This window comes from Escherichia sp. KTE31 (assembly GCF_000407925.1).
Lineage (GTDB): Bacteria > Pseudomonadota > Gammaproteobacteria > Enterobacterales > Enterobacteriaceae > Escherichia > Escherichia ruysiae.
In genome coordinates, this window is the sequence record NZ_KE136722.1 from 1,259,489 (window position 1) to 1,374,831 (window position 115,343).

At 51.4% G+C, this 115,343-nt stretch carries 105 protein-coding genes, 8 tRNA genes and 4 pseudogenes (2 of these 117 running past the window's edge); 39 read left to right on the top strand and 78 right to left on the bottom strand.

Going from position 1 to position 115,343, the window contains the following annotated elements; all coding sequences use genetic code 11:
• From nrfB to cusR, 3 genes are all read right to left on the bottom strand, one after another.
• Positions 1-944, bottom strand: the 5' portion of a protein-coding gene (gene nrfB, locus WES_RS15085; protein WP_016159135.1) for a cyclic di-3',5'-guanylate-activated glycosyltransferase NfrB. Its footprint begins 1,294 nt before the window's first position; the window shows 944 of its 2,238 coding nt (coding positions 1-944); the start codon lies at positions 942-944; the stop codon falls past the left edge of the window.
• 149 nt (positions 945-1,093) lie between these two features.
• Positions 1,094-2,536 carry a Cu(+)/Ag(+) sensor histidine kinase CusS gene (cusS, locus tag WES_RS15080; protein ID WP_016159134.1) on the bottom strand — a complete coding sequence of 481 codons (1,443 nt, stop codon included), beginning with the start codon at positions 2,534-2,536 and terminating at the stop codon, positions 1,094-1,096.
• A complete protein-coding gene (gene cusR, locus WES_RS15075) occupies positions 2,526-3,209 on the bottom strand; it encodes a copper response regulator transcription factor CusR (protein WP_000770938.1) in 684 nt (227 codons plus the stop codon). The genes cusS and cusR overlap by 11 nt, the downstream gene beginning before the upstream one ends.
• Before the next feature lie 156 nt (positions 3,210-3,365).
• Between cusR and cusC the strand changes: the two genes are divergently transcribed.
• The 5 genes from cusC (at position 3,366) to pheP (ending at position 11,118) form a co-directional block, all read left to right on the top strand.
• Positions 3,366-4,748, top strand: coding sequence for a Cu(+)/Ag(+) efflux RND transporter outer membrane channel CusC (gene cusC, locus WES_RS15070; RefSeq protein ID WP_000093102.1), 1,383 nt, complete (start codon positions 3,366-3,368; stop codon positions 4,746-4,748).
• A 23-nt stretch (positions 4,749-4,771) separates the two neighbouring features.
• A complete protein-coding gene (gene cusF, locus WES_RS15065) occupies positions 4,772-5,104 on the top strand; it encodes a Cu(+)/Ag(+) efflux RND transporter periplasmic metallochaperone CusF (protein ID WP_016159133.1) in 333 nt (110 codons plus the stop codon).
• A 15-nt stretch (positions 5,105-5,119) separates the two neighbouring features.
• On the top strand, positions 5,120-6,343 hold the full coding sequence (gene cusB, locus WES_RS15060) for a Cu(+)/Ag(+) efflux RND transporter periplasmic adaptor subunit CusB (protein WP_016235163.1): 1,224 nt from the start codon (positions 5,120-5,122) through the stop codon (positions 6,341-6,343).
• 11 nt (positions 6,344-6,354) lie between these two features.
• A complete protein-coding gene (gene cusA, locus WES_RS15055) occupies positions 6,355-9,492 on the top strand; it encodes a Cu(+)/Ag(+) efflux RND transporter permease subunit CusA (RefSeq protein ID WP_016159130.1) in 3,138 nt (1,045 codons plus the stop codon).
• 243 nt (positions 9,493-9,735) lie between these two features.
• A complete protein-coding gene (gene pheP / locus WES_RS15050) occupies positions 9,736-11,118 on the top strand; it encodes a phenylalanine transporter (protein WP_016159129.1) in 1,383 nt (460 codons plus the stop codon).
• 92 nt (positions 11,119-11,210) lie between these two features.
• Here the strand turns inward: pheP and ybdG are convergent, their stop codons facing one another.
• From ybdG to WES_RS24650, 6 genes and pseudogenes are all read right to left on the bottom strand, one after another.
• The gene (ybdG, locus tag WES_RS15045; protein WP_001153137.1) at positions 11,211-12,458 is read right to left on the bottom strand and encodes a mechanosensitive ion channel YbdG; all 1,248 of its coding nucleotides are present in this window, start codon (positions 12,456-12,458) and stop codon (positions 11,211-11,213) included.
• A gap of 111 nt (positions 12,459-12,569) precedes the next feature.
• Positions 12,570-13,223, bottom strand: a complete 654-nt coding sequence (gene nfsB, locus WES_RS15040) for an oxygen-insensitive NAD(P)H nitroreductase (RefSeq protein ID WP_000351445.1) — start codon at positions 13,221-13,223, stop codon at positions 12,570-12,572.
• A 93-nt stretch (positions 13,224-13,316) separates the two neighbouring features.
• Positions 13,317-13,685 carry an MmcQ/YjbR family DNA-binding protein gene (locus WES_RS15035; protein WP_000360961.1) on the bottom strand — a complete coding sequence of 123 codons (369 nt, stop codon included), beginning with the start codon at positions 13,683-13,685 and terminating at the stop codon, positions 13,317-13,319.
• Positions 13,686-13,749: 64 nt separating this feature from the next.
• A complete protein-coding gene (locus tag WES_RS15030; protein WP_000682511.1) occupies positions 13,750-13,998 on the bottom strand; it encodes a DUF1158 domain-containing protein in 249 nt (82 codons plus the stop codon).
• Between the two features lie 65 nt (positions 13,999-14,063).
• Complete coding sequence (locus WES_RS15025; protein ID WP_016159128.1) at positions 14,064-15,182, bottom strand: YbdK family carboxylate-amine ligase; 1,119 nt, start codon at positions 15,180-15,182, stop codon at positions 14,064-14,066.
• A gap of 253 nt (positions 15,183-15,435) precedes the next feature.
• A pseudogene (locus WES_RS24650) lies at positions 15,436-15,664 on the bottom strand (hypothetical protein).
• Here WES_RS24650 and hokE point away from each other — a divergent pair.
• Positions 15,633-15,785 (top strand): type I toxin-antitoxin system toxin HokE, encoded by a 153-nt coding sequence (gene hokE / locus WES_RS15020; protein WP_000956467.1) that lies wholly within the window; start codon positions 15,633-15,635, stop codon positions 15,783-15,785. The pseudogene WES_RS24650 and the gene hokE overlap by 32 nt on opposite strands.
• A gap of 122 nt (positions 15,786-15,907) precedes the next feature.
• Here the strand turns inward: hokE and entD are convergent, their stop codons facing one another.
• Together entD and fepA are read right to left on the bottom strand one after the other, a co-directional pair.
• Positions 15,908-16,528 carry an enterobactin synthase subunit EntD gene (entD, locus tag WES_RS15015; protein WP_077637362.1) on the bottom strand — a complete coding sequence of 207 codons (621 nt, stop codon included), beginning with the start codon at positions 16,526-16,528 and terminating at the stop codon, positions 15,908-15,910.
• Between the two features lie 173 nt (positions 16,529-16,701).
• Positions 16,702-18,942: a siderophore enterobactin receptor FepA gene (gene fepA, locus WES_RS15010; RefSeq protein WP_001034901.1), complete on the bottom strand. Its 2,241-nt coding sequence runs from the start codon at positions 18,940-18,942 to the stop codon at positions 16,702-16,704.
• Between the two features lie 242 nt (positions 18,943-19,184).
• On the opposite strand from fepA, the gene fes reads away from it, so the two are divergent.
• The 4 genes from fes to wzz(fepE) all read left to right on the top strand — a co-directional run bounded on the left by fes (position 19,185) and on the right by wzz(fepE) (position 25,834).
• Complete coding sequence (gene fes / locus WES_RS15005; RefSeq protein WP_016159126.1) at positions 19,185-20,387, top strand: enterochelin esterase; 1,203 nt, start codon at positions 19,185-19,187, stop codon at positions 20,385-20,387.
• Between the two features lie 2 nt (positions 20,388-20,389).
• Positions 20,390-20,608: an MbtH family protein gene (locus WES_RS15000; RefSeq protein WP_016159125.1), complete on the top strand. Its 219-nt coding sequence runs from the start codon at positions 20,390-20,392 to the stop codon at positions 20,606-20,608.
• Complete coding sequence (gene entF / locus WES_RS14995) at positions 20,605-24,486, top strand: enterobactin non-ribosomal peptide synthetase EntF (RefSeq protein ID WP_016159124.1); 3,882 nt, start codon at positions 20,605-20,607, stop codon at positions 24,484-24,486. Before WES_RS15000 ends, entF begins: the two co-directional genes overlap by 4 nt.
• Positions 24,487-24,700: 214 nt before the next feature.
• Positions 24,701-25,834: an LPS O-antigen length regulator Wzz(fepE) gene (wzz(fepE), locus tag WES_RS14990; RefSeq protein ID WP_016159123.1), complete on the top strand. Its 1,134-nt coding sequence runs from the start codon at positions 24,701-24,703 to the stop codon at positions 25,832-25,834.
• On the opposite strand, the gene fepC is transcribed toward wzz(fepE), so the two are convergent.
• Genes fepC through fepD form a run of 3 tightly spaced genes read right to left on the bottom strand, consistent with a single transcriptional unit; the run spans position 25,831 to position 28,633 of the window.
• Positions 25,831-26,646 (bottom strand): iron-enterobactin ABC transporter ATP-binding protein, encoded by an 816-nt coding sequence (gene fepC / locus WES_RS14985; protein ID WP_016159122.1) that lies wholly within the window; start codon positions 26,644-26,646, stop codon positions 25,831-25,833. The two genes, wzz(fepE) and fepC, sit on opposite strands and share 4 nt — an antisense overlap.
• Positions 26,643-27,635: an iron-enterobactin ABC transporter permease gene (gene fepG / locus WES_RS14980; protein ID WP_016159121.1), complete on the bottom strand. Its 993-nt coding sequence runs from the start codon at positions 27,633-27,635 to the stop codon at positions 26,643-26,645. The genes fepC and fepG overlap by 4 nt, the downstream gene beginning before the upstream one ends.
• Positions 27,632-28,633: a Fe(3+)-siderophore ABC transporter permease gene (gene fepD, locus WES_RS14975; RefSeq protein ID WP_016159120.1), complete on the bottom strand. Its 1,002-nt coding sequence runs from the start codon at positions 28,631-28,633 to the stop codon at positions 27,632-27,634. Before fepD ends, fepG begins: the two co-directional genes overlap by 4 nt.
• Positions 28,634-28,743: 110 nt before the next feature.
• On the opposite strand from fepD, the gene entS reads away from it, so the two are divergent.
• Positions 28,744-29,994 (top strand): enterobactin transporter EntS, encoded by a 1,251-nt coding sequence (gene entS, locus WES_RS14970; RefSeq protein WP_016159119.1) that lies wholly within the window; start codon positions 28,744-28,746, stop codon positions 29,992-29,994.
• An 80-nt stretch (positions 29,995-30,074) separates the two neighbouring features.
• Here the strand turns inward: entS and fepB are convergent, their stop codons facing one another.
• Positions 30,075-31,040, bottom strand: a complete 966-nt coding sequence (fepB, locus tag WES_RS14965; RefSeq protein WP_016159118.1) for a Fe2+-enterobactin ABC transporter substrate-binding protein — start codon at positions 31,038-31,040, stop codon at positions 30,075-30,077.
• Positions 31,041-31,228: 188 nt separating this feature from the next.
• On the opposite strand from fepB, the gene entC reads away from it, so the two are divergent.
• The 7 genes from entC (at position 31,229) to WES_RS14930 (ending at position 38,683) form a co-directional block, all read left to right on the top strand.
• On the top strand, positions 31,229-32,404 hold the full coding sequence (entC, locus tag WES_RS14960) for an isochorismate synthase EntC (protein WP_016159117.1): 1,176 nt from the start codon (positions 31,229-31,231) through the stop codon (positions 32,402-32,404).
• 9 nt (positions 32,405-32,413) lie between these two features.
• Complete coding sequence (gene entE / locus WES_RS14955) at positions 32,414-34,024, top strand: (2,3-dihydroxybenzoyl)adenylate synthase EntE (RefSeq protein ID WP_016159116.1); 1,611 nt, start codon at positions 32,414-32,416, stop codon at positions 34,022-34,024.
• 13 nt (positions 34,025-34,037) lie between these two features.
• Complete coding sequence (gene entB / locus WES_RS14950) at positions 34,038-34,895, top strand: enterobactin biosynthesis bifunctional isochorismatase/aryl carrier protein EntB (RefSeq protein WP_016159115.1); 858 nt, start codon at positions 34,038-34,040, stop codon at positions 34,893-34,895.
• Positions 34,895-35,641 (top strand): 2,3-dihydro-2,3-dihydroxybenzoate dehydrogenase EntA, encoded by a 747-nt coding sequence (entA, locus tag WES_RS14945; protein WP_000347626.1) that lies wholly within the window; start codon positions 34,895-34,897, stop codon positions 35,639-35,641. The genes entB and entA overlap by 1 nt, the downstream gene beginning before the upstream one ends.
• 2 nt (positions 35,642-35,643) lie before the next feature.
• Positions 35,644-36,057: a proofreading thioesterase EntH gene (gene entH, locus WES_RS14940; protein ID WP_000637953.1), complete on the top strand. Its 414-nt coding sequence runs from the start codon at positions 35,644-35,646 to the stop codon at positions 36,055-36,057.
• Positions 36,058-36,237: 180 nt separating this feature from the next.
• Positions 36,238-38,343 carry a pyruvate/proton symporter CstA gene (gene cstA / locus WES_RS14935; RefSeq protein ID WP_001043161.1) on the top strand — a complete coding sequence of 702 codons (2,106 nt, stop codon included), beginning with the start codon at positions 36,238-36,240 and terminating at the stop codon, positions 38,341-38,343.
• 142 nt (positions 38,344-38,485) lie between these two features.
• Positions 38,486-38,683 carry a YbdD/YjiX family protein gene (locus WES_RS14930; protein ID WP_000460431.1) on the top strand — a complete coding sequence of 66 codons (198 nt, stop codon included), beginning with the start codon at positions 38,486-38,488 and terminating at the stop codon, positions 38,681-38,683.
• Between the two features lie 9 nt (positions 38,684-38,692).
• Here the strand turns inward: WES_RS14930 and hcxA are convergent, their stop codons facing one another.
• Positions 38,693-39,781, bottom strand: a complete 1,089-nt coding sequence (hcxA, locus tag WES_RS14925) for a hydroxycarboxylate dehydrogenase HcxA (protein WP_016159112.1) — start codon at positions 39,779-39,781, stop codon at positions 38,693-38,695.
• Between the two features lie 108 nt (positions 39,782-39,889).
• On the opposite strand from hcxA, the gene ybdL reads away from it, so the two are divergent.
• Complete coding sequence (gene ybdL / locus WES_RS14920) at positions 39,890-41,050, top strand: methionine-oxo-acid transaminase (protein WP_000183904.1); 1,161 nt, start codon at positions 39,890-39,892, stop codon at positions 41,048-41,050.
• Here the strand turns inward: ybdL and WES_RS14915 are convergent, their stop codons facing one another.
• The 4 genes from WES_RS14915 to dsbG form a co-directional block, all read right to left on the bottom strand.
• The gene (locus tag WES_RS14915; protein ID WP_000528560.1) at positions 41,051-41,680 is read right to left on the bottom strand and encodes an IbrB-like domain-containing protein; all 630 of its coding nucleotides are present in this window, start codon (positions 41,678-41,680) and stop codon (positions 41,051-41,053) included. It lies immediately after the preceding gene.
• Positions 41,653-42,873, bottom strand: a complete 1,221-nt coding sequence (locus WES_RS14910) for a phosphoadenosine phosphosulfate reductase (protein WP_000029785.1) — start codon at positions 42,871-42,873, stop codon at positions 41,653-41,655. Before WES_RS14910 ends, WES_RS14915 begins: the two co-directional genes overlap by 28 nt.
• A 140-nt stretch (positions 42,874-43,013) precedes the next feature.
• Positions 43,014-43,919 carry a DNA-binding transcriptional repressor CitR gene (citR, locus tag WES_RS14905; RefSeq protein WP_000002458.1) on the bottom strand — a complete coding sequence of 302 codons (906 nt, stop codon included), beginning with the start codon at positions 43,917-43,919 and terminating at the stop codon, positions 43,014-43,016.
• A gap of 208 nt (positions 43,920-44,127) precedes the next feature.
• Positions 44,128-44,874 (bottom strand): thiol:disulfide interchange protein DsbG, encoded by a 747-nt coding sequence (gene dsbG, locus WES_RS14900; protein WP_016159111.1) that lies wholly within the window; start codon positions 44,872-44,874, stop codon positions 44,128-44,130.
• Between the two features lie 373 nt (positions 44,875-45,247).
• On the opposite strand from dsbG, the gene ahpC reads away from it, so the two are divergent.
• Together ahpC and ahpF are read left to right on the top strand one after the other, a co-directional pair.
• Positions 45,248-45,811 carry an alkyl hydroperoxide reductase subunit C gene (gene ahpC / locus WES_RS14895; RefSeq protein WP_000052804.1) on the top strand — a complete coding sequence of 188 codons (564 nt, stop codon included), beginning with the start codon at positions 45,248-45,250 and terminating at the stop codon, positions 45,809-45,811.
• A gap of 128 nt (positions 45,812-45,939) precedes the next feature.
• On the top strand, positions 45,940-47,505 hold the full coding sequence (gene ahpF / locus WES_RS14890; RefSeq protein ID WP_032147802.1) for an alkyl hydroperoxide reductase subunit F: 1,566 nt from the start codon (positions 45,940-45,942) through the stop codon (positions 47,503-47,505).
• Between the two features lie 119 nt (positions 47,506-47,624).
• On the opposite strand, the gene uspG is transcribed toward ahpF, so the two are convergent.
• From uspG to citC, 11 genes are all read right to left on the bottom strand, one after another.
• Positions 47,625-48,053, bottom strand: coding sequence for a universal stress protein UspG (gene uspG, locus WES_RS14885; protein WP_010352343.1), 429 nt, complete (start codon positions 48,051-48,053; stop codon positions 47,625-47,627).
• A gap of 123 nt (positions 48,054-48,176) precedes the next feature.
• Entirely contained in the window at positions 48,177-48,266 is a 90-nt protein-coding gene (yldA, locus tag WES_RS24700; RefSeq protein WP_016159109.1) for a small membrane protein YldA, read from the bottom strand.
• Between the two features lie 142 nt (positions 48,267-48,408).
• Complete coding sequence (gene rnk, locus WES_RS14880) at positions 48,409-48,819, bottom strand: nucleoside diphosphate kinase regulator (RefSeq protein ID WP_016159108.1); 411 nt, start codon at positions 48,817-48,819, stop codon at positions 48,409-48,411.
• Between the two features lie 229 nt (positions 48,820-49,048).
• Positions 49,049-49,855: a ribonuclease I gene (gene rna / locus WES_RS14875; protein WP_010355769.1), complete on the bottom strand. Its 807-nt coding sequence runs from the start codon at positions 49,853-49,855 to the stop codon at positions 49,049-49,051.
• 113 nt (positions 49,856-49,968) lie between these two features.
• The gene (citT, locus tag WES_RS14870; RefSeq protein ID WP_000050310.1) at positions 49,969-51,432 is read right to left on the bottom strand and encodes a citrate/succinate antiporter CitT; all 1,464 of its coding nucleotides are present in this window, start codon (positions 51,430-51,432) and stop codon (positions 49,969-49,971) included.
• Between the two features lie 50 nt (positions 51,433-51,482).
• Positions 51,483-52,361: a triphosphoribosyl-dephospho-CoA synthase CitG gene (citG, locus tag WES_RS14865; RefSeq protein ID WP_016159107.1), complete on the bottom strand. Its 879-nt coding sequence runs from the start codon at positions 52,359-52,361 to the stop codon at positions 51,483-51,485.
• On the bottom strand, positions 52,336-52,887 hold the full coding sequence (citX, locus tag WES_RS14860; protein ID WP_000550395.1) for a citrate lyase holo-[acyl-carrier protein] synthase: 552 nt from the start codon (positions 52,885-52,887) through the stop codon (positions 52,336-52,338). The genes citG and citX overlap by 26 nt, the downstream gene beginning before the upstream one ends.
• Before the next feature lie 3 nt (positions 52,888-52,890).
• Positions 52,891-54,423 (bottom strand): citrate lyase subunit alpha, encoded by a 1,533-nt coding sequence (gene citF, locus WES_RS14855; protein WP_000192252.1) that lies wholly within the window; start codon positions 54,421-54,423, stop codon positions 52,891-52,893.
• A 10-nt stretch (positions 54,424-54,433) separates the two neighbouring features.
• The gene (citE, locus tag WES_RS14850) at positions 54,434-55,342 is read right to left on the bottom strand and encodes a citrate (pro-3S)-lyase subunit beta (protein ID WP_000622357.1); all 909 of its coding nucleotides are present in this window, start codon (positions 55,340-55,342) and stop codon (positions 54,434-54,436) included.
• On the bottom strand, positions 55,339-55,635 hold the full coding sequence (gene citD / locus WES_RS14845; protein ID WP_000700703.1) for a citrate lyase acyl carrier protein: 297 nt from the start codon (positions 55,633-55,635) through the stop codon (positions 55,339-55,341). Before citD ends, citE begins: the two co-directional genes overlap by 4 nt.
• 14 nt (positions 55,636-55,649) lie before the next feature.
• The gene (gene citC, locus WES_RS14840; protein WP_000467678.1) at positions 55,650-56,708 is read right to left on the bottom strand and encodes a [citrate (pro-3S)-lyase] ligase; all 1,059 of its coding nucleotides are present in this window, start codon (positions 56,706-56,708) and stop codon (positions 55,650-55,652) included.
• A 378-nt stretch (positions 56,709-57,086) separates the two neighbouring features.
• Between citC and dpiB the strand changes: the two genes are divergently transcribed.
• Complete coding sequence (gene dpiB, locus WES_RS14835) at positions 57,087-58,745, top strand: sensor histidine kinase DpiB (RefSeq protein ID WP_016235164.1); 1,659 nt, start codon at positions 57,087-57,089, stop codon at positions 58,743-58,745.
• The gene (gene dpiA, locus WES_RS14830; RefSeq protein WP_000126492.1) at positions 58,714-59,394 is read left to right on the top strand and encodes a two-component response regulator DpiA; all 681 of its coding nucleotides are present in this window, start codon (positions 58,714-58,716) and stop codon (positions 59,392-59,394) included. Before dpiB ends, dpiA begins: the two co-directional genes overlap by 32 nt.
• A gap of 38 nt (positions 59,395-59,432) precedes the next feature.
• On the opposite strand, the gene dcuC is transcribed toward dpiA, so the two are convergent.
• Positions 59,433-60,818, bottom strand: a complete 1,386-nt coding sequence (dcuC, locus tag WES_RS14825; protein WP_000955045.1) for an anaerobic C4-dicarboxylate transporter DcuC — start codon at positions 60,816-60,818, stop codon at positions 59,433-59,435.
• Between the two features lie 567 nt (positions 60,819-61,385).
• Here dcuC and pagP point away from each other — a divergent pair.
• Both pagP and cspE read left to right on the top strand, forming a co-directional pair.
• A pseudogene (pagP, locus tag WES_RS0121115) lies at positions 61,386-61,825 on the top strand (lipid IV(A) palmitoyltransferase PagP).
• Between the two features lie 174 nt (positions 61,826-61,999).
• Complete coding sequence (gene cspE / locus WES_RS14820; protein ID WP_000034825.1) at positions 62,000-62,209, top strand: transcription antiterminator/RNA stability regulator CspE; 210 nt, start codon at positions 62,000-62,002, stop codon at positions 62,207-62,209.
• Positions 62,210-62,262: 53 nt separating this feature from the next.
• Here the strand turns inward: cspE and crcB are convergent, their stop codons facing one another.
• A complete protein-coding gene (gene crcB / locus WES_RS14815) occupies positions 62,263-62,646 on the bottom strand; it encodes a fluoride efflux transporter CrcB (protein WP_000939738.1) in 384 nt (127 codons plus the stop codon).
• 92 nt (positions 62,647-62,738) lie between these two features.
• On the opposite strand from crcB, the gene WES_RS14810 reads away from it, so the two are divergent.
• Both WES_RS14810 and tatE read left to right on the top strand, forming a co-directional pair.
• Positions 62,739-63,527, top strand: coding sequence for a deaminated glutathione amidase (locus WES_RS14810; protein ID WP_016159104.1), 789 nt, complete (start codon positions 62,739-62,741; stop codon positions 63,525-63,527).
• Between the two features lie 128 nt (positions 63,528-63,655).
• On the top strand, positions 63,656-63,859 hold the full coding sequence (tatE, locus tag WES_RS14805; RefSeq protein ID WP_000503931.1) for a twin-arginine translocase subunit TatE: 204 nt from the start codon (positions 63,656-63,658) through the stop codon (positions 63,857-63,859).
• Positions 63,860-63,958: 99 nt separating this feature from the next.
• Here tatE and lipA read toward each other — a convergent pair whose 3' ends face one another.
• From lipA to leuS, 14 genes are all read right to left on the bottom strand, one after another.
• Positions 63,959-64,924, bottom strand: a complete 966-nt coding sequence (gene lipA / locus WES_RS14800) for a lipoyl synthase (RefSeq protein WP_000042625.1) — start codon at positions 64,922-64,924, stop codon at positions 63,959-63,961.
• A gap of 411 nt (positions 64,925-65,335) precedes the next feature.
• Positions 65,336-65,977, bottom strand: a complete 642-nt coding sequence (gene lipB, locus WES_RS14795) for a lipoyl(octanoyl) transferase LipB (protein ID WP_016159103.1) — start codon at positions 65,975-65,977, stop codon at positions 65,336-65,338.
• A 101-nt stretch (positions 65,978-66,078) separates the two neighbouring features.
• A complete protein-coding gene (gene ybeD / locus WES_RS14790; protein WP_000850550.1) occupies positions 66,079-66,342 on the bottom strand; it encodes a DUF493 family protein YbeD in 264 nt (87 codons plus the stop codon).
• A 108-nt stretch (positions 66,343-66,450) separates the two neighbouring features.
• Positions 66,451-67,662 carry a D-alanyl-D-alanine carboxypeptidase DacA gene (gene dacA, locus WES_RS14785; RefSeq protein WP_016159102.1) on the bottom strand — a complete coding sequence of 404 codons (1,212 nt, stop codon included), beginning with the start codon at positions 67,660-67,662 and terminating at the stop codon, positions 66,451-66,453.
• Between the two features lie 139 nt (positions 67,663-67,801).
• Positions 67,802-68,890, bottom strand: a complete 1,089-nt coding sequence (gene rlpA, locus WES_RS14780) for an endolytic peptidoglycan transglycosylase RlpA (RefSeq protein WP_016159101.1) — start codon at positions 68,888-68,890, stop codon at positions 67,802-67,804.
• A gap of 10 nt (positions 68,891-68,900) precedes the next feature.
• Positions 68,901-70,013, bottom strand: coding sequence for a peptidoglycan glycosyltransferase MrdB (mrdB, locus tag WES_RS14775; protein WP_000131717.1), 1,113 nt, complete (start codon positions 70,011-70,013; stop codon positions 68,901-68,903).
• Positions 70,014-70,015: 2 nt separating this feature from the next.
• Positions 70,016-71,917, bottom strand: coding sequence for a peptidoglycan DD-transpeptidase MrdA (gene mrdA, locus WES_RS14770; RefSeq protein ID WP_000776182.1), 1,902 nt, complete (start codon positions 71,915-71,917; stop codon positions 70,016-70,018).
• Positions 71,918-71,947: 30 nt separating this feature from the next.
• Complete coding sequence (gene rlmH, locus WES_RS14765) at positions 71,948-72,415, bottom strand: 23S rRNA (pseudouridine(1915)-N(3))-methyltransferase RlmH (RefSeq protein ID WP_000776104.1); 468 nt, start codon at positions 72,413-72,415, stop codon at positions 71,948-71,950.
• Between the two features lie 3 nt (positions 72,416-72,418).
• Positions 72,419-72,736, bottom strand: coding sequence for a ribosome silencing factor (gene rsfS, locus WES_RS14760; protein WP_001161665.1), 318 nt, complete (start codon positions 72,734-72,736; stop codon positions 72,419-72,421).
• Positions 72,737-72,995: 259 nt separating this feature from the next.
• Positions 72,996-73,607, bottom strand: a complete 612-nt coding sequence (locus tag WES_RS14755) for an adenosylcobalamin/alpha-ribazole phosphatase (protein WP_016159100.1) — start codon at positions 73,605-73,607, stop codon at positions 72,996-72,998.
• A gap of 23 nt (positions 73,608-73,630) precedes the next feature.
• A complete protein-coding gene (gene nadD, locus WES_RS14750) occupies positions 73,631-74,272 on the bottom strand; it encodes a nicotinate-nucleotide adenylyltransferase (RefSeq protein WP_024191079.1) in 642 nt (213 codons plus the stop codon).
• A gap of 1 nt (position 74,273) precedes the next feature.
• Complete coding sequence (gene holA / locus WES_RS14745) at positions 74,274-75,305, bottom strand: DNA polymerase III subunit delta (RefSeq protein ID WP_016159099.1); 1,032 nt, start codon at positions 75,303-75,305, stop codon at positions 74,274-74,276.
• Positions 75,305-75,883 (bottom strand): LPS assembly lipoprotein LptE, encoded by a 579-nt coding sequence (gene lptE, locus WES_RS14740; RefSeq protein WP_016159098.1) that lies wholly within the window; start codon positions 75,881-75,883, stop codon positions 75,305-75,307. Before lptE ends, holA begins: the two co-directional genes overlap by 1 nt.
• A 14-nt stretch (positions 75,884-75,897) precedes the next feature.
• Positions 75,898-78,480, bottom strand: coding sequence for a leucine--tRNA ligase (leuS, locus tag WES_RS14735; protein WP_016235165.1), 2,583 nt, complete (start codon positions 78,478-78,480; stop codon positions 75,898-75,900).
• Between the two features lie 234 nt (positions 78,481-78,714).
• On the opposite strand from leuS, the gene WES_RS14730 reads away from it, so the two are divergent.
• Positions 78,715-79,197: a zinc ribbon-containing protein gene (locus WES_RS14730; RefSeq protein WP_001044880.1), complete on the top strand. Its 483-nt coding sequence runs from the start codon at positions 78,715-78,717 to the stop codon at positions 79,195-79,197.
• Between the two features lie 74 nt (positions 79,198-79,271).
• Here the strand turns inward: WES_RS14730 and WES_RS14725 are convergent.
• A pseudogene (locus tag WES_RS14725) lies at positions 79,272-79,517 on the bottom strand (hypothetical protein); the annotation flags it as partial.
• 4 nt (positions 79,518-79,521) lie between these two features.
• Here WES_RS14725 and WES_RS14720 point away from each other — a divergent pair.
• Positions 79,522-79,791: pseudogene (locus WES_RS14720) on the top strand (J domain-containing protein); the annotation flags it as partial.
• 9 nt (positions 79,792-79,800) lie between these two features.
• Here WES_RS14720 and WES_RS14715 read toward each other — a convergent pair.
• Complete coding sequence (locus tag WES_RS14715) at positions 79,801-80,355, bottom strand: tetratricopeptide repeat protein (RefSeq protein WP_016159093.1); 555 nt, start codon at positions 80,353-80,355, stop codon at positions 79,801-79,803.
• 101 nt (positions 80,356-80,456) lie between these two features.
• On the opposite strand from WES_RS14715, the gene WES_RS14710 reads away from it, so the two are divergent.
• Together WES_RS14710 and djlC are read left to right on the top strand one after the other, a co-directional pair.
• Positions 80,457-81,164, top strand: a complete 708-nt coding sequence (locus tag WES_RS14710) for a DUF1266 domain-containing protein (protein ID WP_016159092.1) — start codon at positions 80,457-80,459, stop codon at positions 81,162-81,164.
• The gene (gene djlC, locus WES_RS14705) at positions 81,161-82,612 is read left to right on the top strand and encodes a co-chaperone DjlC (protein ID WP_016159091.1); all 1,452 of its coding nucleotides are present in this window, start codon (positions 81,161-81,163) and stop codon (positions 82,610-82,612) included. Before WES_RS14710 ends, djlC begins: the two co-directional genes overlap by 4 nt.
• Positions 82,613-82,721: 109 nt before the next feature.
• Here the strand turns inward: djlC and hscC are convergent, their stop codons facing one another.
• The 11 genes from hscC to miaB form a co-directional block, all read right to left on the bottom strand.
• Positions 82,722-84,392: a molecular chaperone HscC gene (gene hscC / locus WES_RS14700; RefSeq protein WP_024195104.1), complete on the bottom strand. Its 1,671-nt coding sequence runs from the start codon at positions 84,390-84,392 to the stop codon at positions 82,722-82,724.
• 83 nt (positions 84,393-84,475) lie between these two features.
• Positions 84,476-85,411, bottom strand: coding sequence for a pyrimidine-specific ribonucleoside hydrolase RihA (gene rihA / locus WES_RS14695; RefSeq protein ID WP_001207504.1), 936 nt, complete (start codon positions 85,409-85,411; stop codon positions 84,476-84,478).
• A gap of 117 nt (positions 85,412-85,528) precedes the next feature.
• Positions 85,529-86,254 carry a glutamate/aspartate ABC transporter ATP-binding protein GltL gene (gene gltL / locus WES_RS14690; RefSeq protein ID WP_000631384.1) on the bottom strand — a complete coding sequence of 242 codons (726 nt, stop codon included), beginning with the start codon at positions 86,252-86,254 and terminating at the stop codon, positions 85,529-85,531.
• On the bottom strand, positions 86,254-86,928 hold the full coding sequence (gene gltK / locus WES_RS14685; protein ID WP_000272811.1) for a glutamate/aspartate ABC transporter permease GltK: 675 nt from the start codon (positions 86,926-86,928) through the stop codon (positions 86,254-86,256). The genes gltL and gltK overlap by 1 nt, the downstream gene beginning before the upstream one ends.
• Positions 86,928-87,668: a glutamate/aspartate ABC transporter permease GltJ gene (gene gltJ, locus WES_RS14680; protein WP_000020950.1), complete on the bottom strand. Its 741-nt coding sequence runs from the start codon at positions 87,666-87,668 to the stop codon at positions 86,928-86,930. Before gltJ ends, gltK begins: the two co-directional genes overlap by 1 nt.
• Positions 87,669-87,837: 169 nt before the next feature.
• Positions 87,838-88,746 (bottom strand): glutamate/aspartate ABC transporter substrate-binding protein GltI, encoded by a 909-nt coding sequence (gene gltI / locus WES_RS14675; protein ID WP_016159089.1) that lies wholly within the window; start codon positions 88,744-88,746, stop codon positions 87,838-87,840.
• A gap of 396 nt (positions 88,747-89,142) precedes the next feature.
• Positions 89,143-90,681 (bottom strand): apolipoprotein N-acyltransferase, encoded by a 1,539-nt coding sequence (gene lnt / locus WES_RS14670; RefSeq protein WP_016159088.1) that lies wholly within the window; start codon positions 90,679-90,681, stop codon positions 89,143-89,145.
• A gap of 24 nt (positions 90,682-90,705) precedes the next feature.
• The gene (corC, locus tag WES_RS14665; RefSeq protein ID WP_001278605.1) at positions 90,706-91,584 is read right to left on the bottom strand and encodes a CNNM family magnesium/cobalt transport protein CorC; all 879 of its coding nucleotides are present in this window, start codon (positions 91,582-91,584) and stop codon (positions 90,706-90,708) included.
• A gap of 89 nt (positions 91,585-91,673) precedes the next feature.
• On the bottom strand, positions 91,674-92,141 hold the full coding sequence (gene ybeY / locus WES_RS14660; RefSeq protein ID WP_000084469.1) for an rRNA maturation RNase YbeY: 468 nt from the start codon (positions 92,139-92,141) through the stop codon (positions 91,674-91,676).
• Positions 92,138-93,178 (bottom strand): PhoH family protein, encoded by a 1,041-nt coding sequence (locus WES_RS14655; protein WP_001018040.1) that lies wholly within the window; start codon positions 93,176-93,178, stop codon positions 92,138-92,140. Before WES_RS14655 ends, ybeY begins: the two co-directional genes overlap by 4 nt.
• Before the next feature lie 152 nt (positions 93,179-93,330).
• Positions 93,331-94,755 (bottom strand): tRNA (N6-isopentenyl adenosine(37)-C2)-methylthiotransferase MiaB, encoded by a 1,425-nt coding sequence (gene miaB, locus WES_RS14650; protein ID WP_000162741.1) that lies wholly within the window; start codon positions 94,753-94,755, stop codon positions 93,331-93,333.
• A gap of 145 nt (positions 94,756-94,900) precedes the next feature.
• Here miaB and ubiF point away from each other — a divergent pair, with 145 nt between their 5' ends.
• Positions 94,901-96,076, top strand: coding sequence for a 3-demethoxyubiquinol 3-hydroxylase (ubiF, locus tag WES_RS14645; protein ID WP_016159087.1), 1,176 nt, complete (start codon positions 94,901-94,903; stop codon positions 96,074-96,076).
• A gap of 153 nt (positions 96,077-96,229) precedes the next feature.
• On the opposite strand, the gene WES_RS14640 is transcribed toward ubiF, so the two are convergent.
• The 8 genes from WES_RS14640 to WES_RS14605 form a co-directional block, all read right to left on the bottom strand.
• A tRNA-Gln gene (locus tag WES_RS14640) sits at positions 96,230-96,304 on the bottom strand.
• Between the two features lie 37 nt (positions 96,305-96,341).
• Positions 96,342-96,416 (bottom strand) — tRNA-Gln (locus tag WES_RS14635).
• 46 nt (positions 96,417-96,462) lie between these two features.
• Positions 96,463-96,539, bottom strand: a tRNA-Met gene (locus tag WES_RS14630).
• Between the two features lie 15 nt (positions 96,540-96,554).
• Positions 96,555-96,629, bottom strand: a tRNA-Gln gene (locus WES_RS14625).
• A gap of 34 nt (positions 96,630-96,663) precedes the next feature.
• Positions 96,664-96,738, bottom strand: a tRNA-Gln gene (locus tag WES_RS14620).
• A 34-nt stretch (positions 96,739-96,772) separates the two neighbouring features.
• Positions 96,773-96,847: transfer RNA gene (locus WES_RS14615), tRNA-Gln, on the bottom strand.
• A gap of 23 nt (positions 96,848-96,870) precedes the next feature.
• Positions 96,871-96,955, bottom strand: a tRNA-Leu gene (locus tag WES_RS14610).
• A 10-nt stretch (positions 96,956-96,965) separates the two neighbouring features.
• Positions 96,966-97,042, bottom strand: a tRNA-Met gene (locus WES_RS14605).
• 320 nt (positions 97,043-97,362) lie between these two features.
• On the opposite strand from WES_RS14605, the gene WES_RS23940 reads away from it, so the two are divergent.
• Entirely contained in the window at positions 97,363-97,800 is a 438-nt protein-coding gene (locus tag WES_RS23940) for a hypothetical protein (RefSeq protein WP_016159086.1), read from the top strand.
• 41 nt (positions 97,801-97,841) lie between these two features.
• Here the strand turns inward: WES_RS23940 and asnB are convergent, their stop codons facing one another.
• The 5 genes from asnB to nagB all read right to left on the bottom strand — a co-directional run bounded on the left by asnB (position 97,842) and on the right by nagB (position 103,802).
• Positions 97,842-99,506 (bottom strand): asparagine synthase B, encoded by a 1,665-nt coding sequence (gene asnB / locus WES_RS14595; protein ID WP_000337055.1) that lies wholly within the window; start codon positions 99,504-99,506, stop codon positions 97,842-97,844.
• A 256-nt stretch (positions 99,507-99,762) separates the two neighbouring features.
• Positions 99,763-100,515: a ribonucleotide monophosphatase NagD gene (gene nagD, locus WES_RS14590; RefSeq protein WP_000153129.1), complete on the bottom strand. Its 753-nt coding sequence runs from the start codon at positions 100,513-100,515 to the stop codon at positions 99,763-99,765.
• Between the two features lie 47 nt (positions 100,516-100,562).
• On the bottom strand, positions 100,563-101,783 hold the full coding sequence (gene nagC / locus WES_RS14585) for a DNA-binding transcriptional regulator NagC (RefSeq protein WP_016159085.1): 1,221 nt from the start codon (positions 101,781-101,783) through the stop codon (positions 100,563-100,565).
• Positions 101,784-101,791: 8 nt separating this feature from the next.
• A complete protein-coding gene (gene nagA / locus WES_RS14580) occupies positions 101,792-102,940 on the bottom strand; it encodes an N-acetylglucosamine-6-phosphate deacetylase (protein WP_000271177.1) in 1,149 nt (382 codons plus the stop codon).
• A gap of 61 nt (positions 102,941-103,001) precedes the next feature.
• Positions 103,002-103,802, bottom strand: a complete 801-nt coding sequence (gene nagB, locus WES_RS14575; RefSeq protein WP_001237072.1) for a glucosamine-6-phosphate deaminase — start codon at positions 103,800-103,802, stop codon at positions 103,002-103,004.
• Between the two features lie 331 nt (positions 103,803-104,133).
• Between nagB and nagE the strand changes: the two genes are divergently transcribed.
• The 4 genes from nagE (at position 104,134) to chiQ (ending at position 110,350) form a co-directional block, all read left to right on the top strand.
• A complete protein-coding gene (nagE, locus tag WES_RS14570) occupies positions 104,134-106,080 on the top strand; it encodes a PTS N-acetyl glucosamine transporter subunit IIABC (protein WP_016159084.1) in 1,947 nt (648 codons plus the stop codon).
• 254 nt (positions 106,081-106,334) lie between these two features.
• Complete coding sequence (glnS, locus tag WES_RS14565) at positions 106,335-107,999, top strand: glutamine--tRNA ligase (RefSeq protein WP_016159083.1); 1,665 nt, start codon at positions 106,335-106,337, stop codon at positions 107,997-107,999.
• A gap of 568 nt (positions 108,000-108,567) precedes the next feature.
• Complete coding sequence (chiP, locus tag WES_RS14560) at positions 108,568-109,974, top strand: chitoporin ChiP (protein ID WP_001201191.1); 1,407 nt, start codon at positions 108,568-108,570, stop codon at positions 109,972-109,974.
• 49 nt (positions 109,975-110,023) lie between these two features.
• Positions 110,024-110,350: a ChiQ/YbfN family lipoprotein gene (gene chiQ, locus WES_RS14555; RefSeq protein ID WP_016159082.1), complete on the top strand. Its 327-nt coding sequence runs from the start codon at positions 110,024-110,026 to the stop codon at positions 110,348-110,350.
• Between the two features lie 84 nt (positions 110,351-110,434).
• Here chiQ and fur read toward each other — a convergent pair whose 3' ends face one another.
• The 5 genes from fur to ybfF all read right to left on the bottom strand — a co-directional run bounded on the left by fur (position 110,435) and on the right by ybfF (position 113,037).
• A complete protein-coding gene (gene fur, locus WES_RS14550) occupies positions 110,435-110,881 on the bottom strand; it encodes a ferric iron uptake transcriptional regulator (RefSeq protein WP_000131706.1) in 447 nt (148 codons plus the stop codon).
• Positions 110,874-110,960 (bottom strand): fur leader peptide, encoded by an 87-nt coding sequence (uof, locus tag WES_RS0121120; RefSeq protein WP_001406816.1) that lies wholly within the window; start codon positions 110,958-110,960, stop codon positions 110,874-110,876. Before uof ends, fur begins: the two co-directional genes overlap by 8 nt.
• Positions 110,961-111,169: 209 nt before the next feature.
• On the bottom strand, positions 111,170-111,700 hold the full coding sequence (gene fldA / locus WES_RS14545; RefSeq protein WP_001018618.1) for a flavodoxin FldA: 531 nt from the start codon (positions 111,698-111,700) through the stop codon (positions 111,170-111,172).
• Between the two features lie 139 nt (positions 111,701-111,839).
• Positions 111,840-112,133, bottom strand: coding sequence for a LexA regulated protein (gene ybfE / locus WES_RS14540; protein WP_024165168.1), 294 nt, complete (start codon positions 112,131-112,133; stop codon positions 111,840-111,842).
• Between the two features lie 139 nt (positions 112,134-112,272).
• On the bottom strand, positions 112,273-113,037 hold the full coding sequence (gene ybfF, locus WES_RS14535) for an esterase (protein ID WP_016159081.1): 765 nt from the start codon (positions 113,035-113,037) through the stop codon (positions 112,273-112,275).
• Positions 113,038-113,221: 184 nt separating this feature from the next.
• Here ybfF and seqA point away from each other — a divergent pair, with 184 nt between their 5' ends.
• Positions 113,222-113,767: a replication initiation negative regulator SeqA gene (gene seqA / locus WES_RS14530; protein WP_001515978.1), complete on the top strand. Its 546-nt coding sequence runs from the start codon at positions 113,222-113,224 to the stop codon at positions 113,765-113,767.
• A gap of 28 nt (positions 113,768-113,795) precedes the next feature.
• Positions 113,796-115,343: the 5' portion of a phosphoglucomutase (alpha-D-glucose-1,6-bisphosphate-dependent) gene (gene pgm / locus WES_RS14525; protein ID WP_001297249.1), read on the top strand. 93 nt of this gene lie beyond the right edge of the window; the window shows 1,548 of its 1,641 coding nt (coding positions 1-1,548); the start codon lies at positions 113,796-113,798; the stop codon falls past the right edge of the window.

The following is a 115,343-nucleotide window of genomic DNA, read 5'->3' on the forward strand; positions in this document are numbered from 1 at the left end:
TATTCGCGCACGCAGATCATGTTTGACGTCCGCGCGTGCTGTAAAAATTTACGCTGTTCGCGCTCTTTGGCTTCGTCCACCACCGGAAAACGGACAAAAATTTCCGTCATACCTTTCTCTTTCAGGCGGAAACCAATGTCGTAATCTTCAGTAAGACTCTGCACGTCGAAAGCAATGCCGTCACCGTCAGCTAACAGTGCGGTCACGGCGCGGCGGCTGAAACAGGTGCCGACGCCTGCGCTGGGCACCTGTCCGGCGAGGGCTTCACGCACCGGAACATCTTTGCCATGCAGTTCTGAAAACTCATCGATATAGGTCATGCTGGTGAAGTGCGTCCATTCGCGTTCGAACGGATACACCGGGATCTGAATCAGATCTTTACGCTCAACCAGATAGTTGAACAGACGCAATTCCATCGGTGAAATCACGTCTTCGGCATCATGCAGAATAAAACCAGCAAAAGCGAAATTGGCGCTACGCTCAAACTGGGTGATGGCGTCCAGCACGTTGTTCAGACAGTCAGCTTTACTGGTAGGGCCAGGACGCGCACAGACCACCTTGTGCACATTCGGAAAGCGAGCGCACACTTCGTCAACATCACGCTGAGTATCGGGGTCGTTGGGGTAAGTGCCGACAAAGATATGATAGTTTTCGTAGTCGAGCGTGGTTGCCGCCAGCTCGGCCATATTGCCGATGACGCCAGTTTCATTCCACGCCGGAACCATAATCGCTAAGGGTTTTTCATCCGGCTTATACAGTTCGCGGTAACTCATTCGCGGGTAGCGGCGATAAACACTCAACTTGCGCTTAATGCGGCGTACCCAGTAGACGACATCAATAAAAAAATCGTCCAGCCCGCTGATGAACATTATGACCGCTAACGTTATCGCGATTACTTTTAAGCCGTAGAGCCAGGTAGCAAAAACATCAAGAAGCCAGTCCACACAAAAACCTTACATTAATTCTGGTTATGTTTAGGGTGGCGTATATTAAGGTTTTTTATGGATTGTGACAGCTTTTTACCATTAATAGGTAGGATTATTGCGGCACGTTATTTTTACACTGGTTATAAAAGTTGCCGATTGCTGAATGATTAAGCGGGTAATGTGATAATAAACCTTGTCCCCCGCGCATCTGACGTTACCGCAACCGTGCCTTTATGCGCGACAACAATTGATTTCACTATCGCCAGACCAATGCCGCTACCTTCGCCTTTTCTCTGGCGGGAAGGGTCAACGCGGTAGAAACGGTCAAACAATCGCGGTAAGTGTTCGGGCGCAATGGGCGTACCGGGGTTTTCGACGGTAATTTGCACCAGGTGATCGACCGTCTGACAGCGCACTACAATTGTCTCTCCGGGCGGCGTATAACGCAGGGCGTTCGAAAGCAGGTTGCTTAACGCCCGACGCAACATCAGCGGATCGCCCGCAACCTGACACTCGTCGCCAACAAACCGCAGCTCCACGCCGCGATCTTCCGCTAACGCTTCGAAAAAATCGAATACCTTACTGACTTCATCCGCCAGGTTGAGCATTTTCTTTTCGGGAATTAACTGGTTGTTATCGGCCTGGGCGAGAAACAGCATATCGCTGACCATTTTCGCCATTCGCGTTAGCTCTTCGAGATTAGAGTAGAGCACATCTTCCAGCTCCTTCTGGCTGCGCGACTGGCTGAGGGCGATCTCCGTTTGCGTTACCAGATTCGTAATTGGTGTGCGAATTTCGTGGGCGATATCCGCTGAGAAATTGGACTGGCGGGTAAAGACATCCTCGATACGCTCGATCATATGGTTGAACGACAGTACCAGCTGTTCCAGCTCAATTGGCACGGTCTGCGGGTCGAGGCGTACGTCGAGATCTTTCGAGGTGATATTCTGGATTTGACGGCTGACGCTGCGGATCGGCGCGTGACCTTTATGTACCGCCAACAGCACGATGAAGACGATCAGGATGCTGATGATCGATGCGGTCATAATAAGTTTATTCATCAAATCATTAATGTAATGAAGATGAAAATCGATCGAAAGTGCGATGTAGAGCGTATAAATCGGTTTGCCGTCCACCAACGGGCCAACCGGCATGTTAATCATCCGCCAGTTGCTGTGTTCCATATGCCCGTGACCGTGGCCTGGCATCATAATCGTCGGGCCGGAAAGGAGATACACCTCGCCGCCCCGCGCGTCTTTATCGGGTATGGCGTCACGCGTAAACTCGCGGATATCGGGCGCGTCGGGGGAGTGATACACCGTTTTACCGTGGCTATCTGCCAGGGAAATCAACACGTTGGAATAACTACTGACAATGTCTTCCAGCGTCATTAAGCGTCGGGCTTGCGTCTCTTCAGGATGATTAAGAACGCGCTTGAGCGTGGTGCTAATCTCTTTTAAATCATTAATATCCTGCTCGGCAAAATGCACTTTTACTGAGTGGATCATGATCCATGCAAAGGCGAAAAACGCCGCGATGGTGGCCAGGCTGATAAAAAAGGTCAGGCGGGTTGCCAGCGAAAACGGGCGCTGAAATGGCTTACTGACCATCCGGCACCTCAAGCATATAGCCCACGCCACGCACAGTCTGGATTAGCTTCGGCTCAAAGTCGTTGTCGATTTTGCCGCGTAGCCGCTTCACTGCCACATCAATGGCGTTGGTGTCGCTGTCAAAATTCATGTCCCACACCTGTGAGGCGATAAGCGAGCGGGGCAGCACTTCGCCCTGATGGCGGAGAAAAAATTCTAGCAGAGTAAACTCTTTACTGGTCAGGGTGATACGCGTACCGCTGCGGGTGACTTTGCGGCTGACGAGATCGACCATCAAATCGGCAACCTGAAACTGACTTTCGATAATTACCGCCGCTCCGCGCCGCAGTAAGGTGCGCACCCGCGCCAGCAGTTCAGCAAAAGCGAACGGCTTCACCAGGTAGTCATCCGCTCCCAGCTCCAGCCCCTTGACGCGATGTTCAATCGTACCCAGCGCGCTGAGCAGCAGAATCGGCATCCCTTTGTTGGCAGAACGCAACATGCGCACGATATCCCAGCCGTTCACGTCCGGCAGCATAATATCGAGGATTATCAGGTCATAATCACCGGTCATCGCCAGATGGTAGCCATTCAGCCCGTTGTCGGCTAAATCGACCACAAAACCGGCTTCGGTTAACCCTTTGGTTAAGTATTCGCCAGTTTTCTTTTCATCTTCGACAATCAACAGTTTCATATTTCCTCCGCATGTTGCCCGGGCAATTCTAGAGGAGCGGGATCAGATGGCAATCGCTTATTAGCAAAATGACAATTTTGTCATTTTCCTGTCACCGGAAAATCAGAGCCTGGCGAGTAAAGTTGGCGGCATAAAATCACCAGAAATTATGCGCCTATGTCTTCTTGTAAACTTCTGACATTTTGTGTGGCTCTTGCGTTAACCGGTTGTTCACTGGCACCGGATTATCAGCGTCCGGCAATGCCTGTGCCGCAACAGTTCTCACTCAGCCTGAACGGCCTGGTTAACGCGGCAGATAACTACCAGAACGCGGGATGGCGCACTTTTTTTGTTGATAATCAGGTGAAGACGCTGATTAGCGAGGCGTTGGTGAATAACCGGGATTTGCGCATGGCGACTCTGAAAGTGCAGGAGGCGCGGGCTCAATATCGTCTGACCGATGCCGACCGTTACCCGCAACTCAATGGCGATGGCAGCGGCAGCTGGAGCGGCAATCTTAAAGGCGATTCAGCCACGACTAGGGAGTTTTCGACTGGCCTTAACGCCAGCTTTGACCTCGATTTTTTCGGTCGCTTAAAGAACATGAGCGAAGCCGAGCGACAAAATTATTTAGCCACTGAGGAAGCTCAGCGCGCGGTGCATATTCTGCTGGTTTCTAATGTCGCGCAAAGCTATTTCAACCAGCAACTGGCTTATGCGCAATTGCAAATAGCCGAAGAAACGCTGCGTAATTATCAGCAGTCATATGCGTTTGTCGAAAAACAACTTTTAACCGGCAGCAGCAATGTTCTGGCGCTGGAACAGGCTCGCGGGGTGATTGAAAGTACCCGCAGCGATATCGCTAAACGTCAGGGGGAACTGGCGCAGGCGAATAATGCATTGCAACTGTTACTGGGAAGCTACGGCAAGCTGCCGCAAGCGCAGACAGCGGGTAGCGACAGCCTGCAAAGCGTTAAATTACCGGCGGGCTTGTCGTCGCAAATCTTATTGCAGCGCCCGGATATTATGGAAGCTGAACACGCGTTAATGGCGGCTAATGCCAATATTGGCGCCGCACGCGCGGCATTTTTCCCGTCTATCAGTCTGACCAGCGGAATATCGACCGCCAGCAGCGATCTCTCATCATTATTTAACGCAAGCAGCGGGATGTGGAATTTTATTCCCAAAATTGAGATCCCCATTTTTAATGCCGGGCGCAACCAGGCCAATCTGGATATCGCTGAAATTCGCCAGCAGCAGTCGGTGGTGAATTATGAACAGAAAATCCAGAATGCCTTTAAAGAAGTGGCAGATGCGCTGGCATTACGTCAAAGCCTGAATGATCAAATTAGCGCCCAGCAGCGTTATCTGGCGTCGCTACAAATTACCCTGCAACGGGCGCGGGCATTATATCAGCACGGCGCGGTCAGTTATCTGGAAGTGCTGGATGCCGAACGTTCTTTATTTGCAACCCGACAAACTTTACTCGACCTGAATTATGCCCGTCAGGTTAACGAGGTTTCCTTATATACCGCCTTAGGTGGCGGTTGGCAGCAATAATTTTTAACTTCAGGAGAGAATAAATGAAAAAAACACTGCAAGTCGCAATGTTCAGTCTGTTTACCGTTATTGGCTTTAATACTCAGGCTAACGAACATCATCATGAAACCATGAGTGAAGCACAACCGCAGGTGATTAGCGCCATCGGTGTGGTAAAAGGCGTTGATCTGGAAAGCAAAAAAATCACCATCCATCACGATCCGATTGCCGCAGTCAACTGGCCGGAGATGACAATGCGCTTTACCATCACCCCGCAGACGAAAATGGGTGAAATTAAAACCGGCGACAAAGTGGCGTTTAATTTTGTCCAGCAGGGCAACCTTTCTTTATTACAGGATATTAAAGTCAGCCAGTAACCCAGGTTTAATTCAATGAAAAAAATCGCGCTTATTATCGGCAGCATGATCGCGGGCGGTATTATTTCTGCGGCAGGTTTTACCTGGTTTGCAAAGGTGGAACCGCCCGCAGAAAAAACGTCGACCGCAGAACGTAAAGTCTTATTCTGGTACGACCCGATGTATCCCAATACGCGGTTCGATAAACCAGGTAAATCGCCGTTTATGGATATGGATCTGGTGCCGAAATATGCCGATGAAGAGAGTTCTGCGTCTGGTGTACGCATTGACCCGACCCAGACGCAGAACCTTGGGGTGAAAACGGCTACCGTCACGCGCGGGCCGCTGACTTTTGCCCAGAGTTTCCCGGCGAATGTCAGCTACAACGAATATCAGTATGCCATTGTGCAGGCTCGCGCCGCCGGGTTTATCGACAAGGTGTATCCGCTTACCGTGGGCGATAAAGTACAAAAGGGCACACCGCTTCTCGACCTGACCATTCCCGACTGGGTGGAAGCGCAGAGTGAGTATTTACTGCTGCGCGAAACCGGCGGTACGGCGACCCAGACCGAAGGTATTCTTGAACGCCTGCGACTGGCGGGAATGCCGGAGGCCGATATTCGCCGCCTGATCGCCACGCAAAAAATCCAGACTCGCTTTACGCTCAAAGCGCCCATTGATGGCGTGATCACCGCGTTTGATCTGCGCGCGGGAATGAATATCGCCAAAGATAACGTGGTCGCGAAAATTCAGGGTATGGATCCGGTGTGGGTCACTGCCGCGATCCCGGAGTCCATCGCCTGGCTGGTGAAAGATGCCTCGCAGTTTACGCTCACCGTTCCGGCGCGACCCGATAAAACGCTCACCATCCGCAAATGGACGCTGCTACCCGGCGTAGATGCCGCGACCCGCACTTTGCAACTGCGTCTGGAAGTCGACAACGCCGGCGAGGCGCTAAAACCGGGAATGAACGCCTGGTTGCAACTCAACACCGCCAGCGAACCGATGCTGCTCATTCCGTCACAGGCGCTGATTGATACCGGCAGCGAACAGCGGGTGATTACCGTTGATGCCGACGGGCGCTTTGTACCGAAACGCGTCGCCGTTTTCCAGGCATCGCAAGGCGTCACCGCGCTACGCTCTGGTCTGGCGGAAGGGGAAAAGGTGGTTTCCAGCGGCCTGTTCCTGATTGATTCTGAAGCCAATATTTCTGGTGCGCTGGAGCGGATGCGCTCTGAAAGTGCTACCCACGCGCATTGAGGGAATAACCAATGATTGAATGGATTATTCGTCGCTCGGTGGCGAACCGTTTTCTGGTGCTGATGGGCGCGTTGTTTTTGAGCATCTGGGGCACCTGGACCATCATTAACACGCCAGTGGATGCACTGCCGGATCTCTCTGATGTGCAGGTGATTATTAAAACCAGCTATCCCGGTCAGGCTCCGCAAATCGTTGAAAATCAAGTGACTTATCCACTGACTACCACCATGTTGTCGGTGCCTGGCGCGAAGACCGTGCGCGGTTTCTCGCAGTTTGGCGACTCTTATGTGTATGTCATTTTCGAAGATGGCACCGATCCATACTGGGCGCGCTCGCGGGTGCTGGAGTACCTCAACCAGGTGCAGGGTAAGCTGCCAGCGGGTGTCAGCGCGGAGCTGGGGCCAGACGCCACGGGCGTTGGCTGGATTTATGAATACGCGCTGGTGGATCGCAGCGGTAAGCACGATCTGGCTGATTTACGCTCATTGCAGGACTGGTTTCTCAAATATGAGCTAAAAACCATCCCTGACGTTGCGGAAGTGGCGTCGGTGGGCGGTGTGGTGAAAGAGTATCAGGTGGTTATCGATCCCCAGCGCCTGGCGCAATATGGCATCAGTCTCGCTGAAGTGAAAAGCGCGCTGGATGCCTCAAATCAGGAAGCGGGCGGTTCGTCGATCGAACTGGCGGAAGCGGAATATATGGTGCGCGCCAGCGGCTATCTGCAAACGCTCGACGACTTTAATCACATCGTTTTAAAAGCCAGTGAAAATGGCGTGCCCATTTATCTGCGTGATGTTGCGAAGGTCCAGGTTGGCCCGGAGATGCGCCGGGGCATTGCGGAACTGAACGGCGAAGGCGAAGTCGCTGGCGGGGTGGTGATCCTGCGTTCCGGCAAAAATGCCCGTGAAGTAATCGCCGCCGTGAAGGACAAACTGGAAACGCTGAAAAGCAGTCTGCCGGAAGGCGTGGAGATAGTTACAACATACGATCGCAGCCAGCTTATTGATCGCGCCATCGACAACCTCAGCGGCAAGTTGCTGGAAGAGTTTATTGTGGTGGCGGTAGTCTGTGCGCTGTTTCTCTGGCATGTGCGCTCGGCGCTGGTGGCGATTATTTCGTTGCCGCTGGGGTTGTGTATTGCTTTTATTGTCATGCACTTCCAGGGGCTGAACGCCAACATTATGTCGCTGGGCGGCATTGCGATTGCCGTCGGGGCGATGGTCGATGCCGCTATCGTCATGATCGAGAATGCCCATAAAAGGCTGGAAGAGTGGCAGCACCAGCATCCTGACGTCATGCTGGATAATAAAACGCGCTGGCAGGTGATTACCGATGCTTCTGTTGAAGTGGGGCCGGCGCTGTTTATCAGTCTGCTGATTATCACGCTGTCGTTTATCCCAATCTTCACTCTGGAAGGGCAGGAAGGGCGTCTGTTTGGTCCGCTGGCGTTCACCAAAACTTATGCGATGGCGGGTGCGGCGCTGCTGGCGATCGTAGTGATCCCTATCCTGATGGGTTACTGGATCCGTGGCAAAATTCCGCCAGAAAGCAGTAATCCGCTCAATCGGTTTTTGATTCGTATTTACCATCCGCTGTTGCTGAAAGTACTGCACTGGCCGAAAATCACGCTTCTGGTGGCGGCGCTTTCGGTGCTGACAGTTATCTGGCCGCTCAATAAAGTTGGCGGGGAATTTTTACCGCAGATCAATGAAGGCGACTTGTTGTATATGCCTTCGACGCTGCCGGGGATTTCCGCGTCGGAAGCAGCGAGTATGTTGCAAAAAACCGACAAGCTGATTATGAGCGTACCGGAAGTGGCGCGGGTGTTTGGCAAAACCGGGAAAGCGGAAACTGCCACCGACTCCGCTCCGCTGGAGATGGTAGAAACGACCATTCAGCTTAAGCCGCAGGATCAGTGGCGGCCTGGCATGACGATGGACAAAATCATCGAAGAGCTGGATAGCACCGTGCGGCTACCGGGGCTGGCGAATCTGTGGGTGCCGCCAATCCGTAACCGTATTGATATGCTTTCCACCGGCATTAAAAGCCCCATCGGCATTAAAGTTTCCGGCACTGTGCTGGCGGATATCGACGCGATGGCGGAGCAAATTGAAGAAGTGGCGCGAACGGTGCCAGGCGTAGCTTCTGCGCTTGCCGAGCGTCTGGAAGGTGGGCGCTATATCAACGTTGAGATTAACCGTGAAAAAGCCGCGCGTTACGGTATGACGGTGGCGGATGTGCAGTTGTTTGTGACATCTGCGGTGGGCGGGGCGATGGTTGGCGAAACGGTGGAAGGGATTGCCCGTTATCCAATTAATCTGCGTTATCCGCAAAGCTGGCGCGATAGCCCGCAGACGCTGCGCCAGTTGCCGATTTTGACGCCGATGAAACAGCAAATCACCCTGGCGGACGTGGCCGACGTTAACGTCTCCACCGGACCGTCGATGCTGAAAACCGAGAATGCGCGCCCGACGAGCTGGATTTATATCGATGCCCGCGATCGTGACATGGTGTCGGTGGTTCACGATCTGCAAAAAGCGATTGCCGAAAAAGTGCAGTTGAAACCGGGCACCAGCGTGGCGTTTTCCGGTCAGTTCGAGCTACTGGAGCGCGCCAACCATAAGCTGAAACTCATGGTGCCGATGACGCTGATGATCATTTTCGTGCTGCTATATCTGGCGTTCCGTCGCGTGGGGGAAGCGTTACTGATTATCAGCAGCGTACCGTTTGCGCTGGTGGGGGGCATCTGGTTTCTGTGGTGGATGGGCTTTCATCTTTCCGTCGCGACGGGCACCGGTTTTATCGCTCTCGCCGGGGTCGCCGCCGAGTTTGGCGTGGTGATGCTGATGTATTTACGTCACGCCATAGAGGCCGAGCCGTCGCTGGATAATCCACAAACATTCAGCGAGCAGAAACTGGATGAGGCGTTGTATCACGGCGCGGTACTGCGCGTGCGCCCGAAAGCGATGACGGTGGCGGTGATTATCGCCGGTCTGCTGCCGATTCTGTGGGGAACGGGGGCGGGTTCAGAGGTGATGAGCCGCATCGCCGCGCCGATGATTGGCGGCATGATCACCGCACCTTTGCTGTCGCTGTTTATTATCCCGGCGGCGTATAAGTTGATGTGGCTGCACCGACATCGGATTTAGGCAAAATTGCCTGATGCGTTACGCTTATCAGGCCTACAACGTGAATTATAATTTATTGAATTTGCACATTTCTGTAGGCCAAATAAGGCGTTAACACCTTAATTGGCAATAACGAAGTACTTTTTGTCGACAATTTGCATAAGAAAGGGATACCCGGTTTAACTGTGTGGATTGTGTCTTGCGACGACCAGCACTAAATGTTAAAAGGAGCCCCTCAATAAAAAAGACACACAGGGGAAAGGCGTGAAAAACGCGTCAACCGTATCGGAAGATACTGCGTCGAATCAAGAACCGACGCTTCATCGGGGATTACATAACCGTCATATTCAGCTAATTGCGCTGGGTGGCGCCATTGGTACTGGTCTGTTTCTTGGCATTGGTCCGGCGATTCAGATGGCGGGGCCGGCTGTATTGCTGGGCTACGGCGTTGCCGGGATCATCGCTTTCCTGATTATGCGCCAGCTCGGTGAGATGGTGGTTGAAGAGCCGGTATCCGGTTCGTTTGCCCACTTTGCCTATAAATACTGGGGGCCGTTTGCGGGCTTCCTTTCCGGCTGGAACTACTGGGTGATGTTCGTGCTGGTAGGAATGGCTGAACTGACGGCGGCGGGTATCTATATGCAGTACTGGTTCCCGGATGTTCCCACCTGGATCTGGGCTGCTGCCTTCTTTATTATCATCAACGCCGTTAACCTGGTGAACGTGCGCTTGTATGGTGAAACTGAGTTCTGGTTCGCGCTGATTAAAGTGCTGGCGATCATCGGCATGATCGGTTTTGGCCTGTGGCTGCTGTTCTCTGGTCACGGCGGCGAGAAAGCCAGTATCGACAACCTCTGGCGCTACGGTGGTTTCTTTGCCACCGGCTGGAATGGGCTGATTTTGTCGCTGGCGGTGATTATGTTCTCCTTCGGCGGTCTGGAGCTGATTGGGATTACTGCCGCTGAAGCGCGCGATCCGGAAAAAAGCATTCCGAAGGCAGTGAATCAGGTGGTTTATCGTATCCTGCTGTTTTATATCGGTTCACTGGTGGTTTTACTGGCGCTCTACCCGTGGGTGGAAGTGAAATCCAACAGTAGCCCGTTTGTGATGATTTTCCATAATCTCGACAGCAATGTGGTGGCTTCTGCGCTGAACTTTGTCATTCTGGTAGCGTCTCTGTCAGTTTATAACAGCGGAGTTTACTCTAACAGCCGGATGCTGTTTGGCCTCTCTGTACAGGGGAATGCGCCGAAGTTCCTTACTCGTGTTAGCCGTCGCGGCGTGCCAATCAACTCGCTGATCCTGTCCGGGGCGATCACTTCGCTGGTGGTGTTGATTAACTATCTGCTGCCGCAAAAAGCGTTTGGTTTGCTGATGGCGCTGGTGGTGGCAACGCTGCTGCTGAACTGGATTATGATCTGCCTGGCGCATCTGCGTTTTCGCGCGGCGATGCGACGTCAGGGGCGAGAAACACAGTTTAAGGCACTGCTCTATCCGTTCGGCAACTATCTTTGCATTGCCTTCCTCGGCATGATTTTGGTGCTGATGTGCACGATGGATGATATGCGCTTATCAGCAATTTTGCTGCCGGTGTGGATTGTGTTCCTGTTTGTGGCGTTTAAAACGTTGCGTCGGAAAGCGAAATAGTCGCGTCGGATAAGGCGTTTACGCCGCATCCGACAAAACGATGTAAACAATCTGAAGCCGCTCTCATCCATTCGATGAGAGCGGTTTTTTAATTATTGCTTAAATGCACCTGCCAGAGAGCGAATATCATTGCCGGTTGGCGACTGATGAAGTCGCAGACCAAACTCTTCGACGATGGCAAATATATGGTCGAAAATATCAGCCTGAATGCTTTCATATTCCAGCCACACTACGGTATTGGTAAACGCATATATCTCAAGCGGTAAACCATTATCGCCCGGTGCAAGCTGACGTACCATTAAGGTCATATCTTTACGAATACGTGGATGGTTACGTAGATATTCGTTCAGATAGGCACGAAAGGTTCCAATATTGGTCATTCGGCGCAGATTTAATACTGACTCCGTAGACCCTTGCTGGCGGTTCCACTCATTAATTTCCTGATGGCGGCTGGTTAAATAAGGCTTTAACAGATGAGCTTTATTCAGCCGTTGCATTTCGGTTTCATCAAGAAAGCGAATACTGGTGACATCAATACTGATACTGCGTTTAATGCGTCGTCCACCAGAGGCTGACATTCCGCTCCAGTTTTTAAAGGAGTCAGAAACCAGAGACCAGGTGGGAATAGTGGTAATGGTATTATCCCAGTTACGCACTTTGACGGTGGTTAAACCAATATCGATCACCGCGCCATCCGCGCCGTATTTCGGCATTTCCAGCCAGTCGCCCAGTTTCAGCATATCGTTCGCGGAAAGCTGAATACCTGCCACCAGACCAAGAATCGGATCTTTAAATACCAACATCAGCACGGCAGCCATTGCGCCAAGACCACTGATCAGAATGGTCGGTGACTGACCAATCAGCAGTGAGATCATCAATATGCCGACCAGAATCGCGCCGATCAGCTTTATCCCCTGAAATATCCCTTTTAGCGGTAACTGTTTTGCTGCCGGGAATTTCTGTGCCAGATTTAAAATAACATCCAGCAACGAGAAGACTGAAAGCAGCGCATACATCATGATCCACAACTGCGCGCAGGTGGTCAGAATATCAGCCGCTTCGGTGCCTTTTTGCAGCCAGAATACCGCCTGAATATTGACGATAATCCCCTGCAGGGTAAAAGCTAAACGATGAAATAGTTTATTCTGGGTAATGATTTGCAACCACAGCCGTGAACTGGCAATGGCGCGTTTTTCGAAGGTACGTAGTACCACCCAGTGCAAAATAATATGCACTACAACGGCGGTCAGAAAAATAATACCGAAAATCATCACCATTGAGGTGGTGTGATCAATCTCAATACCCGCTAAATCTTCAACCTGGGATATTAAATCCTGCATAACGTCTCCTGTATACAACAGCGGCCTATGATGACGGCTGAAACAGGGTTATGCAAATCAGGAAAATCTGATGTGAAATAGCCGGGATCAGTTCCCGGCTATAAAGGAGAATTACACTTCAGTTAAGGTGATACTTTGTGGCAGACGAGATTTCGGCAGGGTAGCGTTAAAATCTTCCACGCTGTGATGGCCTACCGGCACGACCACCAGACTGGTGTAACCTTTCTCTTTCAAACCAAATTCTTCATCGAGGATCGCCGCGTCAAAACCTTCGATTGGCACTGCGTCCAGACCCAGTGCCGCAACGCCCAGCAGGAAGTTACCGACGTTGAGATAAACCTGTTTTGCCATCCACTCTGCATCATCATGCAGATCTTTACGGTGCATATCGGCGAAGAACTTACGGCCTTTATCGTTCGCCGCTTTGGCTTCCGGCGTGGCAAAGCGACCATCGGCATCTTCTTGGTCAACAACCAGCTTCAGCCAGGCATCGTCCATTGCGGTTTTCGCGCAGAACACCACGACGTGCGAGGCATCAAGTATTTTACGTTCGTTGAACACGTAATTGTCGGCGGCGGATTTAGCGACACGCGCTTTACCTTCTTCCGTGCTGGCCACAATAAAATGCCATGGCTGGGAGTTGGTGCTGGATGGGCTGTACTGCAACAGGGTTTTGATCTGCTCGGCTTGTTCCGGGGTAAGTTTTTTGCTGGCATCAAATGCCTTAGTGGAATGACGCTTTAAGGCGACAGAAATGATATCCATAAAGACTCCATGTGTAAGTAATTTTGCGTGCCAGCAGATTACAAGGTTCAACGAGAAATGGTAAGCGAGAAAAATGCTCTATAGATTTCCGTTTTAGCCAGGGCGCAGCCTTTTTTGATCGCGTTTAGCTAAGCCATCAACCACTAAATTCCATGAGTCGTTGATCAGATCGCTGAGCAACGATTCAGAGATTTCCTCGCCTGGATACACAGAAATCCAGTGCTTTTTATTCATGTGATACCCAGGCTTAATGCTTGGATATATTTGCTGATTTAACAGGGAATTTTGTGGATCGGACTTCAGATTTATGAAGGGGACGCCGCGCAGCTCCGACGACAGCATAAAAATCTTGCCGCCAATTTTAAAGACATCGAACTCTGGGCCAAACGGCCAGCAAAGCTCGACGAAGGGTAACTCAAGGGCAAGGCGTTTCGCCGTTTCGTGCAGTGATTGCTTATCCATAAACGTTCCTTAAGGCGAAGGAGAATAAGCAAAGTATGCCGCGAAGTACGGTGATAATCGACGTTTAATCCGCCAGCGAGAACCAGCGTCGCCAGATAAATCTAAGAATAAAATATTCAATCGCGCCCAGCACTAAAAACCACAGACAAAATAACAATGTGTAAAGCTGACTCAGATCCATCAGATGGAACGTGGTCATCAGTTTCTGTGCCAGCGTTAGCCCCAGCGCAGGGGCGGGCAGTAGCAGGCAAGAGAGGAAAGCCATCAGCAAAATGCCTGCTGCGGTAGTCAAGGTTTCTAAGGGGTGTTTCATAACATTGTTAAATGTAAGTTAAAACACCATTGTCGGGGATATTTCTGCGTAACGCAATTCTCCGCTTAGTCTCCAGCCCAAATCTCACAATGCTTTTTCACCAGTCCAATCAGCGAGCCGCCATCGGCGACGAAATCTCTCATCAGCTGCGCTTCATTCAGACCGCTGATAACCTGGCGGTGCAGTGCTTCAATTGCACTCGATGCCCCAATTTTATGTGCAGAAGGGGCGATTTTTTCCAGCAATCGCAAGGTGTCTTCCGTTAGTGGTCGACGATCGCCGGTGTGCGGATCGGTAACGACGCCTTCCAGACCATAACGGCAGGCCTGGAAACGGTTGAATTTATACAGCAGATAATCTTTCTCCTGATGTTTGAACGGGCGTTCCGTCAGCAACCAGTGGGCGGTGGCCTGAATCAATCCCGCCATATTTACCGCATGGCTAAGGGTTAACGGGGTATCCATCACCCGAACCTCCACCGTGCCAAAATGAGGGCTAGGGCGAATATCCCAGTGCAAATCTTTAATGCTGTCGATCATCGTGGTGTAACTCAGGCAGCGAAACAGGGCTTCAAATTGTTGCCAGTTACTGACCCACGGCATTGGACCATTATCGGGAAAGGCAGAAAAAATATTCGGTCGTGAGGAGGCAAAACGTGTATCCGTTCCCTGCATATACGGCGATGCGGCAGAAAGGGCGATAAAGTGCGGCACAAACCTCGATAAGCCGTGCAGCAAATAAATAGCGTCATCGCCACTGGCACAGCCAACGTGCACGTGTTGACCAAAAACCGTCGCCTGCTGAATAAGATAGCCGAAGTTTTCCAGCGTCCGTTGATAACGCTCGTTATCGCACACCTCCTGACGCTGCCATTTCTGAAACGGATGCGTACCACCACCGCAAATTTCCAGATGATGATCTGCCGCAGCTTGCAAAACGACTTTCTGCATCGCTGAAAATTGCCCGGCGGCCTGGTTGATATCACGGCAAACATCTGTCGCCAGCTCCAGCATACTTTCGGTGATATCGTGCTTCACTTCCCCGGCAGTGACCTGATTTTTAACGGCGTCAATCAGCGTTGAAGAGTCCTGGCTAAGGTCATATCCCGGAGGATTAACCACCTGCATTTCCAGTTCAATACCGAGGGTAAAAGGTTCAGAAATATGAAACTCAGGTAATGGCATAGGTTTCTCTTATGTTGGCATTTTCATTCCAGTATAGAAGTGGCAGCGGCAGGGCGAGATGCGGAAGTTCTGGAATGTTTCTTTTTTTGGTGGTGGTGAACTGATTGCTACTGAAGCAATTTGGCTACTTTTGCAAGGTGACCAGTAGTGGCAGAGCTGGCTGGCGGCGAAGAATTTTGACGATTGGGGCGAGCAGAAAAAAACTGGCTCAGCTTCGGTTGATCAAATGAGTAGTGAGAAGTCCGAAACAGGATTAACTGTATAAATAAACAGCCATTTTATTAAGGAAGGGTAAGATAACGGCGGGTGCCTGAAGCTTTCCGGTTTCAGGTTAACTCTGAGGTCTGGAAAGATGAAGCCCCAGGAGATATTTCTATCAACCCTGGGGCTGCCACTCCAAACCCGACAATTTGGATGGTAGTCCCTTCTTCGCATGGAGGCAATATAAACATGCTGACGAAATATGCCCTTGTGGCGGTCATAGTGCTGTGTTTAACGGTGCTGGGATTTACGCTTCTGGTCGGAGACTCGCTGTGTGAGTTTACGGTGAAGGAACGTAATATTGAGTTCAGGGCTGTTCTCGCTTACGAACCGAAGAAGTAGCCGCTGTGCGGGGAGCAATCCCCGCATATCCGGTTGTCAGGTCTGGATGGTAAGGCACCTGCTTTACACTTTCGCCCGCAGTCAGCAATGGCTGCGGGTGAATCGTATCAGACGCCTGTCAATTAATCGTTTCGGCACAGCGTGATGACTCTCTTTTCTTTTATCTGCCAGTGCACAGCAAACGTCTCATCCTCTCGACGAATGATGATCTGCTGTTTATTCCAGTTCACTATCTGATAATCCAGAAAACCTTGAACTGTCTGTAACTTGCTTGCCTTAAATGCACTCTCTTTCGCTGAAAACGCCAGTGTAAGCGCCACAGAAAAGGGTAAATCGCTGACCTCAAGCAGCTCGTATTCTGCTGGTGTCATAATGCTGTCTTTCAGCTCTTCCGCTGCTTGTGCAGAGAGAATCTCTTCGATATCAATACCCGTTGGTTGACGAGATACCACAGCCAATGCCATAGCCCCGCAGTGGCTAATACTGCCGTATAACCCCGCAGGCCACACAGGTTGGCGTAGCTCGCCAATTGCGGGCACACATTTATAGCCATACTCCCGCAACGCATGAACAGCAGCAATCCGTCCGGCTAAATGTTCGGCTTTGCGTTTACGTCCGGCATGTTGCAGTTGCGTGTAGTGCGGCAACCAGAGCAAATCCTGCTCACAAAAACTTGCCGACTCAAACTCAACAAAATGCAGCGTATGTCCGGCAAAGGGGAGGGAGGTATGCGTAGTTTTCATGTCGACCATATTAGAGACTGATGACAAACGCAAAACTGTCTGATGCGCTACGCTTATCAGGCCTACGTGATCCTGCAATATATTGAATTGGCAAGATTTTGTAGGCCGGATAAGGCGTTCACGCCGCATCCGGCATGAACGACGCGCACTTTGTCAACAATCTGACGTTAGCATCAGAAGTGAGTATTAATGCTCATATACCACGTACGTCCCGGCTCGTTATAGGTATACGCGCCGGCACCCGCGATATAGTTGGCTCCTGCCAAATCGCCTGTGGTCTGGGCATTACCCGCACGCCACAAACGCTTGTCGAACAGGTTGTCCACGCCGCCGGTCAGACTGACATTCTTCGTCACATCCCAGGTCGCGCTCAGGCCAACAATGCTGTAAGGGCTAATTTCTTTGGTTTCCGGTCCAACCGCTGGCTGACCTTTATAGTTGTACTTCTTCGGCTGCTGCTTGCCGTACCAGGTGAAGGTCGTTTGCATCGACAAATCTTCCCGTGCCTGCCAGCTCAGCGTTGAGTTCAACGTATACTCCGGGATGATCGACAAACGGTCGCCCGTGGTTTTGTTTTCACTCTTCAGCATATAAGTGATGTTGTTGGTCCACATCACCGTTTCGCTAACCGGTACGTTTAACGATCCTTCCAGACCTTCAACCACCGCTTTCGGCACGTTATCCCACTGATAGAGATCGGTGCCGACTGCGTTTTGCCCTACAGCCACATAGCCCGCTTCAATCTTATTGCGATAATCGTTACGGAACCAGGTGACGCCCGCCAACCAGCCGTCGCGTTTGAACTCCAGACCAATCTCTTTGTTGATGCTGGTTTCCGCTTTCAGGTCATCATTACCTTGCAGATAGCAGCCGCCCGCGCTGGCATAGCAACCCTGACCTTTACTGTAGAGAATGTAGTTCGGGTTAGTCTGGTACAGGCTCGGCGCTTTATAAGCACGGGCAATGCCCATTTTCAGCGTGAAGTCATCGCCTAAACCTTGCGATATGTTCAGCGCCGGGCTCCAGTTATTGCCGACAATACTGTGATGATCGAAACGCAGCCCCGGCGTTACGATGGTGCTGTCAGTCAGCTCCATGTTGTTTTCGGCAAACAGTGAGAAAATTTCTGCTTTTGAATACGGGCTACGGTCGGTGGCACTCACGCCATCAATAGCGCCACCGGTATTCGTTCCGGTCAGTGCCTGGGTGTTGGAACTTAAGTCCTTCATCCGTTGCTGATTCCACTCCGTACCCAGCGTCAGCGTTTGGTTAACGAGGAAATCAATCGGCAGGTTAACTTCGCTGTGCAGCATCACGTCATCAAGATCGATATCGACGAAATCCTGTGTCGCTTTTTCGTTAAATTTCCCTTCGGTACCACCCGCCAGACCTTCCGGAATACGCGAGTTACGGGTGTGTTCGTACTGCACCCAGTTGCTGGTGGTCACGCCGTTATCCCAGCCACCGTTCCAGGTCAGCGAGTAGTTCTGGCGATACAGGCGGTTGGTTTCATCGCCATATTTCGAGCGAGTGTAAGCGTCAGAGTTGGTGTTCTGGGTATCGCCCGCATACAGGTTACCCTGGCGGCTGTAACCCGCTTCCAGTTCGAGTGATTGCAGAGGCGCGAAGTCCCAACGAACTACGCCGTTAATATCTTTGTTGATCACCCCTTCGCGCCCGGCCGGTAGGGTAGTTGCATAGGTTCCGGCACGCGCGGACTGATGACCCTGGTTAATATCCCACGCGTCGGCCTGGGTTTTGTCGAGGTTGCCATACAAGCGGAAACTGAATTCATCGCCCAGCGGACCGGTCAGGCTGAAGTTGGTGCGTTTGGTGGCGCCTTCCTCTTTATGTTCTGGGGCGTTGAAATAAGCATCCCAGGAACCGTGCCACTCGCCGCTGCCTTTTTTGGTGATGATGTTAACTACGCCACCCGCCGCGCCGTTGCCATAACGTGCAGCCGCCGGGCCACGCAGAACTTCAATACGTTCAATCATCTCCGGCGGCACCCAGGAGGTATCACCACGAGTATCGCGCTCGCCGCGCCAGCCCTGACGCACCGAGTTACGGCTGCTGACCGGCTTGCCGTCAATCAAAATCAGCGTGTTTTCTGGACCCATGCCGCGAATATCAATCTGGCGGTTATTACCACGCTGACCGCTGGTGGAGTTACCGGTCAGGTTAACGCCGGGCATGGTACGGATGATCTCCGATACATCGCGGGCAACCGGGTTTTTGCGGATTTCATCTGCGGTGATGGTCGAAACGCCAGGCGCCTGCAAGTTCTGCTCGGCGGCGGTAACGACAATGGTATCGTCATGTGAAACAGGGGTATCGGTTGGCTCTTGTGCCTGCGCTACCCCATAAATCCCCAGGTTGACCAACAAGGCCAGGGAATGAATCTTCTTGTTCATTGTTTTATTCCTGCATTTTTGCCACGAATTGCAACTGTCGGGCATGGTCGTCATCAGCATGACGCATCCCGCTACCGCGAAAACCTTTGATCCTGAAAGACACGCAGTGCAGTTGGTTAATTAATGTGCTCGCTTGACATGGCGCGCCAATACGCTATTGCAAATGCAAATAGTTATCAATAATATTATCAATATATTTCTGCAATCAATAAAAAATTGCACAGTAAACATGGGGTTATGGTGTGACGGCGTTAAACGTGGGAAGTGAGAGCTGGTGGCAGTCGAAACATGGCCCGGAATGGCAGCGTCTGAATGACGAAATATATCAGGTCACTTTCTGGTGGCGTGACCCTCAAGGTTCTGAAGACCGCTCGACGGTAAAGCGCGTATGGGTTTATATCACTGGCGTTACCGATCACCATCAGAACAGCCATCCCCAGTCGATGCATCGCATTGCAGGCACCGATGTCTGGCAGTGGACGACACAACTCAGTGCTAACTGGCGCGGCAGTTACTGTTTTATTCCCACCGAACGCGATGACATTTTTTCTGCACCATCACCCGATCGCCTCGAATTACGTGAGGGCTGGCGAAAACTATTACCCCAGGCGATAGCCGATCCGCTGAATCCGCAAAGCTGGAAAGGAGGGCGAGGGCACGCTGTTTCCGCCCTCGAAATGCCGCAAGCGCCGCTGCAACCTGGCTGGGATTGTCCGCAAACGCCCGATAACTCAGCTAAAGAAATAACCTGGAAAAGTGAACGGTTGGGAAATTCACGTCGTGTATGGATTTTTTCCACTGGTGATGCGCCAGCCGAAGAGCGTCCGTTAGCCATTCTGCTCGATGGCGAATTTTGGGCGCAAAGTATGCCCGTCTGGCCTGCGCTGACTTCGCTGACCTATCGTCAGCAACTTCCTCCCGCCGTGTATGTGTTGATTGAAGCCATCGACACCGCGCACCGTGCTCACGAACTTCCGTGTAATGCGGATTTCTGGCTGGCAGTACAGCAAGAGTTACTGCCGTTGGTGAAAACAATCGCTCCTTTTAGCGATCGCGCCGATCGCACCGTGGTCGCCGGGCAGAGTTTTGGTGGACTTTCCGCGCTGTATGCCGGACTGCACTGGCCTGAACGCTTTGGCTGTGTATTAAGCCAGTCAGGATCGTACTGGTGGCCGCATCGGGGCGGGCAGCAAGAGGGCGTGTTACTTGAAAAGCTTAAAGCTGGTGAAGTTAGCGCCGAAGGTCTGCGCATTGTGCTGGAAGCGGGTTTTCGCGAGCCGATGATTATGCGGGCCAATCAGGCGCTGTATGCGCAATTACACCCCATAAAAGAATCCATTTTCTGGCGTCAGGTTGACGGCGGACATGATGCACTTTGTTGGCGCGGTGGCTTGATGCAGGGGTTAATTGACCTCTGGCAACCACTTTTCCATGACAGGAGTTGAATATGGCATTCAGTAATCCCTTCGATGATCCGCAGGGAGCGTTTTACATTTTGCGCAATGCGCAGGGGCAATTCAGTCTGTGGCCGCAACAATGCGCCTTACCGGCAGGCTGGGACGTTGTGTGTCAGCCGCAGTCACAAGAGTCCTGCCAGCAGTGGCTTGAAGCCCACTGGCGTACTCTGACACCGACGAATTTTACCCGGCAGCAGGAGGCGCAATGAGCCAGCATTTACCTTTGGTTGCGGCGCAACCCGGCATCTGGATGGCAGAAAAACTGTCAGATTTACCCTCTGCCTGGAGCGTGGCGCATTACGTTGAGTTAACCGGAGATATTGATGCACCGCTGCTGGCCCGCGCGGTGGTTGCCGGCTTAGCACAAGCGGATACGTTGCGGATGCGTTTTACGGAAGATAACGGTGAAGTCTGGCAATGGGTCGATGATGCGCTGACGTTTGAACGGCCAGAAATTATCGACCTGCGAACCAATATTGATCCGCACGGTACTGCGCAGGCCTTAATGCAGGCCGATTTGCAACAAAACCTGCGCGTCGATAGCGGTAAACCGCAGGTCTTTCATCAGTTAATTCAGGTGGCGGATAACCGCTGGTACTGGTATCAGCGTTACCACCATTTGCTGGTCGATGGCTTCAGTTTCCCGGCCATTACCCGCCAGATCGCCAATATTTACTGTGCATGGCTGCGTGGCGAACCAACGCCTGCTTCGCCGTTTACGCCTTTCGCTGAAGTGGTGGATGAGTACCAGCAGTACCGCGAAAGCGAGGCCTGGCAGCGTGATGCGGCATTCTGGGCGGAACAGCGTCGCCAACTGTCGCCACCTGCGTCACTTTCGTCTGCACCTTTAGCGGGGCGCGGCGCCTCGGCAGATATTCTGCGCCTGAAACTGGAATTTACCGACGGAGAATTCCGCCAGTTGGCAGCCCAACTGCCGACCGTACAACGTACCGATTTAGCTCTTGCGCTGGCGGCCTTATGGCTGGGGCGATTGTGCAACCGCATGGACTACGCCGCCGGATTCATCTTTATGCGTCGAATGGGCTCGGCGGCGCTGACGGCTACCGGCCCCGTGCTCAACGTTTTACCGTTGGGTATTCACATTGAAGCGCAAGAAACGCTGTCACAACTGGCAACCCGACTGGCGGCACAACTAAAAAAAATGCGCCGCCATCAACGCTACGACGCCGAACAAATTGTCCGTGACAGTGGGCGTGCGGCGGGAGAGGAACCGCTCTTCGGTCCGGTACTCAATATCAAAGTATTTGAATACCAACTGGATATTCCGGGTGTTCAGGCGCAAACCCACACCCTGGCAACGGGGCCGGTTAATGACCTTGAACTGGCGCTGTTCCCGGATGAACACGGTGGTTTGAATATTGAGATCCTCGCCAATAAACAGCGTTACGATGAGCCAACGTTAATCCAGCACGCCGAACGTCTGAAAATGCTGATTGCGCAGTTCGCCGCGAATCCGGCGCTGTTGTGCGGCGATGTCGATATTATGCTGCCAGGTGAGTATGCACAGTTGGCGCAGATCAACGCCACACAGGTAGAAATCCCTGAAACCACGCTGAGCGCGCTGGTGGCAGAACAGGCAGCCAAAACGCCGGATGCTCCGGCACTGGCTGACGCTCATTATCAGTTCAGCTATCGGGAAATGCGCGAGCAGGTGGTGGCGCTGGCGAATCTGCTGCGTGAGCGCGGCGTTAAACCTGGCGACAGCGTGGCGGTGGCGCTACCGCGCTCGGTCTTTTTGACCCTGGCACTACATGCGATAGTTGAAGCAGGCGCGGCCTGGCTACCGCTGGATACGGGTTATCCGGACGATCGCCTGAAGATGATGCTGGAAGATGCGCGCCCGTCGCTGTTAATCACCACCGACGATCAATTGCCGCGCTTTAGCGATGTTCCCAATTTAACCAGCCTTTGCTATAACGCCCCGCTTACTCCACAGGGCAGTGCGCCGCTGCAACTTTCACAACCGCACCACACGGCTTATATCATCTTTACCTCGGGTTCCACCGGCAGGCCGAAAGGGGTGATGGTTGGGCAGACGGCTATCGTCAACCGCCTGTTATGGATGCAAAACCACTATCCGCTTACAGGCGAAGATGTCGTTGCCCAAAAAACGCCGTGTAGTTTTGATGTCTCGGTGTGGGAGTTTTTCTGGCCGTTTATTGCGGGGGCGAAACTGGTGATGGCAGAGCCAGAGGCGCACCGCGATCCGCTCGCTATGCAACAATTCTTTGCCGAATATGGCGTGACGACCACGCACTTTGTGCCGTCGATGCTGGCGGCGTTTGTTGCTTCACTGACACCGGAAACTGCCCGGAAAAGTTGTGCGACGTTGAAACAGGTTTTCTGTAGCGGTGAAGCGTTACCGGCCGATTTATGCCGTGAATGGCAACAGTTAACCGGCGTGCCGTTACATAATCTTTATGGCCCAACGGAAGCAGCGGTGGATGTTAGCTGGTATCTGGCTTTTGGCGAGGAACTGGCACAAGTACGCGGCAGCAGCGTGCCAATTGGTTATCCGGTGTGGAACACGGGGCTGCGTATTCTTGATGCGATGATGCATCCGGTGCCGCCGGGTGTGGCGGGCGATCTCTATCTCACTGGCATTCAACTGGCGCAAGGGTATCTTGGGCGACCCGATCTGACCGCCAGCCGCTTTATTGCCGACCCTTTCGCTCCTGGTGAACGCATGTACCGTACCGGAGACGTTGCTCGTTGGCTGGAAAATGGCGCGGTGGAATACCTCGGGCGCAGTGACGATCAGCTAAAAATTCGTGGTCAGCGTATTGAACTGGGCGAAATCGACCGCGTGATGCAGGCGCTGCCGGATGTCGAACAGGCCGTTACTCATGCTTGTGTAATTAACCAGGCGACAGCAACCGGCGGCGATGCGCGCCAGTTGGTAGGGTATCTGGTGTCGCAATCAGGCCTGCCGCTGGATACCAGCGCATTACAGGCGCAGTTGCGCGAAACGTTGCCACCGCATATGGTGCCCGTCGTTCTGCTGCAACTTCCGCAGTTGCCGCTTAGCGCCAATGGCAAGCTGGATCGTAAAGCTTTACCGTTGCCGGAATTGAAAGCACAAACGCCGGGACGAGCGCCGAAAGCGGGCAGCGAAATGATTATCGCCAGGGCGTTCTCGTCATTGCTGGGCTGTGATGTGCAGGATGCCGACGCTGATTTCTTCGCTCTTGGCGGTCATTCGCTGCTGGCGATGAAACTGGCGGCGCAGTTAAGTCGGCAGTTTGCCCGCCAGGTGACGCCGGGGCAGGTGATGGTTGCGTCAACCGTCGCCAAACTGGCAACGATTATTGATGGTGAAGAAGACAGCACCCGGCGCATGGGATTCGAAACCATTCTGCCGTTGCGTGAAGGTAATGGCCCGACGCTGTTTTGTTTCCATCCGGCGTCCGGTTTTGCCTGGCAGTTTAGCGTGCTCTCGCGTTATCTCGATCCACAATGGTCGATTATTGGCATTCAGTCGCCGCGCCCTCATGGCCCCATGCAGAAGGCTGCAAACCTGGATGAAGTCTGCGAAGCGCATCTGGCAACGTTACTTGAACAACAACCTCACGGCCCTTATTACCTGCTGGGTTATTCGCTGGGCGGTACGCTGGCGCAGGGGATTGCGGCGCGGTTGCGTGCCCGTGGCGAACAGGTGGCATTTCTTGGCTTGCTGGATACCTGGCCGCCAGAAACGCAAAACTGGCAGGAAAAAGAAGCTAACGCTCTGGACCCGGAAGTGCTGGCGGAGATTAACCGCGAGCGCGAAGCCTTCCTGGCGGCACAGCAGGGAACTGCGTCGACGGAGCTGTTTACCACCATTGAAGGTAATTACGCTGATGCAGTGCGTCTGTTAAGCACGGCTCATAGCGTACCATTTGATGGTAAAGCGACGCTATTTGTTGCTGAACGTACACTTCAGGAAGGTATGAGTCCCGAACGCGCCTGGTCGCCATGGGTAGCTGAGCTGGATATTTATCGTTTAGATTGTGCTCATATGGATATTATCTCGCCAATGGCATTTGAAAAAATCGGGCCAATTATTTTGGCGACGCTAAATAAATAACTTTATCTTAAATAAAATCCATAATTACTGTAAATGATTGTGGATTTTATTATTTATTATTATGATGAATCCTCAGTTGCTTCTCTGAAAACACGCTTAATGTTGTGTTCGGTGAGGGGAATTTACAAAGTTCAGCTTCGGATAATTCTTGCTAACTGATAAAGTGAGCGCCGTGGAGATTTAATCTTATTGGACTCATTTCAGGTCATATCGCATGTCATCACTGAATATTAAGCAGGGAAGCGATTCTCATTTTCCCGATTATCATCTGGCGTCGCCCAGTAATAATGAAATTGATTTACTTAAACTTATCGAAGTTTTGTGGTACGCAAAAACGCGTGTAATAGCGGTGGCTTTAGCCTTTGCCTGTATCGGGTTACTGGTGTCTTTCATTTTGCCGCAAAAATGGACCAGCTCGGCAGTTATCACGCCCGCAGAGGCTGTCCAGTGGCAAGATCTGGAGAAGGTCTTCACCAAACTCCGCGTGCTGGATCTGGATGCCAATATCGATCGCAATGGTGTGTTTAACCTGTTTATCAAGAAATTTCAGTCTGTGAGTTTATTGGAAGACTATCTGCGTTCGTCCCCTTATGTCATGGATCAATTAAAAGAGGCGAAGATTGATGAACAGGAGCTGCATCGCGCTATTGTCACATTGAGCGAAAAAATGAAAGCGGTTGATGACAACGCCAGTAAGAAAAAAGATGAGCCTGCGTTGTATACTTCCTGGACATTAAGTTTCACCGCACCCACCAGTGAAGAAGCGCAGACAGTATTGGCTGGTTATATCGATTATATCTCAACGTTGGTGGTGAAAGAGTCGATAGAAAACATACGTAATAAACTGGAAATCAGAACCCAGTTTGAAAAAGAAAAACTGGCTCAGGATCGCATTAAAACGAAAAACCAGCTTGATGCAAATATTCAGCGGCTCAATTATTCACTGGATATTGCCAATGCGGCAGGAATTAAAAAGCCTGTTTACAGTAATGGTCAGGCTGTTAAAGATGACCCTGATTTTTCTATTTCTCTCGGTGCTGACGGTATTGAACGCAAACTTGAAATTGAAAAAGCGGTTACTGACGTTGCGGAACTAAATGGTGAATTACGTAATCGTCAATATCTTGTCGAGCAATTAACAAAAGCAAATGTCAACGATGTGAATTTTACGCCGTTTAAATATCAGTTGCGTCCATCCTTGCCGGTGAAAAAAGACGGTCCGGGCAAAGCGATTATTGTGATCCTTTCCGCGCTGATCGGCGGTATGGTTGCTTGTGGTAGTGTGCTCTTGCATCATGCAATGGCATCCAGAAAACAGGATGCCATGATGGAAGATCGGTTAGTTTAAATCACGGCGGTTGACGGTGCCGTTCGTCCGAGCGGCACCACTAATGGCGTTCCGGCTACCGGATCATCAATAATCATGCAGCGCAAACCGTAAATACGCTCGATCAGTTCAGCCGTGACGATCTCTTTCGGCGCTCCCTGAGCGACAATTTTTCCTTCCCGCAGCGCAATCAAATGGCTGGCGTAACGGCAGGCCTGATTAAGATCGTGCAGCACCGCCGCCAGCGTATAGCCTTTCTCGCGGTTCAGTTCGCTCAATAATTCCAGTAGATCAATTTGATGACTGATATCCAGCCAGGTGGTCGGCTCGTCAAGCAGCATAATCGCCGTTTCCTGTGCCAGCACCATGGCAATCCACGCTCGCTGCCGTTGCCCACCGGAAAGGGTGTCAACGCTTTGATTCGCCAGATGGGTAATGCCCGTGGCCTGCATCGCTTTCGTTACCGCTTCTTCATCTTCTTTGCGCCAGCGGGTAAACAGCGGTTGATGCGGGTAACGTCCACGCGCCACCAGCTCCTGCACGGTGATATCGCCCGGCGTGGTAGCATTTTGCGCCAACAGACCAATCCGGCGTGCAACCTCTTTACTGGCGTAATGTTGAATGTGCTTGCCATCCAGCCAGACATGCCCGTGAGCAGGCGTCATCAGGCGGCTTAAAGTACGCAGTAAAGTGGATTTACCGCAGCCATTTGGCCCGATAATTGCCGTGAAGTGACCATCAGGTATTTCTACAGTCAGATTTTCCGCAACGGTATATTTGCCATATCCGAGGGTTAACTGTTCGCCGCGCAAACGGGCTACTGATTCGGTCATTTTTTGCGAGACTCCTGAATTAACAAGACGATAAGGTAAATACCGCCGAGGCTGACGGTAACGACGCCAACCGGAAGTTGATACGGCATAAACAGTTGTTGGGCGCAGAGATCGGCTGCCAGCAGTAACAGCGCACCACACAGCGCAGCCTGGGTTAGTCCCCAGCGGGCAGTGCCGCTGATGCGCCGGGCAATGTGTGGTGCAACCAGCGCAATAAAGGAAATCGGCCCCGCCAGGGCAGTTGCCGCAGCGGTAAGTACTACGGCGACCAGCATCATTAACAGACGCGAGCGTTCGACGCTGACGCCCAGCGAGCAGGCGGTATCATCGCCCATCTCCAGCAAGCGCATCCGGCGTACCAACAAGGCGGCGGCAATTAACATCAATATAATGATTGGCGCGGAAGGCAAGGTTTTTGTCCATGTCAGGCCGTTGAGCGATCCGGCATTCCACAAACCTGCTGTTAGCGCCGTTTCTAAAGACGCTTTCAGCAACAGCCAGGTATTAAAGGCCACCAGCATGGCGCGAACACCGATACCGATAATAATCAACCGAAAGGTGTCGATGCCGTTACGCCAGGCGAGCAGCCAGACCAACAGCGAAGTGACAATGCCGCCCATCATTGCTGCCAGCGCGATAGCCGTCAGGTCCTGACCAAACAGCACCATCGCCACCAGCACGCCGCTCCACGCCCCGGTGTTAAAGCCCATTACGTCAGGGCTGCCGAGCGGGTTACGCATCAGCGACTGAAAAATCGCGCCGCTGACGCCCAGCGCCGCGCCAATCAACAGCGCCATCAGCACGCGTGGTAAACGCCATTCGGTGACCACCATCGTCATACTGCGCGGCGCATCGCCCATCAGCGCGGCGAATACCTGCGAGGTTTCCAGCGTGACGGCACCGCTGCGTAATCCCCAGATACCTGCAACCACACAGGCGGAAATCAGCAGCAAACAGGTGATGAGTAATCGGCGAGAGACGTAAATCATGCACCACCTCGCGTTTTACGTCGCACGAGGAAGATTAGCACCGGTGCACCAATAAACGCACTGACCACAGAAACGCGCAACTCGCCGGGAATCACCCGCCCGATGATATCGGCAAACAGCAGCAGGGCAGGGGTGGCGAGTAGCGTGACGGGCAGCGACCAGCGATGATCGGCACCCACCAGCCAACGCGCCATATGCGGCATCATCAGGCCGATAAAGGCAATCGGGCCAACTACCGCTGTCGCACTACCACAAAGCACGGTAATCGCCAGCAGACCAATTATCTGTGTGCGCGCCACGCGACTGCCCAGCGCCGTCGCGGTGTCGCTGCCGAGGCTTAAACTGTTCAGTGCGCGGCTCAGTAATAGCGCGGTTGCTCCGGCGATCAGCACCGGGATCAGCACCACTTTTAAGGTATGTAGATTGCGAATATCCAGCGAACCGGCTTGCCAGAAACGCAGTTGATCATAGACGTCAGGATTAAGCAGGGCGATACCGCTGGTCAGCCCTTCCAGCACCGCCGCCAGCGCCACGCCCGCCAGGGTTAAACGCACCGGACTTAACTGCCCGCCGCCCTGGCTACCGGTAAAGGCAACAATCAATGAGGCCACCAGCGCCCCGGCGAAGGCCATCGCCAGTTGTTCCTGCGCGGATGAGTAACCAAACAGCGCCGCGCCCAGCACAATGGCAAAGCTGGCTCCGGCGTTTACGCCAAGCAAACCAGGGTCGGCAAGCGGATTTCGGGTGAGGGTTTGCATTAACGCTCCGGCAAGACCAAGCGCACCGCCTGCCAGCAATCCGGCAAGGGTGCGCGGCAGTCGGGCGTCGAGCACGATGGTGCAGTCGGCGCTTTGGCAGGTGCCGGAGAGGGCCTCCAGCACGACGGAGGCGGGGAGTGATTTTGCCCCAATGAGCAGGCTTAATGCCGTCGCGATAATCAGTAATAACAGCAATCCGGGCACGGCAATGGCGCGTGTCACGGCAACAGAACCAGACATACGAACTTCCATGATAATGAAATTAATTATCGTTATCGATCTTATTTGGATATGTTAGCATGTGCAGCCTAAGAATAGGTATTTAAAATATTTGATGGCAAGGCATTGTAATGAATAAACAATCCTGGCTGCTTAACCTCAGCCTGTTGAAAACGCACCCGGCGTTTCGCGCAGTATTCCTCGCTCGTTTTATCTCTATTGTTTCTCTGGGTTTGCTCGGCGTCGCGGTGCCGGTGCAGATCCAGATGATGACGCATTCTACCTGGCAGGTGGGGCTTTCGGTGACGCTCACCGGCAGCGCGATGTTTGTTGGCCTGATGGTTGGCGGCGTGCTGGCAGATCGCTATGAGCGCAAAAAAGTGATTCTGCTGGCGCGCGGCACTTGTGGCATTGGTTTTATTGGCCTGTGTTTGAATGCGCTGTTGCCAGAGCCATCTCTATTGGCAATCTATTTACTTGGTTTATGGGATGGTTTTTTCGCATCGCTTAGCGTTACGGCGCTACTGGCGGCGACACCTGCACTGGTAGGGCGTGAAAACTTAATGCAGGCCGGGGCGATCACCATGTTGACCGTGCGCCTGGGATCGGTGATTTCGCCTATGATTGGCGGTTTACTGCTGGCGACTGGCGGCGTAGCCTGGAACTACGGGCTGGCGGCGGCGGGAACGTTTATTACCCTGCTGCCGTTGTTAAGCCTTCCGGCGCTGCCACCGCCGCCGCAGCCGCGTGAGCATCCGCTGAAATCGCTTCTGGCAGCGTTTCGTTTTCTGCTCGCCAGCCCGCTGGTGGGGGGAATTGCGCTGCTGGGTGGTTTATTGACGATGGCGAGTGCGGTGCGGGTACTGTATCCGGCGCTGGCTGACAACTGGCGGATGTCGGCAGCACAGATTGGTTTTCTCTATGCGGCGATCCCGCTCGGTGCGGCTATTGGCGCGTTAACCAGCGGAAAGCTGGCGCATAGCCCGCGACCAGGGTTATTGATGTTGCTTTCCACGCTGGGATCGTTCCTCGCCATTGGTCTGTTTGGCCTGATGCCGATGTGGATTTTAGGCGTGGTTTGTCTGGCGCTGTTCGGCTGGTTGAGCGCGGTCAGTTCGTTGCTGCAATATACAATGCTGCAAACGCAAACCCCGGAAGCGATGTTAGGGCGGATTAACGGTCTGTGGACGGCGCAAAACGTGACGGGCGATGCTATAGGCGCGGCGCTGCTGGGCGGTCTGGGGGCGATGATGACACCGGTTGCTTCCGCAAGCGCGAGCGGTTTTGGTTTGTTGATTATCGGCGTGTTGTTATTGCTGGTGTTGGTGGAGTTGCGACGTTTTCGCCAGACGCCGCCACAAGCGGCAGCGTCTGAGAATTAGTTAAAGGTGCATTTTCCCCTCACCCTAATCCTCAGCCCGGAGAGGCGAGGGGACTGTTTGTGCTCTAATTGTATGTTTTATCAATCTTTTTTAAACAGTGAATTAAGCCTATCCAGCACTTGCATGGCGCTGTAGTAATCCAGACGGAACGTCTCGGTTCCCAGCGCATAAACCTGCTTGTTTTGTACTGCAGGCAGGTGCGCGAGCAGCGGATTGGCATAAATAGCATCGGCGTCTTTCTGATCACCGGCGAACAGGAATAGTGACTCGCCATTTAACCCTGTCGCCAGATTTTCCCCACCAAGCTGAATGATGTCATGGCGTTTGCCCTGGCTTTGGCTGGCGTTTAACCCTGCGGGCAACTTCGCCAGCGTAAAGCCGAGTTGTTCCAGCATCTGCCCTTGTGCTGATTCCGGCGTCCAGAGATTAGCACTGTGCGCGGCAGCAGTATAAACAATGGCAGTGACTGGCTGCGGCGGTAATTTGATTTGCTCTTTCGCCGCCGTCAGTTGCTTATCAAACTGTGCAATCCGCTCTGCCGCTTGTTTCTCATGTCCGGTAATTTCGCCAAGCTGCGTTAACAGCGACTGCCAGCTTTTGTCGTCGTAATTGATGATTAACGTCGGGGCGATGGTGGAAAGCTGATCGTACAGCGCCAGCGCCGAATCGCCGCCGGTGGCGCTAATTAAAATCAGATCTGGCATTTGCGCGGCAACGGCTTCGGCACTCGGTTCGCCGATATAGAGCCGCTGCAGTTTGCGTTCTTTCGCCACCTTGCTCCACTGGCGTAAAAAGCCCAGGTCATCCGCTACGCGGTTATTCGGCGTGGTCGCGCCACTGGCGATCACTGGAGCATCGATCGCCAGCAGTGAGCCGGTCAGGGTGACGCTGGTGGAAACAATACGCTGCGGTTGGCTTTCCAGGGTATGAGTGCCACGACTGTCAGTAATCTGACGCGGCCAGTCGGCAGCCTGAACGGCGGCTATTCCTGAAAGCAAAAGTCCTGTTAATAGAAGGGCGTTGCGGTAGAGCGGGGCGAGTCTCACGAATCAGCTTCCTGTTATTAATGAAGTTAATGCTTCTCATTTTCATTGTAACGACAAGCAGATGCAACCCCGAGTTGTAGATTGCGTTGCCTCAAGAGTTGACATAGTGCGCGTTTGCTTTTAGGTTAGCGACCGAAAATATAAATGATAATCATTATTAAAGCCTTTATCATTTTGTGGAGGATGATATGGATACGTCACTGGCTGAGGAAGTACAGCAGACCATGGCAACACTTGCGCCCAATCGCTTTTTCTTTATGTCGCCGTACCGCAGTTTTACGACGTCAGGATGTTTCGCCCGCTTCGATGAACCGGCTGTGAACGGGGATTCGCCCGACAGTCCCTTCCAGCAAAAACTCGCCGCGCTGTTTGCCGATGCCAAAGCGCAGGGTATCAAAAATCCGGTGATGGTCGGGGCGATTCCCTTCGATCCACGTCAGCCTTCGTCGCTGTATATTCCCGAATCCTGGCAGCCATTCTCCCGCAAAGAAAAACAAGCTTCCGCGCGCCGTTTCACCCGCAGCCAGGCGCTGAACGTGGTGGAACGTCAGGCAATTCCAGAACAAGCCACGTTTGAACAGATGGTCGCCCGCGCCGCCGCACTTACTGCCACGCCGCAGGTCGACAAAGTGGTGTTATCACGGTTGATTGATATCACCACCGACGCCGCCATTGACAGCGGTGTACTGCTGGAGCGGTTGATTGCGCAAAACCCGGTTAGTTACAACTTCCATGTCCCGCTGTCCGATGGTGGAGTTCTACTCGGTGCCAGCCCGGAACTGCTGCTACGTAAAGACGGTGAGCGTTTTAGCTCCATTCCGTTAGCTGGTTCCGCGCGCCGTCAGCCGGATGAAGTGCTGGACAGGGAAGCGGGAAATCGTCTGCTGGCGTCGGAAAAAGATCGCCATGAACATGAACTGGTGACCCAGGCGATGAAAGAGGTGCTACGCGAACGCAGTAGTGAGTTACACGTTCCTTCCTCTCCACAACTGATCACCACGCCGACGCTGTGGCATCTCGCAACTCCCTTTGAAGGTAAAGCGAATTCGCAAGAAAACGCACTGACTCTGGCCTGTCTGCTGCATCCGACCCCCGCGCTGAGCGGTTTCCCGCATCAGGCCGCGACCCAGGTTATTGCTGAACTGGAGCCGTTCGACCGCGAACTGTTTGGCGGCATTGTCGGCTGGTGCGACAGCGAAGGTAACGGCGAGTGGGTGGTGACCATCCGCTGCGCAAAATTGCGGAAAAATCAGGTGCGCCTGTTTGCCGGAGCGGGGATTGTGCCTGCGTCATCACCACTTAGCGAATGGCGCGAAACCGGTGTCAAACTTTCTACCATGTTGAACGTTTTTGGATTGCATTAAGGAGCGAGGATGAGCATCCCATTCACCCGCTGGCCGGAAGAGTTTGCCCGTCGCTATCGGGAAAAAGGCTACTGGCAGGATTTGCCGCTGACCGACATTTTGACCCGCCACGCCGCGAGTGACAGCATCGCGGTTATCGACGGCGAGCGGCAGTTGAGTTATCGGGAACTGAATCAGGCGACGGATAATCTCGCCTGTAGCCTGCGCCGTCAGGGAATTAAATCGGGCGAAACCGCGCTGGTACAGTTGGGTAACGTCGCTGAACTGTACATTACCTTTTTTGCGCTGCTGAAACTGGGCGTTGCGCCGGTGCTGGCGTTGTTCAGCCATCAGCGTAGTGAACTGAACGCCTATGCCAGCCAGATTGAACCCGCATTGCTGATTGCCGATCGCCAACATGCGCTGTTTAGCGGGGATGATTTCCTCAATACTTTCGTCACAGACCATTCCTCCATTCGCGTGGTGCAACTGCACAACGACAGCGGTGAGCATAACTTGCAGGATGCGATTAACCATCCGGCAGACGGTTTTACTGCTACGCCGTCACCTGCTGATGAAGTGGCCTATTTCCAGCTTTCCGGCGGCACCACCGGTACACCGAAGCTGATCCCGCGCACTCATAACGACTACTACTACAGCGTGCGTCGTAGCGTCGAGATTTGTCAGTTCACACAACAGACACGCTACCTGTGCGCGATCCCGGCGGCTCATAACTACGCTATGAGTTCGCCAGGATCGCTGGGCGTCTTTCTTGCCGGAGGAACGGTTGTTCTGGCGGCCGATCCCAGCGCCACGCTTTGCTTCCCGTTGATTGCAAAACATCAGGTTAACGTTACCGCGCTGGTGCCGCCGGCAGTCAGCCTGTGGTTGCAGGCGCTGACCGAAGGCGAAAGCCGGGCGCAGCTTGCCTCGCTGAAACTGTTACAGGTCGGTGGCGCGCGTCTTTCTGCCACGCTTGCAGCGCGTATTCCCGCAGAGATTGGCTGCCAGTTGCAGCAGGTGTTCGGCATGGCGGAAGGGCTGGTGAACTACACCCGTCTTGATGATAGCGCGGAGAAAATTATCCATACCCAGGGCTACCCAATGTGTCCGGACGATGAAGTGTGGGTTGCTGATGCTGAAGGAAATCCACTGCCGCAAGGGGAAGTTGGACGCCTGATGACGCGCGGGCCGTACACCTTCCGTGGCTATTACAAAAGCCCGCAGCATAATGCCAGCGCCTTTGATGCCAACGGTTTTTACTGTTCCGGCGATCTGATCTCCATTGATCCAGACGGTTACATCACCGTGCAGGGGCGCGAGAAAGATCAGATCAACCGTGGCGGCGAGAAGATCGCTGCCGAAGAGATCGAAAACCTGCTGCTGCGCCATCCGGCGGTGATCTACGCCGCACTGGTGAGCATGGAAGATGAGCTGATGGGCGAAAAAAGCTGCGCTTATCTGGTGGTGAAAGAGCCGCTGCGTGCAGTGCAGGTGCGTCGTTTCCTGCGTGAGCAGGGTATTGCCGAATTTAAATTACCGGATCGCGTGGAGTGTGTGGATTCACTTCCGCTGACGGCGGTCGGGAAAGTCGATAAAAAACAATTACGTCAGTGGCTGGCGTCACGCGCTTCAGCCTGAAGGAGAGAACACGATGGCTATTCCAAAATTACAGGCTTATGCACTGCCGGAGTCTCACGATATTCCGCAAAATAAAGTCGACTGGGCATTTGAACCGCAACGCGCCGCGCTGTTAATCCATGATATGCAGGATTATTTCGTCAGCTTCTGGGGCGAGAACTGCCCGATGATGGAACAGGTGATCGCGAATATTGCGGCGCTGCGTGACTACTGCAAACAGCACAATATTCCGGTTTATTACACCGCGCAGCCGAAAGAGCAGAGTGATGAAGATCGGGCGCTGCTGAATGATATGTGGGGGCCGGGCCTGACCCGTTCGCCGGAACAGCAAAAGGTGGTGGATCGCCTGACGCCGGATGCCGACGATACGGTGCTGGTGAAGTGGCGCTACAGCGCGTTTCATCGTTCTCCGCTGGAGCAAATGTTGAAAGAGAGCGGACGTAACCAACTGATTATCACCGGGGTGTACGCGCATATTGGCTGCATGACCACCGCGACCGACGCGTTTATGCGTGATATCAAGCCATTTATGGTGGCGGATGCGCTGGCCGATTTCAGCCGTGACGAGCATTTGATGTCGCTGAAATATGTGGCCGGACGTTCTGGCCGGGTGGTGATGACTGAAGAGTTACTGCCAGCACCTGTCCCCGCCAGCAAAGCGGTGCTGCGTGAGGTGATCCTGCCGCTGCTGGATGAATCCGATGAGCCGTTCGATGACGACAACCTGATCGACTACGGTCTGGATTCAGTGCGCATGATGGCGCTGGCGGCGCGCTGGCGCAAAGTGCATGGCGATATCGATTTTGTCATGCTGGCGAAAAACCCAACCATTGATGCCTGGTGGAAACTGCTCTCCCGCGAGGTGAAATAATGGATTTCAGCGGCAAAAATGTCTGGGTTACCGGAGCGGGTAAAGGTATCGGCTACGCCACGGCGCTGGCGTTTGTTGACGCGGGTGCGAAAGTTACAGGTTTTGATCAAGCGTTCACTCAGGAGCAATATCCCTTTGCGACCGAAGTGATGGATGTAGCCGACGCCGGGCAGGTGGCGCAGGTATGTCAGCGATTGTTAGCTGAAACGGAGCGACTGGACGTGCTGGTCAATGCGGCGGGAATTTTACGCATGGGCGCGACCGATCAGCTCAGCAAAGAAGACTGGCAGCAGACCTTTGCGGTCAACGTCGGCGGCGCGTTTAACCTGTTTCAGCAAACCATGAACCAGTTTCGCCGTCAGCGGGGCGGGGCGATTGTCACTGTGGCGTCCGACGCCGCGCACACGCCGCGCATTGGTATGAGTGCTTACGGTGCGTCGAAAGCGGCGCTGAAAAGCCTGGCGTTGAGTGTTGGGCTGGAACTGGCGGGTAGCGGCGTGCGCTGTAATGTGGTTTCGCCTGGATCCACAGACACCGATATGCAACGCACGCTGTGGGTGAGCGATGACGCCGAAGAGCAGCGTATTCGCGGCTTTGGCGAGCAGTTTAAACTCGGCATTCCGCTGGGGAAAATTGCCCGTCCGCAGGAGATCGCCAACACGATTTTGTTCCTCGCCTCTGACCTCGCCAGCCATATCACGCTACAGGATATCGTGGTGGATGGCGGCTCAACGCTGGGAGCATAAGCATGATCTGGAAACGCCATTTAACGCTCGACGAACTCAACGCCACCAGCGACAACACAATGGTGGCGCATCTGGGAATTGTTTATACCCGCCTGGGCGATGATGTGCTGGAAGCCGAAATGCCGGTTGATACCCGTACTCATCAGCCGTTTGGCCTGCTGCATGGCGGTGCGTCGGCGGCGCTGGCGGAAACGCTGGGATCGATGGCCGGATTTATGATGACTCGCGACGGTCAGTGCGTGGTAGGCACGGAACTGAACGCCACGCATCATCGCCCGGTGTCTGAGGGAAAGGTGCGCGGTGTTTGCCAGCCGCTACATCTTGGACGGCAAAATCAGAGCTGGGAAATCGTCGTTTTCGATGAACAGGGGCGGCGTTGCTGCACTTGTCGGCTGGGTACGGCGGTTTTGGGATGAACCCGACAGAATTAAATGAGATTGCAGGAAAACTCGGTTAACGGAGTGATCGAGTTAACATTGTTAAGTTAATTATTGGTTTTAACTCTTATTTGTTTGGTTATCGCGTTGTTAAATTCCGCAAAGATGTTATAGAAACAAAATGTAACATCTCTATGGACACGCACACGGATAACAATTATGAACAAATCAGGGAAATACCTCGTCTGGACAGTGCTCTCTGTAATGGGAGCATTTGCTCTGGGATACATTGCTTTAAATCGTGGGGAACAGATCAACGCACTGTGGATTGTGGTGGCGTCGGTCTGTATCTATTTGATCGCTTATCGTTTTTATGGTCTGTATATCGCCAAAAATGTGCTGGCGGTTGACCCGACGCGTATGACGCCAGCGGTGCGCCATAACGACGGGCTGGACTATGTGCCGACGGACAAGAAAGTGCTGTTCGGTCACCATTTTGCGGCCATTGCCGGCGCAGGCCCGCTGGTGGGGCCGGTGCTGGCAGCGCAAATGGGCTACCTGCCGGGGATGATCTGGCTGCTTGCCGGGGTGGTTCTCGCCGGTGCGGTACAGGATTTCATGGTGCTGTTTGTTTCCACGCGCCGTGACGGTCGCTCGCTGGGTGAGCTGGTCAAAGAAGAGATGGGGCCAACCGCCGGGGTGATTGCGCTGGTAGCCTGCTTTATGATCATGGTCATCATCCTTGCAGTGCTGGCGATGATTGTGGTGAAAGCCCTGACTCATAGCCCGTGGGGAACGTATACCGTTGCGTTTACTATTCCGCTGGCGCTGTTCATGGGGATCTACCTGCGCTACCTGCGTCCTGGTCGCATTGGGGAAGTGTCGGTGATTGGCCTGGTGTTCCTGATTTTCGCCATTATCTCTGGCGGCTGGGTGGCAGAAAGCCCGACCTGGGCACCGTACTTTGACTTTACCGGCGTGCAGCTGACCTGGATGCTGGTGGGTTACGGTTTTGTGGCGGCGGTGCTGCCCGTATGGCTGCTGCTGGCTCCGCGTGACTACCTTTCTACCTTCCTGAAAATCGGGACTATCGTCGGTCTGGCGGTAGGCATTTTGATCATGCGCCCGACGCTGACCATGCCTGCGCTGACCAAATTTGTCGATGGCACTGGCCCGGTATGGACCGGTAACCTGTTTCCGTTCCTGTTTATCACCATCGCCTGTGGTGCGGTGTCTGGCTTCCATGCGCTGATCTCTTCCGGCACCACGCCGAAGATGCTGGCAAACGAAGGGCAGGCGTGTTTTATCGGCTACGGTGGGATGTTAATGGAATCCTTCGTGGCGATTATGGCGCTGGTTTCTGCCTGTATCATCGATCCGGGCGTGTATTTTGCCATGAACAGCCCGATGGCGGTGCTGGCTCCGGCGGGTACGACGGATGTGGTGGCTTCTGCCGCGCAGGTGGTGAGTAGTTGGGGCTTTGCGATAACCCCGGATACGTTAAACCAGATTGCCAGCGAAGTCGGTGAACAGTCGATCATTTCCCGTGCGGGCGGTGCGCCGACGCTGGCGGTGGGGATGGCCTACATTCTGCACGGCGCGCTGGGCGGCATGATGGATGTGGCGTTCTGGTATCACTTCGCCATTTTGTTTGAAGCACTGTTTATTTTGACGGCGGTAGATGCGGGTACGCGTGCTGCGCGCTTTATGTTGCAGGATTTGCTGGGTGTGGTTTCTCCGGGTCTGAAACGGACGGATTCTCTGCCTGCGAACCTGCTGGCAACGGCGCTGTGTGTGCTGGCGTGGGGCTACTTCCTGCATCAGGGCGTGGTCGATCCGCTGGGCGGTATTAATACCCTGTGGCCGCTGTTTGGCATTGCCAACCAGATGCTGGCAGGGATGGCGCTGATGCTCTGTGCCGTGGTGTTGTTCAAAATGAAACGCCAACGTTACGCCTGGGTGGCGCTGGTGCCAACGGCCTGGCTGCTGATTTGTACCCTGACCGCAGGCTGGCAGAAAGCGTTTAGCCCGGATGCGAAAGTCGGCTTCCTGGCCATTGCTAACAAGTTCCAGGCCATGATCGACAGCGGCAACATTCCGTCGCAGTATACCGAGTCACAACTGGCGCAACTGGTGTTCAACAACCGTCTGGATGCCGGGTTGACCATCTTCTTTATGGTGGTTGTGGTGGTTCTGGCGCTGTTCTCGATTAAAACGGCGCTGGCGGCATTGAAAGAGCCGAAGCCAACGGCGAAAGAAACGCCGTATGAGCCGATGCCAGAAAATGTCGAGGAGATCGTGGCGCAGGCAAAAGGTGCGCACTAAAGTCAGAGTGAGGGGGAATGTTGGTATAGTGCCGATGGTTTCCCCTCACCCTAACCCTCTCCCCGGTGGGGCGAGGGGACTGACCGAGCGCGTTGATAGCTATTAATGCACTCTCTCAGCAACCTGTTTACCGGAGGTATTGATGTTTGATTCACTGGCAAAAGCCGGAAAATATTTAGGTCAGGCGGCGAAGCTGATGATTGGTATGCCTGATTACGACAACTATGTCGAACATATGCGGGTTAACCATCCCGATCAAACGCCGATGACCTACGAAGAGTTTTTCCGCGAGCGGCAGGACGCGCGCTACGGTGGAAAAGGCGGCGCGCGCTGCTGCTAAATTTGTACGTCAGGCTTTAAACGATTCCACTTTTTCGAACGCTGCACGCAACGTATCTGGTGTCAGCGTGACTGGCAGGTAATGAATGGACTCCACCGGACGTAAGGTGTGGGCAATCACTTTGTCGATCTCCGCCTGATTATTGATATCCACTTCCAGCTCCGCCAGCGTAGTCGGCAGATGAAAACGCTGATACGCCCCTGTTAATTGCGCCAGCACATCATCCTGACCCAGCAAGGCGCTTTGCACCAGAATTCCGTAGGCGACTTTGGTGCCGTGGAGAAACTTCTCGGTTTGCGGCAACACAGTCAGACCGTTATGCACGGCATGAGCCGCCGCCACACGCGTAAAACGATCGCCCAGACCACCGACCATTCCACCTCCGGCGATAATCGCATCCACCACATCGCAAAATGATTGCGTTAACTGCTGATTTTGCTGATCGGCAAGCGCCTGTTCGCTACTGTTTAATAAAACATCGCGGATGGCCTGCGCGTTATTGATTCCCAGACGCACGGTTAGCGGCAAAGTTTCTGGCTGCGGAGCCAGCACCACCGCTTCATACCATTTCGCCAGCGTGTCGCCGATCCCCGCCAGCAGATATTCTTGCGGCGCATTGAGGATAATCTCCGGTTCCACCAAAACCATAAAATTGGCGTCGTCGAAAATTTCATAATGAAGCGCCTGTCCGGCATCGTTATACCAGACAGAGAGCGGTGTCCAGGCGGCGCAAGTAGCGGCGATCGTTGGAACGGCAACAAACGGCAGACCGAGACGGCGGGCGAGGGCTTTCGCGGTGTCGAGCAGTGCGCCGCCACCGACGCCAATTACTACGCTGCGATCGTCACCGGACTCAGCCGCCAGTTGTTGCACATCGCTTTCGCTGCAATGACCGCGAAACAAAATATGCTTTTCTCCTGGCAGTTCAAACGCTAGTGGAAGTTTGGTTTGCGCCGCAGCAATGGCACGTTCACCATAAATCCACACAGCGCGAGAAAGCTGTTCAGTCGTGAAAAAATCATGCAGATGATTGAGACTTCCGGGATGTGAAAAGTAGTTAGCCGGGCCGACGACGACGCGGATAGGATTGTGAGGCATGTTGTGTTGTCCTTATTGTTTTATTTAGACATCTAAACGTCTTGATTGCCAAATACTAGCATCGTGTTATAGTGCCTTCAACACGCAACTTCGTCAGGCACAATAAAAATGACAAATAACCCTCTGATTCCACAAAGCAAACTTCCACAACTTGGCACTACCATTTTCACCCAGATGAGCGCGCTGGCGCAGCAACACCAGGCGATTAACCTGTCGCAAGGCTTTCCTGATTTTGATGGTCCGCACTATCTACAGGAGCGACTGGCGTATCACGTTGCCCAGGGCGCAAATCAATACGCGCCAATGACCGGCGTACAGGCACTGCGCGAGGCGATAGCTGAGAAAACAGAACGGCTGTATGGCTATCAACCAGATGCCGATAGCGATATCACCGTAACAGCAGGGGCGACGGAGGCGTTATACGCGGCGATTACCGCGCTGGTACGTAGTGGCGATGAAGTTATCTGTTTCGACCCCAGTTATGACAGTTATGCGCCAGCCATTACGCTATCAGGTGGGATCGTGAAACGCATTGCGCTACAGCCGCCGCATTTTCGCGTTGACTGGCAAGAATTTGCTGCGCTATTGGGCGAGCGCACCCGGCTGGTGATCCTCAACACGCCGCATAATCCCAGCGCCACCGTCTGGCAGCAGGCTGATTTTGCCGCTTTGTGGCAGGCAATTGCCGATCGTGAGATTTTTGTCATTAGTGATGAAGTTTACGAGCACATCAACTTTTCACAGCCGGGTCATGCCAGCGTGCTGACGCATCCGCAATTGCGTGAGCGGGCGGTGGCGGTGTCATCGTTTGGCAAGACCTATCACATGACCGGCTGGAAAGTGGGGTATTGCGTTGCGCCAGCGCCCATCAGCGCCGAGATACGTAAGGTGCATCAGTATCTGACCTTTTCGGTCAACACCCCCGCACAACTGGCGCTTGCCGATATGCTGCGGGAAAATCCTGAACATTATCTTGCATTACCGGACTTTTATCGCCAGAAGCGCGATATTCTGGTGAACGCGTTAAGCGAGAGCCGGCTGGAGATTTTACCGTGTGAAGGCACATACTTTTTGCTGGTGGATTACAGCGCCGTGTCTACGCTGGATGATGTTGAGTTTTGCCAGTGGCTGACGCGGGAGCATGGCGTGGCGGCGATTCCGCTGTCGGTGTTTTGCGCCGATCCCTTCCCGCATAAACTGATTCGTCTCTGTTTTGCCAAGAAGGAATCGACGCTGCTGGCGGCGGCTGAACGCCTGCGCCAGCTTTAGTTATTTGACAGTCCAGGCGCGGGAATATTGACGGTCGGCAAACAGTTCTTGCAGGCCGTTAATTTGCTTCAGACGCAACACTTCGTCGCTGTCCATTCCCAACTCTTTGCCGATTTTATTGTCGTCCCAACCTAACTGGCTGAGTTCACGAACAATTTCTGACATTGCCGTGACCTGGTGGCGACCGCGCGCCCGGTTGTGGCGAATAGTTGCAGCGATACGTTCGTTACGTGTTCCTTCCAGGCAGGTGACCGGTAAATACCCTTTTAATCGCAATTTTAACGTGTTAGAGCCTTTGCCAATTTCATGACGGTGAAAACCATCAACAATTTCAAGTGTGCTGGCTCGTGTGTTGGTCACCACAATTGGCTGGGTAAAACCATCGACCTCAATTGATTTTTGCAGTAATCGTTTCTCTGGCGGCGCGACGTTATTCGGATTGTAATCATTGGGAGTGAGTTGGGTGTTCTTAACCCACAAAACACAATCTACCGGTTCGTCGCGAAAGGGACTTACTTGATGGATCGCCGTTCTGATCTCATTGATCGCCTTAATGCGATCTTCTTCCGCCAGACTGGCGAGAAATTGAGTTAAATCCTGCGTTAATCGCTGTTGCATAGTATTCCCCATTCCTGACGTTTTCCTTTAATCCGTTCGTTATAACGTTGATAATTTTTGGCTTTTGTGGGGCTGAATGATAATGCCCGACACCAATAATCATTGTTGAGCAATACTTTGCAGATACGTCGCCAGGAAGGGACATCTTTTGAGCCAATATCTCCATGCTGTGTCTGAGGGATCTCGATGCCTTTTTTTTGATACCAGTGCAAATAAACAGCAATCTTATTGCGATAATGTTCAGCCGTTTTTTCCGGCATACTATTAAGCAGTAATAAGGCATATTCTTGCCAGTCTAAATGGTCGGGCTTAAGGATCTTCCTATGACCATAAAATTGATTGTCATGACCAGCGTAAATTCCACCGCTTTTTACGCCACTGACCCTGGCGCACATTGCGGCCCATCGGTCAGGTTCAAGAACATGATATAGCCATAAACCTTGCCGTTGCTCTGGACCAAAAGGTTCGCAGATTCGCATATGACGCAGAGGGACGCCAGCCTGGTACATCAGGTTATACAAAGGGTTAGATAGAGTCTGGTGTTTAGCATACCAGGTCCAGATATCGGCCACCTTCCAGTCGTAAATGGGATAAATATACCAACAATGACCACCTGGTGCGGCGGTGGTCCACGGTTTATCGTCAGCAAAACGTTGTTTATTTAAGCTGGCAATGGCGACGAAACGATTATAAGACTCGTCGGCACGGATACCGACTAACATTGCGGCTGGACGATGTTGTGAAAACCATTCGGCAAATTCACGCACAAAATGTTCAAAGGTCATGCCTGATTGATAAAACGAGAAAAATGCCGGATCGGTTATCGCATCTTCTGGCGGCTGACGAACCCATTCAATATCAGGCTGCCAGCACTGCCATTCGGGTTGATATTGGGATAATGAATTTTGCGTTGTTAGCGGTAGTGCTACCCAATAAAACTCTTCGATAACATCGGCATACTGCTCACGTAGCGATTGAACATAGTCAATCGTACAAGAAAACTGAGCTTCCCAGTCGATAAACAGGACGTGTATTTTTTTTCCCATTTTTCTGGCCAGATCTGCGGTCAAATGGAGCATTAAGCCAGAATCTTTACCACCAGAAAAAGAGACGCATACGCGAGGCAGAGTATTAAGTGTCCAGGTGATACGGTCTTGTGCTGCTTCCAGGATATTGAGAGGTAGCGGGATTTTATAAATGGACATCTGAAGACGCTCTCTTAACGTGACCGTGAGAAAAGTGCGATAGTTTCCTGATTATAATATTAATAAATTAAAATGAGGTATCTTATTTTATATTCACATGCTGAATTTTTATGGCGAATATTATCCATGCCGGCAGATGTTTAACATAAGTTGTCATTCAAACGATCAATAAAACGAGAGAAACTCAGGTTGTTTAATGATGATTTATTATAGGAAATATAAAGTGTATTAGACGGTAGATTCTGTTCTATCTTTATTTGTTTTAATTGAAGGTTTTTTTGATAGCTACGATATAATTCGAAGGGCACAATGCCCAGTAAATCGGTAACCGCAATAGTATTGACAATAGTAAACAGTGAAGAGCTACGGAATGCTATTTTTCGGTTTGTAAGAATCGCTTCTATTTCCATCTGAAAATCTTCAAGGCCAGGTGCTTTCGATGTCAGAGAAGTGAACTCTTCATCAAGAATTTCTTCGCGGCTACTGTGTTCCGTTATTCTCGGATGGGATGCGCTACAGATAAGCGTGTTTCGTATCGACTGAAAAGGCATACAGCTTACCGAGCGACTGATGACCGGCATTAATGTGATGACCAGATCTGCTTTGCGATAAGTCAATAAATCTTCGGCGCTTTCTGCTGACATCATGATGTCATGATGTTCAATTTCTACGGCTGTATCTTGTCGCAGACATCCGATCAAGAGGCTACTGTTGGTTGAAGAGATGAGTTGCGGGCCATAAATAATAAATTTTTTCTTCAGTTCTGCTTTATTGACAATGTTGATTGTTTGCTCAAGGTTCTTGAGATTTTTCTCAAGGTGATGATGCAAATTTAACCCTGTCGTTGTTGGTGCAATACCTTTCCCGGAGCGAATAAATAAGGGGTCATTAAATTGTGCACGTAGACGTTGTAAAGACTGACTCACCGCAGAAGGGGTTATATATAACGATTCTGCGGCCTTGCTAATGCTAAGATGTTGGTATATGCATTCAAAAATGACAAGCAAGTTCAAATCGAATTTTTTTAAGTCGTAAAGATTAGCCATGATGCGCTCCATTCATATGCTTGTTCTCATAATATTCATCAAGTCAATGATATGGCTTTATGTATTTATATATATTATGTTGTTTTACTTAATTTACGATTAAGTTTTTCTAAAATACCATAGTTGATATGAGCGGGGTGAACAATACTTGCGATTTTATGGATAACTGAAAAGGAGTGAACTATTTCAGCTATCCATACAATGAATGTTATTTATTTCCCATAATAATATTTAAGGTCTTTTGATCCGGTAATCCGACAGCCTGCTGCAATGTGTTCTCTGGACTCATGTAATAAATCGCAGGTGTGACATTTGCACCCAGTTCGTCCATCAACGCCTCATTGGCACTTAGAATCTTCATCTGTTCCGGGCCCACGCTCCCGGAGAGGTTCAGCTTTAACTTGCCGCTTGATGCTTCATACTCTTGCCACGTTTTTGCCGGATCCTTAGACGCAAGGATTGCCGCCGCAGTGGCTGGGCTTTCGGGTTTTATCACGCCAACCAGTAGGGTACGGATTTGTACTTTACCGGCATCAACCCATGGGCGCGCTTGTTGCCAGAATTGTTTGCAATACGGGCAGAAAGGATCGGCAAAAACATAAACCACGACTGGTGCATCTTTTTTACCGTCAAGTAACCAGCTTGATTGTTCCATGCGTTGCCACATTTCGCGTCCGGCAGGTGCGTAAATCTCTTTTTCAATAAGGGCGTTACTGAGGTTCTCTCCCTTTTCGTTGTACATATAGCCAGATATGGCATGTTTGCCGTCGGGCGTAAGGTAGATAGTGACTCCCATGTCCTGATATTTCCCCAGATAACCTTTCATGCCGCCAGGTGCATCGAACGATTTGATAATCGTAATCCCCTGTTTTTCAATCGCTTTAACGGGTGCAGGAAGCTCTTCGGCGTAAGCAAATCCAGGGAGTAGGGTAAACAAAATTATCTTTTTTAACATTGCTTTGTCCTTTTCGTTCAGTGCAAATACACAATAAAAGGCTTAACCTATCACTGTCATAGTTAAGACCTTATGTCAGATGATTGCCCTTTGTTTATGAGGGTGTTGTAATCCCTCTCGTCGTTGCGATCATCATTGCAACACCGCAGCCTGTTGAACAGGCGCTGAAGATACCAAAGGGTAGTTCAGGTTATGCGGTCACCTGGAAAGGGGACCCTTTTTACTTTTTATCGCCGCTGGCGGTGCAAAGTTCACAAAGTTGTCTTACGAAGGTTGTAAGGTAAAACTTATCGATTTGATAATGGAAACGCATTAGCCGAATCGGCAAAAATTGGTTACCTTACATCACATCGAAAACACGGAGGAAGTATAGATGTCCTTGATTAACACCAAAATTAAACCTTTTAAAAACCAGGCATTCAAAAACGGCGAATTCGTTGAAATCACCGAAAAAGATACCGAAGGCCGCTGGAGCGTCTTCTTCTTCTACCCGGCTGACTTTACTTTCGTATGCCCGACCGAACTGGGTGACGTTGCTGACCACTACGAAGAACTGCAGAAACTGGGCGTAGACGTATACGCAGTATCTACCGATACTCACTTCACCCACAAAGCATGGCACAGCAGCTCTGAAACCATCGCTAAAATCAAATATGCGATGATCGGCGACCCGACTGGCGCCCTGACCCGTAACTTCGACAACATGCGTGAAGATGAAGGTCTGGCTGACCGTGCTACCTTCGTTGTTGACCCGCAGGGTATCATCCAGGCTATCGAAGTTACCGCTGAAGGCATTGGCCGTGACGCGTCTGACCTGCTGCGTAAAATCAAAGCAGCACAGTACGTGGCTTCTCACCCAGGTGAAGTTTGCCCGGCTAAATGGAAAGAAGGTGAAGCAACTCTGGCTCCGTCCCTGGACCTGGTTGGTAAAATCTAAGTTCCGCAATCGCGTAATTAATCGGGTGCTGCGGCACCCGATTTTCTTCCCCGCACCATGATGCAAGCTGCATCCAGGTAGCCGATGAGGCCGCTTGCATGATGATGTTTAAAGCCCAGGAGATAAACATGCTCGACACAAATATGAAAACTCAACTCAAGGCTTACCTTGAGAAATTGACAAAGCCTGTTGAGTTAATTGCCACGCTGGATGACAGCGCAAAATCGGCAGAAATCAAGGAACTGTTGGCTGAGATCGCAGAACTGTCAGACAAAGTCACCTTTAAAGAAGATAACAGCTTGCCGGTGCGTAAACCGTCATTCCTGATCACCAATCCAGGTTCCAACCAGGGGCCGCGTTTTGCAGGTTCCCCGCTGGGTCACGAGTTTACCTCGCTGGTACTGGCGCTGCTGTGGACCGGTGGTCATCCGTCGAAAGAAGCACAATCTCTGCTGGAGCAGATTCGCCATATCGACGGTGATTTTGAATTCGAAACCTATTACTCGCTCTCTTGCCACAACTGCCCGGACGTGGTGCAGGCGCTGAACCTGATGAGCGTACTGAACCCGCGCATTAAGCACACGGCGATTGATGGCGGTACGTTCCAGAACGAAATCACCGATCGCAACGTGATGGGCGTTCCGGCTGTGTTCGTGAATGGTAAAGAGTTTGGTCAGGGCCGCATGACTATTTCCGAAATCGTCGCCAAAATCGATACTGGTGCGGAAAAACGTGCGGCAGAAGAGCTGAACAAGCGTGATGCTTATGACGTATTAATCGTCGGTTCCGGCCCGGCGGGTGCAGCGGCGGCCATTTATTCCGCACGTAAAGGCATTCGTACCGGTCTGATGGGCGAACGTTTTGGCGGTCAGATCCTCGATACTGTTGATATCGAAAACTACATTTCTGTACCGAAGACCGAAGGGCAGAAGCTGGCAGGTGCACTGAAAGTTCACGTTGATGAATACGACGTTGATGTGATCGACAGCCAGAGCGCGAGCAAACTAATCCCGGCAGCAGTTGAAGGCGGCCTGCATCAGATTGAAACAGCTTCCGGCGCGGTACTGAAGGCACGCAGCATTATCGTGGCGACCGGTGCAAAATGGCGCAACATGAACGTTCCGGGCGAAGATCAGTATCGCACCAAAGGCGTGACTTATTGTCCACACTGCGACGGCCCGCTGTTTAAAGGCAAACGCGTAGCGGTCATTGGCGGCGGTAACTCCGGTGTCGAAGCGGCAATCGACCTGGCAGGTATTGTTGAACACGTAACCCTGCTGGAATTTGCGCCAGAAATGAAGGCAGACCAGGTATTGCAGGACAAACTGCGCAGCCTGAAAAACGTCGATATCATTCTGAACGCGCAAACTACTGAAGTAAAAGGTGACGGTAGCAAAGTTGTTGGTCTGGAATACCGTGACCGTGTGAGCGGCGATATTCACAACATCGAACTGGCCGGTATTTTCGTCCAGATCGGTCTGCTGCCGAACACTAACTGGCTGGAAGGCGCAGTAGAACGTAACCGCATGGGTGAGGTAATCATCGATGCGAAATGCGAAACCAACGTTAAAGGTGTGTTTGCTGCCGGTGACTGTACGACTGTTCCGTACAAGCAGATCATCATTGCCACTGGCGAAGGTGCTAAAGCCTCTCTGAGTGCCTTTGACTACCTGATTCGCACCAAAACTGCATAAGAAGAAGTAAGATTCACCTGCAATTGTTAGCCGCCGGGGTCAAACCTGGCGGCTTTTTTTCGTTATAAAAAACCCTGCCGGGATTGCTCCGGGCAGGGCATCATAAATACGTTAATCTGTTAACGAACGACTAATACAGGCAGATTAGCATGGCGGATCACGCTGGAAGCGTTAGAACCTAACAGATGGGTTGAAATTGATGGATTACGCGAACCGATAACCACTACATCTGCATTCAGTTCTTTGGCTAACTCGTTCACCTCATCCCGCACGCTACCAAAGCGGACATGTGGTTTGATACGGGAGGGATCAATATTGAAATGACCAACCATTGTCTGTAGGCGTTCTTCCGCCTCATGTTGCAAATGCTCTTCGAAACGACGCACATCGGCAGCAAAACGGTGCAGACTAAGGCTTGCGGCGCCAGGTAATACATGGAGTAAATGAATTACACCATCATCCTGGGCGAGAAATTCAGCATGACGAACGGCTTTGTCGCTTAATTCCATTTCAAATACGTCTACCGGCATAATGATTGTTTTGTACATAAGCATTCTCTCCTTGCTGTTGCATGAATACATAACATCACATTATTGATTGCAGTTCTGTGATTTGCGACGTTGATTTTATATCTATTAAGTATTGATTGGTAAAATATATTCACATAAACACTACCAGTGTTGCTCAAGGTATAGCACCGCGACAACGAGTATTGCCGCGATGAAAATATAAAACACTGTAATACCAAGAGCTTCACTCATAATGGAGTCCGCAGGTTGATAACCTGTTCAGATTAGAACGTAGCGGGGAAGAGCAAAATGATAAGTCTGGTTGATATTTGAACAGAAAGAGGATGCGGATGCATCCTCTGGGCAAAGCGAGTAAACGCTTGTGCAGATGGGATTAAAGCAAGTAGTCGCCAGCGGCTTCAGGCTGGTATTCGAGTTCCAGCACTTCAAGGTGGGTTGCGGTGCCGCCCGGAAGTTCCCAGTGAATGGTATCGCCAACGCGAAGTCCCAGCAGTGCGGCACCCACCGGAGCCATCACGGAAAGCTGAGTATTGCTGTCGGTCATTTTGGCCGGATACACCAGCGTGCGCACACGCACTTCGCCATCGCTAAGATTGCGGAATTTAACCCGGCTGTTCATCGTCACCACGTCGTGTGGCATCTCTTCAGGCGAACACATTTGGGCGCGATCCAACTCTGCGTTTAACGCGTCGGCGATTGGCAAACCGGCATAGGCGGGTTGCTCCAGCAGAATATCGATGCGTTCGGCATCCAGGTCGTTAATGATGATAGTTGGTCTGGACATTTTTACTCCATGTCGTCGGTACTGCGAGTGTCGCAGATAAACATACCCAAAAGAAAACCCTCACCGTCAGGCGGCGAGGGTTTAACTCATATGATGATACTGACTGTTGCTCACTCTTTGAAGTGATATACGTCACATTCAGGTAATTCCTCAATGCAGCGCATTATGTATATATATTAATCATCATGTTTTATGTAAAACGCGCTACGACGTTTTACAGATCTGATCATTAATAACCCGCTTTATCAATCACAAAGGCTTTGCCACAGTTGCCAGGGTGTGGTTGTGGTAAGAATGAGTTTGCTGAGAGTGGTGCGTTGATGGCGTCAGCTTTTATCGAAATCTGGATTTCAGTCAAATACGCCGGGTTACCCTGGCACGTTAACTTGACTGCTTTGACGTTCTCTTTCCCCCAACTTTTGGCAAAGGCGGCGTCAAAGTCACTGCGGCTCACGGTTTTTCCGTAGTTATCCGCGAGGAATTTTCCGGCTGCGCTCTCTTTAATTTCTTGATTCAGACGCACCATCGTGCCGAAATAAGCATCCGGGTCAAAACCAAAACAGGCACCATGTTTCGCGTATTCGTAACGTTCCAGACAAGAGCGTCCGCCAGCCCCCGGCATAACTTCACTCAGTTTAGCTGCGGTTTCCAGCGATAACCCGGTTTCCGGTGAGGAACACATCCGGCTGGCGCGAGCTTCCGGCAAGTTCGGGATTGGACGAGTGGCGCAGCCGAAGCGCATCCAGCGGCGTTCATCAACGCCACGCGCTGCAACTGATTTTGGCAACCCCGGCCACAGACCATGAACGGTCAGAAAATCGGCTTTGTTGGTCGTTTCGGTTTGCAGGCGACATTCATCCCGTTCGTTACGATTTCGATCGTGCTGGCTCTGGCAAAATCCTGTTTGCCAGGAGAGAGCCAGGACATAGCGGTCAAAATCGCCATACTGTTTTGCCTGCAACGCAGCGGCGTTGACAGAAGATAAGGGGAGCAGAGAAGCCGCCAGTAAAGCGGCGTTACGCCAGAATGCTTTCATAATGGGTGTGGGACTCATACATACACTGAATACTATCTATTAAATCATAAAAAAGCCCGCCAGGTGGGGTTACCTGGCGGGCGTGATGATTTATTCAGCGTTTGACGAACGTATTAGTTCCACATGGCGAGAATCGGCCAGCCTACCAGAAGCAGCATGGCAATATAAATCACCCCGAAGATAGCGCCAAGACGCCAGTAATCTTTCGATTTCACATAGCCGCAGCCGTAAATAATAACCCCTGGACCGGTTGCATATGGCGTCAGGCAGCCCATGATACCGATAGACAGAACCAGCAGGATACACAGTTGTTCCATCGGTACGCCCGGAATACCTTTACCGACGGCCAGAATGACCGGCAGCATGGTTGCGGTATGCGCAGAGAGGCTGGCAAACAGGTAGTGAGCAAAGTAGAAGACCAGAACCAGTACAATCACCGTTGCGTTTGGTGAGAAGCCTTCAAGGTGCGTACTCATGGTGCTGGCGAACCAGTCGATAAAGCCAGAACGGGTCAGGCCATTAGCCATAACAACCAGTGTTGCCAGGTTGACCAGCGTGTTCCATGCGCTGTTATAGCGGGTAATGTCTTTCCACGGCACAACGTGCAGCGCCAGCATCAGCGAAACCGCCAGCAGGCCAACTGCAGTGGCGTTAATGACTTCACTACCAAATACCCACAAACCTAAGCTGAGCAGAACAAGACCAATCAGCGTCCACTCTCTGCGTGTCAGCGCACCCATGGTTTTTAGTTCATCACCCGCCCAGGTTGCCACTTCTTCACTGTGTGTGATTTCCGGTTTGTACAGCACGTAGGAAAGCCACGGCGCAATGATAAGTAAGATAACCCCAACTGGCAGGAAGCAGAGGAACCACTGCAACCAGCTAATCTGGATACCGGCAATTTTGCTGACGAACTCCAGACCCAGCACGTTTGGTGCTGCACCGGTGACAAACATGGAGGAACTCAGACTGGTACTGATGACCATCATCCACATTAAATAACCGCCAATGCGACGTGCAGACGGATCGTTCGGGAATGATTTAAACAGCGGCGGCAGGTTTTTAATGACCGGGAAAACCGTACCCCCGGTACGTGCGGTGTTAGACGGTGTAAACGGCGCCAGCAGAATGTCAATAATGACAATTGCATAACCCAACGTCAGCGTGCGTTTACCCATGAATTTTACCAGAAAAAGGGCAATACGACGGCCTAATCCGGAAACTTCATACCCTAATGCAAAGATAAATGCGCCAAATACCAGCCAGACAGTGGTACTGGAAAAACCAGCCAGTCCCCATTTCAGCGCCTGTTTTTGGGCATTAAAAGCGGGGTCAGCTAATTCTTTGGCGTCAAAGAGCAGGTAATTACTGCCAATAACGCAAATAGTCACTGCAATAAAACTGATCGCTGTTGCCGGAATTGGCTCGAGGATCATGCCGACAATCATTGCCACAAACACGGCGAAGTAATGCCATGCCTGCGGCGGCATACCGTCGGGTACAGGGATAAGAAACATGACGCCCATCACCACCAGTGGGGCCAATAATTTCCATATCTTATCTTTTGCTAAAGACATACGGGTTCTCCGAAAATTAATATTTCCAAATTTATCAAGTGCTTAAATTTTTAAATCTGTGCTAAAAACCAGGTAAGAATCAGCAGGTCGGCGCTGCCGCCTGGACTGAGATTTCGTTCGATACACTCCCTGTCGAACTGCCGGAGATAATCGAGATCGGCGGGGGTTCGGATGCCCCCTTTTTGCAATAGTGTTTGCGCCTCGCGCTGTAGCCAGCGCAGGCCCCCTTCGCCACCGCGCGATGCGACGTTGGTATCGCTGTTAATCGCCATCAGTAGGAGCAAGGTATCGAGCAATGCCAGTTCAGGATCCAGCCCCTGATCCAGCAGAGTGAGGTAATGCGGGAGGGCGCGGTTGATAACCAGTGGGTAGCCCGCTTCGGCTTCACCGCGCGCACCGGTAAGACCAAGTTGCTGATATAACCGTTGGCCTGCCGTTAGTTGTGGATTATTGGTGCGCAGTTCGCGATCGGTCAGACCACGGCAGAAGCTGGCCGCCGTCGCACAAACGGTTTTGGGCGTTACCGGCTGGTTGAGCTGAAGCAAACGACCAATTGCCGCACACATCAGCCCTAAAGAAAAAATACTGCCTTTATGGGTGTTTACACCTGCGGTAGCGCGGAACATATCGCCTTCGCAGGCCATACCAATTGGGCGTAATCCGCTGAGTACCGATTCTGGTGCCATTTCTGCACTACAGGCACCAAATTCAATGAAACGTGGTAACCAGCCCTGAATCGCCAGCGCGCTACGGTGGAAATCTTCCAGCGACATATCTTTGTGCGCACCGCAGTTAATGCGATCCACGAGACCGGGTTTCGGTGACAGATTGACTTCAGTCAGCATGGCGCGCCAGCCCAGAAGGGCATAGTCATTGATTAATGACGTCGCAAGCTTTGTGGTTTTAGTTGACGTTGCAGGCATCGACATCGTTTAGCAGCGCCTCCATACGGTTGAGTAAATCGGTCAGTTGATGCGTTTTTCCACGCGCACAAACGGCTGCACTTTGCTCGCACAACAGGCAGCGGCGAGGCGGCAGCGAATAATCGCGGCGGGAGAGAATTTCGCCTTCGGGCGTCAGGACATCGATATCCCACAAACGCCCGAGAGCATGACTATGCTCAAGCTCAATGGTTGCGAGCTTGAGGTCGCGAGCCGGTGCGGCAATGCTCAACATGCCCTCCGGCCCGCTGGCGGAAACCAGTGCAGCCTGCTCCTGAATTTGCCAGCCCTGTTTTGCGGCTAAAGCACGCAGGGCAGTCACGCCATGATTAAAAATCCGGCGTGTGACCTCGCTGTCTTTAACCGGCCCAGGCGCAACCACGGTAAAGGAGACCAGTGGAACAGGATGGCGCTTGAGCCAGGCGTGTTGCCGTGCTTGCCTTTCATCCCGGCTTATGAGCAACTCGGGAATCGAAACCGCATGGTGGCTGGCGAGTTCAGGGAGCAGGTGCATGGCTTATTCCTTCACCTGATGTACAACATCAATCACCGAGCCATCGCGGTAACGCACGACGGCAACGACGCGGTCGGTGAATTCAATCGGCTGTGGTTCACCGGTCAGCAGACGCGCGCGTTCGCGCAGCCACTCAATGGAGACCACTTTAATGCCCGCTTCCTGCAGACGCTCTGCCAGTTCCGGGCGTGCCGGGTTAACGGCGATACCGTGGTCGGTAACCAGGATATCGACGCTGGAGCCAGGGGTGATGCAGGTCAGCACGTTATCCACCAGGGTCGGAATACGACCGCGCACCAGCGGTGCGACGATGATGGAAAGGGCGGATGCAATCGCAGTATCGCAGTGACCGCCGGAAGCGCCACGCAGTACGCCGTCAGAGCCGGTCAGCACGTTGACGTTGAACTGGGTATCAATTTCCAGCGCGCTCAGTACCACCACGTCGAGACGATCAACCGATGCGCCTTTCGAACCCCAGTTGGCGTACTGGTTGGCGCTGATTTCGATGTGATTCGGGTTACGAGCCAGCGATTGCGCAGCGTGGCTGTCAAAGCTCTGCACATCCAGCAGTTTGCGGATCAGCCCTTTTTCATGCAGATCAACCATCGTTGCGGTAATACCGCCGAGGGCGAAGTCGGCGCGAATATCGCGGCTACGCATTTTGTCTTCCAGGAAACGGGTGACTGCCAGCGAAGCGCCGCCGGTGCCGGTCTGCATGGAGAAACCTTCTTTGAAGTAGCCGGAGTTAACAATCACATCCGCTGCGCTGCGGGCAATCAGCAGTTCGCGCGGGTTAGTGGTCATACGGGTCGCGCCTGCGCCGATTTTTGCGGCATCACCAACGCGATCGACTTTGACGATCAGATCGACCTGATCCTGTTCAATACTGGCCGGGTTATGCGGATAAGGCAGCAGTTCTTCGGTGAGCATCACGACTTGTTTTGCGTTGTCGGCATCGACCATCGCATAGCCGAGAGAACCGCAGCAGGCTTTACCGGTGTAGCCGTTGGCATTACCAAATTCGTCGCAGGACGGGACGCCGAGGAAAGCCACGTCGATATTCAGTTCACCGCTCTGTACCAGATGCACACGACCACCGTGAGAGTGGATTTGTACCGGTTCAGCCAGCAGACCACGGGAAATTTCTTCCGCCAGTGGGCCGCGCAGACCAGAGGTATAAATGCGGGTGACCACACCCTGACGAATATGTTCTACCAGCGGCGCATGGCAGTCGCTCAAAGAGCTGGACGCCAGTGTCAGGTTTTTAAAGCCCATCTTCGCGATGACGTCCATCACCATATTGACGGTCAGGTCACCGCCACGGAAAGCGTGGTGGAAGGAGACGGTCATGCCGTCCTTTAAACCAGAACGACGAATAGCGTCTTCCAGGTTGGCGCACAGTTTGCGATCGCGCGCTTTTTCAGCCTGGTAGGTTTGCTTTGGCGAGTTCTGGAAAGCGGCAAGATCGCATTCAGCGCGACGATTCCAGGTCGCTACCCGTTCTTGTCGTTGAGATTGTTCAATTTTCTGCGTCATTTTGATTGCCTTATTCTTCGCGGATGCCGGAAAGTTCTGCGCGGGAGAGCACCAGACGGGCACGATCGATAACCGGACCGTCAACCATCTTGCCGTTCAGGGAAACCACGCCGAGGCCTTCGCGAGCGGCAGCTTCAGCGGCTTCTACGACGCGGCGTGCGTGATCCACTTCTTTCTGGGTTGGTGCGTAGAGGTTGTGCAGCAGATCAATCTGACGCGGGTTGATCAGCGATTTGCCATCAAAGCCCAGCTGTTTGATATGTGCAGCTTCTTGCAGGAATCCGGCTTCATTGTTAGCGTCGGAATAGACCGTATCGAACGCCTGGATACCGGCAGAGCGCGCGGCCTGCAAAATGGAGCAGCGAGCGAACAGCAGTTCCGTACCTTCCGGTGAGCGTTCTGTACGCAGGTTGCGCACGTAGTCTTCCGCACCCAGCGCGATACCGATTAAACGTTCAGATGCGTGAGCGATTTCTACCGCACGGGTAATACCCAGCGGAGATTCAATCGCTGCCAGCAAACCGGTGCTGCCAGGTTCACGTCCACAGGCTTTCTCAATACGCAGGATCTCTTTTTCGATATCCAGCACATCCTGAGCGGTGTCAGTTTTCGGCAGACGCACAACGTCTGCGCCACCACGAACGACGGCTTCCAGGTCGTTAACGCCCCATTCGGAATCCAGTGCGTTTACACGCACAATGGTTTCAATGTCGCGATACAGAGGATGTTGCAGTGCGTGGTAAACCATGCGGCGAGCGGTGTCTTTTTCACGCAGCGCCACGGAGTCTTCGAGGTCAAACATCAGGGCATCTGCCGGGTAGATGAAAGAGTTGCTGACCATCGCGGCATTAGCGCCAGGCACAAACAACATGCTGCGGCGGGTGCGGGTTTTACGTTGTTGCAGCGAAGCGGAAATCATTGGCAATCCTCCCATGGCAGAGCCGGGATACCGCTGGCGCGCGCCAGCAGGGCTTCCAGTCGTGCACGTAAAATGCAGTCCAGTGCGCCTTTGTCATCGACATTCAGCTGTACGCCGCGCACGTTATAGCGGGCGAGAACGTCCAGAATGGTGGTGCGAATCGCATCGCCAAACTGTTTCTCAACGCTGCTGTTGATTTGCAGGTCGATATCCTGCGTATCGAGCGGGGCGATGCGTATCATCACATCCCCAGACTCAAGGGTGCCTGCAACGGCGGGCTGGTTTATTTTCATTTTTCACCTGTTTCTCATGCGGGGGTCTTTTGACGAGCTGCCGCGTCCTGGCGGGAGTGTTCAAGCAGATTCTGCAAGTAATGCAGCGTGGCTGCCGGAACCAGCGGCGCGATAGCCGTGAGATCGTTTTTCACCAGCAGTTTGCGTACCCGGGAAGCGGATATCGGCATCTCCTGGTAACGCAACCGCTCAATTTCAACCAGTTCAATGGGCGGTGCGGAGATAGTCGGTGTTTCCAGCCAGTAGCGCATATCCTGGTTGTACTGGGCGGTCACGCGGCAATAAGGTTCAGTACCAACAAAGCGATGGGTAACGCCCAGTGCGGGAGCGAGGTACTGACGGAAAATCTTCAGATCAATTTCGGTGTAACAATGGTTAATGACGCTCTGTTCTTTAATGAAGTAGCAGGGGAACGTGGCGCGGGAGATGATGTATTCGGAGCCGCGATGCACGGTCAGGCGCGGAATATCGGCGGTGCCTTTCAACACCAGATCCAGCCGGTCTTCATAGGGAAAGCGCGAAGAATCTTCTTTGACTAAAAACAGATGCAGCCAGTCACACTGTGCCGCTGCCTGTTGAATCAGATAACGGTGACCGTTAGTAAAGGGATTGGCGTTCATCACAATGCAGCCAATTTTGTTCCCTTCATGACGAAATTTTTTTAGTGACTCGGCATAGCGTTTCAGACGTGTGGCACTGTTTTCCATCAACACCATCACGCCAGGTACGCTGGTCAGCGTGTAAAAACCGCACTGGCGGAACAGCGCCTCGTATTCGGTTTTGGTATAAATAAACAGATGCGTGCTGTGTCGTTCATAGGCGAGGTTTATCAGTTCGGTGGCTAATGTCAGCGCCAGTCCTTCACCGCGAACAGATTCGCTGATAGCGACGCACTTAATAATATTTCCGGCGATTCCACCGCAAGCGATAAGCTTTTCATTGCGAGTTACGGTAATAAATACTTCGACTGTTGTGTCAACGCTCAAATCATTGTCATGCAGGAATTGGGCAATTTCTGCCATTTTTTTATTTTCTGAACGTTTTACCCGGGTGAAAATATCATTGCCGAACATAATAAGTCATATCCTGAAGGTATGTGTTGTTATCAATTTGCAATGAATGTTATTCAGTGTTGCAAACTGATAACCTTTTATTTTCAGTTGGGAGAAAGGGCAGCGAGCGAGGTATATCTGTTTCTCCTTTTGCCATACATCCTAAGGAGTATTTCGGCGTGAAATTTTGATTTATTTCACATAGAGTTAGTGGTTTTTTATTTATTTAATGGTTTTAAGTTTTTTAATTAATGTAATTGCGGATTAGTGCGTGGTTTTAAGTTGTTTAATTGATTTAATGAATGAATTTTGCCACGATTATATTTGATTTTTATATATCGAGATTCAACATTTTAATTACATTCACCAAAGAACAGGGTTTACCCCGCAAGGAAAACAATGTTGCAGTTTAATGAGAATAAACAGTTTGCTTTTTTCGAACGACTGGCATTTCCGTTGCGTATCTTCCTGCTGATTCTGGTGTTCTCAATATTTGTCATCGCAGCACTGGCGCAATATTTTACGGCCAGTTTCGAGGACTATTTAACGCTTCATGTGCGCGATATGGCAATGAATCAGGCGAAAATTATTGCCTCCAATGACAGCATCATCACGGCAGTTAAAACGCGTAATTACAAACGGCTGGCGACCATCGCCAATAAATTGCAAAGAGATACTGATTTCGACTACGTGGTGATAGGTGACCGCAACTCGATCCGTCTTTACCATCCTAATCCCGAGAAAATTGGTTATCCCATGCAGTTCACCAAACCCGGCGCGCTGGAGAAAGGGGAGAGCTACTTCATCACCGGGAAAGGGTCAATTGGTATGGCGATGCGAGCCAAAACACCAATCTTTGATGATGATGGCAAAGTCATCGGCGTGGTGTCGGTGGGTTACCTTGTCAGTAAAATCGATAGCTGGCGCGCCGAATTTTTATTACCAATGGCCGGCGTATTTGTCGTGCTGCTGGGTATTCTGATGCTGTTGTCGTGGTTCTTAGCCGCACATATCCGCCGCCAGATGATGGGGATGGAACCGAAGCAAATTGCGCGCGTTGTTCGTCAGCAGGAGGCGCTGTTTAGTTCGGTTTATGAAGGGCTGATTGCAGTAGACCCGCACGGTGACATAACCGCCATCAACCGTAACGCAAGAAAAATGCTGGGGCTGAGTTCCCCGGGGCGGCAGTGGCTGGGCAGACCCATTGCAGAAGTGGTCAGACCCGCCGATTTCTTCACCGAGCAGATTGATGAAAAACGCCAGGATGTGGTGACAAATTTTAACGGCCTGAGCGTCATTGCTAATCGGGAGGCTATTCGTTCTGGTGATGATTTGCTGGGGGCAATTATCAGCTTTCGTAGTAAAGACGAAATTTCCACCCTTAACGCACAACTGACGCAAATTAAACAATACGTTGAAAGCCTGCGCACATTGCGTCATGAACATCTCAATTGGATGTCTACGCTCAATGGTCTGTTGCAGATGAAAGAGTATGATCGCGTGCTGGCGATGGTTCAGGGGGAGTCTCAGGCTCAGCAACAGCTTATTGACAGCCTGCGCGAAGCCTTTGCCGATCGCCAGGTGGCGGGGCTGTTGTTTGGCAAAGTACAGCGCGCCCGCGAACTGGGGCTAAAAATGACAATCGTCCCCGGTAGCCAGCTTTCTCAACTGCCGCCAGGGCTGGACAGCACTGAGTTTGCGGCGATTGTGGGCAACTTACTCGATAACGCCTTCGAAGCCAGTTTGCGCAGCGATGAAGGGAATAAGATCGTCGAATTATATTTGAGTGATGAAGGCGCTGATGTGGTGATTGAAGTCGCCGATCAGGGTTGCGGCGTCCCAGAGGCTCTGCGCGACAAAATATTTGAGCAGGGCGTCAGTACGCGTGCTGATGAACCCGGTGAGCATGGCATTGGGTTGTATCTTATTGCCAGCTATGTAACGCGCTGCGGTGGAGTTATCACTCTTGAAGAGAATGACCCCTGCGGTACTTTATTTTCAATCTATATTCCGAAAGTGAAACCTAATGACAGCTCCATTAACTCTATTGATCGTTGAGGACGAAACGCCGCTGGCAGAGATGCATGCGGAATATATTCGTCACATTCCCGGATTCAGTCAGATATTGCTGGCGGGAAACCTGGCGCAGGCCCGAATGATGATCGAGCGTTTTAAGCCGGGGCTTATCTTGCTGGATAACTATCTCCCTGACGGTAGGGGAATTAATTTACTGCATGAACTGGTGCAGGCGCATTATCCTGGTGACGTGGTGTTTACTACTGCTGCCAGCGATATGGAAACGGTGTCTGAAGCAGTACGCTGTGGTGTGTTTGATTATCTGATAAAACCAATTGCTTATGAGCGTCTGGGACAGACGTTGACCCGTTTTCGCCAGCGTAAACATATGCTGGAAAGCATTGATAGTGCCAGTCAGAAGCAAATTGATGAGATGTTTAACGCTTATGCGCGTGGCGAACCGAAGGACGATCTTCCGACTGGTATTGATGCGTTGACACTTAACGCAGTGCGGAAACTTTTCAAAGAGCCAGGTGTGCAACATACGGCGGAGACGGTAGCGCAGGCATTGACCATCAGTCGCACTACCGCCAGACGTTATCTTGAATATTGCGCCAGCCGCCATCTTATTATTGCTGAAATTGTTCACGGCAAAGTTGGCAGGCCGCAGCGCATTTACCACAGTGGCTGAAGAGAGTGCCGGAGGAAGCACGCCTCCGGCAAGGAGAATTACTTACCTGTAACTGCGGCGGCTGTACCGGGTACAATCAACTCTGTAGCCACGATGACAATCACCAGCCCAACAAGCACCGGCACCGAGGTGCGTTTAACCACTTCAAAAGGTGAAATTTTTGCCATCCCGGCAACCGCAACCACCACGCCAGAGACAGGCGAAATCGTACGACCCAGGTTTGACGCCTGTAGCATTGGAATAGTCAGGTATGCCGGGTTAATACCAGAAGAGTGCGCCAGTTTCGGGATCATCTCAACGAATGCATAGAATGGCGCATTGCCGGAACCCGTAGTCACCGCCGCCAGCATCGTCAGGATAACCAGCACCAGCATGAGGATAATGCTCGCTGAACCAAACGAGGTAGCGATTGAGATCAGGCTTTGGATAAAGCCAATGGTGCTAAGACCCTGAGCAAAAACCCCTGCCGCAACTAATAGCATTACCACGTTAGCGAAGGCATCAGCCATGCCGCGATAAGCCACTTCGAGGCCAGAAAAGACTTTTTGAGTATTAAAGCTGCGAATAAATTCCAGAACGGAGGCAATCAGCATACATATCACCAGAATGGTGATGATATGTAATTGCGGACCCCATTTGCCGTCAAAAAATAGCACGCCAATGATCGGTGTGAACGGCAGAATGGCGTAAAACGCGGGAGCGGTGGTAGTGATTTCGCTGACATCTAACATTTCATGAGAGATGTGCTCTTTTTTATCCAGATAACGCTGCCAGAAAAAATGGGCAATCGCCATGCCGATAATTGCGGCAATTGAGATAGGCAGCGTCGTTTTGAAGGCGAAGTCAATTAACGGCATTTCGGAAGCCTGCGCCGCCAGCACCACATCCCCCGAAGTTGGTGCGAGAATAATCGCCGCCGGTGAGGCGCAAATGGCAGCTGCCGCGCCGCGACTAATACCCACGTTCACCATGACCGGGAACAACGTTGCCATCAGTAAAACGCCCAGGCCCGTTGCGGAGGAAACTGCCAGTGACATCAGGCAGGCAACAAAATAGGCGGCAATCATCAGCAGGTAAGGGGAATTTATGTACTGCAGCGGTTTTGACGCCAGCTTGACGACCATATCATTTGCGCCGATATGGGTCATATAAGCGGCAAAACCGCACAGCATCATAATCATCATGCCAAGGTCGCCACCGCGACTCATCAGCAATATTTTAATGTATTCAACGATATCCGTGGCGCTGTAGCCCGTTGAAGTCTGGCTGGCAGGTAAAACTTTGTGCCCCATAATGGCACTGATAATCAGCAATAACAGACCACCAGCAAATAATACCCCGGTGGCGGAATACCCTTTAATGATGTAGCGAGCTACACCCACAATAACCATAACTCCAATAAGGAGCTCAATGAATGTTAGCATAATTTTTCCTGTTCCAGACTCCAAGATAAATAATAACAAATTCCTAAGACTAAAGAGAAAATATGCCGAATAAATGGGTGGCGAATGCTGATTAAAATCAAGAAAAGCTACCATTAAGACATTGATGTTTTTGTTTTTTATACCTGAATAACAAAATGCATTTTTATGACCGGTATTTATTAATATGATTATGTATGCCAATTGATAAGCAATTGATGCGCTTTTGTTAATCGTTTGATGGGGGATTCTTTTCTTACTTAAAAAATGATTTTCTGTATACGCGTGCTGGGAGTGTAGGAGATGTTTTTTTGCTGACTTATTATTGCATGTGATTAAAAAATAAGATTTTTTGTTGTCAGTTGCGAAACATGCAAGGACGAAATTTTTTGATTAAGCGGTAATATGAAAGAAAAATACCGATTAAGTCTCCGGAATAATTTGATGATATTTTCTTGTATAACGCTATTAAATATTAAGTTTGTTCTTTAGGTTGGAGTAATTAAGGTTTGTTTATTTTAGTTTAGCTATGCTGATAGTGGATTTTTGATAAGTATTTCATGGTCACTAATGGGCGCAAGTAAATTTATTGCCGTAATTCCTCTTGTTTTTATTGCGCTAATCCGTGTTGACTAAGTTTCTGCTGGCACGGAGCTATGGATTATCACATTTAGATAGAGTCTCGGTAAAACCTGGCAGCAGCCAGAACATTATGAATTGTATATTCCCGCCATCACCCGGCATTCACTTTTCGCTTACGACAAAGAAAAAACGATCGCTATAACGAAAAATCGTGGGGTAGCGGTTTGGCTCAGTTGCGTTGAGATGAGAAAGGTAACGGGTACGGTTTGTACGTAACGGCGCGTGCTAATGGGAACGACATACCTGTCCCGGTGTTACTGCCATTGGTTTCTGTAGGCTATGGGCTGGCTACTTTTCAGATGACCTGTATTCCTGGCACCTGCGACAATGGCAATGTTTACTTTGCCTGGATGCGGTTTCAGTTTTAGACAAGTTATGTTTTTGCAAAACCCTTAAAAATCATAGTGTAAGGCAAGTATCACCAAAAATAACGCGACTTTTATCACTTTTTAGCAAAGTTGCACTGGACAAAGCGTACCACAATTGGTGTACTGGTAACCGACACAGCATTTGTGTCTATTTTTCATGTAAAGGTAATTTTGATGTCTAAGATTAAAGGTAACGTTAAGTGGTTTAATGAGTCCAAAGGATTCGGTTTCATTACTCCGGAAGACGGCAGCAAAGATGTGTTCGTACACTTCTCTGCAATCCAGACTAATGGTTTTAAAACTCTTGCTGAAGGTCAGCGCGTAGAGTTCGAAATCACTAACGGTGCCAAAGGCCCTTCTGCTGCAAACGTAATCGCTCTGTAAGATACGTCAGCAAGAATTCAAAACCCGCTTAATCAGCGGGTTTTTTTTGGTCTTTAGTGTGCAGTTGATGCTGAAAACAACCAGAAAGCCAGTGCTGTCATGGCAAAAGAACCTAACAGGTTTACGAAGACGTTCAGTAATGCCCAGCCAAAACGCCCTTCCTGCAATAAAAACACTACTTCTGCTGAAAATGTTGAGAAGGTTGTCAACCCGCCACAAAATCCGGTGGTGATTAACACTTTCCACACTGGATCAATGTTCGTCATCCGACTGAACCAGGCAAATCCCATACCTATGATGAATGCGCCGATCAGGTTTGCTGCCAGTGTTCCCAAAGGAATCGCCTGATGCAGCGGGTTAAATCGCATACTTAACAGCCATCTCGCCACGCTTCCCGTACCACCGCCAATAAAAACTGCTAAAAGGAGTTGTAACACTGCAAAATCCTGCTATTTGATTTGTATGAGTGATAAGTGTAACGCCGAATAATCGTCGTTGGCGAATTTTACGACTCTGACAGGAGGTGGTAATGCTGGTTGCCGCAGGACAGTTTGCTGTTACATCCGTGTGGGAAAAGAACGCTGAAATTTGCGCCTCGTTGATGGCGCAGGCGGCGGAAAACGACGTCTCGTTGTTTGTTCTGCCGGAAGCCTTGCTGGCGCGAGACGATCATGATCCGGATCTATCTGTTAAATCAGCGCAGCTGCTGGAAGGCCAATTTATCGGGCGTTTATTGCGGGAAAGTAAACGTAACATGATGACGACAATTCTGACGATTCATGTTCCCTCTGCGCCGGGGCGCGCATGGAATATGCTGGTGGCTCTTCAGGCGGGAAAAATTGTCGCTCGTTATGCCAAACTGCATCTTTATGATGCGTTCTCCATTCAGGAGTCGCGTCATGTTGATGCGGGTAATGAAATAGCCCCGTTACTGGAGGTCGAAGGCATGAAAGTTGGGCTGATGACCTGCTATGACTTACGCTTTCCGGAGCTGGCGTTGGCACAGGCCATACAGGGAGCAGAAATCCTGGTCCTTCCGGCAGCCTGGGTTCGCGGACCGCTCAAAGAGCATCACTGGTCAACGTTGCTTGCCGCTCGTGCTCTGGATATCACCTGTTATATGGTGGCGGCAGGGGAGTGCGGGAACAAAAATATCGGGCAAAGCCGGATTATAGATCCCTTTGGCGTCACTATTGCGGCGGCGGCAGAAATGCCGGCCTTAATCATGGCGGAAGTGACACCTGAACGCGTGCGTCAGGTACGTGCACAACTCCCCGTCTTAAACAACCGACGGTTTGCGCCACCGCAATTATTATGATGTTTTTTTATTCGGCGCTTGATTCACCTTGTTACAGATTGCTATTGTGTGCGCGCGTCGAATGACCGTTAATATTCTCTGGTTTTTAAGGCGCGTTCTGTTGCCGGTTTTATGTCAAGAAGGTATCTATGGGTGAGATTAGTATTACCAAACTGCTGGTAGTTGCGGCACTGGTCGTTCTGCTGTTTGGGACTAAGAAGTTACGTACGCTGGGCGGAGACCTTGGAGCGGCTATCAAAGGATTCAAGAAAGCGATGAATGATGACGATGCTGCGGCGAAGAAAGGCGCAGACGTTGATCTTCAGGCTGAAAAGCTCTCTCATAAAGAGTGACGTGGCGAGCAGGACGCTCCCTCAATATCTTGTTCGATAAAAAAAACCCGCTTCAGATAGCGGGTTTTTATCAGACAGATGTAAGTAATTATTACAGGATTACTTAACTTCCATCCCTTTCGCCTGCAAATCGGCGTGGTAGGAAGAACGGACAAACGGGCCACATGCAGCATGGGTAAAGCCCATCGCCAGTGCCTCGGCTTTCATTTCGTCGAACTCATCCGGGCTAACGTAACGTTGAACCGGCAGGTGATGGCGGCTTGGCTGCAAATATTGCCCCAGCGTTAACATGGTCACACCATGACGACGCAGATCGCGCATCACTTCAATAATTTCTTCATTGGTTTCGCCCAGACCCACCATTAAACCAGATTTGGTCGGGATTTCCGGATGAGCTTCTTTAAAGCGTTCTAATAGTTTCAGCGACCAGTTGTAATCCGCCCCCGGACGTACCTGACGGTAAATACGCGGCACGTTTTCCAGGTTGTGGTTGAACACGTCTGGCGGCGTGGCGGTCAGAATATCCAGCGCGCGATCCATACGACCACGGAAATCCGGCACCAGAGTTTCAATTTTGATTTCCGGGCTTTTTTCCCGAATGGCTGTAATGCAATCCGCAAAGTGCTGGGCACCGCCATCGCGCAGGTCATCACGGTCAACGGAGGTGATAACCACATAACGCAGCGCCATATCAGCAATGGTCTGTGCCAGTTTCACCGGCTCATTGGCATCCGGAGCTACCGGGCGACCGTGGGCAACGTCACAGAACGGACAACGGCGGGTACAAATAGCGCCGAGGATCATAAACGTTGCTGTACCGTGGTTGAAGCATTCTGCCAGGTTAGGGCAGGAGGCTTCCTCGCAGACAGAATGCAGGCCATTTTTGCGCATTGCGGCTTTGATGCCCTGGATACGTGTAGAGTCTGCTGGAAGCTTGATTTTCATCCATTCCGGCTTGCGCAGCAGGGCTTCGCGCTCTGTTGCCACGTTTTTAACCGGGATAAGAGCCATCTTATCGGCATCGCGGTATTTAACACCGCGTTCCATCACAATGGGTTTACTCATAGCGTGCGTGTTCCAGTTGCGAATTACGAAGGAAAGCGTTCAACTCAATAGATTGTTGTAATTATCAACTATTTTTGAATTAACGACTGGCAGTATATCATTGAAACGGTCCAGAAAGCAGCCAAAGCGGTCGCGAAAATGTAAAATTGTTGTTGGTTTGTGCCATTTTGTCGTTTATCTCTGTGATCTGGCTGTAACAATAATTTTTTCAAATGGCGTTATCGGTAACATCAATCATTCATGAAGTCTGGGGCACGCCGGATGAATTTGTTGTAATAGGCAGCACAATCCATTTGCTCCTCATTTAATGCTGAAAAGGGCTATCTCTCCAGAGGCCAGCAACGGTTAAAGAGGACATAAATGTGGGCATGAGTAATGACCCAGTGCAAGTTGGGTCATTTATGAGCGTCGTTAAGCAGGTATATATTCTACGGCAGGATTATTTAGCAGTGCTAAAATATTTCTCAGCAACCGTGGTGCAACATTATCGGTTGTCGCATCAGGTCTCCATTGCGATATTTTAGCCATTTCCATTCCCGCATAACCACAAGGGTTAATGCGTAAAAATGGCGAAAGATCCATATTGACGTTTAATGCCAGGCCGTGGAATGAACAACCGCGACGAATACGTAAGCCGAGCGAGCAAATTTTCTTTTCCCCGACATAGACACCCGGAGCATCGGCACGAGGATGTGCATCAATATCCAGTTCAGCCAGGGTATTCACTACCGTTTGTTCGAGTAAGGTCACCAGCTCACGCACACCCAGTTTGCGGCGTTTAAGATTAAACAGAACGTACATTACCTGCTGACCTGGGCCGTGATAAGTCACCTGACCGCCACGGTCGCTCTGGATCACCGGAATATCGCCCGGCATTAAGATATGTTCCGCTTTTCCTGCTTGTCCCTGAGTGAATACCGGATAGTGCTCGACCAGCCAGATCTCATCAAGGGTATTTTCAGCGCGGGTATCGGTGAATTCATGCATAGCCTGGGAGATTGGCTCGTAAGGCTGAAGACCGAGCTGGCGGACAAGAATTTTATCCTGATACAAAACGGCATCTCCGTGGAGAATGAGTAAAAGTGGAGAAAAAGTATATCACAGAGGAGGGAGGGGAGTTACCCGACCAGGAGGCCGGGTAATGGTAAAGCGAGTTACAGAACCATGCGGACAATATCAATTTTGCCCAGTTCTTCATACAGTGTTTCAACCTGCTCAATATGAGTGGCGTTGATAGTGATAGATACCGAGTGGTAGTTGCCTTTGCTGCTTGGTTTTACCGTTGGGGTGTAGTCACCTGGCGCATGGCGCTGTACCACTTCAACCACCTGATCAACCAGCTCAGGTAACGCCTGCCCCATTACTTTGTAGGTAAAAGGAGTAGGGAATTCAAGCAGTTCGTTAAGTTTGGTTTTCATGTCAGCTCCGGCGTAACGTAATTAAATAGCAACTCCCGCCAGGAGGCGGGAGTTTTTACTGATGCTTAGTATATGGGGGCGGAAATTACACTTTCAAGTGTTCAATTTTCAACCAAACCAGCGATGGAACATTAATTTAATGTAATCAATGATTTTACCGAAGAAGTTACCTTCCGGGATTTCCTGCAACACCACCAGCGGACGTTGCTCAATGGTTTTGCCGTCAAGCTGGAAGTTAATAGTACCAACGACCTGATTCTTTTGCAGCGGCGCATGAAGCTCACTGCTGTTCAGCACGTAGCTGGCTTTCAGGTCTTTCATGCGGCCACGTGGAATGGTCAGGTAAACGTCTTTATCAACACCTAACGAAGCACGGTCAGAATCACCAAACCATACTGGTTCAGAGGCGAACTCTTTGCCTACTTTCAGCGGGTTAACGGTTTCGAAGAAACGGAAGCCCCAGGTCAGCAGTTTTTTACTTTCAGCTTCACGGCCTTTGAAAGTACGTCCGCCCATGACTGCCGAGATCAGACGCATCTGACCCTCTGTCGCGGAAGCAACAAGGTTGTAACCTGCCTTGTCAGTATGGCCGGTTTTGATACCGTCGACATTCAGGCTGTTATCCCACAGCAGGCCGTTACGGTTGAGCTGACGAATACCGTTAAAGGTGAACTCTTTCTCTTTATAGATAGAGTATTCATTTGGCACATCACGAATCAGTGCCTGGCCGATCAGCGCCATATCACGTGCAGAGCTGTACTGACCGTCAGCGTCAAGACCGTGCACGGTCTGGAAGTGGGTATTTTTCAGACCCAGCGCGTTAACGTAGCTGTTCATCAGGCCAACAAAAGCATCCTGACTACCGGCGGCAAAGTCTGCCATAGCAACACAAGCATCGTTACCGGATTGCAGGTTAATACCACGGATAAGCTGTGAAACCGGTACTTGCATACCAGGTTTGAGGAACATCAGCGAAGAACCTTTAAACACCGGGTTACCGGTAGCCCAGGCGTCATTACCGATGGTCACTAAATCAGTTTCTTTAAATTTACCCGCTTTCATTGCCTGGCCGATAACGTAGCTGGTCATCATTTTGGTCAGACTGGCAGGATCGCGGCGGACATCTGCATTTTGCTCGGCGAGAACTTTGCCGGAGTTATAGTCGATCAGGATGTAGGACTCCGCGTCGATCTGCGGTACACCCGGGATCATAGTTTTGATATTCAGGTCATCGGCATGTGCAGCAGAGATAAAGGCTGTGCAAAGAGCCGTGGTGAGCGCCAGGCGCTTCATGATACGAGCGGAAGAAATGGTATTCATGGTCTGAACTACGACATCCGTGATGGAATTAAAAAAAGTGCCCTACTATAGCAAATGCACTACCGGCAGGCATCTGACTTTCCGCGTGACTTTGTTAACGTCATTTACAGAAATTGACACTTCAGTTGCCTGCTTTACGCTACTGCGCGGTGGTAATAAATGACTGTAATTGGGCTTCGGTTTGTAAACGTTGCTGCAAGCTACTGGCTTCGGCTTTGCTGGCAAATGGGCCAAGCTGGATCCGCCAGACTGCGCCGTTTTGGGTCACACGACCGGGGACGCCGAACTTCTGTCCTAACTGCTGTTGATACTGTTGAGCGCGCGCCTGATCGCTGACAGCACCGACTTGCACCATAAAGTTACCGCTGACATTTTGCGAAGCTGCTTGCGGTGTCACCATTGCTGGTGTTGTTGCAGGCGTTGAAGCCGGAGCTGTGACCACTGGCTGCGGTGCCGGCGTCGGTTCGCTGCCCTCCAGTACACCAGGTGCTAAGGTGGTTGGTGCGCCGAGAAAACCGCTGCTGGTTACCGGCGCGCCGGTCGGATCTTCGCTTTTTAGCGTCGCATTACTGACCGGAAGAATGTCACCCTGCGGGCCAGACCCTGAGCTTGTTCCCGCGCCGCCGCTTAAGTCGGGTGGTGCGGGCAGGGCATAAGTCTGTTTGGCGACAGTAGTACAAGCCATACCTGGGCCAGAAAGTGAACCATCCTGGGCGACGATAATCGGGTCGATGCGAACTTTGGTGTTGTTCGAGGTGTTAAGACGGTCGGCTGCCGCGCGCGAAAGTGAAATTACGCGGTCGTTGCCGTAGGGACCACGATCGTTAATGCGCACCACAATCATCCGACCGTTAGCCAGGTTAGTGATTCGCGCGTAGCTGGGGATCGGCAGCGTCGGGTGTGCCGCTGTTAGCTGCATCGGATCGAATGCTTCACCTGAGGCCGTCAGATTGCTGCCCGGTTCGGCATCATAAATAGCAGCCAGGCCAGCCTGACTAAAGCGTGATGGATCCTGCACGATTTTGTAGCTTTTGCCATCGCGCTGGTAATCCTGATTCGCTGTCGCGTTCAGTGGTTCGAAACGCGGTTCTGCCCCGCCAATCTCAACTATTGGGCCGTTACATACCGCAGGCTGCGGTACACTTACCGTCTGTTGCTGACCATCATCGCTTGTACATGCCGCGAGCATTCCTGCCGCGATGCAGATCCCGAGCCACTGCTTACGCATTGCGCACCTCTTACACGCTTTTCGACAACATTTTCCTGTGGGTGTGGATTGACATCACAATCCCGAACCCAGCCATCAGCACTATAAGCGCCGATCCTCCATAACTGACCAGTGGGAGCGGAACCCCTACAACCGGCAGAATACCGCTTACCATACCAATATTTACGAAGACATAAACGAATAATATCAGCATTAAGCCGCCAGCCATGACGCGACCAAAGGTGGTTTGCGCTCTGGCGGCTATCCACAGTCCGCGCATGATCAGCAGAATATAGAGAGCGAGCAGAATCAAAATACCCACTAATCCCAGCTCTTCTGCCAGCACCGCGAAGATAAAGTCGGTATGGCGTTCGGGCAGAAATTCAAGCTGTGACTGAGTACCGTGCAGCCAGCCTTTGCCGCGTAATCCGCCGGAGCCAATAGCAATTTTAGACTGAATAATGTGATAGCCCGCACCAAGTGGGTCTGATTCTGGGTCGAGGAGCATCATTACGCGCTGGCGTTGGTAATCATGCATCAGGAAGAACCACAGAATCGGAATGAACGCGGCTACCAGCACCACTGCAACGCCGATTAGGCGCCAGCTAAGGCCAGAGAGGAACAGTACGAACAGACCGGAAAGCGCAACGAGAATTGATGTCCCCAGGTCAGGCTGCGCTGCGACCAGCAGCGTGGGCATAAATATCAGCACCAGCGCGATGGCGGTATTTTTTAACGACGGCGGACAAACATCGCGGTTGATAAAGCGCGCCACCATCAGCGGTACGGCTATTTTGGCAATTTCCGACGGCTGAAAACGGACGATACCGAGATCCAGCCAGCGTTGAGCACCTTTAGAGATGGCACCAAAGGCATCTACCGCCACCAGCAAAATAATACAGATAATATAGAGATAGGGCGCCCATCCCTCATAAACGCGCGGAGGGATTTGCGCCATTACGACCATAATGACCAGACCCATTGCGATCTGACCAATTTTACGCTCCATCATGCCGATATCCTGGCCGCTGGCACTCCAGATTACCAGAGCACTGTAGACCAGCAATGCCAGTAAAATCAGCAGCATCGTGGGATCAAGATGGACTTTATCCCAGAATGTTTTTTTATTCGGATTATCCGTCATGATTAATGGTCCTCCGCTGCGGTAACCGCTGGGTTTTCCGCAGGCAGATCGGTGTTGTTATCGCCCAGCATAATGTGGTCGAGGATCTGGCGCATCAGCGTACCGACCGCCGGGCCTGCGCCGCCGTTCTCCAGAATCATGGCGACAGCCACTTGTGGATTGTTATACGGCGCAAAGGCGGTCATCAATTTGTGGTCACGCAGACGCTCAGCAATTTTGTGCGCATTATAGGTTTCGTTCGCTTTTAGACCGAAGACCTGAGCTGTACCCGATTTCGCCGCAATTTTGTACGGTGCGCTGGCAAAGTATTTATGTGCCGTACCGTTAGGGCGGTTAGCAACCCCGTACATACCGTCTTTCGCCAGCTCCCAGTAACCGGAGTGAATATCGCCGACTGGCGGTTCATGCGGTTGTACCCATGGCACCTGTTTGCCGTCTTCGGCGGTACTCATCAGCAAATGCGGAACCTTCACGACACCGTCATTAATCAGGATCATCAGTGCCTTACTCATCTGGATTGGGGTTGCTGTCCAGTAACCCTGACCGATACCGACCGGAATGGTGTCACCCTGATACCACGGTTTTTTAAAGCGTTTTTGTTTCCATTCGCGGGTAGGCATGTTGCCGGAACGTTCTTCTGCAAGATCGATACCGGTGTAATGGCCATAACCGAATTTACCCATCCATTCGGAAAGGCGATCGATCCCCATATCGTAGGCCACCTGGTAGAAGAAGGTATCCGCAGATTCTTCCAGCGATCTTGTGACATTCAGGCGACCATGGCCCCATTTTTTCCAGTCACGGTAACGTTTTTCCGAACCAGGCAGCTGCCACCAGCCTGGGTCAAACAGCGTAGTATTGCGAGTGATCACCCCCGCACTTAATGCTGAAACCGCCACATAAGGTTTAACCGTAGACGCCGGTGGATAAACCCCTTGCGTGGCTCGGTTCACCAGCGGTGTGTTCGGGTCGTTCAGCAATGCGGAATAATCTTTGCTGGAGATACCGTCAACAAACAAGTTTGGGTCATAGCTTGGCGTGGAAACCAGCGCCAGCACACCGCCCGTGCGCGGATCGGTGACTACTACAGCCGCGCGGCTGCCTGCCAGCAGTGTTTCAATATACTGCTGGAGTTTGAGATCTATCGTCAGGTAAATATCGTGTCCGGCTTGCGGCGGTACTTCTTTTAACTGGCGGATGACGCGACCACGGTTGTTAACTTCAACCTCTTCATAACCGGTTTGACCGTGCAGCACATCTTCATAGTAACGCTCAATTCCCAGCTTACCGATATCATGCGTTGCCGCATAGTTGGCTAGTTTGCCGTCATTATTCAGGCGTTCGACGTCTTTATCGTTGATTTTCGACACATAGCCGATGACGTGAGTCAACGCTGAACCGTAGGGATAGTAACGGCGTTTATAGCCTTTAACTTCCACCCCGGGAAAACGGTACTGATTGACGGCAAAGCGCGCCACCTGTACTTCGGTCAGGTTAGTTTTCACTGGAATCGAGGTGAAACGGTGTGAACGTGCGCGCTCTTTTCTGAATGCAGCGATATCATCATCGGTCAGATCGACGACGCTGCGCAGGGCATCCAGCGTTTGCTGCACGTTATCGACTTTCTCCGGCATCATCTCTATCTGATAGATAGTGCGGTTGAGTGCCAGAGGGATGCCGTTACGGTCGTAGATAATGCCGCGACTGGGGGCGATAGGCACCAGCTTGATGCGGTTTTCATTAGAACGGGTTTGATAATCGGTAAAACGAACAATTTGCAGATTATACAGGTTGGCGATAAGCACGCCGGTCAGCAGCAAAATTCCCAAAAAGGCGACCAGCGCCCGGCGCACAAACAGTGCGGACTCTGCCGTATAGTCGCGAAAAGAGTTCTGTAGTTTCATCCGCTGCGTTTTCTACTCAAAGCTTTCTTATCACTCACGATGATAAGGATGGTTGGTGGTAATGCTCCACGCCCGGTACAGACTCTCTGCGACCAGTACGCGAACCAGCGGATGGGGGAGGGTCAGCGCGGAAAGCGACCAGCTTTGTTCTGCCGCTGCTTTACAGGCAGGTGATAACCCTTCAGGCCCGCCAATAAGCAGGCTGACGTCGCGGCCATCAAGCTTCCATCGTTCCAGTTCAGCGGCTAACTGCGGTGTGTCCCAGGGCTTGCCAGGAATGTCGAGGGTGACAATGCGGTTTTTGCCTGCGGCCGCCAGCATCTGCTCACCCTCTTTGTCGAGTATGCGCTTGATGTCCGCGTTCTTGCCGCGTTTTCCAGCCGGAATTTCAATCAGCTCAAAAGGCATATCTTTCGGAAAACGACGCAGGTACTCAGTAAAACCGGTTTGTACCCAGTCCGGCATTTTCGTTCCCACGGCCACAAGTTGCAGCTTCACACATTAACTCCAGAGTTTTTCCAGTTCATACAGGCGACGGCTCTCTTCCTGCATGACATGGACAATAACTTCGCCCAAATCAACGACAATCCAGTCGGCGCTGTTTTCACCTTCTACGCCGAGCGGCAATAGACCAGCAGCACGAGACTCCTGAACAACGTGGTCAGCAATGGACATAACATGACGGCTGGACGTACCCGTACAGATGATCATGCAGTCGGTGATGCTGGATTTGCCCTGAACGTCTAAGGCGATGATGTCCTGACCTTTGAGGTCATCAATTTTGTCGATAACAAAATCCTGGAGTGCTTTACCCTGCAAGTTTTCCCCCTGGGTGAATTAAAAAGATAAAAACGGTTTGTCAGTATACCTGAACCAGAGGCGATTTCGGGACAATTGTCGCCGAATCGGCTTTCGAAAGTGGGCTATCATCCCACCCCGCGCCGCAGATTGCATCGCCATTTTTGTAAAACAATTTCTACAAAGTCGTGTTTAGCGGAAAAAGTCTGGCTGCGGAGAATATCAGCCTGTCCGGGGCTGTCAATGGGCGCTGCACCTTACATGCAAAAAAACAGAAAAGTCATGCATCCCTGTGCCATATAGCGCGGCTATTGAGGACACGTAGAGTTGCGAATGCGTCATTGATTTCAATGGCGCTCCAGCAGCCCTGGTCTACACGAAAATGCCACATCGCCCCGGCTGGCATACCAAGTAAGCGGGCAATTAACAGACTCAACACGCCCTGATGGCTGACGACTAATATATTTTTGTCGTGCTGATATTCAACAAATCTTGCAATAAACCTTTCTACCCGCTGCAAAAACGCCTGAAAACCTTCACCGTTAGTTGGGACGGTATGCTGCCAGTCATTGCACCATGCGTTATAGTTTTCGGCATCTTCTTGCATCAAATCGCGATGATGCCGCATCTCCCAGTCACCAAAAAACATTTCATTAAGCTCAGGGACGGTTTGTACAGGGAGCTGGCGGTCACTGAGAACCAGCCGCGCGGTATGCTGCGCGCGTTCCAGTTCACTACATAAAACCATATCGAAGGGAACATCACGCAACAGGGTATGCAGGCTTTGAGCTTGCTCGATACCGCGTGCAGTCAGTGGCGTCGGCGCATGACCACTGTACAATCCATCGACATTTGCCTGCGTTTCGCCGTGACGAATTAACCACAGTCGCATCATTCCCTCCGTGATGACAGGTATCAGCGATACAAGCCTTGTTGGTTAATGTAGGTCAATACCGATTCCGGCAACAAATCTTCACATGATTCGCCGTTTTGCAAGCGTTCGCGGATGATGGTCGCCGAGATGTTAAACCACGGCGTTTCAGCGAGGTAAATTTTACCGGCAGACTGAAGGTGCAGATCTTCCGGATTATGCGTCAAATGATCTTCCAGCCACTGCTGGTATTGTGGTTGCGCCATTTCAAGCGGGTAGCCAGGACGCCGACAGACAATTAAATGCGCATTGTCGAGGATCGTTTCGTATTCGTACCAGGTGGGAAAAGTCAGCAGTGAGTCCTGACCAATAATAAACGCCAGTGGCACATCGGCGCCTTGTTCCTGTCGCCACTCTTTGAGTGTTTGCGCAGTGTAAGAGGGGGCATTGCGTTTTAACTCACGTTCATCAAGGGTAAACAGTGGTTTATCGGCAATAGCCAGTTCAAGCATATGTTTTCGCTGCGCGCTGTTTGCTTCCGGCTGTGGACGATGCGGAGGAACATTGTTAGGGATAATAGTCACTCGCGTCAGACCAATCAGATTCGCCAGCGTTTCCACGGGTTTAAGATGACCATAGTGCACCGGATCGAAGGTGCCGCCAAACAGAGCCTGTAAAGATTTCATATCAACCATCGATAAATACGTCTGCCAGTGGTTTATGGCACAACAGAAGGGATAATCCCTCCAGATCTGCCCACACCGACTGGCCGTAATCTTGTTTGAGGGTGAGTTCCGTTCGTGTCAGAAGTTGCACGGCCTGACGTAACTGCGGCTGGCTTAAGCGATTTAATGCCTCGCCCATCATGCCCCGCCGGTTCTGCCAAACGCGATGCTTATCAAATAACGCGCGTAGCGGCATATGGGCAGATTGACGTTTCAAATTAACCAGTAACAACAGTTCACGTTGTAATGTGCGCAACAAAATAACCGGCTCGCTGCCTTCCAGACGCAGTTGCTGAAGAATGTGCAACGCGCGCTTGCTTTTGCCCATCAACAAAGCATCAACCCAATGAAAAGGGGTGAAATGCGCGGCATCATTCACTGCCTGCTCAACGCGCGGTAATGTCAGTTTGCCGTCCGGCCAGAGAAGCGATAAACGCTCCAGTGCCTGTGCCAGCGCCAGCAGGTTACCTTCATAACAATAGCAGAGCATCTGATTTGCAGCGTCATCCAGCTCTAAGTTGAGCTGTTTTGCACGCGCAGCAACCCAGCGAGGAAGCTGAGCCTGCTCCGGTGTCTGACAGGTTACCTGCACGCTTCGATTAGCAAGAGCAGTAAACCAGGCAGCATTTTCCTGCGCTTTGCTTAATTTATTGCCGCGCACGATCAACAGCAAATCGTCATGCAGCAGTCCGGTCAGTGTCAGAAGTTGTTCATTGATCGCCGCATTTGGTCCGTTTTCTGGTAACAGCAGCAATAGCGTTTGTCGACTGGCGAACAGACTCATGGCCTGGCATAGCGAAAATATCGCATTCCAGTCGGTGTTGGGATCAATGGAAAAAGTGTGGTGTTCTGCAAATCCTTGTGTTGCAGCCACCTGACGAACAGCGTCCTGGCTTTCCTGCAACAACAGAGGATCGTTACCAAGCAAAAGATACGCCGCGCGCAGCCCTTCATTGAGCTGCGCGCGGAGTTGTTCCGGGTACAACCGAATCATCAGTTACCCAGTGTGGTAGAGACGCGTGCAGGCGTTGCTGCAGTATCCGTTGTTTTCGACGTATCTTCGTCGGAACGGATATCCGCAGCGCGAATGCTTGGCAGCTTACGAATCAGCTGTTCGGCAGCACGGTCGTACATCTCTTGAATGATCATGCCTTGCTCATTATCTTTCGCTAACGCCATTTGCGGGTTATCGAAGAACGAACGGAAGACTTTGGCGCTAATCGGGTAGATGTCACGGCCAGGGATCAATACGGTCGCATTAACCGTCATGATCATCTGATACTCTGCTGTTTGACCGTTACGGAATACCGAGGCGGTATCTTTCGCGATGCTCACTTTACCCAAACGCAGGGATGGAACGTCCTTACGCGTGGTTTCTTTATCAAGCAACTCGACACCGTTCAGACGTAACTGATTACGCACCGCACGGCTTAACGGCCCGTTCGGGTCGCCTGAGTCCAGGATCATGACCTTCATAGTGGAAGGAACCTGCGTGGTATCACGCAGATGCCAGCCACACCCGGCGGTGATTAACACCGCCAGAGATAACAACAATGTTGCCAGATATCGCACGCTTCCTCCCGCGCTTAGCCAACGACCAGATTGAGGAGTTTACCCGGTACGTAAATCACTTTACGCACGGTAACGCCATCAAGATATTTTGCTACCAGATGTTCCTGGCCAGCACGTTCGCGAACCTGTTCTTCCGTTGCATCTACCGGAACGGTGATTTTGGCACGGACTTTACCGTTAACCTGCACCACCACCAGCGTGGAGTCTTCCACCATCGCTTTCTCGTCTGCAACCGGCCACGGCGCGTTGTCGATATCGCCTTCGCCTTTCAGTTCCTGCCACAGCGTGAAGCAGATGTGCGGCGTGAACGGGTTAAGCATACGGACAACGGCCAGCAGGGCTTCCTGCATCAGCGCGCGATCCTGCTCGCCATCGGTCGGCGCTTTCGCCAGTTTATTCATCAGCTCCATAATCGCCGCAATTGCGGTGTTGAAGGTCTGACGACGACCGATATCATCAGTCACTTTAGCGATAGTTTTATGAACATCACGACGCAGAGCTTTCTGATCTTCAGTCAGTGCATCAACGTTCAGCGGCGCAACATCACCTTTCGCAGTGTGCTCGTAAACCAGTTTCCAGACACGTTTCAGGAAGCGGTTAGCCCCTTCAACGCCGGACTCTTGCCATTCGAGAGTCATATCCGCCGGAGAAGCGAACATCATAAACAGACGAACGGTGTCCGCGCCGTAACGTTCAACCATCACCTGAGGGTCGATACCGTTGTTCTTCGACTTGGACATTTTGCTCATGCCGGTATACACCAGTTCATGGCCTGCCGCGTCTTTCGCTTTCACGATACGGCCTTTCTCGTCGCGCTCAACGATAGCATCAACCGGGGAAACCCAGTTACGTTCGCCGTTTTCGCCTACATAGTAGAAGGCGTCTGCCAGCACCATACCCTGACACAGCAGTTGTTTCGCTGGTTCGTCAGAGTTTACCATGCCTGCATCACGCATCAGTTTGTGGAAGAAGCGGAAGTAGAGCAGGTGCATGATGGCGTGTTCAATACCACCAATATAGATATCCACCGGCAGCCAGTAGTTAGCCGCTTTGGAATCCAGCATACCCTCTTTGTACTCTGGGCAAGTGTAGCGCGCATAGTACCAGGAGGACTCCATAAAGGTGTCGAAAGTATCGGTTTCACGCAGCGCCGGCATACCGTTAACGGTGGTTTTCGCCCACTCAGGATCTGCTTTGATCGGGCTGGTAATACCGTCCATTACCACATCTTCCGGCAGGATCACCGGCAGTTGGTCGTCCGGGGTAGGCATCACCGTACCGTCTTCCAGCGTCACCATCGGAATCGGCGCGCCCCAGTAACGTTGACGGGAAACACCCCAGTCGCGCAGGCGATAGTTTACTTTACGCTCGCCAACACCCATTGCCGTCAGTTTGTCGGCAATGGCGTTAAAGGCCGCTTCATGGTCAAGACCGTTGAACTCGCCAGAGTTGAACAGCACGCCTTTTTCCGTCAGCGCCTGCTGGGAGAGATCCGGTTCAGAACCGTCAGCCGCCAGGATAACCGGCTTGATGTTCAGGCCGTATTTAGAGGCAAACTCGTAGTCGCGCTGGTCGTGACCCGGAACCGCCATGACTGCGCCAGTGCCGTACTCCATCAATACGAAGTTTGCTGCCCAAACCGGAATTTCTTCGCCCGTTAATGGGTGAACCGCTTTAAAGCCAGTATCGACACCTTTTTTCTCCATCGTTGCCATTTCAGCTTCAGCAACTTTGGTGTTACGACATTCGTCAACGAAAGCCGCCAGTTCAGGATTATTTTCTGCCGCTTTCTGCGCCAGCGGGTGACCCGCCGCTACCGCCAGATAAGTACAACCCATAAAGGTGTCCGGGCGGGTAGTGTAAACGGTCAGCGTGTTGTCATAGTCGTTAACGTTGAAGGTGATTTCCACGCCTTCGGAACGACCGATCCAGTTACGCTGCATGGTTTTAACGGTGTCTGGCCAGTGATCCAGTTTATCCAGATCGTTGAGCAGTTCGTCAGCGTAAGCGGTGATTTTGATAAACCACTGCGGGATCTCTTTACGTTCAACTTTGGTATCGCAGCGCCAGCAGCAGCCGTCAATAACCTGTTCGTTAGCCAGTACGGTCTGGTCGTTCGGACACCAGTTGACCGCAGAAGTCTTCTTATATACCAGGCCTTTTTTATACAGCTCGGTGAAGAATTTCTGTTCCCAACGGTAGTATTCCGGCGTACAGGTCGCCAGCTCGCGGCTCCAGTCATAACCAAAGCCCAGCATTTTGAGCTGGTTTTTCATATACGCGATGTTGTCGTACGTCCACGGTGCCGGTGCGGTGTTGTTTTTCACCGCTGCGCCTTCCGCAGGCAGACCAAACGCGTCCCAGCCGATCGGCTGCAGGACGTTTTTGCCCAGCATACGCTGGTAGCGGGCGATCACGTCACCGATGGTGTAGTTACGTACGTGGCCCATGTGTAGTCGACCAGAAGGATAGGGAAGCATAGACAGGCAGTAATACTTCTCTTTGCTCTCGTCTTCGGTTACTTCAAATGTGCGCTTCTCATCCCAGTGAAGCTGTACTTTGGATTCTATCTCTTCCGGGCGGTATTGCTCTTGCATGGCAGCCAGTGGTCCTGTTTTCAATACGGCTACAAATGTAGCGTTGAGGTGGTTTTTCAGATCCGCATAGCATAGCCCAAACGTCCGCGTCAAAACAGCCTTTCGCGCACTCGACGTTGAAATGATGCCCGGATTATTCATACATTAATTTACAGAGTTTGTGGGCGTATTAGCAAAGCAAGGAACAAAGAACGTCTATTATTATAGTCAGTTAACGACCCGGGAGATGAAACGATGAACAAGGTTGCTCAATATTACCGTGAACTGGTCGCGTCACTGAGCGAACGCCTGCGCAATGGCGAACGTGATATCGACGCACTGGTGGAACAGGCGCGCGAGCGCGTAATAAAAACAGGGGAGTTAACGCGAACCGAGGTCGATGAGTTGACGCGAGCTGTCAGGCGTGACCTGGAAGAGTTCGCCATGAGCTATGAAGAGAGCCTGAAAGAAGAGTCTGACAGTGTTTTTATGCGGGTGATTAAAGAAAGCCTCTGGCAGGAACTGGCGGACATCACCGATAAAACGCAGCTTGAATGGCGCGAAGTTTTCCAGGATCTCAACCATCACGGGGTTTATCACAGCGGAGAAGTGGTAGGGCTGGGGAATCTGGTCTGCGAGAAATGTCACTTCCATCTCCCGATCTACACGCCGGAAGTCCTAACGCTATGCCCGAAATGTGGTCATGACCAGTTCCAGAGACGCCCGTTCGAGCCGTAATAGTCTGATTTCGCACAGCAATAAAGATAATTGGGGTCGAATGAAAATCGTCCGGCTCTTATTTGTTTTTATCTCTACAGTAAATCTTCAACCTCACGGATTTCTTGATTGACATCTCTTGTACTGGATGCCTGAACCTTACGGTATAAGTCGAGAGCCTGTCGGAGCTCGGCAGGTCTTCCTTCGCCATAGTGGTACATAATGGCCAGGTTATACCAGGCGGTGGCGTCATTGCATTCAGCGGCTTTCGTGAACCATTCAAAGGCAGCTTTCAGATACCAGTACATCGCTTGCTTATAGTTCTGCTCTACCCCTTCGCCTGGTGCTGGCGAACCAACTACGGAAGAATCATTAATGCCGATTGTGAGTCGTCTTGATGTGGAAGATCGTTGTCCGCTGGAAGCATTAATTATTCGGCGATTATTAATTCAGTCGGCGAATTTTGCCGGGCAGAAAATCGTCGAACCAGCGCCACAACCCCAGCCAATGCCCGCTGATGATGGTGGTCCTGGTTGCCTCGGGGTTATTAAAATTATCTTCTACATTTTTATCTTTGCCGGTTTGATAGGGAAAATACTCCATCTACTGGGTTGAAACTCAACCTTAATGTGCGGGAAGTTCAGCCAGTAATCTTTCTGCATTTTTATAATGTTGATCCGCTGCCAGTTTTAGCCATTTGCGTGCTTCATAATTGTTGATGTTAATTCCAGTGCCGTTTCTGTAAATCAAACCCAAAGTGTATTGAGCATGGGCATATCCTTTTTCCGCAGCTTGTTTATACCACTGGATTGCCATTCGACTATCGGGCTTTACACCCAATCCTTTCAGGTAGATCCAACCTAGTTTGCTCTGCGCGCGCGGATTTTCCTGTTCTGCCGATTGCTCATACCAGTATCTCGCCATCGTGTAATCCAGAGGCTTACCATTGCTGCCATGAAGATAAAATCCGCCAAGGCTATATTGTGACGTCGAGTGACCATGAATGGCGGAAAGCTCCGTTGCTGCCGTGGTAAACGGAAGACTGCCCGGTGCGCTTAAATAATCAAAGACATAATTCGCCATAGCTTTATCGCGCAAGGTCGTTTTCTTAGGTTGGCTAATACAAGTGATTGCCGCAACTATAAATATTGCGAATATAAAATATATTTTTTTGTTCATTTATCAATGCTTCGATTTTCTTTTTATTTTGAAAGCGTCAAGTTTATACTCATCATTAATAAAAAAGTAGTCAGTTAATGTACTTAAAGGATTGTTAATAAATGGATAAGGAAGAACAACACCTTCTATTTGCGCTTTCTACGCCAATGGAAATTCTTAATCAGGGATGCAAGCCCGCACATGACTCGCCAAAAATGTATACCGGAATAAAAGAATTTGATCTCTCATCATCCTGGGGAATAAATAATCGTGATGATTTAATTCAGACTATTTACCAGATGACTGATGATGGTCACGCAAATAATTTAGCTGGTTTATATCTGGCATGGCATCGATCTTCCCCTGATGAGTGGAAAACATTAATTGCTGGCGGCTCCGAACGCGGGTTGATTTATACCCAATTTGTTGCCGAAACTGCCCTGTGTTGTGGGGAGGCAGGAATCAAAGCCTGGGATTATGTTCGCATGGGCTTTTTATCGCGCGTCGGTGTGCTCAACAAGTGGCTGACAGAAGACGAGAGTTTATGGCTGCAATCGCGCGTTTATGTACGAGCTCACCATTACTATCACAGCTGGATGCACTATTTTTCTGCCTATTCGTTAGGACGTCTCTACTGGCAATCCTCTCAGTGTGAAGACAACGCTTCGCTACGCGAGGCGCTAACCCTGTACAAATACGATAGCGCCGGGAGCCGGATGTTTGAAGAGCTGGTGGCAGGAAGCGATCGTTTCTATGCCACGCTTCCCTGGCGGCCGTTAACTGTCCAACCAGAATGTCCGGCAACGCTTAAGGATGTGAGCGACCTATGAAAACATGTTGGCAAATTCTCGAAATTGAAAGCACGACGCAAACAGAGATTATCCGTCAGGCTTATCTTTCTCACTTACCGTTGTGTCACCCCGAAACCGATCCGCAGGGGTTTAAAGCATTACGCCAGGCCTATGAAGAGGCGCTGCGACTGGTGGTAAATCCTGTCGAGGAAGCAGATGATGAAAAAAAAGATGCCACCGCTGAACATGAAATACTACGTGCATTCAGGACATTACTGGATTCAGAAAGTGATCGTTTTCAGCCCTCCGCCTGGCAGAAATTTATTCAGCAATTAAATACCTGGAACATGGATTATGTCGATCAATTACGCTGGCCGCTGTGTGCAATCGCTATAGAAGCGCGATATCTTTCATTAAATTGTGCTTCTTTGCTGGCAGAGCGTTTGAACTGGCATTCGTTTAATGACAGCGAAGGAATGGATGAGGAAGAACGGGAGGCTTTTCTTGAGGCCATTCAGGCTGGTGATTGTTTCGATTTCCTTAGCCTTCTGGAATATCCCGTTGCGTTGCAGAACCAGACTGTTGAGTATTACTTCGCGCTGGAACGTTGCTGCCGTTACCATCCTGACTATGTCACTGCGTTTTTGGCGATGGAAGGTCCGTGGTTCATTCCTGATGATGCGAAGTTACATCGCAAACTGTTGCGCTGGTACAGCTCGGTGCAAACAGGTATGGCGGAACTCATTCCTGTTGCCCAACAGTGGCAAACGGAAGAATCAGAAAGCGAAGATGCCCGGTATTACCAGTATGCACAACGTTTGTACTGCGGCGAGGGGGAAAGCCTGCTTGCCGATCTCGGCGCGTACTGGGAAAGCTACCCATCTACACAAGCTGATAATTTGTTGTTGCAGTGGAGCAAGCGTCATTGCCCGGATTATTTCGCGTTATTAGTGATGGTTATCGAAGCGCGGAGCATGATAGATGCGCAAGGTCAACCGCTGAAATATGTTCCTGGTGAGAGCGCCCGGACGCGGCTGTTATGGGCGGAAATTTTACATAGCGGAAAATTATCGCCGTTGGGTCAATCATTTATCGAGTCGCTGTTTTATAAGCGCAAAGCATGGGCGTGGTGGAAATCGAGAGTAGGTAGTGAGACAGAGCAAGATTCACCATTACTGGATCTGTATCGGGTGGCGGAACAGGTTGTGCTGGAAGCGTTTCCGAAACAAGAGATGCTGGCTCGCCTGAACGCGAGGCTGGAACGCGGAGATGCCCATCCATTAGAGGCTATTATCACCCGGATGCTGTTGACGAAAGTGAAGCTTGAGCCGGTGGATGAAGATGTCGATGAGCCAACACCTGAAGCACATGAAGAGAAGAATGATGAGGTTGAAAAACCACAGAGCATTTCCAGCATTATCAAAATCAGCTTAACGGTGCTGGTGATAGGTTATGCACTCGGCAAAATTGCGATGTTGTTTAGTTAGATACGATGCTGACGCATCTTATCCTTCAATGTCGGATGCGATGCTGACGCATCTTATCCGACCTACGGGTAGGCGGATAAGGCGTTTACGCCGCATCCGGCAGTCGTGTTCAGGGGATCTCAATTGCCAGATAATCGCTCGCCCGCTGACGAACTTCATCGACGCGCGCCATATCGTTTGACTGCAACGCCGCATCAAAATCGGTGATCACCCGACCAATATCTTCTCGCTCGTCACCCAGCGCCCGCGCCCACAACTCTTCCAGTTTGGCTTTAAAGGTGCGATTGATGAGCATATCGCGCGGATAAATTTTCAATGCGGATAACCGCGTCCGACTCTCTTCAATCTGCTGCGCGCTCAATGTTACCGGGCTGTGGTTAATCACTCTGGACTTAACGCTGCCGTCTTCCAGAAGCACGTCAACTTCACGCAAACCGTTGATATCATAACTAAAGCGAATATCAATTGATTGATAAGCCCCGGTTTTCTTCAACGGCACATCGAAGGACTCTACCAGGATATTATTCTTAACTTTGTGGTTTTCCCCCTGGTAAACATTCACCGTAATTGAATCCTGCTCCGGGTGCATGGTCGAGTAAGTTTCGACTCGTGACACAGGCACCGTGGTGTTTCGCTCAATAATCGGCGAGAAAATGCCGGAAACGCCCTGGCGGTTAACTTCAACGCCTAAAGAGTAGGGACAGATATCAGTAAGGATCACTTCTTCGATATCTTCGCTACGTAAGCGGCAGGCGGCCTGGATTGCTGCGCCCAGAGCGACAATGGTGCTCGGGTCGTAACTTTGATACGGTAATTTGCCAAACAGACGCACGGCGATTCGCTGTACCAGCGGCATTTGCGACGCGCCGCCAACCAGCACCAGACTGTCGATTTGACTCGGCTTCAGACGTGCATCGCGCAACGCCTGTTCAATTGGCACTCGCAAGCGATTGAGCAGCGGCAACCACAAATCTTCCAGTTCGTTCTCGTAAAATTCGCATTCCCGCGTTTCATCCTGGTACTGCCAGCGAATGTGCATTGGCGAATGATTGCTACATTTTGCCGCTTCCACACAGGCGTACAAGGCTGCCAGTTCACTCTCGTTAAGCGTGGTCCTGGCGACATCCGCGCGCTTTAAAACGTCATCGACCAGCATATGGGTAAAATCTTCGCCACCAAGAAAGTTGTCGCCAGCGGAGGCGTGAACTTCAATCACCGGCGTGGCGTACTCAAGCACCGTGACGTCAAACGTGCCGCCACCGAGATCAAACACCAGCGAGCGGGTGTTTTGCTGCGTATGCAGGCCATAAGCCATCGCGGCTGCCGTGGGTTCATTAATTAAGCGTACCGCATTTAACCCTGCCAACTCTGCTGCTAAACGGGTATGTTTGCGTTGTTCATCACTGAAATAAGCCGGAACGGAGATCACCACATCTTTAATTGGGCGTTGCAGAAATTCTTCGGCATCTTCTTTTAATGAACGTAATACCAAAGAAGACAATTCCGGCGCGTTAAATGTGCCATTGCCTAAGTGCCAGTTGGTATTACTGCCCATGGCACGTTTAAATAACGCAGCGGTTTTATCAGGATGTGAAGTACGCCGTGATACAGCCGGTTTTCCGACCAGAATATGATTATTTTCATCCATGCTAATTATAGATGGTGTTAAATATTCACCGAATTTATTTGGAATTAATTTCGCGGCACCGTCTTTCCAGACGGCAATTAAACTATTGGTAGTACCGAGATCGATACCAATGGCGAGTTCTGCATTATCCATTGCATTTATATCTTGAAGGAAAAAGAGAGCGCCAGAGTAAGACCACCACATTTTTACATGGTGATCTTAATCAATGACGTGTATTAAGCGTAAAATTTCAGACGATCTGCCAGTAAATCAACAAAGCCCTGACGATCAACATCGACCATGACGGTGGCATTCGGTTTATTGCCGGTCAGATAGTAATAATCAACAACTGTCATGCCCTGGGTATATTTCCCTTGCGTTTCGACGCCAACCCAGCGTTCAACGGTGGTGAACAGTTCAGGTTTCAGCAGCCAGGCGATGGTGCATGGGTCATGCAGCGGTGCGCCAACAAATCCCCATTTTTCATCTTTATGATATTCGAGGAAGAAATCCAGCAGTTCGGCGACGATGGTTGAAATCGGGTTGCCAATCGCGCGGAAACGCTCGGTGTCCTCAACGTGAATTTGCGCTTTGTGAGTGACATCCAGACCTGCCATTACCACAGGAATTCCAGACTGGAAGACAATTTCTGCTGCTTCCGGGTCAACGTAAATATTAAATTCAGCCGCTGGCGTCCAGTTACCAAGCCCCATTGCACCGCCCATAATCACGATACGGGCAATTTTGCTATGCAGTTCCGGATGGCTATTGAGCAGCAAGGCGACGTTAGTTTGCGGTCCGGTAGAGACAATGGTGACGGGTTCCACACTTTCACGCAGCGTTTTCGCCATCAGCTCCACCGCCGTGCAGTTTTGCGGTGCGAATGCGGGTTCCGGTAATGCCGGGCCGTCCAGTCCACTTTCGCCGTGCACGTTGTCCGCGATAATCAACTCACGCATTAACGGTTTCACCGCGCCGCCTGCCACCGGAATATCGGTGCGATTAAGCAGGGTCAGCATACGCAGAACATTACGTAATGTTTTTTCTGGTGTCTGGTTTCCGGCGGAAGACGTAATTGCTTTGACATCAAGCTCTGGTGAGGCGAGGGCGAGAACTATTGCGATAGCGTCATCATGACCTGGGTCGCAATCTAACAGAATTGGCAGTGCCATTGTTGCTCCTTGTTGTGTGCTTCTTTGCGACAAGGGTAACGCCGGGATGTAACAGATACGAGAGGCGAAATGATAAAGCGTGAGATGGCGCGCACTTGACTATGCGCGCCAGAGTGATTAATGCAGTATTTTCGCGAGGAAGTCTTTTGCACGGTCCGATTTCGGATCATCAAAGAAAGCGTCTTTCGGCGAATCTTCGACAATTTTACCTTCATCCATAAAGATCACCCGATTCGCCACTTTGCGGGCAAAGCCCATTTCGTGGGTCACCACCATCATGGTCATCCCCTCGTTTGCCAGTTCGACCATCACGTCCAGTACTTCGTTGATCATCTCCGGATCCAGCGCCGATGTCGGTTCGTCGAACAGCATGGCAATAGGATCCATACACAATGCGCGAGCGATCGCCACACGCTGCTGCTGACCGCCGGAAAGCTGCGCCGGAAACTTATTGGCGTGAGCAGAAAGCCCGACTCGCTCCAGCAGTTTCAGTGCTTTTTCACGAGCCGGCGCTTTATCGCGTTTAAGTACTTTCACCTGCGCCAGCGTCAGGTTTTCGATAATCGACAGATGGGGAAACAGCTCAAAATGCTGGAACACCATTCCCACACGGGAGCGCAGCTTTGCCAGATCGGTTTTCTTATCGTTAACCACGATGCCATCGACGGTAATTTCGCCTTGCTGCACCGGTTCGAGGCCGTTGACGGTTTTAATCAGCGTTGATTTACCGGAACCAGACGGGCCGCAAACCACCACTACTTCACCTTTTTTCACTTCGGTTGAGCAGTCGGTCAGCACCTGAAAGTGACCATACCATTTTGAAACATTTTTCAGGGTAATCATTATGCTGTCCTTCTTTTCAAGTAGCTGACCAACAACGATGCGCTAAGGCTAATAACGAAATAAACAAATCCGGCAAACAGGATCATCTCAACCTGCGTACCATCACGCTCACCAATGGTTGAGGCGGTACGGAAGAAATCAGCCAGAGATAACACATACACCAGCGAGGTATCCTGGAACAGAACGATGCCCTGAGTGAGCAGCAGCGGCACCATTGCACGAAACGCCTGTGGCAGAATGATGAGTTTCATCGACTGCCAGTGAGTCATCCCCAGCGCCAGCGCGGCGCTCGACTGCCCACGAGAAATACTTTGAATACCGGCACGGATAATCTCTGAATAGTAGGCCGCTTCAAACATCGAAAACGCCACCATCGCAGAAATTAAGCGGATATCGGTTTTCGGCGATAATCCCAGCACGTTTTGCAGAAAACCCGGCACAATCAGGTAAAACCATAGCAAAACCATGACTAAAGGAATCGAGCGGAATACGTTAACGTAGGCTTTGGCAAACCAAGCAATCGGCGCAAAGCTGGACAGACGCATCACTGCCAGCATGGTGCCCCACAAAATACCAATCACGACTGCTGTGACAGTGATTTTCAGGGTGATCACCAGCCCATCCAGCAGATACGGCAGGGAAGGGACAATAGAACTCCAGTCAAACTCGTACATTATTTGCCTCCCATGTTGCCGGGCAGGCGAACTTTACGTTCAACCAGCGTCATCACCAGCATGATAACCGCGTTAATCAACACATACGCCAGCGTAATAGCAGTGAACGATTCCCAGGCGTGAGCGGAGTAATCGAGCAATTTACCGGCCTGCGCCGCCATATCCACCAGCCCGATGGTCGAGGCGATGGCGGAGTTTTTCACCAGGTTCATCATCTCGGACGTCATCGGCGGGACGATAACGCGATAAGCGTTAGGCAGTAGTACGTAGCGGTAAGCCTGCGGTAGCGTCAGACCCATTGCCAGCGCGGCATTTTTTTGCCCACGCGGTAACGACTGGATCGCGGCGCGTACCTGTTCGCAAACACGGGCGGCGGTAAACAGCCCCAGGCAAAGCATGGAGGAGAGGAAAAACTGAATATTAGGATCCAGCTCCGCCTTAAACCACATGCCAATTTTCTCCGGCAGTAGCTCCGGGATTACCAGATACCAGGTAAAGAACTGCACAATCAGTGGCACGTTGCGGAACAGTTCGACATACAACGTACCCAGACCGGAGAGAAAACGGTTAGGAACGGTACGCAAAATGCCGAATAACGAGCCGACGAGGAAAGCGATAATCCAGGCGCAGATCGACAGAGCGATCGTCACCTGAAAGCCGCTCCAGATCCAGCCGAGATAGGTGGTGTTGCCGAACGGGGCTTGTTGTAAAAAAATACCCCAGTTCCAGTCTATAGACATAAATCTACTCCAGAAAAAAGAGGGTAGCAGCGTTAACTGCTACCCTCGAAGATTGTTACCCAGCGTATTGCGGTTTTCAGGCCCGATGGGGAACGACCATCAGGCGTATAGTCTGTCCGTGCTACGTAACAATCGAGAGGGCTGGAATTTCCGCCCCTGGTTCTTGTAATTAGTTCAGTGCCTTGTCATTCGGTTCTTTGAACAGAGCTTTCATTTCGTCTGACAGTTCGAAATTCATGTTCAGGTTTTTCGGCGGAATTGGATTTTTGAACCACTTATCAAACCATTTTTCCGCTTCACCGGAGGTCTGCACTTGAGCGATAGTGTCATCCATCAGCTTTTTGAACTGCGGATCGTCTTTACGCAACATGCAGCCGTAAGCTTCCTGAGACTGCGGTTTGCCGACGATTTCCCAGTTGTCTGGTTTCTTCGCTTTCGCACGTTCACCGGCCAGCAGGGCATCGTCCATCATAAAGGCAACGGCACGACCGCTTTCCAGGGTGCGGAAAGAGTCACCGTGATCTTTGGCGCTGATGATGCGCATATTCATTTTTTGCTCTTCATTCAGTTTGTTGAGCAAAACTTCAGAGGTGGTGCCGGAAGTGACGACTACGGCTTTATCTTTCAGATCGGCAAAATCTTTAACATCGCCGCCTTTTTTGGTCAGCAGGCGCGTACCGACCACGAAAATGGTGTCAGAGAAAGCCGCCTGTTTCTGGCGTTCGAGGTTGTTGGTGGTTGAACCGCATTCAAAATCGAAAGTGCCGTTTTGCAGCAGCGGAATACGATTTTGTGAGGTGATCGGAATCAGTTTCACCTGTAAGTCCGGTTTGTTGAGTTTCTTTTTCACTGCTTCAACGATGGCGTTGGAGTAATCCTGTGAGTAACCCACCACTTTTTGCTGATTGTCGTAATAAGAGAAAGGTACTGAAGATTCACGGTGACCGACGACAATCACGCCGTTTTTGGCGATTTTGTCCAGCGTACTGCCCGCTGCCGGGGCAGCGTCTTCTGCCTGTGCCAGTCCTGCAGAAAGCGCCAGGGCCAGGATTGCTGTGGCAGGTTTACGTAATTGCATATCCAACTCCTTTATCTCCTGCGTTAAAAACGCATGGATACCCGTTGTGAGTGTTTGTGTTGTTATCATCTGCAACTTTATTGTGCAGTGTTGTGCTTGTTAGGTAACATTTAGTTTGGCTAAATGTAAAGATATTGCTGTTTTATTGTTTGTTTTTGCGAGATGTACCGCACCATTCTGAAGCAAAATTCTTAAAATGCACTCTTTTGGTGCTGCCCGTGGATTGCTGTGGTGCAACCGGGTTGTACTGACGCCGGTTCAAGGTTTGCCTTGTATAACAAAGCAATAGATGTGCCAAAGTTGGAGGGACGTATTTTGTCATCCGGATAACGCATTGACGCTGCATCCGGTGAATGTGCCGAAATACGGGATGTATTCCGGCACGATAAGAAGGGATTATTTACGTCGCTGACGCAGACTCATCAGCACAGCGGCAAAACCAAACAGTGCTGTCAGTACCCACAGCGGCCAGTTGCCGGTACGTGCGTACGGTGTGAGTCCGGTGGTTGGCGTCACGTGAGTGGTCAACACCTCGCGGGTGAATTGCGGGATCATCGCCTGAATCTCACCTTGCGGACCAATTACCGCCGTAATGCCGTTGTTGGTGCTACGCAGCAGCGGGCGCGCCAGCTCCAGCGCACGCATTCGCGCCATCTGGAAGTGCTGCCACGGACCAATAGACTTACCAAACCACGCATCGTTTGAGATGGTCAGCAGATAGTCGGTATCCGGACGGAAGTTATCGCGCACCTGCTCGCCGAGAATGATCTCGTAGCAAATGGCCGCAGTAAGCTGTATCCCATTCACCGACAGCGGTGGCTGGATATATGGCCCACGGCTGAATGATGACATCGGCAGATCAAAGAACGGCGCTAACGGACGCAGAATCGACTCCAGCGGGACAAACTCGCCAAACGGCACCAGATGGTTTTTGTTATAGCGATCGGCTGATTCGTAGCTGTACGGCGCACCTTTACCCAGCGTGATGATGGTGTTGTAGGTATCGTAGCGGTTCTGCTTATTGAGACGCGCGTCGACAATCCCGGTGACCAGCGAGCTACCTTTCTCACGCAACTCACCGTCCAGTGCTTTGAGGAACGGTTGCTGATTAATTTCCAGATCGGTTATCGCCGACTCCGGCCAGATAATCAGCGACGATTTACCCATCAGCGGTGCCGTTGCGTTGTAATAAATTTTCAGCGTATTAAGAAGTTGGCTTTCATCCCACTTCAGCGATTGTGGAATATCACCCTGAACCATCGAAACCTGAATGGTTTTCTCCGGTTGCGGGGTAAACCACAGGATGTAACGCAGCGGGAAGGGGAGGGCAAACAGCACGACGGCTACCACAAGCGGACGCCAGTTGCGTTTGACCAGCGCCAGCGCCAACAGGCCGCTTACCATCATCAGCAGGAAGTTAATGGCTTCCACGCCCATTATCGGTGCCAGCCCTTTTAACGGGCCGTCAATCTGACTATAGCCGAACTGTAACCACGGGAAGCCAGTCAGCACCCAACCGCGCAGAAACTCGGTCACTTGCCAGAGGGCAGGAGCCGCAATGGCTACGCGCAACCAGGTCGTTTTCGGCCACAGCCGCGACAGCACACCGGCAAACAGCCCGGTATACAACGACAGATACGCCGCCAGCAGTACCACCAGGAAGATGTTTACCGGGCCAGGCATCCCGCCAAAGGTCGCAATGCTGACATAGACCCAGTTAATACCGCTGCCAAAGAGACCAAATCCCCAGCAGAAGCCGATAGCGGCAGACTGGAGTGGGCGACGGTTAAAGGTTAGTGCCTGCAACCCCATCAGCGAAACAATCGCCGCAGGCCAGACATCATAAGGAGAGAAGGCCAGCGTTCCGCAGGCACCGAATAATAACGCCAGCAGCAGGCGAATGCGCTGGCGTTCAATTAATGAGGCAAAAGCCATGTAGTTATCTATCCAGTTTCGGTTTTATTCATCCAGCTTCGGCTGGGGTGAGTCATCCGGGATTTTGACATGAACCTGAATAATACGCCGACTATCGGCCATCGCCACTTTGAACTGGTAACCGTCGATGTCGATGGTTTCGCCACGCGCCGGAAGATGCCCAAATGCCTGCATCACCAGACCACCGATAGTGTCGACCTCTTCATCGCTAAAGTGGGTGCCGAACGCTTCGTTGAAGTCTTCAATGGAAGCCAGTGCGCGCACGGTCCAGGTATGACGACTCAGCTGACGGAAGTCGATATCATCTTCTTCGTCATACTCGTCTTCAATCTCACCAACAATCAGTTCCAGGATGTCTTCAATGGTCACCAGACCGGAAACCCCACCGAATTCGTCAATGACGATCGCCATGTGGTAACGCTGAGAGCGAAACTCTTTCAGCATCCGGTCTACGCGCTTACTTTCAGGAACGACAACCGCCTGACGTAACACTTTGTCCATGCTGAAGGCTTCAGCATCGCTGCGCATAAACGGCAGCAAGTCTTTCGCCATCAGAATCCCTTCAATGTGATCTTTGTCTTCGCTAATCACCGGGAAACGTGAGTGGGCGGACTCGATGATGACATCAAGGCATTCGTCCAGCGTCTGGTTACGTTTCAGGGTAATCATCTGGGAGCGGGGGATCATGATGTCGCGGACGCGTTGGTCTGCGATGTCCATCACCCCTTCGAGCATATCGCGCGTATCTTCGTCGATAAGGTCGTTCTGCCCGGAATCACGGATCAGCGCCAGCAGTTCGTCACGGTTTTTCGGTTCACCGTGGAAAAGTTGGCTGAGTAACAGGGAGAAAAATCCCTTCTTGTTGCTTATCGTGTCACTACTGTGTGAATTGTCGTCGCTCATGGCGTCGTATGGGTTCTCATGTTAGTTAATCAAAACGCCGTCGTTAATCACCAACGGCGGGGACGTCTGCCAGTCAAATGCCTGGCAAATTATTCTTTCTCGGCAATGTACGGATCCTCATAGCCCAGAGCAAGCATAATCTCTGTTTCGAGGGCTTCCATTTCTTCTGCTTCGTCATCTTCGATGTGATCGTAACCTAACAAATGCAGACTGCCGTGCACCACCATATGCGCCCAGTGCGCCTCCAGTGGTTTGCCTTGCTCCTGTGCTTCCTTCTCAACCACCTGACGGCAGATAACCAGATCGCCCAGTAGCGACATCTCCATGCCGGGCGGCACTTCAAACGGGAAGGAGAGCACGTTGGTCGGCTTATCCTTACCGCGATAGGTCAGATTCAGACTGTGGCTTTCGGCGGTATCGACCACGCGAATAGTCACTTCCGACTCTTCCTGAAACTGCGGGATCACCGCATTCAGCCATGTTTGAAACTGGCTCTCTTCCGGCAATCCGGAGTTATCTTCACATGCCAGTTGTAAATCGAGGATCACCTGACTCATTTTTGTTCCTGTTCTTCGCGCTTGCGTTCTGCCGCCAGCGCCGCTTTTCGTTTTTGTTCGGCTTCTTCCCAGGCTTCATAGGCGTTAACGATACGCGCCACCACCGGGTGACGAACCACGTCTTCGCTGTGGAAGAAGTTAAAGCTGATCTCTTCGACATCGGCCAGCACTTCGATGGCATGACGTAAGCCTGATTTAGTATTACGCGGCAGGTCGATCTGTGTGACGTCGCCGGTGATAACCGCTTTTGAGTTAAAACCGATACGGGTCAGGAACATCTTCATCTGTTCGATGGTGGTGTTCTGGCTCTCATCGAGAATGATAAAGGCGTCATTCAGCGTACGACCACGCATATAGGCCAGCGGCGCGACTTCAATAACGTTGCGCTCAATCAGTTTCTCGACTTTCTCAAAGCCCAGCATTTCAAACAGCGCGTCGTACAGTGGGCGCAGATACGGGTCTACTTTCTGGCTTAAATCGCCAGGCAGGAAGCCCAGTTTCTCACCGGCTTCGACCGCCGGACGAGTCAGCAGAATACGGCGAATTTCCTGACGCTCCAGGGCATCAACTGCTGCAGCCACTGCCAGGTAGGTTTTACCCGTACCCGCCGGGCCAACGCCGAAGGTAATGTCATGGTCGAGAATATTGGCGATGTACTGCGCCTGGTTCGGTGTACGCGGCTTAATCACGCCGCGTTTGGTCTTGATATTGACCGCTTTGCCGTACTCCGGCACGCTCTCCGCGCTTTGCTCCAGCACTCGTGCTTCTTTAATCGCAAGGTGGATCTGTTCCGGCTCGATATCCTGAATCTGACCGCGCATCGGGGCAGTATCGACATACAGGCTACGCAGAATATCTGCCGCAGCGGTGACGCAAATCGGACGGCCGGTCAGTTTAAAGTGATTATCGCGGCGATTGATTTCGATGCCGAGACGGCGTTCGAGTTGCTTGATGTTGTCATCAAACGGGCCGCACAGGCTCAACAGACGCGCGTTGTCTGCTGGCTCCAGGGTGATTTCGCGAGTGTCTATGTTCAAACCGTTCCTCTTATCTGTATGCCGCCGGAAGCTGAACATTCACCGGCCTATAAGGAAATTATTCACGCCACAGGAAAAAGGCGCAAGCATTGCGATAAAGATGGGGATAAAGAGAGAAAAAACAAGGCCCACCGGAACGGCGGGCCTGAGAATTACGGCTGATAATAACCCACGCCAAGGTCGTTTTCTTTGCGAGTACGGGCAATCACCGATTCCGGCGTTTCTGCCACACGCAGACCCATTTCCTCTTCGGTACGAACCACTTTACCGCGCAGGGAGTTCGGGTAGACGTCGGTAATTTCTACATCGACGAATTTACCGATCATATCCGGCGTGCCTTCGAAGTTGACCACGCGGTTATTTTCTGTACGTCCAGAAAGCTCCATGATGCTCTTACGTGAAGTCCCTTCTACCAAAATACGCTGGGTGGTGCCGAGCATCCGGCGGCTCCATGCCATCGCTTGCTGATTGATACGTTCTTGCAGAATATACAGACGCTGCTTCTTCTCTTCTTCCGGAACATCATCAACCATATCGGCGGCTGGTGTACCCGGACGTGCAGAGAAGATAAAGCTGTAGCTCATGTCGAAATTGACGTCGGCAATCAGCTTCATCGTTTTCTCGAAGTCTTCGGTGGTTTCGCCAGGGAAGCCAACGATGAAGTCAGAACTGATCTGAATATCCGGACGCGCCGCACGCAGTTTACGGATGATCGCTTTGTACTCCAGCGCCGTGTGGGTACGCCCCATCAGGTTCAGAATGCGATCGGAACCGCTCTGTACCGGCAGGTGCAGGAAGCTCACCAGCTCCGGTGTGTCGCGATACACTTCGATGATATCGTCGGTGAATTCGATCGGATGGCTGGTGGTAAAGCGAATACGATCGATCCCGTCGATGGCGGCAACCAGACGCAGCAGATCGGCAAACGATCCGGTGGTGCCGTCGTAGTTCTCACCACGCCAGGCGTTCACGTTCTGGCCGAGCAGGTTGACTTCACGCACGCCCTGAGCCGCAAGTTGGGCAATCTCAAACAGAATATCGTCGGACGGACGGCTTACCTCTTCACCACGGGTGTAAGGCACCACGCAGTAGGTGCAATATTTATTGCAGCCTTCCATTATGGAGACAAACGCGGTCGGCCCTTCGGCGCGCGGTTCCGGCAGACGGTCAAACTTCTCGATTTCCGGGAAGCTGATATCTACAACCGGGCTGCGGTCGCCGCGCACGGAGTTAATCATCTCCGGCAGGCGGTGCAGCGTTTGCGGCCCAAAAATAATATCGACATAGTGGGCGCGCTGGCGAATGTGCTCGCCTTCTTGCGATGCCACGCAGCCGCCGACGCCGATAATCAGGTCTGGATTCTTCTCTTTTAACAGTTTCCAGCGACCCAACTGATGGAAGACTTTTTCCTGAGCCTTCTCGCGGATTGAGCAGGTGTTCAGCAGCAGCACATCCGCTTCTTCCGCCACGTCGGTCAGTTGATAGCCGTGGGTGGCATCCAGCAGATCGGCCATCTTCGATGAATCGTACTCGTTCATCTGACAGCCCCAGGTTTTAATATGGAGTTTTTTGGTCATCGACTTGCTCTTGCGAAATAGTAGCCAGGAATGCAGGGCGCATAGTGTAATGCTTTGCTGCCGTTGTGACCAGTATGAGCGTTATCAGCCCTTGGGGGTAAAAATCCTGTAAACTTAAAGCATATTGCTAACAGGATGATTGACCATGACAAATCAACCAACGGAAATTGCCATTGTCGGCGGAGGAATGGTCGGTGGCGCACTGGCGCTGGGACTGGCACAGCACGGATTTACGGTAACGGTTATCGAACATGCAGAACCTGCACCGTTTGTCGCAGGCAGTGAGCCGGACGTGCGGATCTCAGCGATCAGCGCGGCTTCGGTATCATTGCTTAAAGGTTTAGGCGTCTGGGATGCGGTACAGGCCATGCGTTGCCATCCTTACCACAGACTGGAAACGTGGGAGTGGGAAACGGCGCATGTGGTGTTTGACGCCGCTGAACTTAAGCTACCGTTGCTTGGCTATATGGTGGAAAACACGGTCCTGCAACAGGCGCTGTGGCAGGCGCTGGAAGCGCATCCGAAAGTAACGCTACGTGTGCCAGCCTCGCTGATTGCGCTGCATCGCCATAATGATCTTCAGGAGCTGGAACTGAAGGGCGGCGAAGTGATCCGCGCGAAGCTGGTCATTGGTGCTGATGGCGCAAATTCGCAGGTGCGGCAGATGGCGGGAATCGGTGTTCATGCCTGGCAGTATGCGCAGTCGTGTATGTTGATTAGCGTACAGTGCGAGAACGATCCCGGCGACAGCACCTGGCAGCAGTTTACCCCGGACGGTCCACGCGCGTTTCTGCCGTTGTTTGATAACTGGGCGTCGCTGGTGTGGTATGACTCTCCGGCGCGTATTCGCCAGTTGCAGAATATGAATATGGTGCAGTTGCAGGCGGAGATCGCGAAACATTTCCCGTCGCGTCTCGGTTATGTGACGCCGCTTGCCGCAGGCGCTTTTCCGCTGACGCGCCGTCATGCATTGCAGTATGTTCAGCCGGGGCTGGCGCTGGTGGGCGATGCCGCGCACACCATCCATCCGCTGGCGGGGCAGGGGGTGAATCTTGGTTATCGTGATGTCGATGCCCTGATTGACGTTCTGGTAAACGCGCGCAGTCATGGTGAAGCATGGGCCAGTTATCCCATTCTCAAGCGTTACCAGATGCGGCGCATGGCGGATAACTTTATTATGCAGAGCGGTATGGATCTGTTTTATGCCGGATTCAGCAATAATCTGCCGCCGCTGCGTTTTATGCGTAATCTCGGATTAATGGCGGCGGAGCGTGCTGGCGTGTTGAAACGTCAGGCGCTGAAATATGCGTTAGGATTATAGCCTTACAACATTGCCGGATGCATGCCAACCGTAGGTCGGATAAGACGCGGCAGCGTCGCATCCGACATTGAAGGATAAGACGTGTCAACATCGCATTCGACATTGAATATACGCAGAAAAGCAAAAAGCTCGCCGAAGCGAGCTTTTTTAATGTGGCTGGGGTACGAGGATTCGAACCTCGGAATGCCGGAATCAGAATCCGGTGCCTTACCGCTTGGCGATACCCCAACTGGGTGCACTTACGATGTAAGCGTCTTGAATAAATTGGCTGGGGTACGAGGATTCGAACCTCGGAATGCCGGAATCAGAATCCGGTGCCTTACCGCTTGGCGATACCCCAACAAATTTTTTCGAATTTGCCGAACATATTCGACACATTCAGAATTTGGTGGCTACGACGGGATTCGAACCTGTGACCCCATCATTATGAGTGATGTGCTCTAACCAACTGAGCTACGTAGCCAGATTATTTCTTCGATGGCTGGGGTACCTGGATTCGAACCAGGGAATGCCGGTATCAAAAACCGGTGCCTTACCGCTTGGCGATACCCCAATAACCGGGCGGTGAACCGCTTACTCGAAGAAGATGGCTGGGGTACCTGGATTCGAACCAGGGAATGCCGGTATCAAAAACCGGTGCCTTACCGCTTGGCGATACCCCAATAACCGGGCGGTGAACCGCTTACTCGAAGAAGATGGCTGGGGTACCTGGATTCGAACCAGGGAATGCCGGTATCAAAAACCGGTGCCTTACCGCTTGGCGATACCCCATCCGTACAACGCTTTCTGGTGAATGGTGCGGGAGGCGAGACTTGAACTCGCACACCTTGCGGCGCCAGAACCTAAATCTGGTGCGTCTACCAATTTCGCCACTCCCGCAAAAAAAAGATGGTGGCTACGACGGGATTCGAACCTGTGACCCCATCATTATGAGTGATGTGCTCTAACCAACTGAGCTACGTAGCCATCTTTTTTTTCGCGTTACCTTATCGGCGTTGCGGGGCGCATTATGCGTATAGAGCCTTGCAGCGTCAACCTCTTTTTCAAGGAAAATTGCTCGAAAGTGACTGTTTGGTTAGGTTGCGAACAGCGCGGTGCTATATTCGTCAATTATTGTTTATTTCGTGTTTTTCTCTGTTGTTTTGCGATGCAGGATGAAATTCGGAATTCAACAATAGCGCCCGAGAATTATCCCATGAAATACTGCACCGTTACGATTGGACAGAGCAGGGATTGCGGTGCCTGCATCTCTGCTACCACTTCAGGCTATTTATTGAGGGAATAATATGCTGCGTTTTATCACGGTGCTGGTCAGTGCTTTATTACTTATGCAATCCGCATTTGCCGACGAAGCCCGATCGGAAATCGGTAAGTATGTCTTTGGTTATCGTGGTCAGGAAGGGGCAGTGGTCTGGATGATGCGAATCGGGCCGAAAGCGGAAAATGAAGCACTCGTTCAGGTATCTCATGTTGATAATAACATCGATGGTCAGATTTTTCGCTGTAAAGTGAAAGCATTACAGGACGGTGAGAAATCCTATACCGCCGTAATTAAGGGCAAATCTTTTGAGTTATTACGCCTGAAAGAGGGAAATGGCAGCCTGCATATCCCGGATGAGCAGGCAACCTGGTCGGTGGCTTACAGTGATGAGTTGTCAAACAGCGATGTAGCAAATCCGGAACATTTCCTCACTGCGTATCAAAATCAACAAGCTCCCCAGTAACTGAAATTGCCCCGGAATTCTCCGGGGCGTTAATACACTTCTTATTTATACGCTGACTGGTGAACGCCAACCGCGCGACCAGAAGGATCATCCATTTTCTTGAACGCTTCATCCCACTCGATCGCTTTGGCGGAAGAACAGGCGACGGAAGGGCCGCCCGGTACGCACTCAGCGGCGCTTGGAAGTGGGAACAATTCTTCAAAGATTTCGCGATACAGATACGCTTCTTTTGAGGTCGGAGTGTTGTACGGGAAGCGGAAGCGGGCAGTTTCGAGTTGCTGATCAGAAACCTGCTGCGCTGCCACTTCTTTCAGAGTGTCGATCCAGCTATAACCGACGCCATCAGAGAACTGCTCTTTCTGCCGCCAGGCCACGCTTGCAGGCAGATACGACTCAAAACATTCACGCAGGATGTGTTTTTCCATTTTGCCGTTGCCGCACATTTTATCCTGCGGGTTAATGCGCATCGCCACATCGAGGAATTTTTTGTCGAGGAACGGAACGCGTGCTTCCACGCCCCAGGCTGACATCGCTTTGTTGGCGCGTGCGCAGTCATACATATGCAGGGCCAGCAGTTTACGTACCGTCTCTTCATGCAGCTCTTTGGCATTCGGCGCTTTGTGGAAGTAGAGATAACCACCAAATACTTCGTCAGAACCTTCGCCTGACAGCACCATCTTAATGCCCATCGCCTTGATCTTACGCGACATTAAATACATCGGCGTCGAAGCGCGAATAGTCGTCACATCATAGGTTTCGATGTGGTAAATCACGTCGCGGATGGCATCCAGACCTTCCTGTACGGTGAAGTGAATTTCGTGATGCACAGTGCCCAGATGGTTTGCCACTTCCTGGGCCGCTTTCAGATCCGGTGAACCTGGCAGACCCACGGCAAAGGAGTGCAACTGCGGCCACCAGGCTTCGGAACGTTCCTGATCTTCCACGCGACGGGCGGCGTATTTCTTGGTGATCGCGGAAATAATTGAGGAATCCAGACCACCCGAGAGCAGCACGCCGTACGGCACATCGGACATCAGATGGCTTTTAACGGAATCCTCCAGTGCCTGGCGCAGCTCGTTTTTGTCGGTCACGTTATCTTTCACCGCATCGTAGTCGAACCAGTCGCGGTGATAATAAGAACGGATTTCGCCGTCCTGACTCCATAAATAGCTTCCTGCCGGGAACTCTTTAATGGTGCGGCAAACCGGCACCAGGGCTTTCATTTCTGAGGCTACATACAGTTGACCGTGTTCGTCATAACCCATATACAGCGGGATAATCCCCAGATGGTCGCGACCAATCAGGTAGGCATCTTTTTCGCTGTCGTACAGGGCAAAGGCGAACATGCCTTGCAAGTCGTCGAGAAATTCCGCCCCTTTTTCCTGATACAGCGCGAGGATCACTTCGCAGTCAGATCCAGTCTGGAACTGGTAACGATCGCCATACTCGGCGCGCAATGCCTGGTGGTTGTAGATTTCACCGTTTACCGCCAGTACGTGGGTTTTTTGTTGGTTGTAGAGAGGTTGCGCCCCCGCGTTAACGTCAACAATTGACAGACGTTCGTGGGCGAGAATGGCGTTATCGCTGGCATAAATACCGGACCAGTCCGGGCCACGATGACGCATCAGGCGTGACAGCTCGAGTGCTTTCTTGCGCAGCTCAACTGCGTCTGTTTTGATATCGAATACGCCAAAAATTGAACACATAACCTTCTCCGTTAACCTGGTGTTTGCTGCTTGTTGTGTTTGCTTGTTTAAAAAAATGCCGCAAAGCAGCACTGTGCGCAAGAGATTTGGCGGTGTAAAAATAAAAAACGTAATGGTGATTGCTGATTGATGAAAAAGGGTAGGGTGTAGTGGCGTGTTTATTGATGAATCGATAATTTTTGACGTGTTTTATTGAATGGATGAGTTTTGGCGAGCGGTGAAAATAAAAAACCACGTCCTGAGACGTGGTTGATATTCAGATAACGTCGATTTCAGCGACCGACGGGTAAATCCAGCTTGGGCGGAACGGCATACTGTCGATATCGTCGAGCGATGAAACGCCAGAGAGCACCAGAATCGTCTCCAGACCCGCCTGGAAGCCCGCCAGAATATCGGTACGCAGGTTATCGCCGACAATCACCGTTTCTTCCGAATGCGCCTGCATTTTGTTTAATGCCGCGCGGATGATCCACGGACTTGGCTTACCGACATAAAAAGGTTTACGCCCGGAGATTTTCTCAATACCTGCGCACAGCGCGCCACAGGCGGGATAAAAACCGCGCCCGTGGGTATCCGGGTTAGTGGCGATAAATCGCGCACCGTTAGCGACGAAATACGCCGCTTTATGCATCATGTCCCAGTTGTAGGAACGCGTTTCGCCAACAATCACAAAATCAGGATTCACGTCCGTAATAGTGAAACCGGCTTTGTACAGCTCATGGATCAGCGCGCCTTCGCCCACCACATACGCTTTTTTACCTTCCTGACGGCGCAGGAAATCGGCGGTTGCCATCGCGGAGGTATAAAACACGCTGTCAGGTACATCGACACCGGCAGTGGCAAAGCGGTTCGCCAGATCTTGCCCGGTCTGCGAAGGATAGTTGGTCAGCAACACCAGCGGCAGGCCTTTATCCATAATCCCGTGCAAAAATTCCGCTGCACCCGGTACGGCGACGTTATCGTGCATCAGCACGCCGTCGATATCGCAAATTACATTTTTAATGGTCATGGACTACCCAGAATATTGACAACAATAAGCGCCACTATAAAAGCACATTAATTTTCCAGCAAATGCTGGAGCAAAATACCGTTGAGCATGGCGCGTTTTACCAGCGCAAAAGCACCGATTGCCGAGCGGTGGTCTAGCTCAGAACGTACCACCGGCAGATTAGTACGAAACGCCTTCAGCGCCTGAGTGTTAATGCAGCTTTCAATAGCAGGGAGCAGCACTTTATCGGCTTCGGTGATTTCACCGGCAATAACAATTTTTTGCGGATTAAATAAGTTGATAGCAATGGCGATGGTTTTGCCCAGATGACGACCGACATACTCAATCACTTCCGAGGCCAGGCTATCGCCTTTGTTCGCGGCTTTGCAGATAGTTTTGATGGTGCAGTCGTCCAGCGGCACGCGGCTCTGGTAGCCCTGCTTTAACAGATTCAACACCCGTTGTTCAATGGCAGCGTTGGCGGCGATAGTTTCCAGGCAGCCAAAGTTGCCGCAGTGGCAGCGTTCACCCAACGGTTCGACCTGAATATGACCAATTTCACCGACGTTGCCGTTGCGACCGATAAAAATGCGCCCGTTAGAGATAATACCGGCCCCAGTTCCGCGATGTACTCGCACCAGAATGGAGTCTTCGCAATCCTGACTTGCACCGAAGTAGTGCTCTGCCAGCGCCAGACTGCGGATATCGTGACCGACAAAACAGGTCACTTTAAAACGCTCTTCCAGTGCCTCTACCAGCCCCCAGTTTTCCACCTGAATATGCGGCATGTAATGAATTTTACCGCTGTCCGGGTCAACAAGCCCAGGCAGGATCACCGAAATCGCGATTAGCTCGCGCAGCTTGCGCTGATAGCTATCAATAAACTGAGCAATGGCATTCAGCAGGGCATGTTCCAGCGTCTGCTGGGTACGTTCTGGTAGCGGATAATGTTCTTCTGCCAGCACTTTGCTGCTGAGATCAAACAGAGTGATGGTGGCATCGTGACGACCGAGTCGTACGCCGATAGCGTGGAAATTACGAGTTTCAGTAACGATGGAGATAGCGCGGCGGCCCCCGGTGGAGGCCTGCTGATCGACTTCTTTGATCAGCCCGCGTTCGATAAGCTGACGTGTAATTTTGGTTACGCTGGCGGGGGCAAGCTGGCTTTGCTCAGCAATCTGAATCCGCGAGATTGGCCCGAACTGGTCAATCAGGCGATAAACCGCCGCGCTGTTAAGCTGTTTTACGAGATCAACATTACCTATCTGAGCTTGTCCGCCTGGTGTCATACTTTCTCTTATTGAGTTACGACCTCGTTACCATTAACGATGGTCCTGGTGATTTTAAAATCAGGTGTGAATGCGGTCAGGTTGGCCACTTTACCTGCGGCGAGCGTGCCGAGACGTTTTTCAACGCCAATTGCACGTGCCGGGTAGAGCGTCGCCATACGCAGCACTTCATCCAGTGCGATACCGCAATGTTCGACCAGATTACGCACGCCTTCAATCATGGTTAATGATGAACCACTTAACGTACCATTTTCATCCACACAAAGTCCGTTGCGGTAGTATATTGTTTTACCCGCAAAAATGAACTGTTCAATATTGGCGCCTGCTGGTGCAGTAGCGTCGGTGACCAGACACAGTTTGTCGCCTTTCAGACGTTTGGCGTTGCGGATGTTAGCGTAATCAACGTGCAGGCCATCGGCAATAATACCGCAATAAATGTCTGCTTCGTCGAGAATTGCACCTGCCAGTCCCGGTTCGCGACCAGTAATATACGGCATCGCGTTATACAGATGGGTGGCAAAAGTAATACCTGCGCGGAAACCGGCTTTCGCTTCTTTCAACGTCGCGTTGGAGTGACCAGCAGAAACCACAATCCCGGCATTTGCCAGTTTGCTGATGACTTCCGCAGGAACCATTTCCGGTGCCAGGGTAACTTTAGTAATCACATCAGCGTTTTCGCACAGGAAATCAACCAGCGCAGCATCGGGTTTACGCACGAAATTCGGGTTATGAGTGCCTTTTTTCACCAGGTTCAGCCACGGACCTTCCAGATGCAGACCTAATGCCTGATTCGGATGTTTTGCCAGGTACTCGCGCATTACGCGCACACCCTGTTTCATCAGGTCATCGCTGGTAGTGATAAGCGTTGGCAGATAGTTAGTACAGCCTGATTTCTCATTGGCTTTCTGCATGATTTCCAGCGTTTCAACGCTTACCGCTTCCGCAGTGTCGTTGAACTGCACGCCGCCGCAGCCGTTTAACTGTACATCAATAAAACCGGGGGAGAGAATGGCTCCGTTCAGTGAACGTTGTTCAATCTCTGACGGCAGTTCCGCAACCGGACAGACGCTTTTAATCAGGCCATCAGCGATAACAACCGCGTGGTCATCAAGAAATTCGTGACCGGTAAAGATCCGGCCCTGGGTTAATGCATACATTCCGACCCCCGATTTTAAAGATAATATTGCCCTGAACAAGGTGTCAGGGCAGGGATAATAATTACAGACCTTTGATATTTTCTGCTTCTAATTCATTGAAATATCTTAAAGTCTTCACTTTCAGCTCCATGGTGGAAGGTTCATCGCACACCATGATCGCTTTCGGATGCAGTTGCAGGCAGCTGATGGTCCACATATGGTTAACGCAACCTTCAACTGCGGCTTGCAGCGCCAGTGCTTTCTGGCTACCCAGAACCAGAATCATCACTTCTTCGGCATCCAGCAATGTACCAACACCGACAGTCAGGGCATATTTTGGCACCTGATTAACATCGTTATCAAAGAAACGAGAGTTCGCGACGCGAGTGTCATGAGTCAGGGTTTTGATACGGGTGCGAGAAGCCAGAGAAGAGGCCGGTTCGTTAAATGCGATGTGACCGTCGTTACCTACGCCGCCCATAAACAGATGAATTTTACCGTAAGAGCGGATCTTTTCTTCATACTGGCGGCACTCGGCGTCTATATCCGGGGCGTTACCGTTGAGAAGGTTGATATTTTCTGCTGGAATATCAACGTGATCGAAGAAATTACGGTGCATAAAGCTGTAGTAACTTTCCGGATGCTCTTTCGGCAGACCGACATATTCATCCATGTTGAAGGTGACAACGTGCTTAAAGCTGACCTGGCCTGCTTTATGCATTTCGACTAACGCTTTATAGGTGGTCATCGGTGTGCCGCCAGTCGGCAGACCGAGCACGAACGGACGATCGGCAGTCGGTTTGAACGCGTTGATACGATTAACGATATGGCGAGCAGCCCATTTGCCGACCTGTTCAGCGGTAGTCAGGGGGATCAGTCTCATTATTCACCTCAATAAGTAAAATGTAAGCCGTTGGCGGATTAGGCATCTTTAAACGTAACCTGGATTTGCGCAGAGAGGCGTCAATCCGACCTGATTTTTTGAATGATAAAATAAGTTTTCTGGTTTAGCCAGTAAAAGGGAGTAATGATAACGATATTTGGTGACTAAACTCACAAAAGACACGCGTTTAATTTGCGGTACGAATTAATTTTTTACACACTCTGTAGCAGATGATCTAACAATATGATTACAGAACATCGGCAGTACAGTTTGCAGCAAAATAAAAAACGGCTTTAAACGAGCCAAATAGGGTTCTCGTAGGGGGAATAAGATGAATATTTTAGGGTTTTTTCAGCGACTCGGTAGGGCGTTACAGCTCCCTATCGCAGTACTGCCGGTGGCGGCACTGTTGCTGCGATTCGGTCAGCCAGATTTACTTAACGTTGCGTTTATTGCCCAGGCGGGCGGCGCGATTTTTGATAACCTCGCATTAATCTTCGCCATCGGCGTGGCATCCAGCTGGTCCAAAGACAGCGCAGGTGCGGCGGCGCTGGCAGGTGCGGTAGGTTACTTTGTGTTAACCAAAGCGATGGTGACCATCAACCCGGAAATCAACATGGGTGTACTGGCGGGTATCATTACCGGTCTGGTCGGTGGCGCAGCCTATAACCGCTGGTCCGATATTAAACTGCCGGACTTCCTGAGCTTCTTCGGTGGTAAACGTTTTGTGCCGATTGCCACTGGCTTCTTCTGCCTGGTATTGGCGGCTATTTTTGGTTATGTCTGGCCACCGGTGCAGCACGCTATTCATGCTGGTGGTGAATGGATCGTGTCTGCGGGCGCGCTGGGTTCCGGTATCTTTGGTTTCATTAACCGTCTGCTGATCCCAACCGGTCTGCATCAGGTGCTGAACACCATCGCCTGGTTCCAGATTGGTGAATTCACCAACGTGGCGGGGACGGTTTTCCACGGCGACATCAACCGCTTCTATGCCGGTGATGGCACTGCGGGGATGTTCATGTCCGGCTTCTTCCCGATCATGATGTTTGGTCTGCCGGGTGCGGCACTGGCGATGTACTTCGCAGCACCGAAAGAGCGTCGTCCGATGGTTGGCGGGATGCTGCTTTCCGTTGCTATCACCGCGTTCCTGACTGGTGTTACCGAGCCGCTGGAATTCCTGTTCATGTTCCTTGCTCCGTTGCTGTACCTTCTGCACGCACTGCTGACCGGTATCAGCCTGTTTGTGGCAACGCTGCTGGGTATTCACGCGGGCTTCTCCTTTTCTGCGGGTGCCATCGACTATGCGTTGATGTATAACCTGCCGGCAGCCAGCCAGAACGTCTGGATGCTGCTGGTGATGGGCGTTATCTTCTTCGTTATCTACTTTGTGGTGTTCAGTGCAGTTATCCGCATGTTCAACCTGAAAACGCCAGGTCGTGAAGATAAAGAAGACGAAATTGTTACTGAAGAAGCCAACAGCAACACTGAAGAAGGTCTGACTCAACTGGCGACCAACTATATTGCTGCGGTTGGCGGTAGCGACAACCTGAAAGCGATTGACGCCTGTATTACCCGTCTGCGCCTGACGGTGGGTGACTCAGCCCGCGTCAACGATGCGATGTGTAAACGTCTGGGTGCTTCTGGGGTGGTGAAACTGAACAAACAGACCATCCAGGTGATTGTTGGTGCAAAAGCGGAATCTATCGGTGATGCGATGAAGAAAGTCGTTGCCCGTGGTCCGGTAGCTGCTGCTTCTGCTGACGCTGCTCCGGCAACTGCCGCGCCGGTTGCGAAACCACAGGCTGTACCAAACGCAGTGTCTATCGCTGAGCTGGTATCGCCGATCACTGGTGATGTTGTCGCACTGGATCAGGTGCCAGACGAAGCGTTTGCCAGCAAAGCGGTGGGCGACGGTGTGGCGGTGAAACCGACGGATAAAATCGTTGTATCACCAGCCGCAGGGACTATTGTAAAAATCTTCAACACCAACCACGCGTTCTGCCTGGAAACCGAAAAAGGCGCGGAGATCGTCGTCCACATGGGTATCGACACTGTGGCGCTGGAAGGTAAAGGCTTTAAGCGTCTGGTGGAAGAGGGCGCGCAGGTAAGCGCAGGGCAACCGGTTCTGGAAATGGATCTGGATTACCTGAACGCTAACGCCCGTTCGATGATTAGCCCGGTGGTTTGCAGTAATATCGACGATTTCAGCGGCCTTATCATTAAAGCTCAGGGCCATGTTGTGGCGGGTCAAACGCCGCTGTATGAAATCAAAAAGTAATCTGCTTCATGCCTGATGCGACGCTTGACGCGTCTTATCAGGCCTACAAAAGCTCAGTGTAGGTTGGATAAGACGCTTTAGCGTCGCATCCAACTATGACAAGCGGTGGAGATCTTCTCTGCCGCTTTTTTTTTCATCAATCATCCCCATAATCTCTGTTAGATTATCAATTTTAAAAAACTAACAGTTGTCAGCCTGTCCCGCTTATAAGATCATACGCCGTTATACGTTGTTTACGCTTTGAGGAATCCACGATGAGTGAGGCAGAAGCCCGCCCGACTAACTTTATTCGTCAGATCATTGATGAAGATCTGGCCAGTGGCAAGCACACCACAGTACACACCCGTTTCCCGCCAGAACCAAATGGCTATCTGCATATTGGTCATGCGAAATCTATCTGCCTGAACTTCGGGATCGCCCAGGACTATAAAGGCCAGTGCAACCTGCGTTTCGACGACACTAACCCGGTAAAAGAAGATATCGAGTACGTAGAGTCGATCAAAAACGACGTTGAATGGTTAGGTTTTCACTGGTCTGGTAACGTTCGTTACTCCTCCGACTATTTTGATCAGCTCCATGCCTATGCGATCGAATTGATCAATAAAGGCCTGGCGTATGTCGATGAACTGACGCCGGAACAGATCCGCGAATACCGTGGCACCCTGACGCAGCCAGGTAAAAACAGCCCGTACCGCGACCGCAGCGTTGAAGAGAACCTGGCGCTGTTCGAAAAAATGCGTACCGGCGGTTTTGAAGAAGGTAAAGCCTGCCTGCGAGCGAAAATCGACATGGCTTCGCCGTTTATCGTGATGCGCGATCCTGTGCTGTATCGTATTAAATTTGCGGAACACCACCAGACCGGCAACAAGTGGTGCATCTACCCGATGTACGACTTCACCCACTGCATCAGCGATGCGCTGGAAGGCATTACGCACTCTCTGTGTACGCTGGAGTTCCAGGACAACCGTCGTCTGTATGACTGGGTTCTGGACAACATCACCATTCCTGTTCATCCGCGCCAGTACGAATTCTCGCGCCTGAATCTGGAATACACCGTGATGTCCAAGCGTAAGCTGAACCAGTTGGTGACCGACAAGCATGTAGAAGGCTGGGACGATCCGCGTATGCCGACCATTTCTGGTCTGCGTCGTCGTGGTTATACCGCAGCTTCTATTCGTGAGTTCTGCAAACGCATCGGCGTGACCAAACAGGACAACACCATTGAGATGGCATCTCTGGAATCCTGCATTCGTGAAGATCTCAACGAAAACGCGCCGCGCGCAATGGCGGTTATCGATCCAGTGAAACTGGTTATCGAAAACTATCAGGGCGAAGGCGAAATGGTCACCATGCCGAACCATCCGAACAAACCGGAAATGGGTAGCCGTCAGGTGCCGTTTAGCGGTGAGATTTGGATCGATCGCGCTGATTTCCGCGAAGAAGCTAACAAGCAGTACAAGCGTCTGGTGCTGGGTAAAGAAGTGCGTCTGCGTAATGCTTACGTGATTAAAGCAGAACGCGTGGAGAAAGATGCCGAAGGCAATATCACCACCATCTTCTGTACTTACGATGCCGACACCTTAAGCAAAGATCCGGCTGATGGTCGCAAAGTGAAAGGCGTTATCCACTGGGTAAGCGCGGCACATGCGCTGCCGGTTGAAATCCGCCTGTACGATCGCCTGTTCAGCGTGCCGAATCCAGGCACTGCGGATGATTTCCTGTCGGTGATTAACCCGGAATCACTGGTCATCAAACAGGGCTTTGCTGAACCGTCTCTGAAAGACGCGGTAGCGGGTAAAGCGTTCCAGTTTGAGCGTGAAGGTTACTTCTGCCTCGACAGCCGCCATTCTACGGCGGAAAAACCGGTATTTAACCGCACCGTTGGGCTGCGTGATACCTGGGCGAAGGTTGGCGAGTAATTTTAAGTTTCACCATGCAGGATGCGGCGTAAATGCCGCATCCTGCAAGAAACACACAAACAGTCTCAAACGCTAAATTGCCTGATGCGCTACGCTTATCAGACCTACGTGAACTCTGCAATGTATTGAATTTGCGTGCTTTTGTAGGCAGGATAAGGCGTTTACGCCTGAAATATACAAACAATCCCAAACGCCGCGCTCTGCGGCGTTTTTTCTGCTTATCATCGCGAATTAATTCCGCTTCGCAATTTATCCGTAAAATAAATTTAAAACCACAAATCATAATTCAATAAAATGTAACCGTTTTCATCCTACTGGAAAGCCACATATTTTTTCTTCTACAAGCTCTTCTGCTGCAAACTTAAATCCTGTAACAAAAATCATCAAAATATGTGCGGTTGCTCATGTTCTTACATTCTCGTTACAGAAAGAGATTGATAATTCGCGTCGCGAAAAATAGTCTGTTCCTGTAGTCAGCGAGACTTTTCTCAACGCTACTTTTTTAATTTTTATTTTTTTCGCTGTTCACCTGTGGTGCAGCAATTTATACGTCAAAGAGGATTAACCCATGCGTGCGTTTAGTGGCAAACGTAGTACGCTGGCGCTGGCTATCGCCGGTGTTACAGCAATGTCGGGCTTTATGGCAATGCCGGAGGCTCGCGCCGAAGGATTCATCGATGATTCAACCTTAACCGGCGGTATCTATTACTGGCAGCGTGAACGTGACCGTAAAGATGTTACCGACGGCGACAAATACAAAACCAACCTTTCTCACTCCACCTGGAACGCCAACCTCGATTTTCAGTCTGGTTATGCTGCTGATATGTTCGGCCTCGATATTGCCGCGTTTACGGCGATTGAAATGGCGGAAAACGGCGACAGCTCCCACCCGAACGAAATCGCGTTTTCAAAAAGTAATAAAGCCTATGATGAAGACTGGTCTGGCGATAAAAGCGGTATAAGTCTGTACAAAGCAGCGGCCAAATTTAAATACGGTCCGGTGTGGGCGAGGGCAGGTTATATTCAGCCAACCGGTCAGACACTGTTAGCGCCGCACTGGAGTTTTATGCCGGGTACTTATCAGGGCGCGGAAGCCGGGGCTAATTTTGATTACGGCGATGCCGGCGCATTGAGTTTCTCCTATATGTGGACGAATGAATATAAAGCGCCGTGGCATCTGGAAATGGATGAGTTTTATCAGAACGATAAAACTACCAAAGTTGATTATCTGCACTCCCTCGGGGCGAAGTACGACTTCAAAAATAACTTCGTACTGGAAGCGGCGTTTGGGCAGGCTGAAGGTTATATCGATCAATATTTTGCCAAAGCCAGCTATAAATTTGATATCGCTGGTAGCCCATTAACTACCAGCTATCAGTTCTATGGTACGCGCGACAAAGTTGACGATCGCAGCGTCAACGATCTTTACGACGGCACCGCCTGGCTGCAGGCGTTGACCTTTGGCTACCGGGCGGCTGACGTAGTGGATTTGCGCCTCGAAGGCACCTGGGTTAAAGCTGACGGTCAGCAGGGTTACTTTCTGCAACGTATGACCCCAACTTACGCTTCCTCGAACGGTCGCCTGGATATCTGGTGGGATAACCGCTCTGACTTTAACGCCAACGGCGAAAAAGCGGTCTTCTTCGGTGCGATGTATGACCTGAAAAACTGGAATCTTCCCGGCTTCGCCATCGGCGCTTCCTACGTTTATGCATGGGATGCCAAACCAGCGACATGGCAGAGCAATCCGGATGCGTACTACGACAAAAACCGGACTATCGAAGAGTCTGCTTACAGCCTGGATGCGGTCTACACCATTCAGGATGGTCGCGCCAAAGGCACGATGTTCAAACTGCACTTCACCGAATACGACAACCACTCCGACATTCCAAGCTGGGGCGGCGGTTACGGCAACATCTTCCAGGATGAGCGTGACGTGAAATTCATGGTTATCGCACCGTTCACTATCTTCTGATGCCCGATGCGGCAGGCATTTCACCTGCCGCACGTTTGAGGAATTTGCTATGAAAAAACTGATTCTCATCGCCATGATGGCATCGGGGCTGGTGGCTTGTGCGCAATCGACCGCGCCACAGGAAGACAGCCGTCTGAAAGAGGCATACAGCACCTGTATCAATACCGCACAAGGCTCGCCGGAAAAAATTGAGGCCTGCCAGAGCGTGTTAAACGTGCTGAAGAAAGAGAAACAACATCAGCAGTTTGCCGACCAGGAAAGTGTGCGGGTACTGGATTATCAGCAGTGTCTGCGAGCAACGCAAACGGGTAACGACCAGGCAGTGAAAGCCGATTGCGATAAAGTCTGGCAGGAAATTCGCAGTAATAACAAATAAGCGAGGGCTGTAACTCTCGCTTGTTCTTATTTCCCTTGTATAAAAAAGCCAACCTGCAGGTTGGCTTTTCTCGTTCAGGCTGACTTATTTGCCTTCGTGCGCATGCTCATCTTCGCGGCAATCGCCTTCGGCACAGTGACCGTAAAGATAGAGACTATGGTTAGTCAGGCGAATGCCATGTTTCGCGGCGATTTCACGCTGACGCGCTTCGATAGATTCATCACTAAATTCAATAACCTTGCCGCAGTCGAGGCAGATCAGGTGATCGTGGTGATGTTGCTGGGTCAGTTCAAATACGGATTTACCGCCTTCAAAATTGTGGCGGGTGACGATACCGGCATCGTCAAACTGGTTCAGTACGCGATATACCGTAGCCAGACCAATTTCTTCACCCATATCGATCAGACGTTTATATAAATCTTCCGCACTGACGTGATGGTTGTCCGGCTCCTGAAGAACTTCCAGGATTTTTAAACGAGGAAGCGTTACTTTCAGGCCAGCTTTCTTTAGGGCGGTATTGTTATCAGTCATGCGGAATCTGTCCTGTTACTAAGCGGTTCACTTCATTAGAAGAAGTGACAGAATTTGCTCTTGAGATAATGCGTATCATTATAGAATTGCCACGCCTAAATGAAAACCACAAGTCCCTGGCAAATATTGTTAATAAAAACGTGGCTTAGCTTACATTTACATCGGCAAGGCCACTTCAATACTGGAACATTGTACAGGTACTACGGCAAAAGTTACAAATTTGTAGCAATTATTTTGATTGGCGTTATCTATTAATACGGCGTAGACATTAGCCTACACCGCATCACATCAGGCATTGAGAATTTCGTCGAGATGCAACTCTTCAGAAATCTGTTTAACCCATTTTTCTACACGTTCAGCGGTCAGTTCCGGCTGACGGTCTTCGTCAATAGCCAGGCCGACAAAGTGGTCGTCATCTGCCAGACCTTTTGACGCTTCGAAATGGTAGCCCGCAGTTGGCCAGTGACCCACGATAGTCGCGCCGCGCGGTTCGATGATGTCACGGATAGTGCCTAATGCATCACAGAAATATTCGGCGTAATCTTCCTGGTCGCCACAGCCAAACAGGGCAACCAATTTACCATTGAAATCAATCTCTTCGAGAGTCGGGAAGAAGTCGTCCCAGTCACACTGCGCTTCGCCGTAATACCAGGTTGGGATACCCAGCAGCAGAATGTCATAAGCTTCCAGATCTTCTTTGCTGCTTTTTGCAATGTCATGGACATCGGCAACGTCTTTACCAAGCTGTTTTTGAATCATTTTTGCGATATTTTCGGTATTACCGGTGTCGCTGCCGAAAAAGATGCCAGTGATAGCCATGAGTGAAATAACCTCTTGAAACTTATTGAAATGGGGGTGGCAAATTGCCCACGGATAAAGGCAATCATAGCAGAACAGGCAGTCTTGCGGAATCAGCAAACGGGCAGGACTGCACACTGTGCTACATGAAAGTGGAAATTTAAACGATGCCCTGACTACGCAGTGCCGCCAACTGCTGCATCAAAATCTCTTCGATCAGTTCGCTACGGCTCATATTGCGCGACTCTGCCAGCTCATTCAGCGCCTCGACAGCTTCCGCGTTCAGCTTCAATTCGACACGCTTAAGACCACGTACTTTGTCGCGTTTTAGCTGGTTGCGTTTATTAATACGCAGCTGTTCATCGCGCGAAAGCGGATTGGTTTTCGGTCGTCCCGGTCGACGCTCGTGCGCGAACAGATCTAATGTCGTACGGTCCGTTTGTTCTTTGGCCATGATCTTGGTGACTTCGGGGGAAACAATCAGCCGGGCGTCTGCCCGGATGGATAGCGCGCCATAATACATCAGCGCGATGAGTCACGCCAACGCCCACGCGCGGAAAGCGACGCAGACGCTGGGTTTTTAATCAGTTGCGTTAATCATTGAGATAGCGACGGATGGCGCGCAGTACCGCATCAGGTTTTTCTGCGTGTACCCAGTGACCCGCACCCGCAATCACATGCGCCCGTGCCTGCGGGAATTGCGCCAGTAAATCATCACGATATTGTTCAGTGACATACGGTGAATTACCGCCGGGGATAAACAGGGCAGGGTGATCCCATGCCGGAATTTTCGTCCAGCCAACAATATGCGGATACTGATCCCACAACACTGGCACGTTAAAACGCCATTCACCATCAACGTAAGATTTCAGCAGAAACTGAATCACCCCTTCTTCATTCAGATGCTGGCGCATCACCGCTGCTGCCTGCTGTCGCGTTTGCGCGTTGGATTCACTGACGGCGTTGATGGCTGCGAAAATCTCATCATGACGACGTACGTGATAATCGACGGGGGCAATATCAATAGCCACGAGTTTATCAATGCGATCGGGTGCCAGTGCGGTTAGCGCCATAACGGCTTTACCGCCCATAGAGTGACCGATAAACGTCGCTTTTTCGATCTGTTGTGCATCCAGCGTATCCAGCAGATCTTGCGCCATTGCTGGATAATTCATCACAGGATCGCGCGGTGAAAGTCCGTGGTTACGCATATCTACCTGGATGATATCGTGGTCGCTCACCAGGTCGCGCGCCAGCACGCCGAGGTTGTCGAGACTACCAAACAAACCGTGGACGAGGACGATGGGAGAATTATTATGCTGGTTTTGTGCAGATTGCGCGCGGATATTCAATTTCATGGCAAAGTTCTTTTTTTCGCGAAGTCGGGTTAGGGTATTATGTTGACCATTGTGCCACAGGGCTGCAACAAATAAGGTTTAATCCGAGTTTTTCTGCAAGCCAGGCTTGACGCTATCCGCTGCCGGGATTTATTCATATACTCCTGGCGACTTGTATTCAGCTAAGACACCGCACTGGATTAAGATGAAAACGATTGAAGTTGATGATGAACTCTACAGCTATATTGCCAGCCACACTAAGCATATCGGCGAGAGCGCATCCGACATTTTACGGCGCATGTTGAAATTTTCCGCCGCATCACAGCCTGCTGCTCCGGTGACGAAAGAGGTTCGCATTGCGTCGCCTGCTATCGTCGAAGCGAAGCCGATCAAAACGATTAAAGACAAAGTACGCGCAATGCGTGAACTTCTGCTTTCCGATGAATACGCAGAGCAGAAGCGCGCGGTCAACCGCTTTATGCTGCTGTTGTCTACACTATATTCTCTTGACGCCCAGGCGTTTGCCGAGGCAACGGAATCGTTGCACGGTCGCACGCGCGTTTACTTTGCGGCAGATGAACAAACGCTGCTGAAAAATGGTAATCAGACCAAGCCGAAACATGTGCCAGGCACGCCGTATTGGGTGATCACCAACACTAACACTGGCCGTAAATGCAGCATGATTGAACATATCATGCAGTCGATGCAATTCCCGGCGGAATTGATTGAGAAGGTTTGCGGGACAATTTAAAACAACGTTGCAGATAAAGGACAAAGCAATGGCAATCCACAATCGTGCAGGTCAACCTGCACAACAGAGTGATTTGATTAACGTCGCCCAACTGACGGCGCAATATTATGTACTGAAACCAGAAGCAGGGAATGCGGAGCACGCGGTGAAATTCGGTACTTCCGGTCACCGTGGCAGTGCAGCGCGCCACAGCTTTAACGAGCCGCACATTCTGGCGATCGCTCAGGCAATTGCTGAAGAACGTGCGAAAAACGGCATCACTGGCCCTTGCTATGTGGGTAAAGATACTCACGCCCTGTCCGAACCTGCGTTCATTTCCGTACTGGAAGTGCTGGCTGCGAACGGTGTAGACGTTATTGTGCAGGAAAACAATGGCTTCACCCCGACGCCTGCCGTTTCCAATGCCATTCTGGTTCACAACAAAAAAGGTGGCCCGCTGGCAGATGGTATCGTGATTACGCCGTCCCATAACCCGCCGGAAGATGGTGGTATCAAATACAACCCGCCAAATGGTGGCCCGGCTGATACCAACGTCACTAAAGTGGTGGAAGACCGCGCCAACGCACTGCTGGCCGATGGACTGAAAGGCGTGAAGCGTATCTCCCTCGACGAAGCGATGGCATCCGGTCATGTGAAAGAGCAGGATCTGGTGCAGCCGTTTGTGGAAGGTCTGGCTGATATCGTTGATATGGCGGCGATTCAGAAAGCTGGCCTGACGCTGGGTGTTGATCCGCTGGGCGGTTCTGGTATCGAATACTGGAAGCGCATTGGCGAATATTACAACCTCAACCTGACCATCGTTAACGATCAGGTCGATCAAACCTTCCGCTTTATGCACCTCGATAAAGACGGCGCGATCCGTATGGACTGCTCCTCTGAGTGTGCGATGGCGGGCCTGCTGGCACTGCGTGATAAGTTCGACCTGGCGTTTGCTAACGACCCGGATTATGACCGTCACGGTATCGTCACTCCGGCAGGTTTGATGAATCCGAACCATTACCTGGCAGTGGCGATCAACTACCTGTTCCAGCATCGTCCGCAGTGGGGCAAAGATGTTGCCGTGGGTAAAACGCTGGTTTCTTCTGCGATGATCGACCGCGTGGTCAACGATTTGGGTCGCAAGCTGGTGGAAGTACCGGTAGGCTTCAAATGGTTTGTTGATGGTCTGTTCGACGGCAGCTTCGGCTTTGGCGGCGAAGAGAGCGCAGGGGCTTCCTTCCTGCGTTTCGACGGCACGCCGTGGTCCACCGATAAAGACGGCATCATTATGTGTCTGCTGGCGGCGGAAATTACCGCAGTCACCGGTAAGAACCCGCAGGAACACTACAACGAACTGGCAAAACGCTTTGGCGCGCCGAGCTACAACCGTTTGCAGGCAGCTGCGACCTCCGCACAAAAAGCGGCGCTGTCTAAGCTGTCTCCGGAAATGGTGAGCGCCAGCACCCTGGCAGGTGACCCGATCACCGCACGTCTGACGGCGGCACCGGGTAATGGTGCTTCTATCGGCGGTCTGAAAGTGATGACTGACAACGGCTGGTTCGCTGCGCGTCCGTCAGGCACGGAAGACGCATATAAG

What these genes read in the sequence shown, in the direction of transcription:
- cusS (WP_016159134.1), bottom strand. Translation starts at nt 2,536, where the DNA reads ATGGTCAGTAAGCCATTTCAGCGCCCGTTTTCGCTGGCAACCCGCCTG.
- cusR (WP_000770938.1), bottom strand. Translation starts at nt 3,209, where the DNA reads ATGAAACTGTTGATTGTCGAAGATGAAAAGAAAACTGGCGAATACTTA.
- cusC (WP_000093102.1), top strand. Translation starts at nt 3,366, where the DNA reads ATGTCTTCTTGTAAACTTCTGACATTTTGTGTGGCTCTTGCGTTAACC.
- cusF (WP_016159133.1), top strand. Translation starts at nt 4,772, where the DNA reads ATGAAAAAAACACTGCAAGTCGCAATGTTCAGTCTGTTTACCGTTATT.
- cusB (WP_016235163.1), top strand. Translation starts at nt 5,120, where the DNA reads ATGAAAAAAATCGCGCTTATTATCGGCAGCATGATCGCGGGCGGTATT.
- cusA (WP_016159130.1), top strand. Translation starts at nt 6,355, where the DNA reads ATGATTGAATGGATTATTCGTCGCTCGGTGGCGAACCGTTTTCTGGTG.
- ybdG (WP_001153137.1), bottom strand. Translation starts at nt 12,458, where the DNA reads ATGCAGGATTTAATATCCCAGGTTGAAGATTTAGCGGGTATTGAGATT.
- nfsB (WP_000351445.1), bottom strand. Translation starts at nt 13,223, where the DNA reads ATGGATATCATTTCTGTCGCCTTAAAGCGTCATTCCACTAAGGCATTT.
- WES_RS15035 (WP_000360961.1), bottom strand. Translation starts at nt 13,685, where the DNA reads ATGGATAAGCAATCACTGCACGAAACGGCGAAACGCCTTGCCCTTGAG.
- WES_RS15030 (WP_000682511.1), bottom strand. Translation starts at nt 13,998, where the DNA reads ATGAAACACCCCTTAGAAACCTTGACTACCGCAGCAGGCATTTTGCTG.
- WES_RS15025 (WP_016159128.1), bottom strand. Translation starts at nt 15,182, where the DNA reads ATGCCATTACCTGAGTTTCATATTTCTGAACCTTTTACCCTCGGTATT.
- hokE (WP_000956467.1), top strand. Translation starts at nt 15,633, where the DNA reads ATGCTGACGAAATATGCCCTTGTGGCGGTCATAGTGCTGTGTTTAACG.
- entD (WP_077637362.1), bottom strand. Translation starts at nt 16,528, where the DNA reads ATGAAAACTACGCATACCTCCCTCCCCTTTGCCGGACATACGCTGCAT.
- fepA (WP_001034901.1), bottom strand. Translation starts at nt 18,942, where the DNA reads ATGAACAAGAAGATTCATTCCCTGGCCTTGTTGGTCAACCTGGGGATT.
- WES_RS15000 (WP_016159125.1), top strand. Translation starts at nt 20,390, where the DNA reads ATGGCATTCAGTAATCCCTTCGATGATCCGCAGGGAGCGTTTTACATT.
- entF (WP_016159124.1), top strand. Translation starts at nt 20,605, where the DNA reads ATGAGCCAGCATTTACCTTTGGTTGCGGCGCAACCCGGCATCTGGATG.
- fepC (WP_016159122.1), bottom strand. Translation starts at nt 26,646, where the DNA reads ATGACCGAATCAGTAGCCCGTTTGCGCGGCGAACAGTTAACCCTCGGA.
- fepG (WP_016159121.1), bottom strand. Translation starts at nt 27,635, where the DNA reads ATGATTTACGTCTCTCGCCGATTACTCATCACCTGTTTGCTGCTGATT.
- fepD (WP_016159120.1), bottom strand. Translation starts at nt 28,633, where the DNA reads ATGTCTGGTTCTGTTGCCGTGACACGCGCCATTGCCGTGCCCGGATTG.
- entS (WP_016159119.1), top strand. Translation starts at nt 28,744, where the DNA reads ATGAATAAACAATCCTGGCTGCTTAACCTCAGCCTGTTGAAAACGCAC.
- entC (WP_016159117.1), top strand. Translation starts at nt 31,229, where the DNA reads ATGGATACGTCACTGGCTGAGGAAGTACAGCAGACCATGGCAACACTT.
- entE (WP_016159116.1), top strand. Translation starts at nt 32,414, where the DNA reads ATGAGCATCCCATTCACCCGCTGGCCGGAAGAGTTTGCCCGTCGCTAT.
- entB (WP_016159115.1), top strand. Translation starts at nt 34,038, where the DNA reads ATGGCTATTCCAAAATTACAGGCTTATGCACTGCCGGAGTCTCACGAT.
- entA (WP_000347626.1), top strand. Translation starts at nt 34,895, where the DNA reads ATGGATTTCAGCGGCAAAAATGTCTGGGTTACCGGAGCGGGTAAAGGT.
- entH (WP_000637953.1), top strand. Translation starts at nt 35,644, where the DNA reads ATGATCTGGAAACGCCATTTAACGCTCGACGAACTCAACGCCACCAGC.
- cstA (WP_001043161.1), top strand. Translation starts at nt 36,238, where the DNA reads ATGAACAAATCAGGGAAATACCTCGTCTGGACAGTGCTCTCTGTAATG.
- WES_RS14930 (WP_000460431.1), top strand. Translation starts at nt 38,486, where the DNA reads ATGTTTGATTCACTGGCAAAAGCCGGAAAATATTTAGGTCAGGCGGCG.
- hcxA (WP_016159112.1), bottom strand. Translation starts at nt 39,781, where the DNA reads ATGCCTCACAATCCTATCCGCGTCGTCGTCGGCCCGGCTAACTACTTT.
- ybdL (WP_000183904.1), top strand. Translation starts at nt 39,890, where the DNA reads ATGACAAATAACCCTCTGATTCCACAAAGCAAACTTCCACAACTTGGC.
- WES_RS14915 (WP_000528560.1), bottom strand. Translation starts at nt 41,680, where the DNA reads ATGGGGAATACTATGCAACAGCGATTAACGCAGGATTTAACTCAATTT.
- WES_RS14910 (WP_000029785.1), bottom strand. Translation starts at nt 42,873, where the DNA reads ATGTCCATTTATAAAATCCCGCTACCTCTCAATATCCTGGAAGCAGCA.
- citR (WP_000002458.1), bottom strand. Translation starts at nt 43,919, where the DNA reads ATGGCTAATCTTTACGACTTAAAAAAATTCGATTTGAACTTGCTTGTC.
- dsbG (WP_016159111.1), bottom strand. Translation starts at nt 44,874, where the DNA reads ATGTTAAAAAAGATAATTTTGTTTACCCTACTCCCTGGATTTGCTTAC.
- ahpC (WP_000052804.1), top strand. Translation starts at nt 45,248, where the DNA reads ATGTCCTTGATTAACACCAAAATTAAACCTTTTAAAAACCAGGCATTC.
- ahpF (WP_032147802.1), top strand. Translation starts at nt 45,940, where the DNA reads ATGCTCGACACAAATATGAAAACTCAACTCAAGGCTTACCTTGAGAAA.
- uspG (WP_010352343.1), bottom strand. Translation starts at nt 48,053, where the DNA reads ATGTACAAAACAATCATTATGCCGGTAGACGTATTTGAAATGGAATTA.
- yldA (WP_016159109.1), bottom strand. Translation starts at nt 48,266, where the DNA reads ATGAGTGAAGCTCTTGGTATTACAGTGTTTTATATTTTCATCGCGGCA.
- rnk (WP_016159108.1), bottom strand. Translation starts at nt 48,819, where the DNA reads ATGTCCAGACCAACTATCATCATTAACGACCTGGATGCCGAACGCATC.
- rna (WP_010355769.1), bottom strand. Translation starts at nt 49,855, where the DNA reads ATGAAAGCATTCTGGCGTAACGCCGCTTTACTGGCGGCTTCTCTGCTC.
- citT (WP_000050310.1), bottom strand. Translation starts at nt 51,432, where the DNA reads ATGTCTTTAGCAAAAGATAAGATATGGAAATTATTGGCCCCACTGGTG.
- citG (WP_016159107.1), bottom strand. Translation starts at nt 52,361, where the DNA reads ATGTCGATGCCTGCAACGTCAACTAAAACCACAAAGCTTGCGACGTCA.
- citX (WP_000550395.1), bottom strand. Translation starts at nt 52,887, where the DNA reads ATGCACCTGCTCCCTGAACTCGCCAGCCACCATGCGGTTTCGATTCCC.
- citF (WP_000192252.1), bottom strand. Translation starts at nt 54,423, where the DNA reads ATGACGCAGAAAATTGAACAATCTCAACGACAAGAACGGGTAGCGACC.
- citE (WP_000622357.1), bottom strand. Translation starts at nt 55,342, where the DNA reads ATGATTTCCGCTTCGCTGCAACAACGTAAAACCCGCACCCGCCGCAGC.
- citD (WP_000700703.1), bottom strand. Translation starts at nt 55,635, where the DNA reads ATGAAAATAAACCAGCCCGCCGTTGCAGGCACCCTTGAGTCTGGGGAT.
- citC (WP_000467678.1), bottom strand. Translation starts at nt 56,708, where the DNA reads ATGTTCGGCAATGATATTTTCACCCGGGTAAAACGTTCAGAAAATAAA.
- dpiB (WP_016235164.1), top strand. Translation starts at nt 57,087, where the DNA reads ATGTTGCAGTTTAATGAGAATAAACAGTTTGCTTTTTTCGAACGACTG.
- dpiA (WP_000126492.1), top strand. Translation starts at nt 58,714, where the DNA reads ATGACAGCTCCATTAACTCTATTGATCGTTGAGGACGAAACGCCGCTG.
- dcuC (WP_000955045.1), bottom strand. Translation starts at nt 60,818, where the DNA reads ATGCTAACATTCATTGAGCTCCTTATTGGAGTTATGGTTATTGTGGGT.
- cspE (WP_000034825.1), top strand. Translation starts at nt 62,000, where the DNA reads ATGTCTAAGATTAAAGGTAACGTTAAGTGGTTTAATGAGTCCAAAGGA.
- WES_RS14810 (WP_016159104.1), top strand. Translation starts at nt 62,739, where the DNA reads ATGCTGGTTGCCGCAGGACAGTTTGCTGTTACATCCGTGTGGGAAAAG.
- tatE (WP_000503931.1), top strand. Translation starts at nt 63,656, where the DNA reads ATGGGTGAGATTAGTATTACCAAACTGCTGGTAGTTGCGGCACTGGTC.
- lipA (WP_000042625.1), bottom strand. Translation starts at nt 64,924, where the DNA reads ATGAGTAAACCCATTGTGATGGAACGCGGTGTTAAATACCGCGATGCC.
- ybeD (WP_000850550.1), bottom strand. Translation starts at nt 66,342, where the DNA reads ATGAAAACCAAACTTAACGAACTGCTTGAATTCCCTACTCCTTTTACC.
- dacA (WP_016159102.1), bottom strand. Translation starts at nt 67,662, where the DNA reads ATGAATACCATTTCTTCCGCTCGTATCATGAAGCGCCTGGCGCTCACC.
- rlpA (WP_016159101.1), bottom strand. Translation starts at nt 68,890, where the DNA reads ATGCGTAAGCAGTGGCTCGGGATCTGCATCGCGGCAGGAATGCTCGCG.
- mrdB (WP_000131717.1), bottom strand. Translation starts at nt 70,013, where the DNA reads ATGACGGATAATCCGAATAAAAAAACATTCTGGGATAAAGTCCATCTT.
- mrdA (WP_000776182.1), bottom strand. Translation starts at nt 71,917, where the DNA reads ATGAAACTACAGAACTCTTTTCGCGACTATACGGCAGAGTCCGCACTG.
- WES_RS14755 (WP_016159100.1), bottom strand. Translation starts at nt 73,607, where the DNA reads ATGCGACTGTGGTTAATTCGTCACGGCGAAACGCAGGCAAATGTCGAT.
- nadD (WP_024191079.1), bottom strand. Translation starts at nt 74,272, where the DNA reads ATGAAATCTTTACAGGCTCTGTTTGGCGGCACCTTCGATCCGGTGCAC.
- holA (WP_016159099.1), bottom strand. Translation starts at nt 75,305, where the DNA reads ATGATTCGGTTGTACCCGGAACAACTCCGCGCGCAGCTCAATGAAGGG.
- leuS (WP_016235165.1), bottom strand. Translation starts at nt 78,480, where the DNA reads ATGCAAGAGCAATACCGCCCGGAAGAGATAGAATCCAAAGTACAGCTT.
- WES_RS14730 (WP_001044880.1), top strand. Translation starts at nt 78,715, where the DNA reads ATGAACAAGGTTGCTCAATATTACCGTGAACTGGTCGCGTCACTGAGC.
- WES_RS14715 (WP_016159093.1), bottom strand. Translation starts at nt 80,355, where the DNA reads ATGAACAAAAAAATATATTTTATATTCGCAATATTTATAGTTGCGGCA.
- WES_RS14710 (WP_016159092.1), top strand. Translation starts at nt 80,457, where the DNA reads ATGGATAAGGAAGAACAACACCTTCTATTTGCGCTTTCTACGCCAATG.
- djlC (WP_016159091.1), top strand. Translation starts at nt 81,161, where the DNA reads ATGAAAACATGTTGGCAAATTCTCGAAATTGAAAGCACGACGCAAACA.
- hscC (WP_024195104.1), bottom strand. Translation starts at nt 84,392, where the DNA reads ATGGATAATGCAGAACTCGCCATTGGTATCGATCTCGGTACTACCAAT.
- rihA (WP_001207504.1), bottom strand. Translation starts at nt 85,411, where the DNA reads ATGGCACTGCCAATTCTGTTAGATTGCGACCCAGGTCATGATGACGCT.
- gltL (WP_000631384.1), bottom strand. Translation starts at nt 86,254, where the DNA reads ATGATTACCCTGAAAAATGTTTCAAAATGGTATGGTCACTTTCAGGTG.
- gltK (WP_000272811.1), bottom strand. Translation starts at nt 86,928, where the DNA reads ATGTACGAGTTTGACTGGAGTTCTATTGTCCCTTCCCTGCCGTATCTG.
- gltJ (WP_000020950.1), bottom strand. Translation starts at nt 87,668, where the DNA reads ATGTCTATAGACTGGAACTGGGGTATTTTTTTACAACAAGCCCCGTTC.
- gltI (WP_016159089.1), bottom strand. Translation starts at nt 88,746, where the DNA reads ATGCAATTACGTAAACCTGCCACAGCAATCCTGGCCCTGGCGCTTTCT.
- lnt (WP_016159088.1), bottom strand. Translation starts at nt 90,681, where the DNA reads ATGGCTTTTGCCTCATTAATTGAACGCCAGCGCATTCGCCTGCTGCTG.
- corC (WP_001278605.1), bottom strand. Translation starts at nt 91,584, where the DNA reads ATGAGCGACGACAATTCACACAGTAGTGACACGATAAGCAACAAGAAG.
- ybeY (WP_000084469.1), bottom strand. Translation starts at nt 92,141, where the DNA reads ATGAGTCAGGTGATCCTCGATTTACAACTGGCATGTGAAGATAACTCC.
- miaB (WP_000162741.1), bottom strand. Translation starts at nt 94,755, where the DNA reads ATGACCAAAAAACTCCATATTAAAACCTGGGGCTGTCAGATGAACGAG.
- ubiF (WP_016159087.1), top strand. Translation starts at nt 94,901, where the DNA reads ATGACAAATCAACCAACGGAAATTGCCATTGTCGGCGGAGGAATGGTC.
- WES_RS23940 (WP_016159086.1), top strand. Translation starts at nt 97,363, where the DNA reads ATGCTGCGTTTTATCACGGTGCTGGTCAGTGCTTTATTACTTATGCAA.
- asnB (WP_000337055.1), bottom strand. Translation starts at nt 99,506, where the DNA reads ATGTGTTCAATTTTTGGCGTATTCGATATCAAAACAGACGCAGTTGAG.
- nagD (WP_000153129.1), bottom strand. Translation starts at nt 100,515, where the DNA reads ATGACCATTAAAAATGTAATTTGCGATATCGACGGCGTGCTGATGCAC.
- nagC (WP_016159085.1), bottom strand. Translation starts at nt 101,783, where the DNA reads ATGACACCAGGCGGACAAGCTCAGATAGGTAATGTTGATCTCGTAAAA.
- nagA (WP_000271177.1), bottom strand. Translation starts at nt 102,940, where the DNA reads ATGTATGCATTAACCCAGGGCCGGATCTTTACCGGTCACGAATTTCTT.
- nagB (WP_001237072.1), bottom strand. Translation starts at nt 103,802, where the DNA reads ATGAGACTGATCCCCCTGACTACCGCTGAACAGGTCGGCAAATGGGCT.
- nagE (WP_016159084.1), top strand. Translation starts at nt 104,134, where the DNA reads ATGAATATTTTAGGGTTTTTTCAGCGACTCGGTAGGGCGTTACAGCTC.
- glnS (WP_016159083.1), top strand. Translation starts at nt 106,335, where the DNA reads ATGAGTGAGGCAGAAGCCCGCCCGACTAACTTTATTCGTCAGATCATT.
- chiP (WP_001201191.1), top strand. Translation starts at nt 108,568, where the DNA reads ATGCGTGCGTTTAGTGGCAAACGTAGTACGCTGGCGCTGGCTATCGCC.
- chiQ (WP_016159082.1), top strand. Translation starts at nt 110,024, where the DNA reads ATGAAAAAACTGATTCTCATCGCCATGATGGCATCGGGGCTGGTGGCT.
- fur (WP_000131706.1), bottom strand. Translation starts at nt 110,881, where the DNA reads ATGACTGATAACAATACCGCCCTAAAGAAAGCTGGCCTGAAAGTAACG.
- uof (WP_001406816.1), bottom strand. Translation starts at nt 110,960, where the DNA reads ATGATACGCATTATCTCAAGAGCAAATTCTGTCACTTCTTCTAATGAA.
- fldA (WP_001018618.1), bottom strand. Translation starts at nt 111,700, where the DNA reads ATGGCTATCACTGGCATCTTTTTCGGCAGCGACACCGGTAATACCGAA.
- ybfE (WP_024165168.1), bottom strand. Translation starts at nt 112,133, where the DNA reads ATGGCCAAAGAACAAACGGACCGTACGACATTAGATCTGTTCGCGCAC.
- ybfF (WP_016159081.1), bottom strand. Translation starts at nt 113,037, where the DNA reads ATGAAATTGAATATCCGCGCGCAATCTGCACAAAACCAGCATAATAAT.
- seqA (WP_001515978.1), top strand. Translation starts at nt 113,222, where the DNA reads ATGAAAACGATTGAAGTTGATGATGAACTCTACAGCTATATTGCCAGC.